The sequence below is a fragment of the Fictibacillus sp. NPDC058756 genome (assembly GCF_042746035.1).
Lineage (GTDB): Bacteria > Bacillota > Bacilli > Bacillales > Fictibacillaceae > Fictibacillus.
This window is the reverse complement of sequence record NZ_JBHYPU010000001.1, coordinates 173,015-288,357: the sequence shown is the minus strand read 5'-3', so window position 1 is coordinate 288,357 and position 115,343 is coordinate 173,015. Positions and strand designations below refer to the sequence as shown.

The following is a 115,343-nucleotide window of genomic DNA, read 5'->3' as shown; positions in this document are numbered from 1 at the left end:
GGTCATCTCCGTTGAAATGTTCACGTTGGAAGATTCCAATACGCCCTGCTGAACAAAGTTGCCTGTTCCAGCTTCTATTTCCTCAATAACTTGATTTAACGGAATGCCTTGTGGCGCTTGGAAATTATGTCCGACTGCAAGCATCAGCTGCGGCCGAATAATTTTCGCAAGTGCTAGCTGTCCTGATTCAACAACCGCTCCATTATTTAACGTTACCGAAACTTGGCCGTTTTGTCCAATGATAATTTTCTTATGGTCACTAGGAATAGTGATCGGGCCGTTCACACCCATCACACGATTCCCTTCTGACGTAACGAGTTCCATCTCATCAGGGTTTCCTGCAGACGGCGATAAATAAAACGCACCGTCACGAGTATATTGAACAACTTCTCCACCATTGTTATCCGTCGTTTGAATCTGAAAAAACAACCCTGGCTGCGTAAGTGCCACATCCAGCAAGCGGCCAGTTTGCTGCAATGTTCCTGATTCTAAACTAACCGCTGTCGAAGAAATACGCGCGCCGCTGCCGAGCCGGATACCGTTCGGAGTCAATCGCCCATCTTCTGTAGGGTTTAGAGCCTTACTCTCCATCTGCTGAAAAAGCAGATCAGAAAATTGTGCTTCCCGGCGTTTGTAGCCGTTCGTCGTGCTGTTCGCCATGTTATTTGAAATGGTATCCAGCTTGTGCTGAAGCTGTCCCATTGTCACTGCTGCTGAAATCATAGACTGGTTCATGCGTGATCCCCCTAGCCGATTCGGCCAATTTCATTTGCGGCTTTTTCCATCGTACGGTCATAGGCTTGAAGTACTTTTTGGTTCGCTTCAAACGCACGGTATGCCGTCAGCATCTCCGTCATCGTCTGTTCAGTGTTCACGTTAGACCGTTCAACAAAACCTTGCTGCAGGTTATACGTGATTGCCGGATTGCCTATTGCGCTAGCCGCTTCTCCATCTAGTCTGAAAAGTCCCGTACCCTCTTTTACCAGATTATTAGGATTCGCCACATACGCAACATCAATCTGTCCTGCGACCGCACCATTATCGATCACCTGGCCGTCTTTGTTCACCGTAAAATTGTCGCTAGCTACCGTGATTCGTTCTCCATCCGTTCCAAGAATATAATGTCCTTCAGGCGTGACTAAACTGCCATCTGCATCCACTGAGAAATGACCGTTTCGTGTAAAACGCTCCTGACCATTTACGTTCAACCGGAAAAAGAGTCCTCCTGGCAGCCCTGTTTCAGGGTCAGCTGGTACTTGTCCTTGTAAAAGAGCAACATCTGTTTTGATTCCTGTCTCGCGAAGATCTCCTTGCATGAAGTTCGGAGTCGTCTCCTGAACATAAACTCCCGTTGAAAGTATTCCTACCGGGTGGTTGTTCGGAATTTTATTACCGTTGATTTCGGTTTGTCCCATATGCTGAAGAAGCATCGTCGGGAACGTGCGCAGACTCGCGTTGTCCGCTTTATATCCAGGTGTATTGGCATTGGCCATATTGTTCGTTAAAATTTCTTGTTTGCGCTGCTGTGCCAGCATTCCGGCTGCAGCATTATAAAAGCCTCTTAACACGGAGTATTCCTCCTGTAATTGTAATCTGGACACAAAATGTCTCATCGATCATATCGACAGATTTTTACATTTCTTAATAAGATTCTGCGAAAATTGACAGATTCCTTTTTAAAATGAGGAATTTGTACCAGAAGATTCATAGCGGCCGTTTTGTCGAAAAGCCTATTAATGGATTTGAAGGATCATAAAATTTTTTAAAGCTCATTAATCTATTTGGAGGACCATAAATAATTTTAAAGGCTCATAAATTCGGCTGAAGGATTATAACTCTTCAGATATTAAAATAAATAAGGTTGCTTGGCCCCTCGCCAAGCTTCACTAACATAAAAAAAATGCCACCAACACAGGCGGCATTTTCTTTTATTAAAACACTTTTCTTTTCGCAATTTTATCCAAATGTTCAAGCATTAAGCCTGTTCCGTTCGCTACGGCTTTCATTGGCTCTTCAGCAACCAGTACTGGAACCTTCAATTCTTCTGCAAACAGCTGGTCGATTCCGTGTAGAAGCGCTCCTCCGCCTGTCAGCATGATGCCGCGGTCGATGATGTCAGCAGATAATTCTGGCGGCGTCTTCTCAAGTACGCTTTTCGCAGCTTGAACGATTACCATCACAGGTTCCATCAGCGCTTTTTGGATCTCTTTTGAGTGAACCGTAATGGTACGCGGCAAGCCGGATACCATGTCACGGCCGCGGATCTCAAGCTCTTCGTCACGCGCGCCAGGGTAAACTGTCGCTACGTTCAGCTTGATGTTTTCCGCTGTGCGCTCACCGATCAACAGCTTGTACTCTTTCTTTATGTACTGAAGGATCTCAGTATCGAACTTGTCCCCAGCCATTTTAATAGAAGAGGAGGTGACAATATCGCCCATGCTCAAGACCGCAACGTCAGTTGTGCCACCACCGATGTCAACAACCATGTTACCGCTTGGCTGGAAGATATCCATCCCCGCCCCAATTGCAGCCACTTTCGGCTCTTCTTCAAGAAAAATATGCTTAGCGCCGCATTTTTGTGCAGCTTCTCTAATGGCTTTTTGCTCTACGGACGTAATGTTCGTTGGCGTACAGATCAAGATTCTTGGCTTTGCAAACACGCCCTTCACTTTGATTTTATTAATAAAGTGTTTCAGCATTTGCTCAGTTACTTCAAAGTCAGCAATTACGCCGTCTTTCAGCGGACGAATTGCTACGATGTTGCCTGGTGTTCGGCCTACCATGCGGCGGGCTTCTTCTCCAACAGCGAGTGCTTTTCCGGTATTCGTGTCGATCGCAACGACGGATGGTTCGTCAAGCACAATCCCTTTTCCTTTTACATAGATCAATACATTAGCGGTACCAAGGTCAATTCCAACGTCCCTTGAAAACATGTTATATCCTCCCTGTTAAACATCCATACAATATAATGACATTTTTAGTAAAAAATCGTAGTTCTATCCAATTTATCATTATATCACAAGTTTGTCGAACAAGGTGAAATATTGTCTAAAATTAATTATTGGACTTCGGACCTATAGGCACATAATGATTTTGGTGTCATGTTGCATCCCTATCATTCGTAGACTTATTGAACAACTTCCTCTGTGCCTTTTTTGTATTTCACGCGCGTCGCTTCCCCACCCCGCAAGTGGCGGATGGACTTGTGGTATTCGAGGATTTCTTTTACGTTATTTGCAAGATCCGGATTAATTTCAGGCAGTCGCTCGGTAAGGTCTTTATGCACCGTGCTTTTGGAAACCCCGAATTCTTTTGCGATCATGCGGACTGTTTTTCTTGTCTCCACGATATACCGTCCTATCTTGATGGTTCGCTCTTTGATGTAATCGTGCACACCACTCGCCTCCCTAAAATGGATGTGAGAGATGCGATAGAGACTTCTATGAACAAGCTACGTGACAAGTTTCGTTGTCATCTTCGGCTTATAAGTATAGCTTCCCTTCCCCTTTTTCCACCGCAGCCATAGTACGATTTCTCACCGCTCACCCTCAATTTGAATTATTGTAGGTTTTGTAACATCTTATTAACCAAGTTTTCGTTATATGCCTAAATCTCAACTGGGACAAGGGGAAATGTCCATTTTTGTGAAAAAACCTCTATAAACAGTTGAAAAATCAATCGGTGAAAGAAGTCTGGCTGAGAAGATTGCTGGAGATTATGTGGTTTACGGTACGTGTTCTTTTTTCTCTTACACGTTCGCTCCAAATAAGGTGCGTTTCACGCAGAGAAGCTTAACTTTCCCGCAGAAAGATGCCCGCTCCACGCAAAACTTTGTTCGTTTCACGCAGGAACTAAATTTGATGCGATTTTTTTAGATAAAAATCATCCTTATATGTCTTTGCCGTTTATAATTGTTGCAATAAAAAGAAAAGCTGCCCCGATATCCTCGAGACAGCTTCCATTTTTAAAATTATTCGTTTGCACCTGAATCATCTGCTGATGTTTCATCTGATTCTGCTGGAGCATCAGTGTCTTCTGCAGATTGAGATGATGATTCTTGTTCACGGTTAGCATCTTTGCCGTCTTTACCGTCGTCTTTCGTGCCTTTTGTGTCTTTGCCGCCTTTATCATCGGCTTTTGGTGCAGCTGGCTTCTTTTCTTCAGCAGGCTTTTGCTCTTCAGCTTTTTTCTGCTCTTCCGCCGCTTTTTGCTCTTCTGCTTTCTTCATCTCTTTACGAGAATCTTCAACAGCTGAAGCAAGCTGTGCTACGGATTGATCCCAAGCCATTACTGGGTCCACTGCTTCTCCATCTTTGCGGACTTCGAAGTGTGCGTGAACTTTCGCATCCTTATCATAAGCATTTTCGCCAGCTTGTCCAAGAACTGCTCCTTGTTTCACTTGGTCGCCTTGCTTAACAGATACAGAAGCTAATGATGAATAGTGTGTGACAACACCTTTGTCATGCTCAACTTCTACAACAAAGCCTAGTGCAGGGTCTTTTGCAACTTTTACAACATTACCACTTAGTGCAGCGGTTACGTCGAACGATTTACCATCTTCTGTTGCTAGATCGATACCGCGGTTTTGGTAGTAGATATTGTTATAGAATACTAGTGCCGCTTCTTGCTCTTGGGCTGTAGCGTCTGAACTAAAGAAATCCTTCACTACTTCAATGGCTTCAGGGTCAGCGACTGGCATTTGGAATACTTCTTTTGTAAGTGAAACTGGTACTGCTGTTCCATCGTCTTCTAATGCGCTTTCTGGAGTATTATTATTCTCCGTATTTTTCGCATCGTTTTGATACCATAGAACAGATGTTAAAATGACTGCTGCAAAACTAAGATACACTGCAGGATAAACCCAACGTTTTTTCATAGCATTCTTACCTTTCATCGGTACTGTTTTTTTGTTTTGTTTTTCTTCTTCTTTCATTTTTCATCACCTCAGCAACAAGTTTGAACAGAATTCTGAAAATATATACTTTAGTGCGAAAATTTTTTGAAAGTTTCTTTCGACATAGGAAAAAACCGCACCATGCCTTATGACACAATACGGTTCTCTATAAAGAAGGGGTCTGTCCCGGGGACAGACCCGGGACAGACCCCTTTCAATTCTCACACAATTCACTTCAGAGCCAATCCCTTGTCTGCGATCGGCTTGTAATCTGTTATTTCAATCCCCTTATAATAATAGTTTACAATCTCCTTATACGACTTGCCTTCCTCCGCCATCCCGTTCGCTCCGTACTGGCTCAAACCAACTCCATGTCCATAGCCTTTTGTAGTGACAGTAATCTCTTTCCCCTTTTTCTCCATTTGAAAATCCGTTGAACGGAGACCCAGCTTCTCTCTTATTTCTTTTCCGGTGAACTCTTTTTTCCCGATCGTGAACTTGCCGATTCGTTTTCCGCTCGTTGTCGCGACAACCTTGCCTACATTTCCGTCCTTTTTGATCGAAACACCCAGCTTCTCCTCAACGGTTCTAACTTGCAGCTGAACTGTCTGCACGTACTTCGGAGACTTCTTATCCCATGGGCTTTCCACACTTCTTAAGTAGGGGTATTTATTTTTCCAATAATCTTCTGAATTAACGGTGAAACCATTGCTTGTGGAGAAGAAGCTTGCCTGGATCGGCTCTCCTTCATACGTTAAGATCTGCCCTTTTGTCTCTGTGACCGCTTCTACAATCTTTGCGAGCTTCTTGTTAAAATCGTCTCCCCAAAGCGCCTCAAGTTCATCGTTTCCTTTGTACACCTGGTGCATGATCGTGTCGGTTACGACCGCTTCCTCTGGTAAACTATCATCTTTCCCGGGGTTTAGCATTGCTTTTACAATAAACGTTCTAGCGGTTAATGCTTGTGCTTTCAGCGCCTCGAGCTCAAACTCCGCCGGCATTTCAGAGGCTACCACTCCTGCCACATACTCTTCTAACGGGATGTTCTCAACTGTATCCTTTTCTGTACGAAATACAGGAACGACGATGTCCGAGTGCGGAATTTCCAAAGCTAGCATTCTCTCAGACGGCCTTGCCTGATTCTTTTCTTTCCATTCAGGGGGCGCCGACGAAAATGGTAGCACGAGTATGGCAGGAAGCAAGACGATTACGGCAACAAAAATTGCTAGAATCCAGATCAGTGGCTTAATTTTTACATTCACGTTCCAATGCCCTCCTATTTGTTTTCTACCATACAACTTATACAAAAGGTTGAACCTTTAGAACATGAAAACTAGTATTTTTACAATTGAAATGTGCTTGCTACGACCGGTTTACAAGTTTTGTTTTCAAGCCTTCTGTTACAAGCTGCCCGCCGCATAAATTATAAGGAGACCCAACGAAAGGGTGAGCAGTATGGACAACTTTCAGCCTCCTGTTCTTGTCAGGACGCTTACGTATTCCCCTGGCCAGATGAGGATTTACTATCCGCAAATAGAAGGCAGAATCAATCCTCGCATTCAGCAGCATGTAAATAAGCAGATCATTCAGATCAACCAAGAGCTCCAGCAGTTGCAAAACCCAGAAGCCCGGCCTACTATGTACGGAGAGTTCGCTGTAAAAACAAACGAAAAGAATATTCTAAGCATCGGATTTTTGAATTACGGCTACACTCCAATGGCGGCACACGGAATGACATATATCAAATCGCAAACATGGGACCTGACAACAGGACGGACATATCAGCTAAAAGATCTCTTCAAACCTGGCAGCAACTACGTGCAGGTTTTGAACCGGATAATAAAAGAGCAAATTAAACAGCAGCAGATTGTTACGCTTGAACCATTCAAAACCATCAGCCCGAACCAAGATTACTATATTGCCGATAAAGCGCTCGTCATCTATTTTCAGCTGTATGACCTTACTGCTTACGCTTACGGATTTCCGATGTTTGTTATTTCGGTGTTCGATCTCCAGAATATTATTGATGAGAACGGACCGCTTGGGAAGATGGCGGTGAATAGTTTATGACGATAAAAAACCCTGATCCTCACGTGGAAGATCAGGGTTTTGCGGTTATTTAGTTTACACCGACTGCGTCATATGATTTTTTAACAGCTCCCACTTCAGCTGATGTTGCACCGTAAAGGTCAGCTGCCGCTTGAACTAGAGCCGCTCTCGCTTGGCTGAAGTTAGAAGAAGCCGTTAAGTAAACTGTGTTTGCTCTGTAGTAGATCGCTCCCACTTTATCGTTTCCGATCGCAGGAACCGTCACACCATAATGCGTTCCGCCAACTGCCAGCAAGTATGCTGCTTTGTTGATGATTCCGCTGTTGATGTGCACGCCGCCGTTATCTCCTGTTCCTGTGTAGCGAACAGAATAGTGGTCTGGATCATTGTATTTTGTTGGATCACTCATGGAACGGAGCGCGTCACCATTCGTGCCTGGCGTGTAGATGTCTTCACCGATCTCGTAATCCGGGTTGTTGTTTTCGTGATGCTCAACAAGCGTTCCAAAAATATCAGACATCGCTTCGTTAAGTGCACCTGACTCATTTTGATAGATCAGATCAGATGAGAAGTCTGTAACAGCATGTGTCAATTCATGCGCTACAACATCCAGTCCGCCTGAAAGTGAAACGAATGTTGTTCCATCACCATCTCCATATACCATCTGCTGACCGTTCCAGAATGCATTGTTGTAGTTGCGGCCGTAATGGACAGATGATTTAAGCGCTGCCCCATTATTGTCATACGAATTGCGGTTAAATACTTCTTTATAATAATCGTACGTTGCGCCTGCATAAACGTGTGCATCTACAGCTGCTCGATCATAGGAAGCATTGAATTGATTATCTGCATCTGCCCAAAGGCTGCCCGGAAGCTGCTGGCGATTCTTTGCATCGTATGTGAATACGCCGCCTCCTCTTGTGTTATCTTGCAGGTAGTACGTTCCGTTTGATAATAAAGTATTCAGCGACTTCGTGTCACCAAGGACACCCGTTCCAGAACCTACAGCATTTGTTCCAACTAATGTGCCTCCACCGCCTCCAGGAGGTGCTTTGTGATCGCCGTTCGCTTCATCTAGATCGTTGTAAGAGTTAAGAATCTTTCCTGTTTTGGCATCTACAAAGTAATTGTAGTTCCCTGGTTCAGGAGATAAGAAGTTCAGGTTTACAAGATAAGCGTAAGCTGCTTCGTCTCCTTGTGTGTAAACCACCAAATTTGAAGTTGGATCTGCTTCATATTCAGGTGTAAAACCTAAATCTGCAACAGCTGCTTCAACTGCTTTGGAAGCAGTAATCTTTTTCCCAAACCCTAGTCCAGGCTTGTCCTGCAGATTCGGAACCACTGTGCCAGAGAATACAAGAAGTTCTCCTTGATCGTTTACATGTGCCACTTGTGTAGAGCCCCAAACCGGTACTCCTTTATATATTTGCTGAAGGCGGACCATTTGGCGCCCTAGCTCATCTTTCGTTACTGATTTTACCGAGAAAGCTTCATCAGCTTTTTGGCTTCCAAGTTTGAAAGTCTGGGATTCTTTTTGAATATATGAAAGAACGACATCTTTCGCAGATTTGCTTGAAGCCTCAGACAATTTACCTGATACGAATGATGGCGTACCCGTTAAACTGTTAAATTGCTTTGTCGATAAAACGTTAACCGGTGAATCTGCTGATGCTTGTCCTACTGCTAGCGGACTCACTGCCAACCCCAGTGCTAAACCCCATGCTGCAAATTTCTTTGTATTCATCCCTGTTCAATCCCCTTTGCCTTATGTATATTTTTTGAAGCCAGTGGATTTATATTACCATTATTTATTATATTTTCAAACTATTTAAAAAATTTTGATTATAATGTACCAACTGAAAGCTTATTTTCAAAAAAATAGGAGAATAGAACTACCAAACGCATAAAAAAAGAAGCGTTTTATGACTAAAACGCTCCAAGCAAACACTCATTTAAGGTGATTTTGAAATATTACAGGGTAATGATGAACTTTTACAGGGTAATCCAAAATTATTCCACGGTAATCTCCAATAATTCCACATATACGGATATTTATCGAATTTTCGACAAACACTCAATCAGACAACAAAAAAGCCAGCCACACCGGCCGGCTTTTCATGATAAACAGCTATTTCATTTTTCTGCCTTTAAAGAAGTTCAATAGGAACACGATCACAGCGATGACGAGTAGAATATGAATGATTCCGCCTGCGACGTCGAAAAGAAAACCTAGCAGCCATAATACTAATAAAATTGCGGCTATTGTCCAAAGCATGAGTTCGACATCCTTTCAAAATGTATTCTTGCAACTAGTTATAGATTTCCCGAACCATCGTTGTTATAAACGCTTTTATCGTAAAAACGAAAGGATGCTTTCTAAAAGATTGTTGCTTTAGAAGCATTTTGTCCAATTCTCTTCTTTACCAAGTTGATTGGAGCGCAAGGTGCGAGATCCTCGAAAATGAAAAAACCACATTTTCTTCGTGCGATGTCACGCTGTCGAAGCCTTCCTTGTCCTACGGGACGAGCGGTCAGGTGGAGACTCCTAATGGCGCAAAGCGGCAGGAGGCTCACCGCACGCCCCGTGGAAAGCGAGCATCCTAGAGCGGAAATCAACCACTTTCAAGAGCAATAAAATAGCCAAATGAAAAAGAACCCTCTCATCGAGGGTTCTTGGATTAAAAATATTATGCTAAATTACTTTTTAATGATTGCTCTTTCGCTGGTGTTGTTTCCACACCTTCGTTTACACGCTCGATGTCAGCACCTAATGCAGCCAGTTTTCCAGTAAAATCAACGTATCCACGGTCAATGTGCTTCAATTCAGTTACGCGAGTGTAACCTTCTGCAACAAGCCCAGCAAGTACTAAAGCAGCACCTGCGCGAAGATCAGTTGAAGCAACCTCAGCACCTTGAAGATTTACAGGTCCGTTGATTACAGAAGAACGGCCTTCAATTTTAATGTCACCATTCATGCGGCGGAATTCTTCCACGTGCATGAAGCGGTTTTCAAACACAGTTTCCGTAATAACACTCGTTCCGTTTGCACGAAGCAATAGAGCCATCATTTGCGACTGAAGATCAGTCGGGAATCCCGGGTGAGGCATTGTCTTAATATCAACAGGCTTTAATTCACGAGGTCCGCGAACACGAAGTCCCTGACCTTCTTCATGAATCTGAACACCCATCTCTTCCATTTTTGCGATCAAAGGACGTAAGTGTTCTGCGATAGCATTTTCAATTAACACGTCACCTTGTGTAATTGCTGCAGCTACCATATAAGTACCTGCTTCGATACGGTCTGGTACAACAGTATGCTCAGCACCAGCTAGCTCTTCTGCTCCTACGATGCGGATTGTGCCTGTACCTGCACCGATTACAGTAGCACCCATCGCATTTAGGTAGTTTGCTAAACAAACGATTTCTGGTTCTTTTGCTGCATTTTCAATAACGGTTGTTCCTTCAGCAAGTGTTGCTGCCATCATGATGTTCTCAGTAGCACCTACACTTGGGAAGTCTAAATAAATTTTAGCGCCTTGCAAGCGGCCGTCGATTTTTGCTTCGATAAAGCCGTTGCCGATCTTAACTTTAGCACCCATTGCTTCGAAACCTTTAAGATGCTGATCGATCGGACGTGATCCGATTGCGCATCCTCCAGGAAGTGCAATACGAGATAGTCCTACACGAGCAAGCAAAGGTCCCATAACTAGGAATGATGCTCTCATTTTACGGACATACTCAAATGGTGCTTCTGTCTTTAGTTCACTTGTAGCGTCTACATGGATCTGCCCATTTTCGAATGCTACATCAATATTTAAATAGCGTAATACTTCATTAATCGTAAAAACATCAGCAAGAGTGGGCACTTCTTTTATAGTACTCGTGCCTCTACTGGCTAAAATGGATGCTGCGATGACAGGAAGTACGGCATTCTTAGCTCCTTCAACTCGTACAGAGCCCTCTAACCGCCTACCACCACGGACAATGATTTTTTCCAACGATATTCCCCTCCGCGTCCAATTTGTATATTAATATTCAGACGTAATTATTGGTGTGCCAATTGTGACAGTAGTTTTACTGCCCAATCCTTCAGATCTTAACGCCACCTGAAGATTCATTTTATTTTGATGACCGGTATAAATCGCTTGTTCCCACTGTTCAGTATATGCAGATAGTGACACAAACGTCTCTTCCTTTAATTCCTCAACAGAAACTCCAGAAAAAGCTTGTACCAATTCATTTGCTTGCGAATACAAATCAACCACCATTTTATCACCGTATGTACCGGTAACACAAGAGAAAATTTTGGGATTTCCTCCAACAGAATCTTCAATACGGTTATTCAACAATCGTCGAATTTCTTTCCAATTCTGATTTGTATTTACAAGTCCTTCAACCGCATAAATAAAATACGATGCAGTTTGTTCTTTTTGGGGGTATGTGATGATGGTCACCTTCTCAGTTAGACCAAGTTCATCATGCTGAAACTTCCCGGTCAATTTGTAATGTCCGGCCTCATCTTCACTTGCCGCCCAGCTAAATTCAGGATAATTACGCTTTAGCTCTTCTGCTTGTTTTAAATACCCTAGTCCTTTAGATGTAAAACCTAATTCTCCATTAAAATACATGGTCCATTTGTCAGGTTCTGCACCTTTTTCTTTTAAAACGTCTATTATATGTGCTACTTCATTTGTTTGATCGTCTTTTGCGTATCCAGATGAAACCATAATAATAAGCAAAATTGCTGTAATCGTCATTGTCCATTTTTTCATTCCCCAGCACATCCTCTCTATTTCTCATTGTTGCCAAAGAGAGAAAGGATATCCGTGGAACTTGTAGTCATATTCCGACAATTCCGTTAATTGAATTGTGTCACGGAATCAGCCAAATAATTGACTCAAATTGGTGGAATACTGTAGATACTTTAAAAAGAAATCACTGGCTAGACTTGCGAGGCTGATGACCATTAAAATGTAGAGCACTCTCGCCTGCATAACCTTGCCTTTTTTGATCCATTTATCAAAGTGAACCGCCTGCATTGCCCACCAAGCAATGACAAGAAATAATAAATGTACGATTATATGTAATAAAGCCTGTTGTCCTACTGGAATCATAAATCAACTTACCCCCTATTACATATTTCGACAACTTTAAGCATAATTCTTTCTTCTTATTAAAAAAAGATACTTTGTCCCTACTTTTTCCTATGAAAGCCCTTACTTTTCAAACGTTCAAAAAGTTGTAACGATTATTTATTTGTAAATTTTACTTTCTCTAATTTAGTCGTATCAAAATGGTACAGGTTACGGTAGTTTTGACTCATTTTTGAATCATTTTCATATAAGATCAGAACTGTTCCTTTTGAGGGAAACATCGGTCAGAAAGTTCGTACCGGGTGCACAGATTAATAGCTTTGAATACTGCTCCACTCAGAATTACTGGCTTAATTCAATAAATCCCACGTTAAATAGAATATAACCGGGAATCGACAAACTATGGTTTAAACGCCGCCTAACATCAATCCACCGCTAACATAAAAAAAGCCCGCTAAGGTCAACAAGCAACCTTAACGAGCTAATGGTTAATGATCATGCGTATGAGTATCAACCGCTTCGATATTCATGAAAAACTCATTAATATCAAAATTTCCGTAAAAGAAATCCAGTGCAAGATCTGGCATTACACCAAGGATTATCGTTGAGACTGCGCAAAATGCGAGTACCGCTGCCAGGCCTGATGGCACTGAAACCTTCGCCCCTTCACCATCCCGGAAAAACATAACCGCGATGACATTAAAGTAGTACACATATGAGACAAGCGTGGTTGCCATCATTACAGCAGCTAACCAATAATGAGCCGGCTCCAGACCAAGCGCTCCCATAAAGATTCCGAACTTCCCGACGAATCCAGCGGTGATTGGGATCCCTGCCAGTGATAAAAGGAAGAACGTCATCGGTACAGCGAGCCACGGTGATCGTTTAAACAATCCGCGGAAAATACTAATGTCGTTTGATTTTTCCTGAGTGCTTAACACCTGAATAATTGTAAAAGCACCGATATTCATAAACAAGTAAGCTAAAAGATAGAACCAGATCAGTTCAAATAAAAGCGATGAATTTGATACAAAAGGAACGAGGATGTAACCAGCTTGCGCGATGGACGAGTAGGCGAACATCCGCTTAATGTTTCTCTGTCTGAGTGCCGTTACGTTCCCGATGGTCATTGTCGCCGCTGCCAGAATCATTACATAAGGCTGAACTTCCAGCAGCAATGATTCACTGTCGATTCCAGGAGCTGCAATAAACGTGATGATGATAAAACGCAGCAGAATCACAAAGCCCGCTGTTTTTGAAACGACGCTTAAAAATGCTGTGACCGGAACCGGTGCTCCTTCATACACATCTGGTGCCCACATGTGAAGAGGTGCTGCTGCAATTTTAAACGTCAGTCCGGCAAACGTGATAAGGAATGCAAACATCAATAGAAATCCGTGCTTCAGTAATTCTGGGTCCTGCATATTTTGAGCGATCATGAACAGATTTGTTTCACCTGTCAGTCCGAAAACATAACTCATTCCGAACAAAGTGATCGCCGTTGCAATTCCGCCAGAAACCACGTATTTAAACGCTGATTCGTTGCTTCGCTTATTCCGTCTTTCAAGTCCTGCCATGATATAAGAAGAAAGAGAGAGAAGTTCAAGACCGACGAACAAGGTGATTAAGTCCGCACTTGAAGCCATCATCATTGCTCCTAATAGAGCAGACAGCAGCAAGTAGTAAAATTCTCCGCGATTCTCTTCAATGTCTTCCTTCTTGTAGCTTGCTGCTAAAACCAAAACCAGAAGTGTTCCAAGCAAAAGCAAAATCTTAAATGCTTTTGAAAAGGAATCGAGTCTGTACGTATCATAGAGAATGGACGTTACTTCTGTATCCAGCTGCATAAAGATTGCGGCAAGTGCACCAAGCACTCCCGCTCCGGCAAGCCAGGCTAAAGGTTTGCGGCTGGATTCTTTTTTCATAAAAAGGTCGATCACAGAAAGCAGCGTCGCAACACCAAGTATGATAAATTCAGGAGCCATGACGCTCCATTTAAAGGATAATAAAGTATCTAGATCCATCGATTAGCCCCCTAACCCTAGCAGAATGGCATCTAACGTTGGACGGAGCATATCACTTAACCACGCTGGATAGATTCCGATAAAAAGAATCGCTGCGAGCAGCACGAACGCCGGAATTCGCTCTGACGAAGAAAGATCGTCCGCTTTATGAAGTTCTTTTTCAGCTCCAAACGTGATCGCCAGCACGGCTCTCAATACATAAACAGCTGTTAAAATAAGGCCAATGGTTCCCACTGCAGCTAACACTGGCATTTTTTCAAATAATCCTAAAAACGCCATGAACTCGCTGATGAAGCCGGACATTCCCGGCAGACCAAGTGATGCGAGACCGCCGGCTAGGAATACACCAGCCAGGATCGGCATCCTTTTCGCCACGCCGCCAAATGCGCTTAACTCAGAACTGCCGGACCGTTCATATAAAGCACCGACTAAGAAAAACAGAAGTGCTGAGATCAAACCGTGAGAGACCACTTGGAAAACGGCTCCCGTCATGCCAGATTCATTGCCGGCAGCAAGACCGATCAGCACGATTCCCATATGCGAAACGGATGAATAAGCGAGTACGCGTTTTACATCGGTTTGGGTTAAAGCTAAAAACGCTCCGTAAAGCAGGTTAATCACACCAAAAAGTCCAATAACAAAGGCGAGTGACTTGAACTGATCAGGAAACATGCCTGCTCCAAACACGATGACTCCGTAAGCACCAATTTTCAACAGGATCCCTGAGTGAATCATGACAATCGCTGGCGGTGCCTGAACGTGCACACGGACCATCCATGAATGCAAAGGGAAAACCGGCAGCTTTACGGCAAACGCGACCAGCAGCGCAATCAGCATCCCCATTTTAAAACCCTTTGTAATAAACAGCTGGTTCAACTCAGCTTGCGGCAGTGAAAACGTGTAAGCAAGCTGTTCGAAGTTCATCGTGCCCGTTTTCATGAAAAGCGCAACGAATACGATAAGCAAAATGGCAGAACCAACACCGTTATAGATTAAAAAGCTGTAAGCCGCTTTTTCTTTTTCTAAGTAACCCCACCGACCGATTAAGAAAAACATCGGGATGAGTGTGACTTCAAAGAAAATAAAGAATAAAAACAGATTTTGAGCTGCAAACACGCCGAGCATTCCCATCTCCAAAAGGAAAAACAAAATAAAGTAGCTTTTCCAGTTTTGTTTGATGGAGAAAGAAGCGATTGCTGCCAGCACGGAAACGACAGCGGTCAAGAGGATCAGCACCATCGAAAGTCCGTTAACTCCTACTTCATAAAAGATCGGATAGCTTACCTGACCTTTCGACTGAAAAACTTCATACGAGATCCAGCTGAATTTTTCCGCCAGCTGCAGCCCTTCTCCTCCCATTTTAAAAGCTGAGAGGACGACAAGTGCGATGCCCAATGGGAAAAGTGTTCCTAAAACACCAAGCCATTTAATCGATTTTTCGTCGTGAGAAGGTACAAACATGAGTACCAGCACTCCTAACAAAGGGGAAAAGATCAAGATGGAAAGAAGCCAAGCGTTCATGAGAAATACCCCCCTGTCAATGCCACGATAAGCAATAAGATGACGAGTCCAAAGATAGCCGCTGTTCCGTAGGACTGCACTTGCCCGTTCTGCAGACGCGATCCGATCTTGCTAAGCCCTTGAACACCGTTTGTTACAGCTGTTACGAGTCCATCCACAACATAGCGGTCAAAGAGAACACCAAGCTTGCTCAATCCTCTTGTTCCTTTTACAACGGTTTGATCATAGCCTTCATCGATATACCACTTGTTGTAGATGACATCAGCGAGACTAGGGAACGACCTGGTAATCCAGTCTCTTGAAAGTGTTCCTTTTTGATAGATCAAATAAGCAAGACCGATTCCTAATACGGCAGCAGCTGTAGCCACAAGCGGGATCCACGCAGGTCCATGGTGATCGCCGTGCGGCAGTTCAACCGGTCCATGAGCCAGGTAATCGGATAAAAATGTTCCAAACCAAGTTGTGTTCAAGTAACCCGCAACGACCGCTAACACGCCAAGAACGATCATCGGGAATGTCATCACGCCTGGTGATTCATGAACCCCTTTTTCGTCACCGCGCGCTTCCCCTGTAAACACAAGGAAAAATAAACGGAACATATAGAACGCAGTCATGAAGGCAGCGATGACAGCGAGCCAGAACAGTCCGTACTTGCCGTCTGCATATGTGCTTGCCAAAATTTCATCTTTTGAGAAAAATCCTGATAAAAGCGGAACGCCTGAGATCGCGAGTGCTCCGATCAAGAAGAGCGGCCCCGTGATCCGAAGCTTTTTCCAAAGTCCGCCCATTTCTTCGATGTTTTGTGTATGTACAGCATGAATGACACTTCCGGCAGCTAAGAACAACAACGCTTTAAAAAAGGCGTGTGTCGTTAGGTGAAAAATTCCTGCCACATAGCCTGATGCACCAAGCGCGAGCATCATGTATCCTAACTGGCTGACAGTAGAGTACGCTAAAACGCGTTTAATATCTTTTTGCATGAGGCCGATCGATGCTGCGAATATCGCAGTCAATCCCCCGACAACTGCAACAACCGTCAATGCTGCTTCTGATGCTTGAAAGAGCGGATACATCGCCGCTACTAAGTACACTCCTGCTGCTACCATCGTTGCAGCGTGGATGAGTGCCGATACAGGTGTCGGACCTTCCATCGCATCCGGAAGCCATGTGTGAAGCGGCAGCTGGCCTGATTTTCCGACCGCCCCTACAAAAATACAAAGCGCCGTGAGTGTCAGCATCCCATCAGAGATATCGCCATTTTTTACAGAAGCAAAAATCTCGTCATATTCGAAACTGCCAACCTGCCAAAATAGCAAAACCATCCCGATAAACAGACCAACGTCCCCAATACGGGTCATGACGAAGGCTTTTTTCGCAGCGGCTTTTGCTTCCGGCTTAAAATAATAGAATCCGATCAATAGAAAAGAACCAAGTCCTACAAGCTCCCAAAACATATACAGCTGTAATAGATTAGGAGAAAGAACCAGTCCAAGCATCGCGAATGAAAACAATCCTAAATAGGCGAAGAATACCGGGAATCGTTCGTCACCGTGCATGTACCCTTTTGAATAAAGGTGTACTAAAAAACTTACAAGTGAAACGATTACGAGCATGAGCGCATTAAGAGGATTCACCTCAAAGCCCATCGTGATCGCCCGTTCTCCGATCTGAAACCACGTTCCCTCTGTCTTTATCCCCTCACCCTGCCAGACGGCGAAAAATACGCCAACAGACATGACGAGCGAAACTCCTGTTAAAAGCACTCCAATCCAAGCGGTGCTTTCACTTTTGGATTTCCTGAACAGCAGCAAAAGAATGAAGGATAAAAGCGGGAACAACGGTATAAGCCAACTCATCTGCAACATCATATTGTCCATCTCCTCTCTTATCGCTTCATCGTATCCATTTCATCCACATTTACCGTTTGACGGTTGCGATACAACGCGATAAGAATCGCGAGTCCTACTGCTGCTTCTGCAGCCGCTACCGTAATGGTGAACAAGGAGAAAATCTGTCCGGTGAGTCCCGGATTAATTGAGTATTTCGCAAAAGCTACTAAATTAATATTTACGGCATTCAGCATCAATTCTATTGAAATCAGCACAATGACCGCATTTCGCTTTGTAAGTGCACCGAACAAACCGATGCAGAACAGGATCAAGGCAAGCATCAAGTAAGCCGTTAAAGGTACAGAGCTCATTTTTTTGCCTCCTTCTCATCATCGTCGCGTTTTGCCAGGATGATGGAGCCGATCAGTGCTACCAAGAGCAGTACTGATGTTAATTCAAACGGGATGACGTAATGGGAATACAGCTCGATCCCGATTTTTTTCGTGTTATCAACGTGCAGTTCCACGTCCTGCTGGCCGAAGTTTAAGTCTTTGATCTTCCCGTACATGATCAGAAAGAAAAGACCGATCGCAAGGCCTGTCAGTATAATTTTTAGCCGCGGTGCACGCTTCTCTTTTTCCTGATGCCTTGTCAGCATGATTCCGAACAGCATGATAATTGTAATCGCACCTGAATAGATGAGTACTTGAACAACCGCTACGAATTCAGCAGACAACGTAATGTAAATACCTGCAATCGCAATAAATGTAAAAATAAGAGCGACAACCATGTGTACGACATTTGTCAGGTTGATCAGAAGAACACCGCCGGTAATCGCTGTCAGCGCTAGCAGGAAAAAAGCTATCATTTCACCGGTCATGCTTTGTTCTCCTTTCTGACGTTCTCATCGTTTTCATCCAGCCATTCGAGATTTTTAAACAGATCGTCCCGGCTGTATTCGGCGAGTTCAAACTGGTTTGTCATGACGATTGCTTCTGTCGGACACACTTCCGTACAAAGGTCGCACAAAATACATATTTCAAAGTTGATATCATACGTATCAATGATTTTTCCTTTTTTCGCTGGATCCGGATGCGGCTTACCCGTTAACTGGATGCAGTCTGTCGGGCAAATCTGCGCGCACTGGTTGCACACGATGCATTTTTCCGGATAAAACTTTTGGATACCGCGGAACCGGTCGGGCATTTGGATCGGCACGTCCGGATAACTTGTCGTCACGTTTTGCTTCGTCAAGTTCTTAACGGTGTAGCCTAAACCTTTCACAAGACCTTTCATCCTGAGATCACGCTCCTTATGCTTTGGTCTATCTATCGAGTGGGCGATTGCTTTGTTGGAAATCTATTAGTTTAGAAGATGCTTCGCTGCTTTTGAAAGTGTTGACCTCCGCTCCAGGATGCTCGCTTTCCGCGGGGCGTGCGGTGAGCCCACTCGTCGCTTTGCGACATTGAATGGTCTCACCTGTCCCGCTGATCCCGCAGGAGTCTCGCACCTTGCGCTCCAATCAACTGTTCAATGAAGTTGTTACAACAAACTAAATTGAAAGTAAATTTGCTAGCTTCACCCAAACAACGAAGCAATTCCGAGTCATTTTATAAGGCTCTATTCTAAAAGATTGTTGCTACAGAGTTCTTCATCGAAAAGGTTGATTGCAGTGGAAGTTGCGAGACTCCTCGAAAATTAAACTTCAAATTTTCTTCGTGCGATGTGTCGCTGCCGTAGCCTTCCTTGTCCTGCGGGACTGGCGGTCTGGTGAGACACTTAAAAGTGAAACGTACGAATGTGGCTCACCGCCTGCACCGCGGAAAGCGAGCAATTGGAACGGAAATCAACATCTTCCAAAAACAACAAAGTTTACGAAAACAGCCTTTTATAAAAATAGTTCTTTTACCGCCGCACTTACAAAGATATTGAGCAGTGCGAGCGGTAGAAGGACTTTCCATGCAAAGCCCATCAGCTGATCAGCACGGAGACGTGGAAGTGTTCCGCGAATCCAGATCATGAAAAATACAACAAGGCTGAATTTTATGCCAAACCACAGCATGCCTGGGATGAAAACCAGGAACGGAAGCGGCATCCATCCGCCTAGGAACAAGACCGTTGTGAGCGACGCCATGGCGAACAGGTACACGTACTCTGTCAGCATGAAGAATGCCCAGCGGAAACCTGAGTATTCCACGTGATAACCGGCAACAAGCTCTGATTCTGCTTCTGGCAAGTCGAACGGTGTACGGTTCAGCTCCGCGATCGAGGAGATCAAAAAGACAAAAAACCCGATCGGTGTTAAAAAGATGTACGCAATATTTTCCTGTCCTCTTACAATGTCGTTCAAGTTCAGGCTTCCTGCAAAAAGGATAACGCCGATCACCGAGATGACGAGCGGAATCTCATACGAAATCATCTGTGCCGCAGCACGCATTCCGCCTAAAAGCGAGTATTTATTGTTTGAAGCCCAGCCGCCCATCAGGATGCCAATCGTCGAAATTCCTGAGATGGCCACATAATAGAGCAAACCGACACCAAGGTCTGCGAACTGCATGTTTTCCGAGAACGGAATCGTTGCAAGCACCATGAATGCCGGAGCAAACGCGATAACAGGAGCCAGAATGAATAGCGGACGGTCAGCAAGCTTTGGAATGGTATCTTCTTTTATTAAAAGTTTAAAAACGTCAGCGACGGTTTGCAGGAGACCGAATCTTCCCCCAACGCGGTTCGGTCCTGTCCGCATCTGCATGAATCCGAGCACTTTACGCTCGGCTAGAATCGCGTAAGTTACAAATCCCAGCACGGTCATAAGCAAGGCTGCCCCGAGTGCGAAGAAGATGGCCACATGCATCCAGCCAGGCTGTGCGTATAAAAGATCCTCCATCATCAGCCATCAACCTCCCCGAGCACAATGTCGATTCCGCCTAAAATCGTAATCAAGTTGGAAATGTTTTCTCCGACTAAAAGCTTTGGCAAGATCTGCAGATTGTAGAAAGATGGTCTGCGGAACTTCAAGCGGTAAGGCTCTTTTTTGCCCTCGGACGCAATATAGCAGCCGATCTCTCCACGCGGCGATTCGATTCGGACGAACGCTTCCCCTTTTGGCGGCTTGATGATTCTTGGCACTTTTGCCATTACCGGACCCTCTTCAGGGAATTGTTCAACAGCTTGTTCTAAAATCTTTAATGATTCTTCGATTTCCTGCATGCGGCACTGATAACGCGCCCATGCATCGCCTGTATGAAACACCGGGACATCAAAATCAAATCGGTCATAGATCGAATACGGTTCATCTTTTCTAAGATCCCAGCTCGTGCCGGTACATCTTAGATTCGCACCGCTCAATGAGTAATTGAGTGCTTCTTCCTTCGAGTAATAACCGATTCCTTTTACACGGTTCAAGAAAATTTCGTTTCCTGTCACAAGATCGTGATACCCCGCAAGCTCTTCTCTCATATATGGAACAAAATCGCGAACCTTCTCGATCCATCCATCTGGCGCATCCCACTTCACTCCGCCGACACGCATGTAGTTAAACGTAAGGCGCGCACCGCAAATCTCGTTCAGCATGTTGATGATCGCTTCTCTTTCACGGAAAGCGTATAGAAACGGGCTCATCGCACCAATATCAAGTAAATATGTACCGAACCAAACGAGGTGACTCGCGATTCGTCCAAGCTCCATCACAATCACGCGCAAGTAATCCGCACGTTCCGGAATCTCGAGACTCATCATCGTTTCAACGGCATGGCAGATCACGTAGTTGTTCGTCATCGCCGCCAGATAATCCATGCGGTCTGTGTACGGGATAATCTGCGTATATTGCAAGTTTTCAGCAAGCTTTTCAGTCCCGCGGTGGAGATAGCCGATTACAGGTGTTGCTTCAATAATCGTTTCACCGTCGATCTTTAGTACGATCCGGAAAACGCCGTGTGTACTCGGATGCTGTGGTCCAACGTTGAGGAGCATCTCTTCTGTTCTGATCATTCTCTACACCTCCACGTCATGCGGTTCGTAATCTTTTCTTAGCGGATGACCAATCCAGTCATCTGGAAGCATGATGCGTGTTAAGTTTGGATGACCTTCGAATTGGATCCCTAAAAGATCATACGTTTCACGCTCAGGCCAGTTTGCGCCTGCCCATAACGGGGTAATAGAGTGGGTAATGGCACTATTTCTGTCTATTTTTACTTTTAATGCAACTGATTGGCGATTCACATACGAATATAGATGGTTATAAACTTCAAAATGTGTTTCAAAATCTGTCCCATGCATTTCAGACAGATAATCAAAACGAAGCTGATCGTTGTGTTTTAAAAACTCAGCGACTTTATAATAAGTATCGGATTTCGCGACTAATGTCGGCACGTCTTTTGAGAGTCTGTTGATATAAGCATCTTCTAAAACATCTTCTCCTAAGTGCTCTTTGATGACTTTTATGTAGGTATCGAGGATCGGCTGGTTTGGAGATGGTTTTTCTTCTTCTGCTGGTTCTGCTGCAGCACCTTTTGCGTTTGCTGCGGCACGCGCTTTTGCAGCGGCTGCAGCCTTTGCTTTTGCGGCTGCGACGGCTTTTGCTTTTTCGTCGTCACCTGCTGGAGCTTCTCCCCCAGCTTCTCTTGCTGCTTTTGCTTTCGCGGCAGCGGCTGCTTTCGCTTTTGCGGCTGCTGCGGCCTTTGCTTTTGCTGCAGCTTTCGCCTTCTCATCGTCGGATGCTGGTTCTGATGCTGTGTCTCCGCCTGCTTCTCTTGCTAATTTTGCTTTTGCGGCAGCGGCTGCCTTCGCTTTTGCGGCTGCTGCGGCCTTTGCCTTTGCTGCAGCTAATGTTTTTTCTTTTGCAAGATCATCTGCAGGCTCTGATGTTTCAGCGGCTTTCGCCTTTTCAGCCTGGCGCTGCTTCGCGAGTTCAAGCGCTTTCGCCTTTGCTTCAGCAGCAGCCTTCTTTTTCAGCTCTTCTTTTGTTAATTCTGGTTCTGCAGCTGGTTCTGATGCTTCCGCCGCTTTCGCCTTTTCAGCCTGGCGCTGTTTCGCGAGTTCAAGCGCCTTTGCCTTTGCTTCTGCGGCTGCTTTCTTCTTCTGTTCTTCTATGGATAAACCTTCATTGGATTCATCATGTTCTTTTGTCATTCGCTCATCACCTTCTTGCCGGTCTTCGCTTCATAACGGATTTTTTCCTGAAGCTTGTTGATGCCGTAAATAAGCGCTGCTGGGTTCGGTGGGCAGCCTGGTATGTACACGTCTACAGGGACGATCTGATCGACCCCTTTTACAACTGCATATGATTTAATGTATGGACCCCCTGCTGTTGCACATGATCCCATCGCGATAACCCATTTCGGCTCAGGCATCTGCTCATAAAGTCTTTTTAACACGGGTGCCATTTTTTTCGTAACTGTTCCTGAAACGATCATTACATCCGACTGCCGCGGTGATGTCCGAAAAATGCTCCCAAAACGATCTAAGTCGTAATGCGAAGAACCCGTTCCCATCATCTCGATCGCACAGCATGCGAGTCCAAATGTCAGAGGCCAAAGCGAGTTGCTTCGTGCCCAAGCTTTTACTTGTTCCAGTGTTACCATAAAGACGTTGCGTTCTAATTCTGAACGTTCTTCAGCCGTAAGCTCCCATTTTATGTCCATTTAAGCACCTTCTTTTTCCAAGCGTATACGAGACCTAACGTTAAAAGAACAACGAAAATTCCCATTTCAATCAGGGCAAAAACACCTAACTCTTCATAAGCTACTGCCCATGGATATAAAAAGACCGTTTCAACATCAAAAATAACGAACATTAGCGCAAATAGATAATAGCGGACATTATATTGAACCCAGCTTTGGTGAAAAGGTTCGATTCCGCTTTCGTACGTGGTGTACTTTTCTGCCGATGGTTTATAAGGTCGCAGCAAACGACCCGCTGTCAAAGCGACAACCGGCAACAAAATCCCTAAAAAGAGAAATACAGCCACAATGAGGTAATTGTTCTGATATAAATTGTAAAAATCCATTCTGACTACCCCCATAAAAACTCAGAATTTTTCAAATTATGTAACCGCTTCAATTATAACAAATTCCATTTTTTGTGTCGACGATGCCTTTTTCTCTTACCTACCTGTACTAAATAAATGTTCTATCCTTATTTTTCTATAGAAAAGTTCATAATCCTGTAAATTTTTTGATGTGAATCATAGAAAGATAGCAGTATGATAGAAGTGTAAAGAGGAGGTAGATAGATTATGGATTTTTGGTGGATTGCTTATTTTTTAATTGTTGTCATTTCAATCGCTGGGTTAGTAGGAACGATTTTGATCTCCAGGACTCAGGATGAAAAATACGGAAGTTCAACAAAACAAAATCTCTTTCGTTTAACTGCGATTTACGCTGTGCTGATTCTTGTCTCATTAATAGCACTCGCGCTTTACGTTTTCATTTAATAAAATGCCTAAAAAGAGGATGTGATCTCTACTTGAAAAAAGAGACCGAACTGCTTTGGGCTAGTGAAAAGTATTCTGTGATGGCAAAGGGGTATAACTTCTATAAAGATATTCAGGGTAAAATGAGAGAAGCACAATTGGTAGAAGATTATTATGAGATTCAACGTTTAATCGCCGATTATAAACAAAAACCTTACGATAAAAAAGCTCTCATAAATACGTTGGAACATGTCTGGGGTTATTTTAAAAAAGAGGCTGAAGAAGACGATAAAAAGCACTTTTTTTCACTGCTGGATGAGTTGAAGCGAGTTGAGGATGAACATTTTGATGAGATTCCTTATGAATTTCAGCTGTACTTGTATTATCTGCTGGAAAAATACCCGTCTGACTACTTAAATCAATCTACTTTTATAAAAAAGTGAGGATGCTGCCCGACGTTATCGGCTGCATCCTTTCAATTTTGCTTAAAAATGGGGAAGTTTCGGTGGCCGAAACTCTTTCAGATCTATACCTTAGGAGGTATTTGGACAAGTTACCTCGCGTTAAATCGGATAATCCCACATTAAAATTGATTTTTTCTCACGTTAATTGAAATAATCCCACGTTATTTTGAAAATAACCACGAGTCGATACGCCGCGAGAAATTTCGCAAACTGCATACCCTACTACCTAAACGCCCTACAAACAAAAAAGCTACCCCGCACCAAAAGAGGGCACTGTAAAACCGGTTGAACAGAAAAAAGAATCAAACCACCTGATAAGAGCTGGTTTGATCCTTTTTTTGTATACAAACATGTAAGGATTGTAGCGGAAGGGTACTGACTCCTCGAAAATGAAATTCACATTTTCTTCGTGCGAGGCAATGCTGCCGAAGCCTTCCTTGTCCTGCGGGACGAGTGGGACAGGTGGGACCCCTAAAGGCGCGTAGCGGCAGGGGGCTCACCGCCCGCCCCGCGGAAAGCATGTACCCTGGAGCAGAGATCCCCGCATTCAACATTTTATTAAGAGACTTTTTCAGTGCCTTCCACCTAAACGGGATAGCTCTCATTTTATTCATTAACCGGTTCAACCGACAATCTCAGCTGCTCTTCAAATTCTGCTGCATAGTCACGCTTTTGTTCTTCATCCCAGCCCAGTTTATCCGCCATGCAGCTGATGACGTTTTCCTTCCATTTGTACACCGTATCGATGTCAAAGTATAGAGCGGAAATTCTGCGGATCAAGAAGTCAGATGGAGTCGAAGCCATCTCGTATTCCAGCGCATAGAGAAGGGACGCGTAAAGGCTCTTCGGCAAGTTGCAGCTCTTCTCTTCTTCACCGAGCTCTTTCATAATTCCATAAACTACATCAATATTAGTTCCGTAACGCTGAACAAGCTCTCTTGCTTTGGCATCATCCAGTCCTAACGCTAAGCCTTCTTGCACTTTCGTACGTAAAAAGTCTCCAAAGTTTTCGCTTCCGCCCATTTTACCGCCTGACAGTTCCAGGTGTTGCGTTCTGCAGTCTGGGAACTTCGCATCCTCTTCGTTTGCCAGCTGGTCGCGAACGATATCTACTACTTTTTCCGCCATTTTGCGGTAGCCGGTAAGCTTTCCGCCTGCAATCGTCAATAGACCGGACGGTGAGTGGAAGACTTCATCTTTTCTCGAAATTTCAGATGGACCTTTTTTCGGCTCATGAATCAACGGACGCAGTCCTGACCATGAAGACTCAACATCATCACGGGTGATCTTCACTTCTGGGAACATAAAGGAAATCGTGTTCAGGACATAATTCAGATCTTCCTCAGTCATGCCAGGGTTTGCGAGGTCTCCTTTATAATCCGTATCTGTCGTTCCCACATACGTTTTGCCAGCTCTCGGGATCGCGAACACCATTCGACCGTCTTCTGTGTCGTAATAAACAGCCTGTTTGAGCGGGAACTTCGACTGGTCGATTACGAGGTGGATTCCTTTTGTATGGTGAATCTCTTTACCTGTTTTCGAGCGGTCTTCTTCACGGAGCTCATCTACCCAAGGACCAGTTGCGTTCACGATTTTCTTCGCATAAATCTCATGAACTTCGCCAGTCAGCTGATCTTCTACTTTTACGCCGACTGCTTTTTTTCCGTTATAGATAAAACTTGTTACTTTCGAATAGTTAACAGCAGATGCACCACGGGCAACGGCTTCCTTCATGATTTCAAGAGTCAGACGGGCATCATCTGTTTTGTACTCCACATAGTACCCGCCGCCTTGAAGTCCGCTCTTTTTCAAAAGTGGTTCGTGTTTTAATGTGTCTGAAGCTGAGAGCATTTTTCTGCGTTCTTGTTTCTTTACGCCTGCTAAAAAGTCATACACTTTTAAACCGATCGATGTGGAAAATTTACCGAACGTTCCATTTTTATAGATCGGGAGAAGCATCCATTCAGGTGTTGTTACATGCGGTGCGTTCTCGTAAACGATGGCGCGCTCTTTACCAACCTCCGCAACTAGCTTTACTTCGAACTGCTTTAAATAGCGCAATCCACCGTGAACGAGTTTCGTTGAACGGCTGGACGTTCCCGCTGCAAAGTCCTGCATCTCGACGAGCCCGACTTTCATTCCGCGCGTCTGGGCATCAAGCAGAATACCTGCTCCTGTAACACCGCCGCCGATTACGAGCAGGTCGAGCTTTTGTTTTTTCATATTTTCGATGATTGTATCTCTATTATAGGTTGAAAATGCTGCTGTCATTTTCCTCTCACTCCTTCTGTTAGAACCGCCGGACACGTAATGCTATGGATAGTTTTCCCGTAAATTTGCGCTGCAACACGCCAATTTTACGTTTGGTGCGTTTTCATTACGCAAAAAAAGACCACAAGAACCCCGCAACTGTTTACGAGGTTTTGTGGTCTCTCCTGATCTCCAACCGGTTCAATATCAACTTGTTTTTAGTATAGCTTAAGTTTTAACTTTTTTAAAGGGTTATGCTTTCGGTTTATAAGCAATCGTTGCTTCAACAGCTTTTTTCCAGCCGCCATAAAGTTCGTTGCGTTCTTCTTCTTTCATGTTTACGTCGAAATCTTTGTCCACTTTCCACTTTTCTGCGATTTCTTGGCGGTCACTCCAGAAACCTACTGCAAGTCCTGCCAGGTACGCCGCTCCAAGTGCCGTCGTCTCATTAATCTTTGGACGTTCAACAGGAACATTTAGAATATCACTTTGGAACTGCATCAAGAAATTATTCTTAACCGCTCCGCCATCAACACGCAGCTTTTTCAGCTCGATCCCAGAGTCTGCTTCCATCGCAGTGAGTACGTCTCTTGTCTGATAGGCGAGTGATTCAAGCGTTGCACGAATAAAGTGCTCTTTCTCTGTACCGCGCGTCAAGCCGAAGATCGCCCCTCGCGCTTCAGAATCCCAGTAAGGTGTGCCAAGACCCACGAAAGCTGGCACCACATACACACCGTCTGTTGAGGAGATACGATCAGCATATTTTTCACTGTCTGCTGCATCTTTCAGCATGCGCAATCCATCACGAAGCCATTGAATTGCAGAACCTGCCACAAAAATACTTCCTTCTAAGGCGTATTCTACTTTTCCGTCTATGCCCCAAGCGATTGTTGTAAGAAGTCCATGTTCTGACGGAACTGCTTTTTCGCCCGTGTTCATGAGCATGAAGCAGCCTGTACCGTACGTGTTTTTCGCCATTCCTTTTTCATAGCAAGCTTGTCCGAAAAGAGCAGCCTGCTGGTCACCGGCGATTCCTGCAATCGGAATGTTTTGACCGAAGAAATGATAATCAATCGTTTCTCCATATACTTCCGAAGAAGATTTTACTTCTGGCAGCATTGATTTTGGAACACCTAAAATGTCGAGCAATTCGTCGTCCCATTTTAAATCATAAATGTTATACATCAGCGTTCGTGATGCATTTGAGTAATCGGTTACGTGAGATTTACCGCCAGTCAGCTTCCATACTAGCCATGTATCGATCGTTCCGAAAAGGAGATCACCGTTTTCCGCTTTTTCTCTAGCTCCGTCAACGTTATCAAGTATCCACTTTACTTTTGTTCCGGAAAAATAAGCGTCGATCAAAAGTCCAGTTTTGTCGCGGAACTTGTCATTAAGTCCCTGTTTCTTCAGTTCATCACAAATTTCAGCCGTCTGGCGTGATTGCCAAACAATCGCATTGTGAACTGGCTTACCTGTGTTCTTGTCCCACACAACAGTCGTTTCACGCTGATTCGTGATTCCGATCGCCGCAATCTCAGCAGGATTGGTATCTGTTTTATGAAGGACTTCTGCAACAACTGCTAAAATCGTTCCCCAGATCTCCTGTGCATCATGTTCCACCCAGCCCGGCTTAGGAAAATGCTGTTTGAATTCCTTTTGTGAGATTTCAACTATTTCCCCAGCTTGATCGAAAAGAATAGCTCTTGAACTTGTTGTTCCTTGGTCGAGTGCGATAATATATTTTTTTGCCATTTCAAAAACCCTCCCGAGTATCTTATTTGTATTTTAGTTTTCAATTTTATTTCCGTGCGGTATCGCGTGTGAGCCTTTTTTCCCTAACATGAACGTTATTGCCAAAACTCCTGCACATACAGCTGTCCATATCCAAAATAGCGATGTTACTTTACCAGTGAAAACAGCTTGATAAAACAATGCTCCGAATATTCCTCCAAGTACTGGCCCTACAACCGGAATCCATGAATACGTCCAGTTTGACCCGCCTTTTCCTGGAATCGGCAAGATCGCATGTGCAATTCTTGGTCCTAAGTCACGGGCTGGGTTGATCGCGTAACCAGTAGTACCACCAAGTGATAAACCGATTGCTACGATTAGGAATCCGACGATCAGCGGATTTAGTCCTTCTGAAAATTTATTCGCTCCGATCGATAATAATCCTACCAGCAAAACAGCCGTTCCAATAAATTCTGAGAGCAAGTTCGAAAATGTGTGCGGGATCGCCGGGTCTGTTGAGAATACTCCGAGCTTTACCGCTTTATCATCAGTTGCTTTCCAATGCGGCAGGAAGTGGAGGTATACAACAATTCCACCAAGCATTCCTCCGATTACCTGAGCGACAATGTACATCGGCACATCGCTCCACGCAAATTCTCCGATTGCAGCAAGTCCAAGCGTAACAGCCGGATTAATGTGTGCACCACTGAAACCTCCGACGGCGTAAACCGCTACTGATACTGCAAGCCCCCAGGCTAATGCAACGACAATCCAACCACCGCCTTGCGCCTTGGATTTATTCAAGGAAACGTTTGCAACAACGCCCCCTCCAAAAATAATGAGGATCATAGTACCGATTAATTCTCCCATAAATGTAGACATCATTTTTTCCTCCTTTAGCTGACAAGATGATTTTGTATAATAGCTTTTTGTACCGTGAAGGAAGCATACAAAAAGAGACCCAGCAAAAGATACCTATAGTTTTGCTATAAGTTACCCTTTGTGGATCTCCATGTTCTCCGTCACGTTTATGAACTTGTCTCTATTATAGCAAGGATGTAAACGTTGTCAAACGTTATTCAGGAAAAATATTAGATCCACAATTCTGGATTAGAGGTCGTTACTGCTTCCGCACCTGCCTCAATGGCCTGCATAACATTTTCTTTTGTACGAATAAGTCCGCCAGCAATTATTGGTATTTGCGCTTGCTGTCTCACTTCTTTAATTATTTCCGGCATGATGCCCGGCAAAACCTCTAAATAGTCTGGCTGAGCACGTTCGATTACTTTATAACTTGTTTCTAGCGCAAGTGAATCTAATAAAAATAAGCGCTGTACAGCGATCATGTTCTTCTTTTTTGCCCGGATGATGCAGTTTGAGCGTGTCGATATAATCCCAGCCGGCTTCATTTCCTGAGCTAGAAAATCCACGGCGTATTCGTTTGCTTTCAGGCCATTGATCAGATCGAGATGAATAAGAACTTTTTTATTTCGCTCGTTTGCCATGGAAATCATAAATTTCAGCTGGCTGATATGCGTATCTAAACAAACGATGTATGTATATTTGCTTTTAAGCAGCTTCTCAAAATCTTTCATTTTTCTGGCAGCGGGTAAAACCTTTTGACCGTGAAAGCTCATCGTCCACACTCCTCTTAACTTTTATCATTTTCAAAAAGCAGCAAATTTATTGGGATGCTGAGCCCTTTTTTATATTCTGTGATAATAACACATACCAACTGCCGTGGACGAGCATTTAATGTGGTATAGCTTTTCTTCATTCAGCTACTATTACACTGCTTCATTTTTTAGAGGAGATGATTATGATGATCAATAAAAAAATAAGACGGCAATTCGTCCCTTATACGAAGTTCCCAAACCACTTTGGAGACGAAGCAGCTGAAATAGCTGAATTAGAAGAAAACGATATGATTTACGATGAAAACGGCGAAAAAATCTGGCTCAGTAAGATAAATGCTGTTCCGCCGGTTTTAGGAAAATCGTAATTTCATTCTCCTCTCAATAAAATAATTCTTCATTTCAACCTCTCTCAATGAAGAAATGCACGTGATGTTATCCCTTCTGAACCATTTTTAGGAGGGATTTTTCATTTCAGGCTGATTTTCGGTACAGAGATTGGATATGAATCTGTTGAAAGTGTATACGGCAAGGGGTATAAGGAGGCATAATTCCGGAAATTTTGCTGTTAATTCCGCGAGATTTTACGATATTCCCGCGAGAAATTACCATAATCCCGCAATTTTCACCCTATATCCGCGAGTCGACAAAACACGACAAACTCAAGCCTAACAGATACCCCCTCCCTACTTAATGGAACAACAAAAAAAAGCCCTCCAGCTCCATTAAGAGCTGAAAGGCTTTGAAAAATTAACGCTTTGCTGCTACGTCGATACGGTTGATCGCACGTTTAAGTGCATATTCCGCACGGATAGAGTCTACGTTATCTTGCTTGTTGTCTGCAAGACGCTTCTCGGCACGTTCTTTTGCTGCACGTGCGCGATCCACTTCGATGTCGCCAGCAACTTCAGCAGCTTCTGCTAAAATGGTGACTTTTTCAGGTCGCACTTCAATAAATCCACCGCTAACGGCCACGTATTGTGTTTTCCCATCAACGTCGTGAACACGCACGGCGCTGATCGTTAAAGGAGCTACAAGAGGGATATGGCCTGGAAGAACTCCAAGCTCCCCGCTTTTTGCTTTCGCGCTGACCATTTTCGCATTTCCTTCAAACACAGGACCATCAGGGGTTACTACGCTGACTTGAATGGTTTTCATCCAATCTTACCCCTTTCAGGCATTAGGCCAAAGTTTTTGCTTTTTCAATAGCATCCTCAATAGAGCCTACGAGATGGAACGCTGATTCCGGAAGATCATCGTATTTTCCTTCAAGGATTTCTTTGAATCCACGAACTGTTTCTTTAACAGGAACGTATGAACCTTTTTGTCCTGTAAATTGTTCTGCAACGTGGAAGTTTTGAGATAAGAAGAACTGGATACGGCGCGCACGGTGTACAACTAGCTTGTCATCTTCTGAAAGCTCGTCCATACCAAGGATCGCGATGATATCTTGAAGTTCTTTGTAACGCTGTAAAGTCGCCTGTACTTTACGTGCTACTTCATAGTGCTCTTCTCCAACGATCTCAGGAGAAAGTGCACGAGAAGTTGATGCCAAAGGATCTACCGCTGGATAGATACCCATAGCTGTAAGTTTACGCTCAAGGTTTGTTGTTGCATCTAAGTGAGCAAACGCTGTAGCTGGAGCCGGATCCGTATAGTCATCGGCAGGTACATAGATCGCTTGGATAGATGTTACAGAACCTTTTTTCGTAGATGTGATACGCTCTTGCAGCTGACCCATTTCAGTTGCAAGAGTTGGCTGGTAACCTACCGCTGATGGCATACGGCCAAGAAGGGCAGATACTTCAGAACCTGCTTGCGTGAAACGGAAGATGTTATCTACGAAGAAAAGAACGTCTTGTCCTTGCTCATCACGGAAGAATTCAGCCATTGTCAAACCAGAAAGAGCGATACGTGCACGTGCTCCAGGCGGCTCGTTCATTTGTCCGAATACCATTGCCGTTTTCTTGATAACACCAGAATCGCTCATCTCGTGGTAAAGGTCATTACCTTCACGAGTACGCTCACCAACACCTGCGAATACGGAGATACCACCGTGCTCTTGTGCGATGTTATTGATTAGCTCCTGGATAAGAACTGTTTTACCTACACCCGCACCACCGAAAAGACCGATTTTTCCACCTTTTACGTATGGAGCGATAAGGTCAACTACCTTGATTCCTGTCTCAAGAATCTCAGTTTTTGTTGTTAATTCTTCAAAAGAAGGTGCTGAACGGTGAATTGGGTCACGGCGAACATCTGCCGGTACTGCCTCACCAAGGTCAATGTGATCACCTGTTACGTTAAATACGCGACCAAGAGTTGCTTCACCTACTGGTACAGAAATCGGTTTTCCGCTATCCGCGATCTCCATTCCACGAACAAGACCATCCGTTGAATCCATTGCGATTGTACGAACCATGTTATCACCAAGGTGAAGTGCTACTTCTAGTGTTAAATCAACACCCTCAGTGCTAACAGTTAAAGCGTTAAGCAATTCTGGAAGCTGGCCTTCAAACTTTACGTCAACGACCGGTCCTAGAATTTGAGTAATATAGCCTTTATTCATCGGTTTCCCTCCTATCTTACTTTGCACATGATGCATTTGAATCACTTTTTAAAAAAGTCTATTCAAGTGCTGCTACACCGCCGACGATTTCCGTAATTTCCTGAGTGATAGCTGCTTGACGCTCACGGTTATAAGAAAGTGTCAATTGGCCGATCAGTTCATTAGCGTTATCGGTTGCATTTCTCATCGCAGTCATACGAGAAGCATGCTCGGCTGCTTTCGCATCAAGTAAAGCACCATAAATCAAGCTCTCTGCATATTGAGGCAGAAGCACTTCAAGGATCTCATCCTCTGAAGGTTCGTACTCATAAGAAGATTTTGATTTAGTTTCAGCGATATCAGTTAACGGAAGAAGCTTCTTCTCCGTAAGATCGTTCTGAATGGCACTTACAAAATGGTTGTAATACATGTAAAGCTCATCAAACGTACCGTCCGCATAAAGGCTGACTGCCTTCGATGCGATCGCCTTAATTTCAGCAAAGGAAGGCTGGTCTGCCACACCTGTGATGCTGTCCAATATAGACATCTTACGGCTTTTGAAAAAGTTTACACCGACTTTACCGATGACGATCAATGCGTACTCATCAGGTGACTTGTGACGCTGTTGAATCGTGCGGTAAACGTGACGCAAAATATTTGAGTTATAAGCTCCTGCCAATCCACGGTCAGCTGTAACGACGAAGTAACCTGTCTTCTTCACTGGACGTGTTAAAAGCATGGAATGTTTCGCGTTGCTTCCAGATGCAATGCTTCCAACCACTTCTTGGATTTTATCCACGTAAGGGCCGAAAGATTTTGCATTTTGCTCAGCACGGTTTAGCTTTGCAGCTGAAACCATTTCCATCGCTTTCGTGATCTGCATCGTCTTTTTAGTAGAATCAATACGTGCTTTGATATCTCTTAATGCCATTCATTTTCACCACCTTTATTGGTAGTTTAAAAATCGGTAATCCTCATTTTAAACATAGTAAGCTGGTTGCACGGTTCTAAGCTTTTTACTGTCTTAGAACCGTACTTAATTTTATCTATAAAAATTTACGCGAAAGTCTTCTTGAATGCTTTGATCGCTTCGTCTAGGCTGTCGTCGCCAGGAAGTTTTCCAGATGTCTTGATTGCATCAAGAACGTCTTTAGAGTTAGCTTCCATGTGTGCGTAAAGCGCTTCTTCAAAGCGGCTTACATCTTCAACAGCTACATCATCAATGTATCCGCGAGTCAATGCATATAGGATCGAAACTTGGTGCTCAACTTTTAGCGGCTTGTGAAGTCCTTGCTTAAGTACTTCTACAGTACGTGCACCACGGTTAAGTTTTGCTTGAGTTGCTTTATCAAGGTCAGAACCGAACTGAGCAAATGCTTCAAGCTCACGGTATGAAGCAAGATCCAGACGAAGGGTACCGGATACTTTACTCATCGCTTTAATCTGTGCTGCTCCCCCTACACGAGATACGGAGATACCTGCGTTGATCGCCGGACGAACACCGGAGAAGAACAAGTCAGATTGTAAGAAAATCTGTCCGTCTGTGATAGAGATAACGTTTGTCGGGATGTATGCAGATACATCAGATGCTTGCGTTTCGATGAACGGAAGCGCTGTGATTGAACCGCCACCCAACTCGTCGTTCAACTTCGCTGCACGCTCTAATAGGCGTGAGTGAAGGTAGAAAACGTCCCCTGGATAAGCTTCACGGCCTGGAGGACGGCGAAGCAGCAAGGAAAGTTCACGGTATGCAGCAGCTTGCTTAGAAAGATCATCATAGATGATCAATACGTGCTTGCCAGCCCACATGAACTCTTCAGCCATAGATACTCCAGAGTAAGGAGCTAGGAACAACATTGGTGCAGGTTGAGAAGCAGATGCTGATACAACGATTGTGTAATCAAGCGCTCCGTGTGAACGAAGTGTTTCTACAACGCCCGCAACTGTTGATTCTTTTTGTCCGATCGCTACATAGATACAGATCATATCTTGATCTTTTTGGTTAAGGATCGTATCGATCGCTACAGCTGTTTTACCTGTTTGACGGTCACCGATGATAAGCTCACGCTGTCCGCGTCCGATTGGCACAAGTGCGTCAATCGCTTTAATACCAGTTTGAAGCGGCTCATGTACTGATTTACGAGCCATTACACCTGGTGCTTTTTGCTCGATTGGGCGAGTCTTTGTAGTAGCAACTGGACCTTTGCCGTCGATAGGCTGTCCAAGAGGGTTAACTACACGGCCAAGAAGCTCTTCACCTACAGGAACTTCCATGATGCGTCCTGTACGTTTTACTTCGTCACCTTCACGAATTTCTTGGTAAGGCCCAAGAATGATGATACCTACGTTGTTTTCTTCAAGGTTTTGGGCCATACCCATTACACCGTTAGAAAATTCAACTAGCTCACCAGCCATTACGTTATCTAATCCATGGGCACGGGCAATACCGTCACCGACCTGGATAACTGTACCCACATCATTTACTTCTATCTCAGATTGATAGTTTTCAATCTGCTTTTTTATTAAAGCACTGATTTCTTCAGCTTTAATGCTCATGAATTTCACCCCTATCCTCTCAGCTTCCGTTAGAAGCTAATTGACGTTCCATTCGATTCAACTTTCCGCTGATGCTCCCGTCAAAAATACGGTTGCCAATGCGGATCTTAATTCCCCCAACAAGTGAAGGATCTACAATATTATTAATTCGCAACGCTTTTTTGCCGACTCGGGCAGCAAACGTCTGCTCCAGCTTCTGTATTTCTGCGTCTGATAAAGGACGAACAGAAAATACATTTGCATCAGCAATGCCTTGTGCCTCATTTGCTAATTCAATGAATTGCGCAGCCATTTCTGTGATATACGTGTAACGATTGCGGTCTACCATTAAGTAAACTGTGTTCATTACAGATGGAGAAAGGTCAGCTCCAACACTCTCTTTGATCAATTCTTTCTTCTGACCTTTAGATACTTTTGGATGCGCTAAAACTTTTTGAAGATCTTTGTTGATCTCCAGAACGTTTTTTACAAGACGCAATTCTGAAACTGTTTCTTCAAGTTTCGTAACACCAACTACTTCAAATAGTGCCAATGCATAACGTTTTGCTACGATTGCTTGATCTTTGCTCATCGAGACTCGCCTACCTCTTGAAGGTATTCGTTAATGAGCTTCTCCTGAGAGCTTTCGTCAAGTTCTTTTGCAATAACTTTAGAAGCGATCTTAACGGATAGAGCAGCAACTTCTTGGCGAAGTGTAGCAACTGCTTTTTCTTTTTCAGAAGCGATCTCAGCCAATGCAGCTTCTTTCACGCGCTCAGCTTCGTCACGGGATGCTTTAATAATCGCTTCACCTTGAGCTTCGCCTTGCTTTTTCGCATTGTCGATAATAGCTTTTGCTTCTTCGCGCGCTTTCTTTAACTCTTCAACTTGAGTTTCAAGATAAGTCTTAGCTTCTTGACGGGATTGTTCAGCCGCATCAATTTCGCTGTTGATATGTGATTGGCGCTCTTTCATGATTCCCATTAATGGGCCCCATGCGTATTTGCGCAGCAATACTAATAGGATGATAAATGATACTAACTGGAAAAAGATATCTCCAGTGTTAATTCCACCTGTAGCAGCACCTAGAATTAAGGATTGCACAGCATTTCCTCCCTTCAATCGATCATACATAAGGAATGGCGAAGGGTAGTCCCTATTCGGAAACTTGCTTCGCCATTATAAAAATCGTAATAAACAATGCTTGTTATGATTACTCAGCGCCAAGAGCGATGAACGCGATAACTACACCGATGATTGGAAGTGCTTCAACTAACGCTACCCCGATGAACATTGTTGTTTGAAGAGTACCACGTAGTTCTGGTTGACGAGCAACTCCCTCAACTGTACGACCTACGATTAAACCGTTACCAATACCAGCACCAAGTGCCGCTAGACCTACCGCGATTGCAGCTGCAATAAGATTCATAATAAAAATTCTCCCTTCTAAATTCCCTTAAAATTTTTATGAAAATTGGCTCCTATGTTAGAAGCTTGATTTTTCCCGATAATTAGTGATCGTGGCTTACTTTATGTGCTAAGTAAACCATTGTCAGCATTGTGAAGATAAACGCCTGGATCGCACCGACAAAGATCGAGAACCCTTGCCATACCATCATCGGCAGCAATGCAAATACTCCTTGGAAAATACCGCTTGTACCAAGTCCTGCTAATAATGCTAAGAGCATCTCACCAGCGAAAATATTTCCGTAAAGACGAAGACCAAGAGTTAGAGTGTTTGCAAACTCCTCAATAATCTTCAACGGGAACAAGAACTTCATTGGCTTGAAGAATTCAGCTCCATATTCTTTGAATCCCTTCATTCTCACACCGTAATAGTGTGATAGCACCACTACCATAACCGCTAGTGTCAATGTAATGGTCGGGTCTGCAGTAGGTGACTTCCACCATAGATTATGGTCGACTACTACTGCAAAAGGTAATCCCAGCATGTTGGCCACGAAAATATACATGATAAGCGTAAGTCCTAAAGCAAGAAAACGTCCGCCAGTATGCCAGTCCATTGTGCTGCCTATGATTCCTTTTACGAAATCGACTACCCATTCAAGGAAGTTTTGCATTCCTCCTGGTCGCATTGACATGGATCGAGTAGCGAGTACCGCAATAAGGAAAACAATAACGGATGAAACTGTGATCATCAGTACGTTCGACATATTAAAAGTCAAACCGAGAAAATCTTTTGTAACTGCACCATGTTCCACCTATGTTCACCTCTTTTCCTTTGGAGTACGTATAGCTTGAGTTAGTGAATCTATTAACATGATAATGTAGACCGACATCAATCCCACTACCACACTTAATAAATGAAAATGTTCCGGGTATTTCATTGCGATGAGCACCGCTAACCCTGCTAATAGGAGTCTTGAAAGTGAACCGAGTGACCTCACTTTTCGTTGCTGGATGACTGCTTGTCCCATCCGCTCAATCTTTGAGTACATGCTCCAAAGATTGTAGAGACCGAAAACAGTTCCTAAAGCGAGTCCTAAAAAGATCGTTTTGTAGGGAGTGAAGGCATATCCGATAAATAGAATCGAGAGGAGATATAATGTGTACTTTATGTATTTAAAAAACACCGATCGGTACTCATCCATCATTGCCCATCCCCTGAAAACTTCGATATTAAGCGGATCATCCCATAAACACCAGCGCCAAGACCAAGAAACAACCCGATGATAAGGAAGATTGGAAATTCATTGCCGAAATATTCATCCAGCCATTTCCCTCCAAAAAGTCCAATCAAAATACAGCCAACAAGCTGTGAGAGAATGCCAGACATTAAAGCCATCGCTTTATAAGGGCGTTTCCCATTGCTCATAGAGGTGGACTCCTTCCTTAATGGAAATTGGTAATATTTATCTTGAAAAACCCTTGAAATAACAAAGATGTAAACCTTACCATATTCCCTTTGTAAGAATACAATAGTGACATTTCTATGTCAACGACTTCGGGGGCGGTTTATTAAATAAATTGTGGAAATTTTGTGGCTTGTTTCAAAGGTTTATAGTTAACATTGTGTACTATCTTTTCCTTCATATTCCAAGAATCCGAATAATTCCACCCATTTGATAAATACTTACATTAAATATATGGAAGGAGCTTGGTCAAAATGAAACAAAAAGTCTTAATTTTAATAGCCATTATTGGTGTTCTTGCAGCAGGTTGCATGAACAACGACAAAAAACCGGTAAAAGAGTCCCGCGATATGAGAAATAACGTCGAGCAGGATCGAGACAAACCATTGAATGTTCAGTATAACGATCAGACGCCAATGAACATGACCCAAGTTGATTATGCAAAATGGGGTAAAATGGCCTTGGAAGAAACAAAAAAGAAGTATCCGAACAGCCGTGTCAGCGATTATCAATATGACACGCGCAGAGTTGCCCCGGATGGGACGATCACCGATTACTTTGACTTTACGGTTTATCAAGATAATACAAAGCGCTTGGTAAAAGTCGGCGTGATGCATGATGACAACAAACTGATCGATATGAAGTTTGAGGAATTGAGTTAAATACTAAGGGAGGGCTGACGTCTGTCAGCCTTCTTTTTTGGATTTTACGATTTTACGGTACGTGTTCTTTTATTTATTACACGTTCGCTCAATAATACCTCATTTCCACGCAAACATTACTTTGTTTCACGCAGAAACTTATAACTTCCACGCAGAATACCTTTCAGTTCACGCAGGATCGTGCTAATTTCACGCACAGAACCTATTTTCCATAAAAAAACTGACCCAACAGAGGTGTTTTCACCCTCAATCGAGTCAATTTCATCATTTTTCCGTCTTATTTTGTTCCGAACAGACGGTCACCAGCGTCACCAAGACCTGGAACGATGTATCCGTGGTCGTTTAACTTCTCGTCTAATGCAGCCAAGAAGATATCAACGTCAGGGTGCTCGTCCTGAATCACTTTTACACCTTCTGGAGCAGCAACTAAGCACATAAGCTTAATGTTTTTCGCACCGCGGTTTTTAATAGAAGTGATTGCTGCAGAAGCAGATCCGCCTGTTGCAAGCATTGGATCGATCACGATAAAGTCGCGTTCTTCTACATCAGAAGGAAGCTTCACGTAATATTCAATCGGTGTCAGCGTTTCAGGATCGCGGTAAAGACCAACATGTCCTACCTTTGCCGCTGGAATAAGTTTAAGGATGCCGTCTACCATACCAAGACCGGCACGAAGGATAGGTACTAGCCCTAATTTTTTTCCGGCGATTGTTTTCATTGTCGCTTCAGCAACTGGGGTTTTTACCGTTACTTCCTGCAATGGAAGGTCACGCGTGATTTCAAAAGCCATCAGCCCTGCCACTTCATCTACAAGCTCGCGAAATTCTTTTGTACCCGTTCTTTCATCTCGAATGTATGTCAATTTATGCTGAATTAACGGATGATCAAGGACATATACATTGCTCATGTTTAAAGCACCTCTCCTTTATGTAACTTTTATTGGCGTTTCTAAAAAAGCATCTCTAGCATTGTACAGAAAAACATGGTGTACTTCAAGGAAAATCAGCGGTAATATTACCGCAATATGGACTCCAAATATTTCTTGTTCAGCTCACTTGTTACTATTCCCCTTTTTGTGGGATGAAACCATGAAAAAGAAGAATCTTATTCAACATAAAATAACAGATCATGTCCGCTTCAGCAGGACACCCTCTCCTATTTATTTAGATATAAAGAAGAGACCGCAGCATCGCGATCTCTTCTTTCATCTTAATTTAATTTCTTCTTATCTTTACTGCGGATTGTGATTGTATAAGAATCGCCTTTTACCTTTTCTTTCATTTCGTCTGTTTTCAGATAGTCTTCAATCACTTTCTCAAGCTGTTCCGCATGCTCTTTTGAATCAGGATCTGTGCTTTTTAAAGAAGTTTTAAAAATGATCTCAGGGGATGGGTAGACAGAGTATGCCAGACCGGTTACCTTATACACTTTCTTGCCCATTAAATCCTCGCCAACGATTGTAAGGATCTGTCCCCATCTCCAATCCTGATCTCTTTTCTTCATATTTATTTTCTTAATCTTAATCGTGTAAGACTCATTCGTATGAGCGCTAATAATCTGCTGAACTTGTTGTTTCATTTCATCTGTTCTTTCAACCGTATCTGGAACTTCCATCTCGATTATTTTTTTATTGGAGTCGATCCCTAAACCTTCTAATTGATACTCTTCACGCTTCTCATTGATAGCCGTTAATATTTTCTCATCTTGTTCTGCTTGTTTTTCCTGCTCTTGCATAAACTTTTTGTCTTCTTCACTTAAGATACGTTCCTGATATTTACCTACCTTAACGGAATATGCATCATAGCCTCGGGATTTCAAAATCTCTTCAGCCACCGTTTCGACTTCGTTTTTCACTTTTTCGAAATATAGATCATCGCCTTGTATATTAATAAATATTTCTTTTTTCCCTTGATAAGAGGCACCTACTCCGCTTATTTGATATCCTTCTTCCTTCAGTTTTTCATGGATGACATAACCGATATTTTCTGATTCAAAGTACTGTCCTAAGTACGGAATCTTTGCGGCCATTTTTGCCATTGCGGGAGAAACGAATGCTGAGCCGATAAATAATGCAAAAAGAAGTACAGCAGCAGCAGTAAGGTACATGAGTCTCTTCCCCAAATGGTTCTTCTTGCTGGTAAAGCTTCGTTTTTCAATCCGGTCATGTATTTTCCGTTCCAGGTTTTGATCGAATGTAATATCCGATAAGACCGTACTCGTCATGCATTCTCTTAATTTTTTCAGCTTATCTTCCATGACTCCCACCTCTTTCATACATTTTCTTTAAAAGTTCTCTGCCTCTGTGCAGCCTCGTTTTTACTGTGTTTGTTTTTATTGATAGAAGGATGCTGATCTCATCCAGTTTTAAGTTTTCAAAATAATAAAGGTATATCACTTCTCTGTATTTAAGAGGCAAAGCCAGGACCTTTAGTGAAAGCTCATTTTCGTCTGATTTCTTAATAAAGGAATCTTCTGGTGTCTGCTCAGTAGAAAAATAGTGATCAAATAAAGATTGTGTGAGTTTCTTATACTTGTATGCTCGTGATTTCATAACATCTTTACATCGGTTGCTCGCAATTCGGTATACCCATGTTTTTATTGAAGATTCTTCACGAAAAGTATCCATCTTTTCGTAACAGCTGATAAATACATCCTGTGTAATCTCCTCTGCTAGGCTTTTATCTTTTACATAAGAATAAGCTAACCACAAAACACTTTGTCCGTACTCTTTCATAAGACTGTCAAGGTCGCATTCTTTTCTTTGTATGAGATCATAGCCGGTATGCTGACCAGCTTCAGACTTTATGTGATTGATCAAAGTCGTACCTCCTTTTCTACAGATACAGACGACATTTTTTAAAGACGGTTCCGTAAAATATAAATTTTTTTATAAAAAAAGAAGTGTCGAAAAAAAACCGACACTCCTAACATACACTTTTTTACAGCAAGGTGTAATGAGCATTATTCTACCTTTCCGCTCCACCTGAAAAATTTACTCAACTACACGACCGAAACGACGGAAATACCCAACAATACATACACCGGCGTCATCATTCACCTAACATGTGTATTCAAAATTTCCCCATTATATGAGTTTCATTATAAAAGCAAAAAACCCTTCCGCCATTTGGCAAAAGGGTTCATATCAAATCTGTTTTTTATTCGTAAAGCTTATATTTACCTGCCAGCTTCTCAACGCGTGCTTCTGCATCTTTCAATACGGCTGCATCCTCAATGTTCTTTAGAACTGATGCCATGATCGATGCGATTTCATCCATATCTTCTTCAACAAAACCGCGGGAAGTAACGGCTGCTGTTCCGATTCGGATTCCGCTCGTTACAAACGGGCTTTCTTGATCAAATGGAATCGTGTTTTTATTCACTGTAATTCCGATATCATCAAGCGCTTTTTCAGCAACTTTTCCTGTTAACGCAAGCTCGCTTACGTTGATCAGGATTAAGTGATTGTCTGTACCATCTGAAACAAGTGTAAGTCCTTCTTTTTTAAGAGATTCAGCAAGGCGCTTCGCGTTTTTCACGATCTGCTCAGCATACACCTTGAAATCATCCGTTAAAACTTCTCCGAACGATACCGCTTTTGCAGCGATCACGTGCATTAAAGGACCACCCTGGATGCCCGGGAAGATGGATTTATCAATTTTTTTCGCGAATTCTTCTTTACATAAAATCATTCCGCCGCGCGGTCCGCGAAGCGTTTTGTGTGTTGTCGTCGTTACAAAGTCAGCATAAGGAACTGGATTCTGGTGAAGGCCAGCTGCTACAAGACCAGCGATGTGGGCCATGTCCACCATAAGGTAAGCTTCCACTTCATCCGCGATTTCACGGAACTTCGCGAAATCGATCGCACGTGGATACGCGCTCGCTCCAGCTACGATCAGCTTCGGACGGTGTTCAAGCGCTTTTTGACGAACATCTTCATAATCGATGACATTCTTCTCTTTATCAACTCCGTACTCGACAAAGTTGTATTGAATTCCGGAAAAGTTAACAGCACTTCCGTGAGTTAAGTGACCACCATGAGAAAGGTTCATACCAAGAACTGTGTCACCTTGCTCTAAGATCGTGAAGTAAACCGCCATGTTTGCTTGTGCACCAGAATGCGGCTGAACGTTGGCATGTTCTGCACCGAAGATTTTCTTCGCGCGGTCTCTTGCCAGGTTCTCAACAACATCCACATGCTCACATCCGCCATAATAGCGTCTTGACGGGTAACCTTCTGCGTATTTATTCGTTAAAACGGAGCCTTGAGCTTCCATTACGGCTTGGCTAACAAAGTTTTCAGAAGCAATCAATTCTATTTTTGTACGCTGGCGGTGCAATTCATCCATGATGGATTGGTAGACTTCTTGATCAGCTGTTTTCAAATGGTTCATTTTCGCTTCCCCCTTACCTTATGTGAAAAATTTTTATGATTGTAACATACCCTTCTATCTTACACATTTATGTCTTCAGTTGTAAGAGGAAATGCACAATCTTTCACAAAGGCGTGAAAATTCATTTTATTTGATAGGGATGAACATGGTATGATGATACATAATAGAGAGAGAAACAGTAGATTTAAAAGGGGTGTCATACATCATGAAGAAAAAGTGGTTTGGAGCAAGTCTTCTAGTCCTTATGCTTGCACTTGCTGGCTGCAGCGAGGAAAAAGCAAAACCAGAGGAAAAGCCGAAGAAGGAACAAACGGAAGAAAAAACAGCTTCTGATGAAACAGCCAATCAGGCTAAAATTATTAAAAACATGCAAGAAAATGCAGTTGAATTAGATCCAAAAGCATTAGAAGCAGATCCAAAAGCTTACGAGGAAAAAATCATTAAAGCGGTTGGAACCGTTAATTCCGAGACTCCAGTTTCAACAGGCGGAAGCTTCGAGCTTAAAGTGGGAGAAACTGACTTTAAGGTTATGAACTTTACGATGAGTAAAGTTGCACCTGGTTCTGACATCATCGTCTACGGAAACGTGAAGACTGGAAAAGATGCAAAATCAGGTCTTTCGTTGATCAACGCTACTTATATTGAATAGAGAAAGGGGCTGTCCCAAAAGTAAGGTAAACTCACTTTTGGCAGCCCTGTTTTTTTACTCTTCATTGACAAGTTGATAGGAGTGTAGGATGCGAGACTCCTACGGGATCAGCGTGCCAGCTACCTGAGTATTCTTCTCGCAAGGCATGCGACGAGGGAGCTAGCTCCGGCAGGATATTCTTGTAGACGCAGGAGCAGCACTTCATAGATCTTTCATTCACCAGGGCTCACCGCACGCCCCGTGGAAAGCGAGTATCTGAAACGGAAATCAACCACTTCCAAGTACTACATTGATTGCGAAAACAGCTCCTTGTGAGTGATCCCCTATTATTTACGTCTATTTTGAAACTCATGAATCGCCTTATATTGAGATTCCATCGCTTTGGATAAACTTTGATAGATTTCAAACAACTCTTCATATAACACTTTATGTTCTGCGTTCGGCATTACTGTTCCATATTGCTTCGTTTCCTCAGACACTTCCTGTAAAACTTCTGTTTCACCGATTGCAAATCTTCCAAGCTGTACCGCTCCAAGACAAGAACTTTCTGTGTGCTCAGGAATGCTGACTTCTTTCTGAAACACGTCTGCTAAAATATGTTTCCACGCCGGTGAGTTCGTAAACCCGCCAGTCGCAAAGATCTTAACGTCTGCTTTTTCCTGCGCTTGAGTTTTAACGAGGCTATAAACCTGATACAGATTGAAGATTGTGCCTTCTAATACCGCACGAACCATGTGATCTTTTTTATGGCGAAGCGTCAAGCCGATAAAAGAACCCTTCGCCTGCGCATCCCATAATGGTGCTCGTTCACCCGTTAAATGAGGCAAAAAAATCAACCCATCACTGCCTGGGGGTGCCGCCTCAGCCAGTCGGGAAAGCTCTTCGTACGACCCTTCTGTTTCATCTTCTGTAAAAAGGTCGTGAACCCATTGAAAAGCAATTCCTCCGTTATTTACTGGACCGCCTGATACCCAATGCTTTTCGGTCAGCGGATAGCAAAACGTTCTTCCCTCTGCATCTAAAATTGGAGTCTTTGAAATCGTCCTGATCGCTCCGCTTGTACCAATCGTTACGGCAACATCACCAGGTGAAATCGCACCCACTCCAAGATTAGATAAAGGACCGTCAGTCGCACCAATCACAACTTTTACGGAAGAATCGAGTCCGCTGATTTTTGCCAATGTTTCAGAAAGGCTGTCCCAATAAAATGTTGTAGGCTGGATCGCGGGCAGCTGTTCAGGAGTAACATCCGCCATATGTAAAGCCTCTTCATCCCACTCGAGTGTGTTCATGTTCCAAAGTCCCATTGCTGCAGCCGACGCATAATCGGTTGCCCATTCACCAAACCAGCGGTACAGTATGTAATCTTTTATTCCAACGAACTTTGATGCTTTTTGAAAAATCTCCGGATGTTCATTCTTTAGCCACTGCAATTTAAACAGAGGTGTCATCGGATGCAGCGGCACGCCTGTTCTTTTATAGAGGTCTAATCCGTTTGGACTTGATTTCACCGCAAAAGCATATGACTCACTGCGCGTGTCTGCCCATGTGATGCTGTTCGTCAGCGGTTTCCCATCCGAATCCACCGCAATGAGAGAATGCATCGCTGTACTTAATGAGATAAAGCCAATTCTTTCTGCGAGATCCCCGCTCTTCCTCACCGTTTCTCCTAGTGAATAGACGACTGCTTCATAAATCTCATCAGGATTTTGTTCCGCAGCCCCGGGAACCTCTGCAAGCAAAGGATAACTTTTTGCATGATGAGCAACTGCCGCTCCTTTTTCATCAAAAAGGACGACCTTCGTGCTCGTCGTTCCTATATCAATGCCGATTGCATAACTTTTCAAAATATATTCTCCTTTCAAACCGTTCACCAAAGGGAGCAGCATTAGTATGCCCTCCCTCATCAAACCACTATCTATAGTATAAAGAATCCTAATACAAATACGACCGTAAATCCAGTTAATGCAATAATAGTCTCCATTATTGTCCAAGAACGAAGCGTATACTTTGTCAACCAGGATCGCACAGCATACGAATGTTGATCTGTTATTTATAAACTTTATGATAAAAAATAAAGACAGAGTGCAGGATTCTATTCAAAGAATGCGAAATGCTATCTCTATAAAAAAATGTAAAAAGGGGAAATAAAAGATGGCCGCTTTTCAAATACGACCTGTCGTAAAAGAAGATATCGAGCAGCTGAAAAATTTGATGCTCGCTTATATTGTTGATTTTTATAAGGGTAAAAAGCCTGAGGATACTCAATTGGAGAATCATATTTTGCACTTGCTGAACTCTGAGGAAGCAGGAACACAGTTTGTGGCGGTTGCCGATGACGGGGAGCTTGCCGGTTTCGCTACACTCTATTTCTCGTTCAGCACCACTCGTGTGCAGAAAATCGCCATTTTGAACGACCTTTTTGTAGATTCAGAGTTTCGCGGATCGGGACTAGGCGAAAAATTGTTTCAGCATATCCTGGAATATACGAAAAATGAAGGCTATGCGTACATGACTTGGCAAACAGCAGTCGATAATACTTCTGCACAAGCACTTTACAAGAAAATGGGTGGAAAAAACATCAATTCTGAGTGGATTCATTACGAGATTGAACATAATTAGGATGCTTGACCGGCGCCAAGCTTCTTTTTTGGAATTCAAAAACCTTAATCTTGGAATATTCCCGCGAGTTTTGCGGTTATTCCCGCGAGTTTAACAGATAATCCCGCGAGATTTACCGTTATTCCCGCGAGTTTTTGCTATATATCCGCGAGTCTACTATTTTTAGACCTATTTTCGCTACACCCGACCACAATCATCCTCTCAAAACAAAAAAAGCCCTCACCAAGAGGGCTTTTCCTACTTAAAAACACCGTATGTCTTCTTTGCTCGGATAGACTGCGCGTTCGCCGCCGATCAGCTTCGGGCGCGTCTTCGCCAGCGTTATATGCGCTGCGCCGACCTTCTTCACTTCGCTTCGGACCGGCACTGCGACATGCTTCAGGTGCATACCGATAAAGGTGTCACCGATGTCAATGCCTGCGTCAGCTTTTATATATTCAACGATCACGGGTTCGTTCATATGGTGAAAGGCATGTGTCGCCAATGCACCGCCGGCCGATCGAGCCGGAACAACCCGAACTTCTTCATAGCCTCTTTTTTCTGCTTCTTCCCGCTCCATGACGAGGGCGCGATTCAAGTGTTCACAGCACTGGACTGCAAGTGCAACTCCTGTTTCCTCTTGAAACGTTATGATACCGCGGTATAGTGCACCCGCTGTATCCATCGTGCCTGATGTGCCAATTCGTTCACCAATTACTTCGCTCGTACTTGCGCCTACTACTAATAATTGAGAAGATTTTAATTGTGCATGCTTTTGCAGATCTTGCAAAACATTCAGGACTTGGTCTTCGATTTGTTGGAGCTCGTCGCTCATTTGATGGTCTTCCCTTCATATTATGGGTTTATTGCTATTGGCTTTCGTATTGAGAGATTTTACCCACACGGCGTCCGTGGCGTCCGCCTTCATATTCTGTCGTCAGCCATACTTTTGCAATTTCCAAAGCGACACCTGGACCGATTACACGTTCACCCATGGCAAGTACATTGCTGTCATTATGCTGTCTCGTTGCCTTTGCACTGAACAGATCATGAACAAGTGCGCAGCGGATTCCTTTAACCTTGTTTGCTGCGATACTCATACCGATTCCCGTTCCGCAAATTAAGATTCCTCGATCTGCTTCGCCGTTTGCTACTTTTTCTGCTACAGGAATAGCATAGTCCGGGTAATCTACAGATGTCGTGCATTCACAGCCAACATCTTCTACTTCCATTCCCAGCTCTTCTATCATGGCTATAATTTCTTTACGTAATTCAACTCCGGCGTGATCTGAACCGATTGCTACTTTCATGTTGCCTGCACCTGCTCTCTCATACTTTTTTCCATTATATTCTTAACTAGTTTCCTATTCAATGCCGCTTCACGCCTATTTAGGACAGCCTCATTCGAATATGATTCACTCTTTAGTCTTATCGTCTTTTTTCACTAATTTTTCAATAAGCGCTTCAATTTCGTCCCTTGTTTCCTGATAAAGATGCAAAGGACCGCCGAACGGGTCTGAAATATCGAGAGATGGAACCTCGCTTTCAAGCTTCATCCGCTTTTCAACGAGCGGCCTCACTTCTTTTTCAAACTCTTTTTTCACATCTTCACTATTATGATCTTTGGACATATATTGCAGCTTTAACATTTCAATTTCTGTATACAACTCGTAAATCTCTTCAATTTTCTTCAGATCTTCGTCGTCCATCACGTATTCTTTTAATGTATATGTTTTGTTGACAGCATCCGGCCATCTTCCAACGAGGGCATGCTTATGATTTTCAGTCATCGTTAAAATGAGATCTGCCCACTCGATCAAGTAATCGGAAACACCCTGTGACTGATGATTCTCTTTGATCTTCCTTTCAGAAAGAGCCTGTGTTGCATTCGAACTCATAACGGCGCCGTTTCCAGCAAAAACTCCTGCAGACTTTACGTGAAATCTTCCCTTTCCTTTTTCCCGTAAAATCGCTTCAGCCATCGGACTTCGGCAAGTGTTTCCTGTACAAATAAATAACACGTTCATGGAGTGTTCACCTCATATTCTAGCTTTCCCCATTTTTATAGAGAGTAACATTTTTTATTAGTATATCACCGGTTTCAAGTGGAAATAAATCCTCTCGTTCTGCGATTTAAAAAGGTAAAAGAATCTTGACGCCAAACGCGAGCAGGATGCAGCCGCCTAAAGCCTCGCTATAGGAACCGAGCCATTTCTGCACTTTCTTCCCCATCATCAGCCCGCACCATGTAAGAAGCATGCTCATCATCCCGAACATAAAAATAGTCAGCCACGTTTTAGCGCCGTAGATTCCTAAACTAAGACCAACAGAAAAACTGTCGAGAGAAGCGCTCAATGCAAAAACGAGCAGACCGAAGCCAACTGGCCGAACAAACGGCTCATCGTCTTTTGAAAACGAAGAGCGAATCATCGTCACACCCAGTATAACGAGAAGGATCCCTCCTACCACGCCCGCGATACCGCCAAAATGAACAGATATCTCTTTGCCGATCGTCATCCCCCCAAGCGGCATCAGCATGTGGAAAAGACCGATCGTAATTCCTATTTTCATAATTTGCTTTATTCGAAGTGAAAGCATTCCCATCCCCAGCCCGATCGAAAAGGCGTCCATACCGAGTGCGATGGACATAAACCATAGTGTCATCCATTCCCCCATCGTTGCCAAATAGTTCCCACTCCTTTATCCATCATACTTTCAGCCTATGCATGTCTACTTTTAAAAAGACTAAAAAATAAACAAGCTGTTTAAACGTTTAAAAATTGCACACTTTACAGCGGTGTAGGAAGGGAAAACGCAGGGGAGTAGCGTATATAAAAGAGATATAAACCTGTTCGAAAAAAGGGAGGAACAAGCATGGTCCATAACGCACAGGCCATTCCGGCAGCAGGAGAAAACATCTGGCGGTTTTCTCCGTTCAAAACCGGTATTTCCCGCCAAAAAAGCATGACCTTTCGATTTATAAAGCAGGATGATGAGATCATCATGACAGAGAGCCAGGGTGAGCTTTTTGACATGTTCGGTCTCAAACAGGAAAACGTTCTGCAAAAAAGAATAGAAGATATCTTTCCGCCAGAGATGACCGTTTTTAAGAGAGAAGTTTACGAGAGAGCGTTAAACGGAGAAAGTCTGACGTACGAATCAAAGCTGAACGGCATTCCGTTTCTAGCAGCGATCGGTCCGATTTATAAAGATGGAGCTGTTTCTGAGGTTTACGGGTTCTGCGTTGATCTGAGCGAAAGGGTCCAGGTAGAGACACAGCTTGCAGAAAGTGAACAGCGATTCAGATCATTGATGGACCATAACATCGATGCCTTATTCTCTCTGGATTTGGACGGTAAATTCACTACCGTCAATAAAGCTTGTACGGATTTGACGGGCTACAGTGAAACAGAGCTTCTCAACATGACGTTCGATCCTCTTATGATGCCGGAACGAAAATCGATTGCGATCGATCAGTTTAATGACGCTCTAAAAGGCAAATCTAAAATGCATGAAACACGCATCCGGCAAAAAAACGGAGATGTACGGCAGATCACATTCACTCTTACTCCTATCATCGTGCTGAACAAAATACATGGTGTATTTGGAATTGCGAAGGATGTTACAGCTAAAAGAGAAGCGGAAAAAGAGCTGAGAGAAACAAAAGACCTGCTCGAGTCTGTTATCTATCATTCAAGTGATGCCATTTCCGTTGTGCATTTAACGAATTATTCCGTAAAAGTAAATCCAGCTTTCGAGCTGATCTACGGATGGTCGCAGCAAGAGCTCAACAGCGGTCTCTCATCCCATATACTGCCGGTCGTTCCAAAAGACAAAGCGGCAGAATCTGAAAGACTGATGACGATCGTGAAACATGGCGGATACGTGAAAGGCGTCGAAACGATCAGACTGACGAAGTCCGGAAAACGCATCAATGTGAGTCTTTCTCTGAGCCCTATTTACGGAGAAAATGGTGATGTTGTTGCCATATCCGCTATTTCAAGAGATATTACAGATAAAAAACTAAAAGAAAAAGCATTAAAAGAAAGCGAAGAAAAGTACCGGATTATCGCTGAGAATACGACGGATTTAATAGGAGTTGTAGACCTTGAAGGGAACGTAAAATACTTCTCGCCTTCTAACAGGCTGCTGCTCGGGTTCGATCCGTCCATTTATGATGGAAAAAAGATTCAAGGATTCTTTCATACAGATGACAGACCTAAAGTGAAATTCGCGATCAACGAGATGGTGCAGACGCTAAAGCCTGTAAAATTCGAGGTGAGATGCAAGCATGCACACGGCCACTGGGTAACACTTGAAGCGAACGCAACACCAATCATCAATGATTTTGGACAGCCTGAATCTTGCGTTGTTGTAGCACGTGACCTTACTGAACGGAAGCAAACCGAAGAAATGCTCAGAAAATCAGACAAGCTCTCCGTACTCGGGCAGCTTGCAGCCGGTGTGGCACATGAGATTCGCAACCCGCTAACTTCGATTCGAGGATTTTTACAGCTTCTGCAGTCAAAAGCATCAGAAGACAAAGATTACTACGAGATCATGCTTTCGGAAATCGACCGAATCAACAGCATCGTGGGAGAGTTCATGCTGCTCGCCAAGCCGCAAGCCATGAATTTTACGAAAACAGACTTACGAGATCTGCTTAGGCATGTCATTTCGATTCTTGATACCCAAGCCATACTAACAAATGTTCAAATCTACTTTGAAAGTGCACCTGATCTTCCTGAAATCTGGTGTGTGGATAATCAGATCAAGCAAGTGTTTGTGAACATGCTTAAAAACGCTATAGAAGCGATGCCGACAGGCGGCTCTGTACATATTCACCTGCAAAAGCAAGAAAATTACGTAATCGCGTCCTTTATCGATCATGGCTGCGGAATTCCTGAAGAGCGTTTAGCGACACTTGGTGAACCCTTCTATACGACAAAGGAAAAAGGAACAGGTCTCGGCCTTATGATCTGTTATAAAATTGTGGAAAACCACCACGGAAAAATTTTAATCGATAGCAAAATTGATGAAGGAACAACTTTCTCGATCATGCTGCCGATTCATAAAAACAAGCCTGTGTCGCAATAGACACAGGCTTTTCTTTATGGATGTTTTAGCAAAAATTATTGCTAATAGATGCTGTTGATTTCCGCTCCAGGATGCTCGCTTTCCACGGGGTGTGCGGTGAGCCCCCTCGGTGCTTTTTGCACCATGAGTGGTCTCACCTGTCACACTGATCCCGCTGGAGTCTCGCATCTTCCGCTCCAATCAACTTAGCAATGAAGTTTATTAACAAAAACAATTCAAAAACAAAAGAACCATCTTTGTTATTCTTTTATGATGTTGCCGCCAGCTGATTTTTCAAGCCGGTTCATAATGGCCACTCCCACTCCTGTTTTCGGGAAAACTTCCCCAAAAATCTGATCGACACCCGCTTCATTAAAGGAGCGGAGTGCCTCATATAAATGCTGAGCAACCGTTTCGGGATTTTCTCTTCTCCCGGCAGGGATCACGCAATCTGCTCTATAAAGATCCACTCTTTCATCTGTAGTCAGGATTCCGATTTTCTTTCCGGCAGCTCTTTCTTTATCCACAAGCTGCTGTAAAAATTCAGGATTCCCATCCACAAGAACAAACGGAGCATCCGGTGCATAGTGTGTATATTTCATGCCAGGTGACCGTGGAGCCATTTTTTCGTTCTGAATGCCTGGGTCTATTATGACATTCCCTGCTCCAACAACATGTTCCAGATCCTCAAATGTTACTCCGCCTGGTCGTAAAATTGTCACTTTCTCATCAATACACTCAACTACAGTCGATTCTACACCTACTCCTGTAGAGCCTCCGTCCACAATTCCAGGAATTTTTCCTTTTAGATCCTCGTATACATGGTTCGCTGTTGTCGGACTTGGTTTGCCTGACAAGTTGGCACTAGGCGCAGCAAGCGGTACACCTGAAGCTTCAATAACAGCAAGAGCTATCGCGTGGTTTGGCATTCTTATCGCAACTGTGGATAAACCTGCCGTTACTTTTTCGCTTACATTATTCCCCTTCGGCATTACGATCGTAAGCGGACCTGGCCAGAAGGCGTTCATCAGCTTTTCCGTATTTGCTGGAATGGAAGAAACAAGACCTTTAAGCTGCTTTCGGTCTGATATGTGTACAATAAGCGGATTGTCACTCGGTCTGCCTTTTGCTTCAAAAATTCTTGCTATCGCATGGTCGCTTTGAGCGTTTCCTGCCAGTCCATAAACCGTTTCAGTCGGCAAAGCAACCACTTCATTTTGTTTTATCCACAAGGAGGCCTGAATAACATGTGGATGTTTTATTAAATTCTCGTCAAAGTTATCCACAGCCCAGCGTTCCGTTTGGAATGATTTCATGGTTTAAATCCCTTTCTACTACTCAGGTAATTCACCTTTTATAAGGTCGATCCACAAAACTTTTATATCCACAGAGTTATGCACAATTTGTCGCGAATTGTGGACAAGTTGTTGACAACTACTTAAGAAATTAACGCATATGCTAAAAGTTCTGCTCCTGATGCTGCATTATTTTTAACATGATCGGCATTTTCAATATGAGGAGGCACTTTATCTTTTGGAATGACTTTAAAAGACAGCGCTTCAAACATATGCACAGCCTTTGTGAGTAAATAAAGTGTTTCGACTCCCTTATCTTTTGAGTATACCAAAATTTTATCGATGAGTTTAAGGAGAAGCGATTCTGAAGAATATTTCTGCTTCAGTACGAAAGAACGCAGCAACCCATCGTTACCGATCCGTTCAAGCCCTACTGTTCCGATCGTCTCCCCTTCATCATTCACCACGACAAGATAGTTTTCAATACTGTCTTTGATTCCTTCTGACTGAAGTCCAGCTTTTCCAACAAGCTGCAATAAATCCTTTGCCTCATGCTGCATAGCCTGCCTTAAAATAATCGTCATCTTCAACTCTCCCCTGTTTTATATTAGATTTTTTTCAAAGGTTTTTAAAATTTTATTGTTTAAATGCTCATCTAAAAGTTGTTGCTATATTTTTTTATTTCCTTCAATGACAGTTGATTGTAGCGGAAGGGTGCGAGACTCCTGCGGGATCAGTGGACAGGTGAGACCCCGCCAGCGCAAAGCGCTAGGGAGGCTCACCGCCCGCCCCGCGGAAAGCGAGCACCCTGCAGCGGAAATCAACCACTTCCAAAAGCAACAGACTGCTATTACCGATAGTAAAAAAAGAAGGCACACCTTTGAGTGATACCTTCTTCATTTTCTATAATCTATGAAAATAGGGAGGAACTTATGCACAATTTAAGAGAATAACGACCCTACTGCACTTACGAGGCTATCAAATAACTCTACGACAAAGAATTTCGTCTGGATTTCTTCTGTTTCATCCGCTTCTTCAGAAGAAACTGTTTCGGCTTTGTCACTCTTGCCTTCTTTGTTTTCTTTTACAGCATCTCCGTTTTCAAAGTCGAGAAAGCATAATGGCGGGAAAAGTACACACCACCAGTTCTTCCCTTCTCCTTCTCCAAGCGTAATTAGCACTGCTTCATATTGACCTGCCGGATAAATATAGTCGCCATACATTTTAGTAGGAAACGCCACTTTGTTCAGCTCTACTGAAAATGTCTTTTCGATGCCCGCTTCGTTCAGTTTGTTCTGAACGATCTTTTCGATCGCTGGAAGCTGCTTACGGATGATTTCGCGTGCTTCGCTTAATGTTGATAATTCATCTACCCACGTTGTGATCTGTGCGTTCACTTCATCACGGATATCACGCTTCAGCTTTTGATCGGCAGCCGTGTTGCTGTTTGCTAAGATGCGAAGTCTGATTGATTCTTCCGGTATCTTAACAGAGGCATTCATCGTCGCGTTTGCCACTTTTGTTTGTGTTTCAAAGAATAAGAACATCACCGCTAAAGATATAAGAATAAGAATAAAGAAATGATTGCGTTTTTTCATCGTTTTTTCCTCCCCTTCGTCTCTAACCACAGTTTGGTCAGCGTGAGAAAAAAACATACTAGCAAACTACTAAAATCTTTTCTGTCTGTTTCGACAAATAAGGGAAGAAAAACATGGCTGCTAAACAAACCGCTAACTTAGACCGCACAAAAGGCTTAAACGTCGGAGAATTGGCTGTGGAGCATCATCTGACGTATTTGAGCCTTTAAAATTTTTTATGGTCCTTCGAAATTTTCTATGAGCTTTCAAAAAAATTTTTGAGCCTACACACTAAAACGAAAAGGGGACAGACCCGGGTCTGTCCCCTTTTCCCAAATTATTTCCCAATCAAAGCAAACACCATGCGGTCTTTCCCGTTAATGTCATACTTCACGTACACTTGCGCATCTCTAAAGGTATCTTTCAGCATGCTGGCTACCGCTGCACCTTGACCTGCTCCCACTTCAAAGCCAACCAACGCTCTTTCCTTCAAAACAAGCGGCAGCTCTTCCATGAACCTTCTGTAAAAGTCATAGCCATCTTCCCCGCCGCTTAGCGCGCGCATCGGTTCTCTATCTTTTACGATTGCATCGAGAACCGCAATCTCATGATCAGGGATATATGGCGGATTCGATACCACCACATCCAGCTTGATGCCCTTTTCTATAAAAGGCTTCAGCAAATCTCCATGAAGAAATTCAACTTCCGCCCCAAGCTTTCTCGCATTTCCACGTGCTACTTCAATCGATTCTTTCGCAATGTCCACTGTGCATACTTTCAAATCCTTATTCTCAAGCGCCATCGTTACGGAAATTGCACCACTCCCTGTCCCGATATCTGCAACAGCGACTTTCTCTTCACCAGGAAAATGCTCAGAAATCAGTGTCAGCATATGCTCCACTAATTCTTCTGTTTCAGGACGCGGTATCAGAACTTCTTCATTCACAGAAAACGTGCGGCCGTAAAAATCTTCCCTGCCGGTAATGTATTGAACCGGCTCACCTTCAACATGACGTTCCACTGCTGCTTTTAGCTCTTCATACTTCTCTTCGCTTATCGGATCGTGAAGACGCATCAGCATATCCGTACGGCTCACATCCCCCAAGACATGTCTCATCAGAATCTCTGCGGCAAAGGCTTCCCGATTATGGTCTGCTAAAAAAGAAGAAGCCCAGGCGAGGGCTTCATGAACTTTGGTACTCATTTTACGCGTCCGCCTGTGCTTTCATCTTGCTTGTTTGATCTTCTGTGATGAGCGCTTCTACAAACTCATCCATTTTACCAAGAAGGATCTGGTCAAGCTTTTGAATCGTCAGGCCGATACGGTGATCGGTAACACGGTTTTGCGGGAAGTTGTACGTACGGATACGTTCAGAACGGTCACCTGATCCAACCGCACTCTTACGTGTCTCATCATACTCTTTTTGTATTTCTCGCTGAATCTTATCATAAACACGCGCACGAAGAACCTTCATCGCTTTTTCTTTGTTCTTGATCTGTGATTTTTCATCCTGACACGATACAACTGTGCCTGTAGGAATATGTGTTAAACGAACCGCTGATTGTGTCGTGTTTACAGACTGACCTCCAGGACCAGATGATGTAAACGTATCTACACGAACGTCTTTTTCATGAATATCCACTTCTACTTCTTCTGCTTCAGGAAGAACCGCTACTGTAGCTGTGGATGTATGGATACGTCCGCCAGATTCAGTTGCTGGTACACGTTGAACACGGTGTGCCCCGTTCTCATACTTAAGCTTCGAATAAGCACCAGCACCGTTGATCATAAAGATAATTTCCTTATAACCACCAAGTTCTGTGTAAGAAGCTTCGATTACTTCAGACTTCCATCCTTGCATTTCCGCATAACGGCTGTACATGCGGTAAAGATCGCCAGCAAACAATGCTGCCTCGTCTCCGCCGGCAGCACCGCGGACTTCGACGATAACGTTCTTGTCGTCGTTCGGGTCTTTCGGAAGTAATAAAATCTTCAGCTTGGCTATGAACTCCTCAATCTGACCAGAAAGACCAGAGATTTCTTCTTTTACCATTGCTGACATTTCGGCATCAAGCTTTTCCTCAAGCATCATCTTTGCTTCGTCCAGCTGTTCTTTTGCCTCTTTATATTCACGGTAAACCGCTACAGTTTCCTGAAGAGAAGATTGCTCTTTTGAATACTCGCGCAGTTTGTTCGTATCATTAATAACTTCCGGATCACTTAAATATTCATTCAATTTATCGTATCGCTGTTCGATCGTTTCTAAACGTTCTAACATGGTTTTTCACCTCTGCTTTGTATGCATAACATTATAATTATAGTCGTTATCAGCTAAACTCTCAATCTTTTTCAGGTAATAACTCTCGCCATAATCATTGTAACTATTTTCTACCCGTTTAATTCCACTTTTTCAACATGGCTTTTTCCCCATTCACTCATATGGTTCAATGTGGCTTCTAAATCTTTTCCGTATTCCGTTAAAGAATACTCTACTTTTGGAGGTACTTGCGGGTATACTTGACGATTGATCAAGCCATCAGCTTCTAATTCTCTTAGTTGAAGAGTCAGTGTTTTTTGTGACACTTTAGGAAGCAATTTTTTGATCTCACCAAATCTTAAAACGTCGTTCTGCTGCAAATGGCATAGAATGACACCTTTCCATTTTCCGCATACCACATCCATCGTCACTTCAATTGGATGAGAATATTCTTTCAAGCGAAAACACCCCTTACTTTCATTTCGTTCCCTTAGTTACAAAAATGTACCTTCTTGTGTATGGATACTAACTCTCATTATAATAACTACGATAAGAAAAGACTATAAAAAATATTGGGGACCTGCCGATGTCTAAAACGATTCGAATCGTAAAGAACGGAGAAAAAAGGAAAGTGCATCCAGAGGACTTACCTTGGGTCATCCTTCAGCTTGAAAAAGGTATGGAAAAAGGATTGATTGAAACTATTCAGCATACCCCTGCCATACGGGCTTTCAGAAAAAAAGATTATGTATTTGGATCAACCATCTTTAGCTGGAATCATAAAGAGGAAGACCAGCTTTATTTTGATTACTATCAATTTAAAGTATTTTGTGATGACTTGGACGTGAATGTTAGATACTCAGAAGTAAGATAGAAGAATTACCAGCAAAAAAAGGAAGATGGATTTTTAAACCATCTTCCTCATTTTTTTATCTCATAATTCTGGAAAGGTTTAGCTATTTTACGGTACGTGTTCTTTTATTCATTACACGTTCACGCAAAAATAGGATATTTCCACGCACTAATCAAAGAGTTTCACGCGTTTAACCTTCTGTTTCACGCAAAATCTTTCTCGTTTCACGCATAAGGTCATCTGTTTCACGCCATTTATCTGCTTCACATGAAAAATGGCTTTATAAATTCCCACTTCAGAAATCGAACAGCGTGTAATTTACTTCATTAAACTATTCTGATATGAATTCCCGCAATAAAGGTTAAAGAAAAAAGGAATTTTAGACAGCTTTTATTCCTTTTTTTGTTTTTAAATTTTCAATAATAAAAATCACGGTACTCCTGTTCTTTAATTTCTCATCTCAGAAAAAAGAGGCTCCCGGAAAGGAACCTCTTTTTTGCATTTTTTAAAATTATCTTGTCGCTGCGTAAACATCAATTACGCCTTTACCGTAATAGAATGAGTCGCCAAGCGGTTTCGCCGTATTCACTAGCTTTTGACGAACTTGCACGTTTGAAAGTCCTGGGTTTCCAGCCATAATAAGCGCTGCTGCTCCTGCTACGTGCGGAGAAGCCATTGACGTTCCGTTGTAGCTGTCATAGCCGTTTCCTGGAACGCTGCTTAAAATGTTTACACCTGGTGCCATTACTTCAAGCTCAGAACCAACACTTGAGAATGATGCACGGTTGTTGCTAGAATCAACTGCTCCAACTGCCATAACAGAAGCATATTTTGCCGGATAGCCGATTGTATTCTGCTTTCCTCTTGTTCCTGAGTTCCCTGCAGCCGCTACTACAAGAACACCAGAGTTATATGCATTATCACAAGCTTGCTGAAGCGCTGTTGAACCAGAGCTTCCACCTAAGCTCATGTTGATGACATCCATATTGTTTGAAACAGCCCACTCAATACCTTGTATGATGCCGCTGTATGTTCCGCTTCCAGAACTGTCTAGCACTTTTACCGCATAAAGGTCAGCTGAATAAGCTACACCAAGAACACCTGTTGTATTATTAAGAGCCGCAACTGTACCTGCAACATGTGTACCATGGCTGTTGCCGTCTGTCAGTGCATTTGGCTCACCTGCCACGAAGCTCGCACCTCCGCGAACGTTTAGATCTGCGTGACTAGCATCGATTCCCGTATCTAAGATTGCAACTTTTACACCTGAACCTGTGTTTCCAGTCGCATGGACTTGATTTGCTTTAATATGTGTAATGCCCCATGGCGTTGTTTGAGCTGTTGCATATGCCATGTGGTCTTCTTCAACATAAGACACATTCGGGTTTTTCTTAAGTGCTTCTGCTGCCGCTTCAGGCATAGAAACAAGCATCGTATCCATAAATTTGAACTGATACTTAACCTGTCCACCCATTTTTTTAACATCATTTACTTGAGCCGTTTGAATATCTGATTTAAAACCAACGAGGAAGTTTTTCGGTCCTTTATCAACCGTTGCAGCGGATGCAGAGAAATGCAGGTTTCCTACCAATAGGGATAGGACAAACAACAAACTGAGCATAGCACTAAACGTGCGCAATACAGTTTTTTTCATTTCTTTTCCCCCAATCATGATTTTATAACAATCAAACCATGTGCTCTTGGTGGTCAGGTCCCGGGCCCGTTATGTATATTTCTGAATTGTTTGACTATTACTGGATAATTGTAACACGATTGGGGATTTCAAATATTGGGAAAAAAGTGTTCATTTATATGAAATGAACGACCTTAATAAAGAACAGTTTTCCCAAGTCCAAACCTCAGGGAAAACCGTTATAATAAAAGTTTTAAGTTTTCTTTAATAAAGACTGCCTCATATTATCAGCTAGCTCTTTCACTTCGATCAGCCGCTGGATTTTTGCAGGATCTTTTTCAAAACCATACTTAATCTGGTTGGCTTCGGTTACCGTAATTTCAGAAGGGTGTTTTTCAATTCGAACCATCTCATCGCCAGCTGTGACAAACCCTTCTTTTAATACACGGAGGTAGTATCCAGTACGGCCTGTATCAACAATCCTTTTTATCATATCAGGACGACAAAGTATTGATGCCAAAGTGTTGCACGGCTGCCTCGGCTGGGTAATCTGCACAACCGCTTCCCCCATCTGAATAACATCTCCAATACACACATCGTCTTCTAAAAATCCGAGTGGAGTAATATTTTCGCCGAATGAAGGAATCACTAGAGGTTTATCAAGCTGCAATTCAGTATTCCATTTTTCATAGTACTCATAAGGGTAAACGCACACAGCTTGGTCGAATCCGCCGTGATGAACGGTATCTCCTACCCCGTCGCCCTCAAAATGAGTTTTACGTAGGAAAACGGGATCCTTTTGGGGAACTTTATAGTATCCAGTAAAAAAGGATCTGCCTGATGCAATGACTTGTTCAGGAAGCTTGATATTTAAAGAAACGATTTTTCCGTTCATCACCCTCACCTCAGAAAAAGCATAGCATAGGACAAAAGGAAATTAATAGGAAAATATATTTTTGCGCAGCTGCTCGTAATCTAAGCGCTCCTGATTTATTCGAATCGCTTTTGTAAGTTCTTCAATAATCACTCGTTCATCTGTAACCACGTTGAACACGTACGGAATCGTCGCAAAATGCCCTAAGAAATGCGTACAGCCCACATAACGAGGGTTATCTGTATGTTTTTCCGTTTTATATTTTATAATAAAATTCCCCATCCCTTCATATACAGGGTCTAAAGGTTTCTGATCCAATTTTTTCAGCAATGTATGTATCGGCTGAACAGGAGCATTCCAGTCCGTTCCGTTCGATTTAATCTCTAGCACACAACCACCTCTTTCTACTATAGAATTCGTTTTTGGAACCGGCTTCTTGTTGGTCAGTTACTATATTGGCAAGGCTTTTGGATACTTTACGTTACTTTTTTAAAGCCGATGGGAATAATATAATGTTAGATACATGGAAAGGAGCTGATCAAATGAAATATTGCATAATTGGAGGAGACGCAGCCGGGATGAGTGCCGCGATGCAAATCGTACGAAACACGGAAAAGGCCGACATTACCGTTCTGGAAAAAGGCGGGATCTATTCTTACGGACAGTGCGGTCTCCCTTATGTCGTCGGCGGGCTGATCCCTTCAACTGAAAAATTAATCGCAAGAAGCATCGATACGTTCCGTGAAAAGTATGGAATGGATGCGCGTACTTTTCATGAAGTTAATGCAGTAGATACAGCTTCTAAAACTGTTTCCGGTGTCCATACGAAGAGTGGTGAACCTTTTGAGGTAACCTATGACAAACTTCTGATTGCGACAGGCGTGAGACCCATCATGCCTAAAGAATGGACAGGTGTTCATTTAAAGGGAATCTATCCGTTAAAAACAATTCCTGATGCAGAAGAACTGATGGATGGTCTTAACAAAGTTCAGCATGTAACGATCATTGGCGGCGGATACATAGGCCTGGAGATGGCTGAAAACGTGGTAAGACTCGGAAAAAAAGTGCGCATCATCCAGCGCAGTAACCAGCTCGGCAGCATCTTTGATGAAGATCTTGCCCCGCTTATTCATGAAGAAGCTGAGAAACATAGAATTGAACTTTGCCTGGAAGAGGATGTAATCGGTTTTAAAGGTGATGATCATGTTCAATTTGTAAAAACAGCGAAAAAAGATTATCCGACTGATCTCGTCATCGCTGCTGTCGGAGTTAAGCCAAATACGGATTTTCTAAAAGATACAGGGATATCTCTGAATAAGCAGGGCGTTATTGTCGTCAATGAGCGGATGGAAACAAATGTGAAAGGCGTATATGCTGCAGGGGATTGCGCTACCCATTATCACCGGGTAAAAAAGCTGGATGACCATATTCCATTAGGAACTACCGCAAACAAGCAAGGCAGAATCGCTGGTCTGAATATGGCAGGCGTTGATAAGACGTTTAAAGGAATCGTCGGGTCTTCTATTATTCAATTTATGGATCTGACTTTAGGAAAAACAGGACTTTCGAATAAAGAAGCTGAAAAACTGGGGATTCCTTATGACGAAATTCGAATCACATCAAAAAGCCATGCTGGCTATTATCCGAATGCTAAAAAACTTGAATTAAAAATAACCTATCATAAAGAGTCAAAAAAACTGCTAGGCGGGCAGATCATAGGTGCTGAAGGCGTTGATAAACGAATCGACGTTCTTGCGACAGCACTTTATCACGAGATGGACGTTGAAGAGCTGACAGATTTGGACTTGTCTTATGCTCCACCATACAATGGTTCGTGGGATCCGGTTCAGCAAGCAGCGAGAAGACTTGGGAAATAAATTGGGAAATGGGGTCTGACCCCATTTCCCGTTTTATTTCCCGCTAATGATCCATTTTAAGAGAATAGTTATACCGAGGAACAGCACGTTCAACTGCATTCGTTATTTTTCGATACAAAGCAGAGCGTTCGCTTTTTGACATATCGTCCGGTACGTTCACATGAATATGCGCGTAATTCCCGTTGATTGTCACCATTTGCGGGTTGATTCCCGAAACATCTTTTACTGTTTGACGAATCAAATCCTGATCATCAGATAAATCAAAACGCGATTGATTCATGCTTCTGTAATCACTTGGATTCATGTTCGTATCATAACTGTAATTGATGCGGGGTTCGTTTTTGGTAAGGTGGTAATTTATAATTCCGTGTCCAAACATGTTGTCACGGATTTCCCCATTTTCATCATGAGCTGCCGGCTCCGTTTTGGCACCCTCCTCCTTATACGACTGCATAGGAGAACAAGCCGTAACGAGCAGCACCAAAAATGGCATAAGAATAGCCTTTTTCACTACAAACACCTCCCATATCATTAGGATTTCCTGACCGGGAATTGTTTATGAACAAATAAATGCAGTTTTGCCTGGCAAAACGGATACAAGAGCAGCCTGGCGGTTAGTGAGGGGAATTCAAAAGTTTGAAACATGTTAGCTATAATTTGAAACTTTTTAGCATTAATTTGAAAATAATTCAGGATATATTAACGAATAGACATTCAACAACATATTTCGACGCGAATTTTTTAGAAATAGCCTGCAATCATTCCACATAAGCTCACATTACTCTACAATCAAACAAAAAAAGCCCAGGAACAAACTACTCCCGGACTGCATAAAATCATCTATTTAGTTAGAACGCCCTTCCAAGCCCTCTACGCCTGAAAGGAGGTTTCTCTTTTTCCCTGGTACTTCATGACAATGACGGCAGCGGGGCTCGTACGATTCAGATGCTCCCACTAAAATAACCGGATCGTCATAAGAAGCTGGTTTGCCATTGATCAAACGCTGTGTACGGCTTGCAGGAGAACCGCAAGACATGCAGATCGCCTGAAGCTTTGTCACGTGCTCAGCAAGTGCCATCATTCTTGGAACAGGTCCGAACGGCTCGCCTTTAAAGTCTTGGTCAAGACCAGCAACAATAACGCGAAGTCCTTGGTCAGCAAGCTCTTGGGCCACTGGAATGATATCTTCATCAAAGAACTGTACTTCATCGATCGCAACCACTTCTGTTTCAGGTGATACATTTTTCAAAATTTCAACAGATCGTCCTACAGGCTCAGCCAAAACTGCCGTTCCGTTATGAGAAACAACCGATTCCTCGCTGTAGCGGTTATCAATAAGCGGCTTGAACACCTGTACTTTTTGCTTAGCATACGTTGCTCTTCTTACACGACGAATCAATTCTTCTGATTTACCAGAGAACATGCTTCCGCAAATTAATTCGATCCAGCCATTTTGTTTCATAACATACATGGCTTGCTCCCCCTTTCGCAACAATCTTTCCCTTAGTATGTACGTATTTCATTCTTACAAATAAAACGTTCTTTTCAGGAGCAGCTAACTCCTTTTAAAGCCAAAAATAAAGTTTTCAAAGCGTATAAAAAACCCGGCCCATCAACGGACAGTTACCGAGTTTCAAATCATTTCTCTATAAAGAAAAAAAGGGCAAGAAAGACTCCTGCCCTTTTACTTGCAACAAATTACTTAAGGTTGTATTTCTTCTTAAAGCGGTCAACACGTCCACCAACATCAGAGAACTTCTGACGTCCAGTGTAGAACGGGTGAGTGTCAGAACTTACATCCACTTTAATTACTGGATATTCGTTACCGTCTTCCCATTTCATAGTCTCGTTTGAATGCAACGTAGAACCAGAAAGGAAGCTAAATCCACTTTGAGCGTCAACAAAGATAACCTTCTTATAATTCGGATGAATTCCTTGTTTCATGTCAATTTCACTCCTTCTGCCCTGATTCCTATGCGGAAGCAGAGTTAAATAAACACATAAAAACAGTATAACAGGGACAAAACCCATTTGCAACCATACTTTTTCGTTAGTTTGTTACGGTTTTAACGCGCTTTGGTGCGCCTTTTTTTTCCGACTCAAAAAGCTCAAAAAATTCTTCGTTGTTTTCTGTTTTGCGCATTCGTTTCATAAATTTATCTACGAAATCGAACGAGTCATCCATCGTCTTACGGATCGACCATAATGCTTCAAGATGATCTTTTGCGATAAGCATCTCTTCTTTTCTCGTACCGGAACGGCGAATGTCGATCGCAGGGAAAATACGGCGCTCAGCCAGCTTGCGGTCTAAGTGAAGCTCCATGTTTCCTGTTCCTTTGAATTCCTCGTAAATAACGTCATCCATACGTGAACCTGTATCAACAAGTGCCGTTGCTAAAATCGTTAAGCTGCCGCCTTCTTCGATGTTACGGGCCGCACCGAAGAATCTCTTCGGACGATGGAACGCAGCAGGATCGATACCACCAGATAGTGTACGTCCGCTCGGCGGAATAACCAAGTTGTACGCACGAGCCAATCGTGTAATGCTATCAAGCAGAATAACAACGTCTTTTTTGTGCTCAACCAGTCTCATTGCACGTTCCAAAACAAGCTCTGCCACTTTAATGTGGTTTTCAGGCACTTCGTCAAACGTTGAACTTACAACGTCGCCTTTAACAGAACGCTCGATATCAGTTACTTCCTCTGGTCGCTCATCAATAAGCAAAACAATAAGTTCCACTTGCGGGTTGTTTGTTGTCACGCTGTGTGCGATCTCTTTCAGCAAGCTTGTCTTACCCGCTTTAGGAGGAGCGACAATCAATCCACGCTGACCGAAACCAACAGGCGCCATCATATCGATGATACGTGTTGAGATATTGTTGCCCGTCGTCTCCATAACCATTTTCTTTTCCGGATAGAGGGCTGTTAATGCAGGGAAATGCACTCTTTCCTTAGCCGTTTCAGGGTCTTCTCCGTTAACTGCGTTAACTTGCAAAAGTCCGTAATAACGCTCGTTTTCTTTTGGAGGACGAACTTTCCCTGATACTTTATCTCCATTTCTTAAATCAAATCTGCGGATCTGTGACGCAGATATGTAGATATCCTGTGAGCTCGGAGAATAGTTGATCGGACGCAAGAAACCGAATCCTTCATTTGGAATGATCTCCAAAACACCTTCCATGAATGAATAACCATCAAGTTCCGCTTGTGCTTTTAAAATAGAAAACATCAATTCCCGCTTCGTCAGTTTTCCGTAATATTGAATATTAAATTGTTTGGCAAGCTCATAAAGCTCTCTTAATTTTTTTGTTTCTAATGTAGCTAAATCAATCCCCATAGTGACACCACGCTTTTCTTATTTACTATTTGCTTTTGTTCTAAAATTTTGGGATTTATATATGTTGGTTTGGTTTTGGTTATTGGAAGGAGATCCTTGAAAGTTAAGGGTTTAGTGGGTTGAAGAAATTTTTATTCAAAATTAATCATACCTCTTATTTTAACCACAAAAATGCTCTTTAATCAAGTCAGGACAACTTGCCGGCCACTGCCATAACGTGAATTTACAATACATTTTAGCATTTTGCAACTTTGCTTTAGGCGTAACCTTTGGATGTGGTTAATTTCCGTTCCAGATGCTCGCTTTCCGAGGGGCGTGCGGTGAGCCCCCTGCCACATGTGCCTTAGGGGTCTCACCTGTCCCGCTCGACCCTCAGGACAAGGAAGGCTCCGGCAGCGATATATCGCACGAAGAAAATGTGATTTTCATTTTCGAGGAGTCTCGCATCTTGCACTCCAATTAACTTGCTAAGAAGACTATAAAACCATCTAAAAAGCAAAAATCTTTTAAGATAAACCTAACAATGTTTTATTTTTTATTTTGTAAAAATAAAAAATTAGGGCTGCCAAAAGTAAGTTTACCTTACTTTTGGGACAGCCCTCTTTACCCCATTATGGTTTGATTACAAGGTCTGGCTTTTTCTTCAGGCTGTGTCTGCCGTCGATGAAACGCACTGTACCTGATTTTGCGCGCATAACGACAGATTGAGTCGTTCCCGTTGATCCATCAAAACGAACTCCCTTTAACAGCTCACCGTCCGTTACACCTGTAGCTGCAAAGATCGCATCGTCCCCTTTTACGAGGTCGTCCATGTACAATACGCGGTTCACGTCTTCGATCCCCATGCGTTTGCAGCGTTCTAATTCCTCGTCGTTTTGAGGAAGAAGCTTTCCTTGAAGCTCTCCGCCAAGACACTTTAAGGCAACAGCTGCGATTACGCCTTCAGGTGCCCCACCTGACCCGAATAATATATCTACACCTGTATCATCGAATGCTGTATTGATCGCAGCGGCAACATCACCGTCAGAGATCAGCTTAATTCTTGCACCCGCTTCACGGATATCCTGGATGATCTGCTGATGGCGAGGACGGTCTAAAATAACCGCTACTAAGTCTTCAATATTTTTATTTTTCGCTTCTGCTACTGCTTTTAAGTTATCAATAACAGGTGCATTGATGTCGATTTTCCCAACGCTCTCACGTCCAACTGCAATCTTGTCCATATACATGTCAGGTGCGTGAAGCAGGTTTCCGTGGTCTGCGATCGCCAGAACAGCAAGGGCGTTCCACGTTCCGGATGCCACGATATTTGTCCCCTCAAGCGGGTCTACCGCAACATCTACGCGAGGACCATAGCCCGTCCCAAGCTTTTCACCGATATAAAGCATAGGAGCTTCGTCCATTTCTCCTTCACCGATTACAACAGTCCCTTTCATAGGAACCGTGTCAAAAACGTTTCGCATGGCAGTTGTTGCTGCTTCATCTGCCTCGTCTTTCTTGCCTCGTCCCATCCAGCGTGCTGATGCAAGAGCTGCCGCTTCTGTCACACGAACAAGCTCCATTGATAAACTTCTCTCCATAATGTGGTTCCCTCCCCATACTTAAAAACGCTTACATATTTATCCTTAAGAAAAATCACCGGTTGGGGTGATTTCTCTTTTTACACTTATGAGTTCTTCATTTCTTCCATTTCTTCAACGTCCATATTTTCACGCCACACTTTAGCACCAAGTCCTTTTAACTTTTCAACTAAAGATTCATAGCCGCGGTCAATATGCTCAAGACCTGAAATTTCAGTTACACCTTCAGCCATAAGACCCGCTACAACGAGCGCTGCTCCCGCACGAAGGTCAGAAGCTTTCACTTTTGCCCCTTCAAGCTTTGCTGGCCCATTTATTATAGCAGAACGGCCTTCAACTTTCACATTCGCTCCCATGCGGCGAAGTTCGTCTATATGTTTAAAACGCGCACTGTAGATCGTGTCCGTTACAATGCTCGTTCCTTCTGAGCTTGTTAAAAGCGATGTGAAGGGCTGCTGAAGATCTGTCGGGAACCCTGGATAAACGAGCGTTTTTATATCGACACTCTTTAATGGGTCTTTCCCGCGATAAACGAGAACCTGATCGTCTTTTGTTTCGATGAAAACGCCCATCTCTCTTAGCTTGGCAATCAATGATTCTAAATGCAGAGGAATGACATTATCCAATAAAACCTGCTGACCCATCGATGCCGCTAAAATCATATACGTTCCAGCTTCGATACGGTCAGGAATGATAGAATGACGGCACCCATGCATTTTTTCGACACCATCGATACGAATTACGTCCGTACCAGCCCCTTTAATCCTTGCACCCATGCTCGTTAAGAGTGTAGCTACATCGATAATTTCAGGCTCTTTTGCCGCATTTTCAATAATCGTCTGTCCTTTTGCTCTTACTGCTGCAAGCATGATATTGATCGTTGCTCCTACACTTACAACATCCAGGTAAATACGTGCACCAACAAGCTCGTCTGCGCGAAGGTAAATCGCACCTTGCTCGTTCGTCACTTTTGCACCTAGCGCTTCAAATCCTTTTATGTGCTGGTCGATCGGACGCGGCCCAAGGTTGCATCCCCCTGGCAAGCCGATTACAGCTTTTTTAAAACGCCCAAGCATTGCACCCATCAAGTAGTAAGAAGCACGAAGCTTTTTCACCTTTCCGCTCGGAAGAGGCATCGCAATCATGTTTTCTGGGTTAACCGTAAGCGACTGATTTTCATCCAGGTAAGCTTCTCCCCCGATTTCCTCTAACAGATCACGCAGAATACGGACATCTGATATGTTAGGTAAACCTTCAATGGTAACGGTTGATTCTGCTAGTATCGTAGCGGGGATTAATGCCACCGCACTATTTTTCGCTCCGCTTATTTGGACCGTTCCTTCTAGAGGATAGCCCCCTTCAATCATCAGTTTTTCCATGGTAAACTCCTTTCAGTAAGAGTCACAAAGACAGTCGTAATTGTGAGTATATTACCAGTTTCGTTAATTTTATTATTTACCAAAATTTTCTTTTAATGTATTCTTCTGTCCATTTTCCTCAAACCTTTGTTGCTCTTGAAAGTGGTTGATTTCCGTTACAGGTGCTCGCTTTCCGCGGGGCGGGCGGTGAGCCTCCTTCACCCTTTGGGTAATTAGGAGTCTCACCTGTCCCACTCGTCCCGCAGGAGTCTCGCACCTTTCACTCCAATCAACTTTACGAGGAAGAATAAGTTAAAGAACAACAATCATAAAAAGTAACCATTATTTTTTGTTAGCTGCATCCCAATCAGCTAGGAATTTTTCGATCCCTTGATCTGTTAATGGGTGCTTTACAAGGCCTTTAATAACGTTTGGCGGAATAGTTGCAATATGAGCTCCGCGTAATGCTGCTTCTGTTACGTGAACAGGATGGCGAATCGATGCTGCTATGATCTCAGTCGGAATCTCATGAATCGCAAAAATTTGCGCTACTTGTGAGATAAGCTCCAATCCATCTTGACCAATATCATCTAAACGGCCTAAGAATGGCGATACATATGTTGCTCCAGCACGTGCAGCTAACAAGGCTTGGTTCGCATTAAAAATAAGTGTTACGTTCGTTTTAATATTTTCATCAGAAAAAGTCTTAACGGCTTTAAGTCCATCAAGTGTCATCGGCACTTTCACCGTAATATTCGGCGCAATCTTAGCTAATTCACGGCCTTCTTCAACCATTTCTTCATAAGAAGTTCCGATCACCTCAGCACTAACAGAACCCGGTACAAGACTTGTAATTTCCTTCAAACGCTCATGGAAATCGACGCCTTTTTCTTTTGCTACTAGAGACGGGTTTGTTGTTACTCCAGATAAAATGCCCAGGTCATAGGCTTCCTTAATATCATCAAGGTTTGCTGTATCAATAAAGAATTTCAAAACAATCACTCCTGTTTTTTAGGTTTCTCGTTCATTTATATTCTTTTATAACACACACTTCTTCATACACGTTAGTAGTGCGCTTACATTTTTCTTTTTATATAAGTACACTTTATTGACGGATTTACCGTGTCCCACGTTACACACTATTATAGTGTAAATGAAACCGCCTATGATGTATAGGCGGTTTCAAAGAAAGGTTCATATTAGTATATTTTGACCAGAAATTTACGCTTTGTTGGAAGATCCGAACTCGCGCATTTTTCCTGCTACTGTTGATTGAATCGCATCGCGAGCTGCAGTCAAGTATTTACGTGGATCGTACTTGTCCGGGTTAGCTCCGATATATTCTTTAACAGCTTTATGTGAAGCAATTTGATTTTCAGTGTTAACGTTGATTTTAGCAGTTCCTAAAGAGATCGCTTTTTGGATATCTTTTGTCGGAATACCAGTACCACCGTGAAGAACTAGAGGTACACCCGTTAGTTCCATAACTTCTTTCATGCGGTCGAATCCAAGGTTTGGCTCACCTTTGTAAGGTCCGTGAACAGAACCAAGTGCAGGTGCGAAACAGTCAACTCCTGTTTCACGAACAAGCTGATCACATTCAGATGGAACAGCGTATGCAGCTTCAGCATCGTCAACGATTAGATCATCTTCTTGTCCACCGATACGGCCAAGTTCTGCCTCAACAGAAACACCGTGGATGTGAGCAAGCTCAACCACTTTTTTTGTTAACGCAATGTTTTCTTCTAAAGGATGATGAGAACCATCGATCATGACAGATGTGAAACCTGCATGAATTGCTTCTGCACACTTCTCAAAGCTTGAACCATGGTCTAAGTGAATCGCTACAGGAACAGTTACTTTGTACTCTTCCATAAGTGCTTTTACCATAGCAACAGTAAGCTTAAATCCACCCATATAACGAGCAGCACCTTCAGATACACCAAGAATTACTGGAGAATTCTCTTCTTGTGCAGCTTTAAGTATAGCTTGAGTGAACTCAAGGTTGTTCAAGTTGAATTGACCAACTGCATAATTTTCCGCTTTTGCTTTTTCAAGCATTTCCTTCATTGAAACTAAAGGCATGTTACATGTCCTCCTTTGGATATTGGCACGAGCAGACCAACTACGTTTTGTATTGTATATTTCTGAAATGTCCAAACAGCAAAAAGAAGCCATTATAGTTTACCTTTCATGGCGTCTTGCTAAACATTTCATAATGCTCATTTCCATTCTAGTATAGCATACCAATATCGTCCGAAAACCGCAACACATCAACGTTTTCGAGGTGTAAACGCTACCATTGCCGACCTGCCAGGCTTTTAACGTTTTTTCTTATGAAGGAGTATTCAATGGAAGTTCTTTCCTGACCGCAGCGCGAATCTCATCAATGTCGAACGGTTTTGCAAAATGAGTGATTGCTCCCAGTTTCATGGCTTCATGAATCATGTCCAGTTCACCGTAAGCAGTCATGATAATAACTTGGATCGTTTCGTCATGCTTCTTCACACGGCGAAGAATCTCCAGGCCATCCATTCCTGGAATTTTCATATCTAAAATAACAAGATCAGGGCGGTCCTTCTCCACAATAGATAGAGCTTGTACACCATTAGCAGCCTGATACGTCTTGTAACCTTCTTTTTGAAAAATTTCATTTAAAAGAATTCGAATGCCATATTGATCGTCTACAATTAAAATTTTTCCGCTCATTATTGCCCACCTCATCTGAGTTCATTTGCAAATCAACTTATCAGTATCTATTTCTATATATCCAAACAATTTCCTGCTGTCCATCCATGAAATGTCATGTTAAATTCAGTATACTAAACGAAAGAACTATTTTGCGATAAATTGATATTCGTGCAAAAGGAGTACATTTGATGCTTAAAATATTTTCAACTCAAGTTTCTGGATTATTAAAAGCGATTTCTGATAAAGAAGAACAATCGATCGAGGAGAGTTCCCGCCTGCTGGCACACACGATTTTGTCTGAAGGAACTGTTTATTTTAAGGGATTTGGCGAAATGGAAGCTGTTGTGAACGAGGCATTGCTTGGTGAGAATCAATTTCGGCAGTCTGTAGAGTTTTCGGATGCAAGCTGGGAAGAACTATTACCGGTTGATAGTATTGTTGTGGCCAGCCGGTTTACTGATGATCATGAGGCATTGACTTTTTGTAAAACAGTAAAAGACCATGCAGATTGCCATGTTATTTTGATGGGCGGACGCAGAAAAGAAGCAGATTTGGAGACGACAGCAGATATCGTGATTGATACAAAAGCAGTTCGCGGTTTAGTGCCGCTCGACGATGGCTCCCGTATAGGTTTTCCGTCCGGATTAACGGCTTTATTCGCTTATTATTCACTCTTTTTAACAACCGAAGAAATTTTAGAAGAATATGATGAGGAATAAGGTTAAGCCTGGCTTTGTGCCAGGCTTTTTCATGTGAAAAAAGTAGCTTTGGTGAGTAATTCTAGTGGTCCAAAAAACACGATCACATAAAAAATAGTGATAATCACATAAAAAGTGATGCCATCATATAAAAATGGACCTCATCACATAAAGATAAACGATGATCACATACTTTTCCTTTTTATTCCATTATATATCCACATGACATGGACACCGCCGCCACAAAAAACCGGCAGCCCCCTCAACGAAAAGGAAACTGCCGGTATATCATACATCTATTTAGTTCTTCAACTGTGTTACCGCACCAATAAAGTCACGGAAAAGTGCTTGTGGTCTTGTTGGTCTTGATGTGAATTCCGGGTGGAACTGGGACGCAACAAACCATGGGTGATCTTCTAGCTCGATGATCTCAACAAGTCTTCCGTCAGGAGATGTTCCTGAGAAAATGAATCCAGCCTTCTCCATCTGCTCACGGTATTCATTATTGAACTCGTAGCGGTGACGGTGTCTTTCGTATACTACTTCGTCATTATAAGCAGCGAACGCTTTTGTATCCTCTTTTATTTTACAAGGATACAGTCCAAGACGAAGTGTTCCGCCTAGATCTTCGATGTCCTTTTGCTCAGGAAGCAAATCAATTACCGGGAACGGTGTTTCAGGCATAAGTTCTGCAGAATGAGCTCCTTGAAGTCCAAGAACATTGCGGGCAAATTCAACAGACGCAAGCTGCATGCCTAAGCAGATTCCTAAGAACGGAACTTTGTTTTCACGAGCAAATTGAGTAGCTAAGATCTTCCCTTCTACCCCTCTGTCGCCGAATCCGCCAGGTACTAAAATACCGTCAGCGTCCTTTAAAAGGTCGTTTACATTTTCAGGTGTAACCATCTCAGAGTTGATCCAGTCGATGTCAATATCCGTATCGAATTGGTAACCTGCGTGACGCATCGCTTCAACAACAGAAATATACGCATCTTGAAGTGCTACATATTTTCCGACTAATGCAATCTTTACTTTTCCTTTAAGGTTCGTTACTCGGTTAATCAGCTCTTTCCACTCCGCCATATCCGGCTCATGCGTTTCAAGCTTAAGATGCTTGCAAACAAGCTCGTCCATCTTTTGTTCTTGAAGATCGATCGGCACCTGGTATAAGGTATCAGCGTCTCTTGCTTCGATTACCGCTTTAGGGTCGATGTCACAGAACAATCCGATCTTCTCTTTCATCTCTTGAGGAACCGGCATTTCCGTACGAACAACAATAATGTTTGGCTGGATACCAAGACTGCGAAGCTCTTTTACACTGTGCTGTGTCGGCTTTGTTTTCAGCTCGCCCGCTGCACGAATATAAGGAATGAGCGTACAGTGGATGTACATGACGTTTTCAGAACCGACATCGCTTTTAATCTGGCGAATCGCTTCAAGGAACGGCAAGCTCTCGATGTCCCCAACTGTTCCGCCGATTTCTGTAATAACTACATCTGCGTTTGTTTCACGGCCAGCACGAAAAACACGTTCTTTGATCTCATTTGTGATATGCGGGATAACCTGAACCGTTCCGCCAAGATACTCGCCGCGGCGCTCTTTGCGAAGAACAGTAGAGTAGATTTTCCCTGTCGTAACAGAGCTGTATTTATTTAAGTTAATATCGATGAAACGCTCATAGTGCCCTAAGTCCAAATCCGTTTCAGCGCCATCATCTGTTACAAAAACTTCACCATGCTGATAAGGACTCATCGTTCCAGGGTCCACGTTAATGTACGGATCGAATTTTTGAGTCGTAACTTTCACTCCGCGATTTTTTAATAATCGGCCCAATGAAGCAGCCGTAATCCCTTTTCCTAATGAAGAAACAACCCCGCCTGTAACAAAAATATATTTTGCCATGATTCAATCCCCCTAAATTTTCTAAATTAAGTATGTGCTTTAAACCATTTTTCTACTATCGGGAGTGGCTTGTATTTTTGTACAAGCACCGTCAATCCGTGTAAAAAATAAAAAGCAAAAGACACTTCCCCTATGGTTAGGGGGCACTTTTGCTTTGTAATCGTATATTATTAAGTCTTTTATAAAAAAAGATACAGGAATAGCCCAAAAAGAATATTACCCGACTCCACAGCTCGTGTCAAGATGCTAAGAAGGAATCATTTTTTAAGAAAAAATGAATTTAAATACTGCACAAGACTCCGTCAATCCATAAATTCAGCCTAGGTATCCGCGAATTTTGGTGGTGAATCCAAAAGTTTCAGCTGTGAATACAAAAGTTTTGGCCTTTAATCCACGAGTTTTGCTCCTCAATCCACATTTAGTCACATATATATGACGGACCCCAACTGCCCCTTTGCTAAAAAAGAAAAAAACCAGCGCCCTCAGGCACTGGTTCTCAAGAATTAAAGATTTTCCTCTTCCTCATCAGCGAGGTCTTCGTCTTCTTCGTTTTCATCTTCGAAGTCTTCATCATCTTCGTCGAATTCTAATTCTTCGTCTTCATCATCGTCGTCATCGTCATCATCTGCAAGATCGTCGTCTTCTTCAACGAACTCATCTTCTACTTCTAACTCATCGAAATCTTCATCATCGAAGTCCTCTTCAAAGTCATAGTCATCCTCAGATGCTTTTTTACGTTTTGTAGGTTTGTTGGTAGCACCTAGTTCTTCCTCAGAGCTCTCAACTGGGTACCACGTTTTTAATCCCCATTTATTATCGCCCAATGAAACGAAGCGTCCATCAATATTCATATCCGTGTAAAAATACGCAATTCGGTTTTCAACTGCAGTTTTAGACAAACCTTTAATTTCAGCGATCTGCTTAACTAAATCGTAGAATTGAATAGGCTGCTTTTCATTCTGCAAAATTTCAAATGCGATTTCGACCATAGACATTTCAACGACTTGCTCTTTCGTATACGTGTTCAACATAGCCACATCGGCACTTCCTTTCCTTCTCCACACTCATTTATATCAACACATTTTGCTCATTCTCTAGAAGAATCATACTCTTCATTATAAACAAATCCTATAAGGTTATGCCAGTAGTAATCTCGCTTTTTTCAAATTTATCCTCTTTTAACAGTATCCAATATGAATAGGAGATGACTATTATCTCATTTTATCAATAGGAACTTCAAAGAATATCATTAAAAATAGAACAACGAACATTGAGATACCCCAGGCAAGCAACGGCTTCTTGAAATGAATCCTTAATAAGGTGAACATTCCCACATTAAATAAAGCGGACCACCAAATACTCCATCCATTGTGATAAGAGAATAAATTAAATTTTGCCATCAGCCACTCTACAGAAACAAAAATAATCACCCAGCGTAGAACGTATCCTATTTTTTGAGGTACATTCTTTTCCGGAAAGCGCGGAAGAAAGATTAAAACGACCACAGGGAAAACAACAAAAGAGTGTACTATCTCAATTAATGTGTGATTTGGAAGCAAATGTTCTTTATAAAGCCACATAGGATAGTTGTATGTAAGAATATTATATAGAAAATTACCTACAATCATAAACAAGATTGTGGGGTAATACTTCTCCCAATTTCTCCAGTCCCCCCACTTCCATCCTAAGATTAACGCAATTCCTCCAATGATTACATTCATATGTTGTTTTCACCTCACTTTCTTTCTGCGTTACACAACTGTTCTTTACTATTTTCACCATTCTTACTGATCCTAATAGCAACCTTCTGATGAATGGCTAATTTATGATTTCATGTTTTTTATCTTTCTAAAATTACGGTCCGCTTGAAATCAAGAATCAGATGAATAAAGACCCTGCTTCTCATTACGGCAGGATCCTGGCCTTTGTCCTTATCAACTAAGCCCGTCCACAACACCGATCTCCCAAATCATCACATCTACTTTTACATTCACTTTCATATTTTTGTATTGCTGCTCCCATTTCTTTTCATCCCAGTGTCTTGTCCTGCTTCTTACTTGGTCGCCAATTGACACCGGATCAATATTGGATCTTTGAAAATCTTTAATCATGGATACAGCTTCTTTGTGTACTTTATCTTTCATAAGTTTTTCGGCTTTATCTGCCGTTTTCGCTGTTACTTTTTCTCCTGTATATTCCCTGATATAGCCTTTAATTTTTAAGTGAAGCGTAATTTCGGGAGTGGTGTGTATGTTCTTAACATGAAACTTCTTTTTTGTTTGAAGGCCCTGGATTGAAATATATTCCGTCTTCCCTTTCTCCTTTGTTCTTAATTTATATCCTGCATTTTTTATATTTTCATATAGTGCTTTAAAAACAAACATATATCGATAAGGCAGCGAATCAACCATCTGAGTTCCCTTAAATAATGCAAGTCCTTTAACATTGATCTTTTTATCTTTAAGCTCAATTATGGGTAACACCGGATCCATTCCTCTTGTGTAATAAGAAGATAAAAACAAATGAAAATTTGTTGTAGGGATTAATCCATTCTTTATGTTATTGTTTATTTGTCTTTGAATATATGTTCCTGTGTCGTATTCCTTAAAAGATTCTCCTAGCATCTTTTTTACATTCCCGTCCACAACTGCTAAAAGTAGCCGTGTACCGATACTAGGATCCCGGTGAATATAATCTATATAATCCTGTAAACCCACCTCGGCAAGCTTTTTACTATAGAGAGCCACTTCTATCTTTCCGTTCACAACGGGCTTCGGCGATTTTCGGTTAAGATTAACTAAGGATTCCTTGCTTAAATTATCTATGGACGATAAAGTCTTGTTCGATATAGATTTATCAGGATTGATAATAGGCAAGACTGCAGTAGTTTCGATTTTGTTCTTGCCTTTATAGTCAAACCCAACTGCAGTAGCAATGTCCAATTCATCCAGAATCTCTTTATCAACCCTTCCGGAATATCCTACGATGGCCATGACAATGACTGCTATAATAATCTTTTTCATACTTTTTTCCTCACTTTACTCATGAGGTAATGAAGGAAGAACAACAATGGTATATATCCATAGATAAAATAAAGACCAACCTGGGAGACAATACTGTTTAATAGGTCGATTTCAGTACGCTCTTTAAACAATGGATTTACGATTAGCGTAATCACTAATACCAAGAAGAGCGCCTTCTTTTGTGTAACGTTAAACAAACGCTTTGCCATCCGGCTTGCAGCCCAAAAGGCCAAACAAACATTAGGAAGTATAACAACGGCCCAGGAGGCGATACCGATATATTCAAACCGTTCAACAAAAGGGAATCTTATGATTTTCCACATTGCTAATGTTGCCCATATCGTTCGTTTCAAATGATCGGGAGTATAGTAAACAAGTGTGATCAACATCAGATATAAATATAAAAAGACAGTAAAAAGATTTCCGTAATGAAACCATTTTTGCGAGGTTTCAGGCTTTTTAAAAAAAGGATAATACACAAGAAGAAGTTCAAATCCTAAATAACTTAAAGTCATCGTTTTAAAGGATAAGGCGATCTCTTTTATGGAATGATCAAAAACAGGCAGTAAATTACGTAAGTTCGCAAATTCCAGTGGTGCTATAAATGTAAATATCAGATAGAAGGGTACGACCACACCTAAAAAACAAACACCAACTACAGAGCGGAATCCTCCTGCGATGATATAATAGACGGCGATTAAATAAACGAGGGTGAACGTCCATGTTTTCATCAACGGGAACATCCAGACTTGGAGCACTTCTATAAAAGTCCGAAGTACGGTTATGCCCATTGCCATTAAATAAATCATGAAAAAGAAGGTGAAAATCCCGCCGATCCATTTTCCAAATGTAGTCTCATGGATAGAGAGGATGTCTCCTTGCTCTTTATTCAGCATCTTATACATCATCCAAATAACAAGATGAACCGCAGCTCCTCCTACCAATACCGTGATCCATGAATCCTGCTCCGTATAGATGGCTACATATCGCTGGAAACCCAACACGCCGACACCAATCTGCATACTGTGCACAACGAAAAAAGCCAGATAAGGGGATATAAGGAATTGTTCTTTAACCGATACTTTCATAAAATAACATCTCCATCAGAAATTTATTCATCAATATCCTTTTTCTGTTTCGCTGCTTTTCCTGAAAACTTGATCGTGTCCGGTGATTGAAGTTCAATCGGTCTTTTAGGCTGCATTTTAAAAGGAAGGCGAAGAAATGCATCTTTTAAATCTTCAAAACGCGGAGGGTAAATGGGCTCTAAATAAGGCCTGCCAAAAGATGTAAGACGAAGCAGGTGTCCCATTAAAAAGGAAAAAGCAATCGCTATGCCGACCAATCCCCATAATTCAGCGAAGATAAGAAATGGAAAACGAATAAGTCGAATGGCGTTACTCATCTTGTATACAGGCGTAGTAAACGAGGCCAGTGCCGCTAATGCTACAATGATCAGCAGTATGTTACTTGTTAATCCCGCTTCAACAGAGGCTGTTCCAATAACAATCCCGCCTACGATACCGATTGTTTGTCCTACTTTTGTCGGAAGCCTTGCTCCTGCTTCTCTTAAAAGTTCAATCGCCAGTTCCAAAACGAGTGCCTCTAAAAAAGGAGGCAAGGGGATTAAACTTCTGGAAGATACGAGAGTAGCCATCAACTCTCTTGGTATCAATTCATAGTGATAATTAAGTACGGCGACATATACAGGTGAAACTAAAATAGAAAACGATACGGCAAATAAACGGATAATCCTTAATACGGATGCTAACTGCCAATTAAGAAAATAATCTTCCAAGGCGGAAAAGAATTTCACAAGGGTAGTAGGACCAATTAGCGCGTGCGGCGAGCCATCTACTAATATGATGATACTTCCTTCTGCTAGAACACCGACTGCACGATCTGGCCGTTCTGTGTCGATCAGCTGAGGAAACGGAGAATTGTCATTGTCGGATATCATTTGAGCAATATAAGAACTGTCCAAGATCTGATGGAACTGTATATCCCCCACTCTCTGCAGAGCGGTGTTGATGTTTTCCTCATTGGCTATTCCGGCTATATATATGACAGCCACTCTCGTCTGCGAAAGTGTTCCTATCACAAATTCTCTAATCTCTAATTGTGGTATAGGGAGCCGTTTTCTGACCAAATTTAAATTCGTTGTCAAAGATTCTACAAAGGATTCCTTTGGACCCACAACACTGAATTCTTCTTCCGGAATGGTCACTTCACGTGCTTTATTCATCTCTGCTTTAACGAGTACTCCATGACTGTCCTTCTCTTTGAATCGGATCAGCAGAGAACCCGTCAACATCATTTTTTGAATAACCTCCAGATCGCTCGTAACCGTTACATTTTCAATAGGTAAAGCAGCCTTAAGCTCATCCAGTTTTTTTATGGACGATTTATTTAAGAATGGCAGAATATCCCGATGTAAAATCTCTGCATCGATAAGTGAACCAAAGTAAGAAATCCAATAGGGTACTGGAGATTGGGGATTATGAAAATCAATAAAATCACCAGACTTCTTGAAATGCTGAATGACTTTCAAAAGTGAATGATTTTCTTTTTTGGATTCTTTCTTAAACCAATTCATGATTCCTCCCCTTTCCTTTGTTTTTTACAAGCAGCTTCTTCTAAACGTTCCTGATAGATATCAGTTTTATCTTTTACTAAAAATCAAGCTATTATTTAATGAAACATAAAAAAGGCTGAGATACATAGGATCTCAAGCCTGATAAAGCAACCTTATTCAACTTATTCCTCCAGCATTTGTTCTGAAATAGTTCTTCTAGCTTTTTTTATCCAATAGAATGCACAAGCATTCACACAATAGATCAAAAAATAAGCAATAAAGGAATGGTAGTATGTCCACTCATTATGTTCATAAACATTAAACTGGTTGGCCAGCCATTCAAGCCCGGTTGTCATGAACGATGAAAAGAACACATAAAAAATAACCGGAAATCCTTTCAGCTTCCATAAATCCAACAAATATAATAATAAATAACCTGAGAAAGGATATATAAACAAATAAATAATAAGATCAAACACTTCAAACTCTGGAACATCCATAATATCGTAAAAATCATGTGGCGGACCTGCCAAAATATAATCTAGACTCGCACCTAAAAAGAAATTCAGCGTAAATATAACCGTAATCTGAGAATAATACATTCTTCGCTTTAAAACAGCAGTCAATACGATTAAAAAAAGGCAAATGACTAGGATAAACCATTCATTGCTGTCGAAATGCTCAGGAAGCCTCACTTAAAAGACCTCCTCTTTTTTCAAAAGTAATCGGAAGGACCCCCAAACCCCAACCGTTAACAGCCAAAAAGAAAACCACTCCAAAAACGAAAAGTAAACATTCCATTGTTTAAATTGAATAAGACCCAAAAATTCATGGAAGAACTGTATTTCTATCAAAACCAAAAACCAAAGAATCGTGCACATTTGTTTATAGATTGGCCTGATTGTTTTTGAAGAATAAACAAATAAGAGCCATAAAGTTAATCCTGGAATAATAAATAACCGATAAAATGTTAAAGACCAAAAGACAGTTTTAGCATTTTCGACTTCGATCCATTTTTGATTTAGTTCTATAATATTAGACCATATGAATAACAAAGCGGAAGAAAAGAGCCAGTTGGTCATCATTTCGAATGGATGCATATGCCTGCGGGTGTATTGAGAAGCGACTAATATGATGAGACTCAGGATGCTGGATATCAGTAAGTACTTCAACAAATATACCTCCACTCTTTTAGATAATTTAATAACACAGTTAGTATAAGTTTGCTTTTTTAATTTATTCCAAATGAAGGCATGCAACAAAAAACATGGTACCCTTATCCAAGGGACACCATGTTTATTTGTTTTACATATTCCTTCTATACTTTCCGCCTACTTCGTAAAGCGCGCTCGTAATCTGCCCCAGACTCGCAAACTTCACGGTATTCATCAGCTCTTCAAAGATATTTCCGCCGTTAAGCGCAACCGTCTTCAAGCGGGCTAATGCTTCAGCATGATCCTTGCTTGCCTCTTGGAAAGCGGCTAGATTTGCAATCTGCTGTTCTTTTTCATCCTTAGTCGCACGTGCCAGCAGCATGTTGAACTCTTCTTCAGATGGCGGATTCGGATTTAAGTACGTGTTAACTCCGATAATAGGAAGGGATCCGTCATGCTTCTTCATCTCATAATACATAGACTCTTCCTGAATCTTTCCGCGCTGATACTGCGTTTCCATCGCACCAAGTACGCCGCCTCTCGTATTCATACGCTCAAACTCTTGAAGAACCATCTCTTCTACTAAATCCGTTAATTCTTCAATAATGAACGAACCTTGAAGCGAGTTCTCATTGCGCGCAAGACCAAGTTCTTTCGTAATGATCATCTGGATCGCCATCGCACGGCGAACAGATTCTTCTGTCGGTGTTGTGATCGCTTCATCATAAGAATTCGTATGCAATGAATTACAATTATCATACAGCGCCATCAACGCCTGAAGTGTTGTACGGATATCGTTAAAATCGATTTCCTGTGCGTGAAGTGAACGTCCAGAAGTTTGGATATGATACTTCAGTTTTTGGCTGCGTTCGTTCGCTTTATATTTATCACGCATTACGGTAGCCCAAATTCTTCTCGCCACACGGCCGATTACGCTGTATTCCGGATCAAGTCCGTTTGAGAAGAAGAACGATAGATTCGGTGCGAATGCGTTTATATCCATACCGCGGCTCAAATAGTATTCTACATACGTAAAGCCGTTAGCAAGGGTGAACGCAAGCTGTGTGATCGGGTTCGCACCAGCTTCAGCAATATGGTAGCCGGAAATCGAAACCGAATAATAGTTGCGCACTTGATGATCGATAAAGTACTGCTGAATGTCTCCCATCATGCGAAGAGCAAATTCAGTAGAGAAGATACATGTGTTTTGTCCTTGATCTTCTTTTAAAATATCTGCTTGAACTGTTCCGCGAACAGAAGCAAGAGTTTTCGCTTTAATTTCTGCGAATTCCGCTTCATTCGGCTGACGGCCATTCTCATCTGCAAAAACTTTTACTTGCTGTGCAATCGCTGTGTTCATAAACATCGCAAGGATGATCGGTGCTGGACCGTTGATCGTCATGGATACAGATGTAGAAGGTGCGATCAAATCAAAACCGTCATACAGCTTTTTCATATCATCGAGTGTACAGATGCTCACTCCGCTCTCTCCGACTTTTCCGTAGATGTCCGGACGATAATCTGGATCTTCACCATATAAAGTTACAGAGTCGAACGCCGTACTTAAGCGCTTCGCATCATCGTCTTTAGACAAGTAGTGAAAACGGCGGTTCGTTCTTTCTGGTGTTCCTTCTCCAGCGAACTGGCGTTTCGGATCTTCTCCTTTTCGTTTAAAAGGAAAAACTCCTGCTGTATACGGGAAAGAACCAGGAACGTTCTCTTTCATGATCCACTTTACGATATCTCCCCAGTCTTCAAACTTCGGAAGAGCGACTTTCGGAATATCAAGACCTGAAAGACTTTTCGTTGTCAGTTCTGTCACGATCTCTTTGTCGCGAATCTTCGTTACAAACTCTTTCTTGCTGTACATTTCTTTAAGCTCTGGCCATTCTTTCAGCATTTTTGAAGTTGCCGGCAAAATCTGTTCTTCCACTTTTTCTAACGCTTTATTTAACCCTGTTTCAACTTCAGCGCCCGCTGCGTTATACTCTTTTACCGTTTCAAGTGTTCCTTTGATCTGAAAAGATTTACGCGCAAGCTTTGCCTGTTCGTTCACCGTTTCATGGTATTTACGGACAGTCTGTGCGATCTCGTTTAAATATTGAGCGCGCTCACCTGGAATGATCACGTTCTTCTTTGCTGTCATCGCTTCAGCTGCCGGCTGAATGCCAAAATCCACACCAGACTTCTCTTCGATCACCTTCATCAAGTGATAAAACAATACGTTCGTGCCAGCGTCATTAAACTGACTCGCGATTGTACCGTAAACAGGCATCTCATCTAGATCTTTATCAAACCAGTTGCGAGAACGCTGATATTGTTTCTTCACATCGCGCAATGCATCCTCTGAGCCTTTACGCTCAAATTTATTGATCGCGATGATGTCTGCGTAATCAATCATATCGATTTTTTCAAGCTGCGATGGCGCGCCGAATTCGCTTGTCATCACATATAAAGATGCGTCCGAAATCTCAGAAATTCCTGCATCACCTTGCCCGATACCGCTCGTTTCAACAACGATCAGATCATAGCCCGCTGCTTTTGTTACCGCGATAGCATCCTTAATCGCATCGGAAAGCTCTGAGCGAGACCCGCGTGTTGCGAGTGATCTCATATAAACGCGAGGATGGTAGATCGCGTTCATACGGATTCTGTCACCTAAAAGTGCTCCGCCCGTCTTTTGTTTCGTCGGGTCGATCGAGATAATAGCGATCGTTTTATCTTCACACTCGTTTAAGAAACGGCGTACAAGTTCATCGGTAAGCGAGCTTTTCCCCGCTCCCCCTGTACCCGTGATTCCTAAAACAGGTACTTGCTTCTGCAATCCTTTTAAAGCTGAAAGAGTTTGTTCGGCTGTTGCCGCAATCTCTTCAGGTGCTTGCTTCGCGTTCTCAGCAAGTGTGATCAGACGAGATACAGAACGAACGTCTTTTTCTTTTACTTTTTCGATTTCATCCGTTAACGAAGTAACTGTTGGAAAGTCACATTCTTCTACCATAAAATTGATCATGCCCTGCAACCCTAGCAATCTTCCGTCTTCTGGTGAGAAGATGCGAGTTACGCCATAAGCATGAAGCTCCTTAATCTCAGGCGGGATAATAACGCCTCCGCCTCCGCCAAAAACTTTAATGTGGTCTGCTCCGCGCTCTTTCAGCAAATCGATCATGTATTTGAAATATTCCACGTGTCCGCCTTGATAAGAAGAGATCGCGATTCCTTGAACGTCCTCCTGTATTGCGGCACTTACGACTTCATCTACGGAACGGTTATGTCCAAGATGGATCACTTCACATCCGTTTGACTGGATGATTCTTCTCATGATGTTGATTGAAGCATCATGTCCGTCAAAAAGGCTGGAAGCGGTTACAAATCGAACCGGATTTTTAGGCCGGTAAATATCAGTTTGAGCCATCATTTTCATCCTTTCTTACGCTCCTTTAATGCCATGAAGCAGTTGCTGGAGCTGTAATTTTGTATATTCTTCAAGGGTATACATCTTTTGAAGTGCCCAGCGTCTGAACGTCCACATCTGCCCGATGATCAAAATGTTATGTGCAGCAGCCTGGATCTCTTTTTCGTTTAGAGCAAGTTCGCCCTGCCGTACTGACTGCGATAAAAGTGTTTCAAAGATCGCCGTCATCTCAAGCTCCTTTTTCAAAACATAGGGCAATGCTTCATCAGATAATGACTTGGCTTCTTGATACATAACAAGCACTTCATCCTGCATATCGTCCATCACTTTAAAATAAGCCGTGATCGCTTTCTCGACACCTTTTATTCCGCTGTCTGCCGAGTCAATATCCTGCTGCAGCCTTAACTTAACGCCATCATAGATGCTGTCGCAGACAAGGTACAAAATATCTTCTTTAGACCGGATATATTCGTAAAGTGTGCCGATGCTGAAACCTGAAGCTTTTGCGATCTCACGGGTCGTGGTGCGGTGAAAACCATTTTTCTTGAATAAAGACACCGCAGCTTTTACCATCTCTTCGCGTCGCTTTTGAATGAGTTTTTCATCTTTTACGAGCGACGGCACTTCTTTCTTACCCAAATGGCCTCCCTCATTTCCCACTCATTTTCTCCTATTTGTCTGCCGGCTGAATTCGTTGCAGCAAGATTTGCTCTGCGGCTGTATAAGGGTCTGTAGTGCCTTGTTCTAAGTCGGCAAGCCAGGAGAATCCATTTTCTTTTTCATCTGTCCATACTTGCTGAAAAATCTCGTGCTGAACAACTTCCATCACTTCACGTTTCAGGTTGGAAAGCTTGCGAATGCTACCTTCTCCGCTCTCTATCAAATATTCCTTGTGAGCAAGAAGTGCTTCCCACAACTCTTGCAAACCTTTATTTTCAGTAGAAATCGTCTGAACAACAGGCGGACGGTATGGGCTGTCGTGTTTTACAAGATCGAGCATCGCTTCAATCTCTGCTAAAAGCTTTGGAACGCCTGGCATATCCGCTTTATTTACGACAAACAGATCGGCGATTTCCATGATTCCCGCCTTAAATACCTGCACGACGTCCCCGCTGCCCGGATTCAGAACAACTGCGACAGAGTCTGCAAGTTTCATAATATCGAGTTCAGACTGTCCGACTCCTACCGTTTCTATTAGAATCACATCAAAACCATAAGCATCCATAAGCCGTACCGTTTCCTTGGTAGAACGGGACAGTCCGCCTAAGCTTCCCCGGGTTCCCATGCTTCGGATGAACACACCCGGATCGGTAAAATGGTCGGCCATCCGTACACGGTCTCCGAGTATGGACCCACCGCTAAAAGGACTTGTCGGATCCACTGCAACAACCGCTACCGTCAGACCTTTATTTCGCAGAAAGGAAATGAGGCGGTTGACGAGCGAGCTTTTACCGGCACCGGGTGAACCGGTGATGCCGATCCAGTGCGCGCCTTTTTGCATCGGATATATGCTTTTTAGAAGCTCTAGTTTATCGGCTCCGTTGTTCTCGGCAAGTGTGATCGCCTTTGCAAGTGCCCGTTCCTCTTTTTGCTGGATGCGCTTGGCTAATGGATGCATGGTTTCCTCCTAAAGTGATTTAAAAATCTGTCTCATGATAAAATGAAAGTGGTTGATTTCCGATCCAGGTGCTCCCTTTCCGCGGGGCGTGCGGTGAGCCCACTCGTCGCCTTGCGACATTGAATGGTCTCACCTGTCCCGCTGATCCCGCAGGACAAGGAAGGCTTCGACAGCGTTACATCGCACGAAGAAAATGTGATTTTCATTTTCGAGGAGTCTCGCACCTTCCTCTCCAATCAACTGCAAGGGTGTTTTTAAAACCTATTTGTAAGCAACACTCTGTTTATAAACATCTTTGTTAAAAAGCAACTCAGATGAACTGCCAAGAGACTCCTCGATCGCAGGTCAAGCTTAGAAGCTCAGGTTCTAGCCAAAGTGTCGCAAATTTCCTAACTCTTAATCTTTTAAAAGCATTTTAGAAATAACGAGACGCTGAATTTCCTGTGTGCCTTCGTAAATTTGCGTGATTTTCGCGTCTCTCATATAGCGTTCGACTGGATATTCTTTCGTGTACCCGTATCCGCCGAATACTTGAACAGCGTCTGTTGTTACTTCCATGGCAATGTCTCCAGCGAAAAGCTTAGACATTGCTGATTCTTTTCCGTATGGAAGCCCTTCAGACTCTCTCCATGCTGCCTGATAGGTTAATAGTCTGGCCGCTTCTACTTTTGTTGCCATGTCAGCTAGTTTAAAACCGATACCTTGGTTTACACCGATCGGTTTACCAAACTGCTTGCGTTCTTTTGCATAGTTTACAGATGCATCAAGTGCACCTTGCGCGATTCCTACTGCTTGCGCAGCGATACCGTTGCGTCCGCCATCAAGCGTCATCATTGCGATCTTAAAGCCTTCGTCCTCTTTGCCAAGAAGGTTTTCAGCTGGCACACGGCAATCTTCGAAAATGATCTCTAATGTTGGAGAAGAACGAATCCCGAGTTTCTTTTCTTTTTTCCCAAAAGAAAATCCTGGTGTCCCTTTTTCTACGATAAATGCAGAAACTCCTCTCGTTCCTGCTTCAATATCCGTTCGGGCAAACACGACATAAATTTCTGCGTCTCCAGCGTTCGTGATAAAGATTTTAGAGCCGTTGATGATGTAGTGGTCGCCGTCTTTTTTCGCTGTTGTTTTCATGTTTCCTGCATCAGATCCAGAACCTGGCTCAGTTAAGCCGTAAGCACCCATCTTCTTTCCTTCTGCCATCGGACGAAGGAATTTTTGCTTTTGCTCTTCATTACCGAACTTGAAGATCGGCCATCCTGCAAGTGATGTATGTGCAGAAAGGGTAACCCCAACTGACGCACACACGCGGGAAAGCTCTTCAACTGCGATAACGTATCCAAGGTAATCTCCACCGATTCCGCCGTACTCTTCAGGCCAAGGAATACCGCATAGTCCCAGCTCTCCCATTTGATCAAAAATCGCACGGTCAAAGCGTTCTTCTTCATCACGCTCAGCCGCTGTCGGTTCAACTTCATTTCTTGCAAAATCTCGCACCATCTTACGGATCATTTCATGTTCTTCAGATAATAAAAATTGCATCTTTATTCTCTCCCTCTTACCCTAGTAGGTGTTTGCTGAGTACCATACGCTGAATTTCACTTGTTCCTTCGTAGATCTGACACACTTTCGCATCACGGAACAGTCTTTCAACTGGATATTCCTTCGTGTAGCCGTATCCGCCGTATACTTGCACAGCTTCGATCGCTGATTTCATCGCTGTTTCTGAAGCGAATAGTTTTGCCATAGACGCTTCTTTTCCGCATGGCATGTTATTTGTCTTTAAGTCTGCCGCGCGATATGTTAACAGTTTTGCAGCTTCCACTTCTGTTGCCATGTCCGCCAGCTTAAACCCAAGACCTTGATTCGCCCCGATTGGCTTCCCGAATTGTTTTCTCTCTTTTGCATAATTCGTTGCAAATTCCAAGGCAGCTTCTGCGATACCCAAGGATTGTGCAGCTATACCGATCCTGCCCACATCGAGGTTGCTCATCGCGATCTTAAAGCCTTCACCTTCATTGCCTAGTAGATTTTCAGCAGGAACACGCGCATCCTCAAAAACGATCTCGCACGTGTTTGATCCGTTTAACCCCATTTTTTTCTCTTTCTTTCCTACTGAAAAGCCTGGTGTATCTTTATCTACGATGAAGGCTGAGATTCCGTAGCTTCCTTTGTCTGGTTCAGTTGAAGCAAAGACGATATACACATCCGCTTCGCCTGCATTTGTAATAAAAATCTTCGAGCCGTTCAAAACATAATGATCGCCTTGTTTAACAGCTCTTGTTTTCAAGCTTGCTGCATCAGAACCTGAACTTGGCTCTGTTAGTCCGAACGCACCAAGGTACTCTCCACTCGCTAACTTAGGAATGTATTTTTTCTTTTGTTCTTCATTCCCGAAATAAAGGATCGGATTCGTTCCGACACTCGTATGGACTGATAAAATTACACCGATCGTCGCGCTCACTTTTGATAATTCGTTGATCGCGATGATGTACGATGTAAAATCCATCCCTGCTCCTCCGTACTCTTCAGGTATTGGAATACCCATCAGCCCAAGCTCCGCCATCTTCTTTATAAGATGACGCGGAAACTCTTCCGTTTCTTCCATATGTTCAATGGCCGGTGCTATCTCTTTTTGCGCAAAATCCCGTACCATCTTTTGCATCATCTTTTGTTCTTCCGTAAACACGAGGTTCATGGTCTCTCCCCATTTCCTTTATGAAAATCTATCTTAAAACAGATGCAGCAAGCATTTATGCCGATCTGTCTTTCTCACAAAGACAAAACCGCATTTTGTCTTTGTTTGGGGTCAGACCCCTTATGCGTAGGTGTAGAAGCCTTTGCCTGTCTTCTTGCCTAACCATCCAGCTTTTACGTATTTTCTTAAGAGAGGACATGGACGGTACTTATCGTCGCCGAAGCCTTCTTGCAGCGTTTCCATGATGTACAGGCATGTATCGAGTCCGATAAAGTCTGCTAGCGTTAACGGCCCCATCGGGTGGTTCATTCCGAGTTTCATAATCTCATCAACTGCTTCCGGTGTAGCAACTCCTTCGTAGACTGCGAAGATCGCTTCGTTGATCATAGGCATTAAAATACGGTTTGAGATGAATCCTGGGAAGTCATTTACTTCTACTGGTACTTTTGAAAGTTTCTTAGATACCGCTTCGATTGTTTCGTATACATCATCAGACGTTTGCAGCCCGCGGATGATCTCTACTAGTTTCATAACCGGCACCGGGTTCATGAAATGCATACCGATCACTTTTTCAGGACGTTCTGTCGCTGCAGCAATTTCTGTAATCGGAAGAGAAGATGTGTTTGATGCTAAGATCGCGTGGTCTGGTGCATACTGGTCCAGCATCTTGAACAGCTGTGTTTTCACGTCCATGTTCTCAACAACCGCCTCGATTACGAGGTCTGCTTTTGAAGCATTTACTAAAGATACTGATGAAGTTAGACGGGAAAGAATCGTTTCTTTTTCACTTTCTTCCATGCGTCCTTTTTCAACTTGGCGATTTAAGTTTTTCTGAATATTTCCTAATCCCTTTTCTACAAATTCATCCTTAATATCATGTAAAATCACATCGTAGCCTGCCATGGCACACACTTGTGCGATTCCAGATCCCATCTGTCCTGCGCCAATCACCATAATTTGATTTATGCTCACTTACTCTTCCTCCTTTTATGCTTTTACTTCTACTAAAATCGCGTCACCTTGACCGCCGCCAGAACAGATCGAAGCGATTCCAAGCCCTCCGCCGCGTCGTTTTAATTCATGAATCAATGTAAGAACGATGCGCGTGCCGCTTGCTCCAATCGGATGGCCAAGTGCTACTGCACCGCCGTTCACGTTTACTTTTTCAAGATCTAATCCAGCAAGCTCTGCACTTGTTAAAGCGACAGCAGCGAATGCTTCATTAATTTCAAAAAGGTCTATTTCCTCTAAAGATTTTCCTGTTTTCTTTAAAAGCTCTGTAATGACAAGACCTGGCGTTTTAGGGAAATCCTTCGCTTCTACTGCGATCGCTGTGTGCCCTAAGATCGTCGCCATCACTTCCTTGCCTTCCTTTGCAGCGCGTTCTTCACTCATCACAACGACTGCAGCCGCACCGTCATTTACTCCTGGCGCATTTCCTGCTGTAATCGTTCCATCTTGTGAAAAAACTGGCCTTAATTTTGCGAGAGACTCAACAGAAGTATCCTTTCGCGGCGATTCATCTACTGAAACAACGATTGGATCACCTTTTCGCTGAGGAACTTCAACAGGGACGATCTCTTCAGCAAACACATTGTTATCTGCCGCTTTAACTGCAAGGCTGTGACTTCTGTATGCCCACTCGTCTTGGCGCTCACGCGAGATCTCCATCTCGTTTGCCACATCGTTTCCATAGATGCCCATATGAACCCCAGTGAACGTACACGTCAAACCGTCATGCACCATAAGATCTTTAACGGAGCTATCACCCATACGAAGACCCCAGCGAGCTTTCGGCAAGATATATGGAGCGTTGCTCATCGATTCCATTCCGCCTGCTACGATTACTTCTTCATCACCGGCACGGATGATCTGATCTGCCATCGTAATCGAACGAAGACCTGAAGCACATACTTTGTTGATGGTTTCGGTCTTTGTTTCCCAAGGCAGTCCTGCTTTTTGTGCAGCCTGACGAGAAGGGATCTGACCTTGCCCGCCTTGAAGAACACATCCTAAAATCACTTCATCAACTGATTCAGGAGAAACACCTCCGCGCTGAAGCGCTTCTTTAATTGCGATTCCGCCTAAGTCTGAAGCAGTTAAAGAGCTTAACCCGCCGCCGAATTTTCCTACTGGAGTACGTACCCCGCTGACGATTACTGATCTAGTCATACAAAAACCTCCCGTATTTATTGAATTCTTTTAGTAAACGCTTTCAAAAGAATCTTTTAAAGACCCTGGACTTGCCGAGCGAACGCTCAGTCACCTAAAAATCAAGCATGAAGCTGCCGGCACTAAACCAGGCAGCTCATACATATAAAATTCAATTACTGAAGAACTTCTTGTTTTTGCGAACCAAACATGGATTTCTCCAGGATCTCAACAACATCTAACGTTTGAACTTGATCTTCAACTTCTTTCGCCTTAGTCCCGTCACTCAGCATCGTTAGGCAGTATGGACATCCGCTTCCGATCATGGTTGGATTAACGGCTAGAGCCTGCTCTGTACGAGCAACGTTCACACGAGAGCCTGCTTTTTCTTCCATCCACATCATTCCTCCGCCAGCTCCGCAGCACATTCCGTTTTGACGGTTTCGGTCCATCTCAACGACCTTAACGCCCGGAATAGCTTTTAAAATATCGCGTGGCGGTTCGTATACTTCGTTATAGCGGCCAAGGTAGCATGAATCATGGTACGTGATCGTTTCATTCACTTCATACTTTGGCTTAATTCTTCCTTCTTTGATCCATTCAGCCAGAAGCTCCGTATGGTGATAAACTTCTGCTTTCAGACCAAACTCAGGATACTCATTTTTAAAGGTGTTATAAGCATGAGGATCGATCGTAATGATCTTCTTCACATCGTGCTTTTCAAACAATTCGATGTTGGCGTTCGCCATCTCCTGGAACATGAATTCATTGCCAAGACGGCGTGCAGTATCACCAGAGTTTTTCTCTTTGTTTCCTAAAATCGCATAGGTGATGCCCGCTTCGTTCATGATCTTCGCAAGTGAAAGAGCAATCTTCTGTGAACGGTTATCATAAGCACCCATCGAGCTTACCCAGAACAGGTACTCGAACTCTTCCCCTGCTTTTTCTTTCTCTTTTACCGTTGGAACGGCGATATCTTCTTTCAATTCACGCCAGTTCTCACGCTCTTTTTTCGAGATCCCCCAAGGGTTTCCTTGCTTTTCAATATTCTTGATCGCACGCTGCGCCTCAGGATCCATCTTTCCTTCCGTCAATACAAGGTAACGGCGCATATCGATGATCTTATCTACGTGCTCATTCATAACCGGACATTGATCTTCACAGTTTCGGCAAGTCGTACATGCCCAGATTTCTTCTTCTGTCATCACTTCGCCGATCATCTCAACGTCATAAGAAAGAGCAGATGAACCGTCAGTTGCTGCAGCAGTTTCCTGTGCACCCTGACCTCTCGCTTCAAATGCGATCTGGTTGCCTTTTGTGTTCGAGAACGCAAAGGCCGGCATCCAAGGTGTGCGGGAAGTAACGGCTGCTCCCTTTTCTGTTAAGTGATCACGCAATTTCACGATCATATCCATCGGTGACAGCATCTTCCCTGTGCCTGTTGCCGGACAAACATTCGTACATCGTCCGCACTCTACGCAGGCATAAAGGTCAACGAGCTGTTTCTGGTTGAAGTCTTCAATCTTGTTAACACCGAAAACTTCCTGTGTTTCGTCTTCAAAATTGATAGAAGATAACTTCCCTATCTTGTCTTTACGGCCAAGCCACACGTTAAGCGGCCCAGCGATCAAATGTGCGTGCTTTGACTGTGGTACATATACTAAGAATGTTAATAAGAACAGCAAATGGATCCACCAGGAGATGAAGAATACAACAGCAGCTCCGGTTTTTCCTAAAAAGCCAAGACCCATCGCAAGTCCTGATGCAATCGGAGCCGTCCATTCGTATGGGAGGTCGTGCCAAATAATCTCAGCTGCATTCCCTAACAAAACAGAAAGCATCAAGCCGCCGATGAACAATAGAACGAGACCTGATTTGAAACCACGCTTTAGGCGGACAAGCTTTTCAACATATCTTCTGTAGAAAGCCCAAACGACCGCAACTAAAATCATTGTTGTAACGATTTCCTGGAAGAACGTAAACCCAGGATAAAGCGGACCTAAAGGCAGATGGGAGCCAGGTGCAAGCCCTTTCCAAATAAAATCAATCGCTCCAAACTGGACCAAGATAAATCCGTAAAAGAACATAACGTGAATAATTCCGCTTTTTTTATCTTTTAAAAGCTTCTTTTGTCCGAAGACATTGACTAGTACTGCTTTAATTCTTTCTTGTACGGTATGATCAAATTCTACTTTTTTACCAAGCTTTATAAATTCATACCTTGTTTTAACCACATAGGCGAATAAAAATAGTGCGTAAGCGGTTACAAAAAGAAACGCAATCCAGTTTGCTATCATTAAGCCGTCCATCACTTTCTCTCCCTTCCAATGCTGCTATACCCTATTTCTTTCTCTTTCAACTATTCTAATAAAAAATAATTTTCTGACATCATTATATCATAAAAAATAAATGAATGAGCATTCAGTCGGATTTAATTGTAAAATTTTTTAGTGCTTTTATTTATGCAGGGTATACTAATACGAAAGTTTGCAGAAGGAGGAAATATTTCAGATGTGGATCGTTCTTTTACTAGCAATCCTATGCATCTTAGCATGGATTGATTTTTATTTTGGCCATAAAAAACAAGTCAGTCTGGAATTGCCTCCATCGACGGCAAAAGGAGAAATGCAATTTTTATCAACTGGCTATCATTTTTTTGATGCACTTTTTGAAGATATAAAGAATGCAGCTGAATATATTCACATTCAATTCTATATTTTGCGTGATGATGAACTTGGACAAGAGCTTTGTTCTCTTTTAATCCAAAAAGCACAGAAAGGCGTTGAAGTCAGGCTGCTGCTGGATCTTCTCGGCAGTCATGGCGTTAAAAAGGAAACCATCCAAACATTAAAAAATGCTGACGTTCATTTTCAGTACAGCAACAAGCCTGGATTTCCTTATTTTCTGTATCGGGTTAACCACCGAAACCACCGAAAAGTAGCTATTATTGATGGAAAGATTGGATATGCTGGCGGTTATAATGTCGGGAACGAGTATATCGGAAAAGATACCAAACTCGGGGATTGGCGTGATTACCACATGCGCTTAAAAGGGTCTGTCGTTGGAGCCCTTCAGCAATCGTTTAATAACGATTGGAATGTGGCGTCTGGCGAGGATTTAAAAGTATTCACTGCAACGGATCTGGCCGATTCCTCCCAAAAAGATTTTATGCTCGTTCATTCTAATGGAAATGCTGTGTACCGGTTCTTTTACGAAAAGATTCAACGTTCAAAAAAAAGCATCTTAATTGGTTCACCTTACTTCATTCCGGGTAAAAAGATGAACAGGGCACTTCTCAGAGCTTTAAAAAGAGGTGTCAAACTCACATTGATCGTTCCGATGAATCCCGATCATGCTCTTGTTCAAGAAGCATCTTATATCTACTTAAAACCGCTCTTACAAGCCGGCGCAGAAATCTATCAATTTCACGAAGGGTTCTATCATTCAAAAGTACTGATGTTTGATGAACAGATCTGTGATATCGGAACGGCGAACTTTGATTTCCGCAGTTTCTTTTTTAACGATGAAATCAACTGTATTTTTACCGATAAGCACTATATTCAAGAAGTAAAAAAGGTGATCGAGTCGGATCTGGCACGCTCTGAAAAACTGACACTTACACGTCTTAAAAAGTTCCGAACCCTTAAAGTTCGCCTAAAGGAAGCAGCCGGGTTTATTATTTCGCCGTTTTTGTAAAAGCTGTTTTTCAAACGGAGTTGATTTTGAGAGTGGTTGATTTCCGCGGGGCGGGCGGTGAGCCTCCTGCCGCTTCGCGCCTTTAGGCGTCTCACCTGTCCCACTCGTCCCCCAGGAGTCTCCCACCTTGCGCTCCAATCAACTTGCACTGAAGTATTCAAAACCATCTTAAACCAAAATTTTTTAAGTAAGAGTTAAACAACTTAAGGGGGCCAAAAATGCTTACATCCTTTGGTTTTGTTTCGACGGCTCTCAACTTATATGAAGCCTCGCCAGCAAAAACGATGACATTCGCTACATACCAAAAAAGAGACAAAAAGGAACGGGAAGCCCAGCTCCTCGCCATTACTAAAAACAATTTGGAGCGCACATTGCGTGTTCTCCATTATTGCATCGCGCACGAACTGCCGCTTTACCGCATGTCCTCGTCTATCGTCCCACTGGCAACACATCCGGAAGCAGCGTGGGATTATTTGAAGAAGACGAAACAGGAATGCAAAGAGATCGAGAAACTCGTGAAGAAATATAACCTTAGAACGAGCATGCATCCCAATCAATACACGCTTTTTACAAGTCCTCGTCCTGAAGTCACCGTAAATGCCGTGAAGGATATGCAATATCACTACGATCTTTTAAAAGGAATGGGTATAGAGGACCGAAGCTACATCAATATTCATGTCGGAGGCGCTTATGGAGATAAGGAGACGGCTTTAGAAAGATTTTATGAAAATATTAAAATGCTTCCATCAAACGTGAAAAGCCGTATGACACTTGAGAACGATGATAAGACGTTCACGACTGAAGAAACATTGGAAGTGTGTGAAAAAGAAGGGGTTCCGCTCATGTTTGATTACCATCATTACAAAGCGAATCCTGGCGATACGCCTTTAGAAGAGCTGCTTCCCCGTTTTGTTCAGACTTGGAAAAATACAGGACGGCCGCCGAAAGTGCACCTTTCTTCGCCGAAAGACGAGAAAGCATATAGGAGCCACCACGACTTTGTCAGTCTGGATTATGTGCTGCCCTTTTTTAAGATGGTGTCAGCGTTCACCGATGAGCTCGACGTCATGATTGAGGCCAAACAAAAAGACCGCGCTGCCCTTCAGCTGATAAATGAGCTTGAAAAGGTGCGCGGTTTTAAACGGATGAACGGCGGAACGATTCTTATGTGAGGCTGGATACAAAGCGTCTGATCTCTGCATTAAAGCTTTCAAAATGTTTAATCGGAAGCTGATGCAGAGCTTTTGCCAGCATAACGAACTGGGCACGCTGATGAACGTTTCTCTGGAACAGATTTCTGTAATAGTGCATATATTCCGCTTGGTCTCCATATAGAAAAAGAAGCGGAAACTGCCATTCCTTTACTTTTTCTGTACAGTTAAACGACATGCTCTCCTTATAATAGCGTACCCACGTTGGGCGATCAGTCTGTTTATGATAAAAGAACATCTCTTTCTTTTCATGTTCGGTATTGGAATGTGTATTTACAAGAATCTGATTTAAAAGGGCTGGTGTACTTTTTGCCAGCCTTATTCCTGTTTGAAACTGCTTTTTCAGCGTAAACGTGGAAACTTCCGAAAATCCTCCGCTTAAAATAAGTCCTTTTGTTCGTTCAGGGTATTTGATTGCAAAGGCTTGAGCAATCGATCCTCCAGAAGAGTAACCGCAAATAACGGCTTGATCGATCAGCAGATGATCGAGAAGATCTGCTACGTCCTCAGCGAGATCATAAATCGTAAAAGTCTCTGGGTCTTTAGCAGTCGACCTGCCATGACCCCTAATGTCTGGAAAAATGGTTTGGCAGACTAAGGAAAGACTTTTTTGATAGGCGAACACGAGATGACTCATGCCAGGGGGATGCAAAAAAACGACAGGTGTTCCCTCTCCCAGCTTTTCATAATAGATTTGAAACTCTGATGTTAGTCCTGCTAAAGCCATAATATCCTCACTTTAAAAAAGTCGCAGCTACCCATCCGTATAGCTGAAACCCTAAATAGATGCCGACAATCCCCATTATTCCCGGAAGAGCAGGAGGCGCAGGGATCGGCAATTTAAACATCGCAAACACAAATCCTACAACGGCACCCGTAATGATCGATAAAAGAATTAATTTCATCTATATGTACCCCCTAGTCAAATCGAGTTTACCAAATCTATCTCTTAATAATATGGCTCGATGTGCAAACAATATCCCTTATTCATCGTGCTATTATTTTTTTGACAGTTCATAATGTTTTTTGATGATTCGTATTTGGCCGCGGTGACTTAGTTCGTCTTCAAAAACATGGAACCATTTGAAGTAATTGTTTGAAATTTCATCCTCCCACCAAGGAGTGGTTTCATAAAGCCATGAATCTGGAAGCTGTCTAAAAAGCTCCAGCGTTTTTTCACGCGTTTTAGCCATGTCTTCTAAATAGAATTCGGCTGAATTTCCTGAAATGATTATAGCCGCCTCGCCCAGATCCAACGCAGGCTGAAGCGTATCTGCATATCGGTCAATTTCTTCATCCGGCAAGTCTTTCCCATCAGTCGTTAAATACTGATAAATCTTCTCCACTGCCACTAAGTGAGCGAGAAGCATTCCGATCGAGTTCCCTGTTCCGTTGATTCTGTAATCGAGCGCTTCGACAGATAGTTCCTGAACGGCTCTTATCGTTGTATCTCGTGTGTAATCCATCATACTGATCAATGTCGAAAAATCTTTCGAATACCCTTCAATCTCCCCGATCACAAACGGGCTTTTGCTTGATGTTGTCATATTATTTCCCCCTCGTTTGAAAACTGCTCTAATAGAATTCAAGAAAAGAAGAACATTTCCTTTTTACGGACTAAAGAGGGCAATGAACTCTCAGAGGCGAGCATAAATCTCCCAGGGCGAGCATAAATCCCTCAGGGCGAGCATAAATCCCTCAGGGCGAGCATAAATTCCCCAGGGCGAGCATAAATTCCCCAGGGCGAGCATAAATTCCCCAGGGCGAGCATAAGTACCCCAGGGCGAGCATAAATTCCCCAGGGCGAGCATAAGTACCAACGAGCGCGTAAAAAAAAAAAACCTGCCAGCAGACAGGTTTTTTGATCGTATTACATACGCTCTGGAGCTTCTACTCCGATGATGTTCAATGCATTTTCGATTGTTACTTGTGTAGCTTTCATTAAAGCAAAACGTGCTTCTGATTTTGCTTTATTTTCTGCATCAAGTACACGCTCTGCGTTATAAAAGCTATGAAGAGCAGAAGCCAGCTCGAATACATAGTTCGTCACGCGGTGAGTTAGAAGTTTTTCAGACGCTTCATTAATAACCGCAGGGAATTCTCCGATTTTCTTCAAAAGCTCAAACTCTTTTTCGGAATCGATCTGTGACAGGTCTACATTTCCATCATAAGAAAGACCCATTTCTTCCCCTTGGCGAAGCATGCTGCAAACGCGGGCATGTGCGTATTGCACGTAGAACACTGGGTTCTCGTTTGATTTTGAGACCGCTAAGTCCATATCAAAATCAAGATGAGTATCGTTTGAACGCATCGCGAAGAAATAACGAGTTGCGTCGATGCCCACTTCTTCCATCAATTCACGAAGTGTAACTGCTTTTCCTGTACGCTTACTCATACGAACTTTTTCTCCATTTTGGAAAAGAGAAACAAGCTGGATGATCATCACGTCAAGCTGTTCTTTTTCATAGCCTAAAGCTTGGATCGCCGCTTTCATACGAGGAATATAACCATGGTGGTCAGCTCCCCAGATGTTGATCAGCTTTTCAAATCCGCGCTCAAATTTATCATTATGATAAGCGATATCTGGTGTTAAATATGTGTAAGATCCGTCATTCTTGATCAGTACACGGTTTTTGTCATCACCGTAATCTGTTGTACGGAACCAAGTTGCTCCTTCTTCCTCATAAACAACATCTTTTGCTTTTAACTTCTCAAGCGCAGCATCGATTTTTCCGTTTTTGTAAAGAGACGTTTCTGAGAACCAAACATCAAAGTCCACGCGGAATTCAGCCAAGTCTTCTTTCAATTTTTCTAATTCACGCTTCAGACCATATTCGCGGAAAAAGCTTACACGTTCAGTTTCATCTTTTTCAAGCCAAGAATCACCGTATTCTGCAGCAAGATCTTTTCCGAACTCAATAATATCCGCACCGTGATAGCCATCTTCAGGCATTTCTTTATCCTTGCCAAGCGCCTGGAAGTAACGAGCTTCGATGGAAGTTGCAAGGTTGTTGATCTGGTTTCCTGCATCATTAATATAAAATTCGCGGGAAACATCATAGCCAGCATAATCAAGGATATTGCAGATCGTGTCACCAACTGCAGCTCCACGCGCATGACCTAGGTGAAGTGTTCCTGTCGGGTTCGCGGAAACGAACTCAACCTGAACCTTTTTGCCTCCGCCAATTTCAGTGCGTCCATAATCCTTGCCTGCTTTTAAAACAGTCGGCACAAGCTCAGTTAAATAAGAATTGTCCATATAAAAGTTAATGAATCCAGGACCGGCGATCTCTACTTTCGAGATCGAAGCTTTATTTTTATCAAAATTGGCAACAAGCTCGTCCGCAATCATGCGCGGCGCTTTTTTCGCAATACGTGCAAGCTGCATCGCCATGTTCGTCGCGAAATCTCCGTGGGCTTTATCTTTCGGTACTTCAAGAACCACTTCCGGCAGCTCTTCTTTTTTAGCGAGTCCAGCTTTAACTGCTGCTTCTTCAATCTCTTCTTTTAACAGGTGCTTGACCTGGTCAAGGATATTCATGCTTTTGCCTCCTGAAAATTAATCTTGATCCGATGTGTTCCTGTATGTTCACCCTGCAGAACCAGTTCGTACGCGAGTTTGAGATCCCCTGTTTGATTTTGCTGATTCCACCGGAAATTCATTTCGTGTGTGGTGGTTTCCATCCAAAGCTGGCCATAAGGGCTGTCGTACATCCCTTTAGTTGTCTGGCCGATTAAATATTTCTGTTTCATAGATACACTGCCTGAGCGAATGATCAGAATTCCAGCGTGTGTGATTTTAATAACATTATTGACAGAACCCGCACCTTCTATCTCTTCCTTATATTGAAGATAAGTCACGTCGCCTCTTTTATAGAGCTTTCCGTCTGTCTCGGTGTAATGCTTTTCTTTTTCACCGCTAAAATGGACTTCTGAACTTATTGCAAGCGCAACAGACAATTCCGTATCTTGATCCATGCGAACAACACTTCCTTTTTTGGTGTAACCTTGCCTTTAACTTACCTATTATAAAAGATTTCACTGCTCCCATTCAACCTTATGAGTGTACTTTAAGAAAATCATTTCATTTTAGATGTGAATTTATCCAAAAAAAAAAACGAAAATGAGCGTTTGTTTTGGATTGAGATTTGTTTGAAGGTATGATGGCAACGAGAAGATAAATGATTATCTGAGGAGGATGATGATGAAAAACGAAAGAATTTTACTAGTAAACCGTCCAAAGGGAACTGCAGAAAAAAGTGACTTCCGCTTTGAAGAAACTGCAGTTCCAGAGCTTGAAAATGATCAAGTATTAGTGAAAACAATCTATCTTTCTGTAGATCCATATATGAGAGGACGCATGAATGATACAAAATCTTATGTGCCTCCTTTTGAATTAAACGAAGTTATCTCAGGCGGTGTAGTTGGACAGGTGATTCAATCTCGATCAGCTAAGTTGGCTGAGGGTGATTTTGTAATCGGCAACCTCGGCTGGCAAAAATACAATGCCGTAAGTGATGCTTCAGTAAGAAAGCTTGACCCTTCTATTGCACCGCTTACCGCAAACCTTGGTGTGCTTGGAATGACAGGCTTAACTGCTTATTTTGGCTTGCTTGATATCGGCAACCCGCAAGAAGGTGAAACCGTTGTTGTCAGCGGTGCAGCTGGAGCAGTCGGAACAATCGTCGGACAGATCGCTAAAATCAAGGGTGCGCGAGTTGTCGGGATCGCCGGGTCTGATGAGAAAGTTAGTTATTTAAAAGATGAGCTTGGTTTTGATGAGGCGATCAATTATAAAACAGATGATGTTTATAAAGCGCTGAAGATTGCATGTCCAGATGGTGTGGATGTGTATTTTGATAACGTTGGCGGCGAGATCTCTGATCATGTTCTTCGCCAGATCAATAAAGGTGCGCGTATTGCGATCTGTGGTCAGATCGCTCTTTATAATTTAGAAAAAATGGACGTAGGTCCACGCATTCAGAGTCAGCTTCTAATTAACAGCGCTCTTATGAAAGGATTCATCGTGAGCGATTATGCTGCTCATTTTGAAGAAGGGGCCATTCAGCTCGCAAAATGGTTAAAAGAAGGCAAACTTTTATACAGTGAGAACATTGTTGAAGGCTTCGAGAACACGATAGATGCATTTTTAGGATTGTTTTCTGGGGAAAACACAGGAAAACAGCTTGTAAAAGTAGCTGAGTCGGAAAATCTATAATAAATCGTTATGAAGAAGGCTGTTTTTCAACCTGAAAGAAGGTTGGAAACAGCCTTTTCGTTTATAATTCCTAAAATATTAACAATATTTCCGCGAGTTTAATCTATAATTCCGCGAAAAACTTAATTAATCCCGCGAGTTTTTGTTAAATTCCTGCGAGTAGATAAATACACCTCGATTTCTAAAAGACCGCACTCCAAAAAGTGCAGTCCACCTTATTTAAGCAGGCAATATCATACTAACCGTCGTTCCTTTGCCTTCCTCACTATGAAACTTAAGTTCGCCTTTATGCTCTTTCATAATCTTTGAACTTACCATCAAGCCGAGGCCGGTTCCTTTTTCTTTTGTTGTGTAAAAAGGTTCCCCGAGTCTTGCCAAGCGGTCTGCCGGGATTCCGCACCCTTGATCTTTTACGGTCAAATGAATACAATCATCTATCAATTTCCCTTCAATGGAGATGATTCCACCCTTTGCCATAGAGTCCATTGCATTTTTAACCACATTGATTAACACTTGTTTTAGTTCATTTTCCTCAGCCGTAATAAGCGGCAATTTTTCACATAAGTCACTTTGAATCTCTACATTTTGTACAAGTGCCTCTGGCTGGAGTAAAGTCTCTACAAACTCAACGAGCTCCCGAAGCGATGTTTTTTTGTAAGACTTCGCTTGAGGTTTCGCGAGCAGTAACAGCTGCCCCATGATTTGATCGATGCGGTTTAGTTCTTTATGCATGATATTGTAGTAGTTCGCAGCGTCTAGTTGTTCGCACTCCTGAAAAAGCTGAATGAAACCTTTTAAAGAGGTTAGAGGGTTTCTGATCTCATGTGCTACTGATGCAGCAAGCTGACCGACGATCGAAAGTTTATCGGATTGGCGGAGCATATCTTCAGACTTTTTACGTTCCGATATATCACGAGTAACCCCAATGATCTCAACCACTTTCCCCGTATCATCCGTGATGCTTTTACAAGAAGTCTCGAGCCAAACGAAATGTCCTTCCTTATGCTGCAGCCTGAATTGAACAGTAGCCGTGCATGGTCCTTCCATCAATTGCTCATGGCCTTTCCGTGCCGCTTCTTCATCATCGTGGTGGATAATCCAATAGCCAGTCTTCCCGATCAGCTCTTCTGCCTTTCTTCCAAGAAGCATCTCACAAGCAGGAGATACATACGTATATGTGCCGTCCATCGTATGTGTTGTGATCATATCCATAGCATTTTCAGCAAGCAGCCTGTATCTCGCTTCACTCTCTTCAAGCAGCACACGTGATTCGATCTTTTCCGTTACCTCCCTGCCAAAAACGAGCAGGTTTTTTCGCGAGCCATCCGGATTAAACACAGGAATTTTATATACATCAAAAAAGCGCGTGCTTCCGTCTCTTGCTGGCACAAATTCTTCACAGCGTACAATTTCCTCTGCCTGCCAGACTTGTTCATCCGTTTCAATACAATATTGAAAGACATCTCGAAAAAAAGGCTTAATCTCTGCAAGATCAGCATCGGTTTTTCCTGTAAAATCAAATCCTGGCAGTTCAAAAAGCATGCCAACAAATTCGTTCGCAAACAAGAAGCGTCCGTTTCCATCTTTTATCCCAATGAAATCCGGAACAATGTTCATCAGCGTTTTTAATAATGGCTCTTGGCAGGAGTGAACGATCGCAGGCTGCTCTTTCAATATAAAATACCGATAGAAATCTTCCTTAACAGGCAGCAACCCTTCACTGATCTTCACGCTTATAAAGCCTTTTGCTGTTAAAAGGGTTCCATCTTCTCCATCTTTGTGACGCAAAACGATTTCATCAATAGACTTTCCTTTTAAAAAAGCTGCGTCTCCTGTCAATTCTAGAAAATGCTGATTCACTGCAGCAATATTCATGCTAGGTGCAACAAGCACAACTGCTTCTGAAAGCTGGTCAATAAAACCCAGTATATATTTCATATCTCTTGTAATCGCTTCCATTATCGATCATTCCCTCCTTTTCGTCGTCATTTATCTTATTTTAACTATAGCAAAAAAGACTAAAATGCATAACAAATTTCGACATTTTCCGATATTTTCATAAGAAAAGTCATACAAAACACTTATATTTCTTTAAGTTCCCATTGATTTACTTTTATTCTTTCTATATATTTATTCAATGTAGGAGGTCAGACCTCTTATAGTCTATAATTTAAAAGATTGTTGCTTATAAAGCGATTTATTCTGAGAACCTTTGTTTGCAAGTTGATTAGAGGTGCGAGACTCCTCGAAAATGAAAACTCACATTTTCATATTGCGATGTATCGCTGTCGAAGCCTTCCTTGTCCTGCGGGATTAGCGGGACAGGTGAGACCCCACAGGCATACAAAGCCGAGGATGCTCACCGCCCGCCCCGCGGAAAGCGAGCATCCTAGAGCGGAAATCAACCACTTCTATAGCAATAATATTACGGAAAGAAACAAATTTAAAAAGTAATGAGGGAATTTTATGGGTGCTATCGGATTATTATTTTCTGGTGCGGCATTGTTTTTGAACAGTTTAATGCTGCTCGGTAAAGCAGAAGAAAAAAGTGTAGCGTTTTTTAATATATTAGTTGGAGCTTTGCAGGTCATTACGCCGATCTATTTAATCATTACATCTGACCAATCGAACTGGTCAATGTTCAACAATGGGGCTGTTTTTTTATTTGGATTCACCTATCTCTATTTAGGGGCAACGATTTTGAAAGGGTACGATTCCAGCGGTCTCGGCTGGTACTCTCTATGGGTTGCCATGATGGCGCTCGTTTATGCAGTAGTTTTCTACATTCAAGAAAACGACGTACTTAACGCTTTTATTTGGGTTATGTGGGCCTTTTTATGGTTTTTGTTCTACCTTTCATCTGCTCTCAAAAAGCCTTATGAAGCTTACATTGGAAGAGTCGCTTTTGTTCAGTCATGGGTAACATTGACGCTTCCATCACTATTCATGCTGCTCGATATGTGGCAAGTTGCAAAGCTGCAGCAAATTTGGATCTATGTTTGTTTAGCATCATCCGTATATTTTGCAGTGGAAGCTATTCTGTTCTTTAAAGGAAGAAAGCAAGAACAGCTGCAGGAACTAGCACAATTAAAGCGTTAAAAGTTATCCCATTTTGCAATAAGTAGTTCCGTTTGAGTGGAGAAACATACGAAATAGCATACTAATTTGTAGACCAAATCGCATATGATTTGGTCTCTTCTTTTCCCCTTATATATAAACAATTATCGGATATTTTCATTTGAAATAGCATACAAAATCGCAACTCAAATAACATAATGAAAACAGCTATTGTCAATGTGCTAATGATTATGTTAATTTGGATGCTATTTGCTATGTTGATTATCATAAAACAAGTAGGTAATTGTAATTTTATGTTAAAATAATAGAGATTGTGAAATAGTTTTCATAAACTGCCCTCTAGTTTACTAAGGGACTAGAGTTAAATATACTTTTTTCGTGATTAGCTAAAATAACGGATTATAGAACAAAATTTATCTAGTAGTTTGTTAGTGATGAAGGGAAGAAAAAAGAATGACTCTCTTAATAATGGCAATTAGATTTGTTTGTGAAATACTAGCTCTCATCATATTTGGCTTCTGGGGTTTCCGTTATGGCAACATTATTGGAGCTATTGGAGTTCCCGTAGTGGTGGCGGTTATTTGGGCACTATGGGGTTCGCCAGCAGCACCTTACCAACTTGAAGGATTTTATAAGCTATTCTTGGAGTTAGTTATATTTTCGCTAGCGGGCTATGTACTGTTTAGTTTGGGACATAACTACTTAGCATTAGTGTTTTGCATTGTAGCTCTAGGAACATCTGCAATTATTCGTTATATGAATATATAGTGTTTGCGTGTTGGGATTTTTACTTTAAGAGGAATTGACTTAATTAACAAACGGGGCTTTAGTTGAACAAGACAATATGAAAACATAACGCTTGGATATTAAAATCCAAGCGTTATTGTTTGCTATTTGAACTGTTACTTATGGTGCTAAATATACTGTGTTTTAGTATGTTATTTCACCTGTTTTTTTACATTTTCTCCACGGTATCGGAACTACTTAGTTTTGCAAGGGTAGCTTTTTTTGTTTGAGTAGAGATGAAACTGTACCTATTTTATTAAAAACCAAAGGATGCAGCCCCCAAAACGGAAGTGCATCCTTTTTTTCTAGAAAATAGTTATTATTTCACCCAGCCAAGCAAGATTTCCCGAAGAAATTTGCTTGCTGCGATTGGTGTTTGTTCTGATGGGTCATAAATGGGAGCTACTTCTACTAAATCTGCTCCGATAATGTTGATGTCTGCTTTTGCGATAAGGTGAATCGCTTCAAGAAGCTCTTTAGATGTGATTCCGCCCGCTTCTGCAGTTCCTGTTCCAGGTGCTGCAGACGGGTCAAGCACATCGATGTCGATCGTCACATAGACGTTGCGTCCTTTTAATGTCGGAAGCACTTCTTTTAAAGGATCAGCAACATCAAACTTGTACATATGCATGCCGCTTGTTTTAGCGAATTCGAACTCTTCACGCATGCCTGAACGGATTCCAAAAGAATACACGTTTTCTGCTCCGATTAGATCACAAACTTTGCGAATCGGCGTTGAGTGAGATAATACTTCCCCTTCATACTGCTCGCGAAGATCAGCATGTGCATCAATATGGATTACTACATAGTCTTCATATTTTTGCTTTAGTGCTTTAAAAACAGGCCATGTTACAAGGTGTTCTCCACCCATGCCAAGCGGAAACTTATTGTCGGCTAATAGTGTAGAAACGTACTCTTCAATCATATCGAGTGAACGCTGAGGATTTCCGAACGGCAATGGAATATCTCCTGCATCAAAATAGTTCACTTCTTCAAGATGCTTGTCCATGTACGGGCTGTATTCTTCCAATCCTAGTGACGCCTCGCGGATTCTAGCGGGACCAAAACGGCTGCCAGGGCGGAACGAAACAGTCCAGTCCATTGGCATCCCGTAAAGTACTGCATCTGCAGTTTTATAATCAGGCTTGCTTAAAATAAATACATTTCCAGAATAAGCTTCATCAAAACGCATAAGTTTTGCACTCCTTATATGTAAAATACGGGGAGCTCTTATAAAAGCTCCCCTCACTTTTTATTTCAAAAGGTCACTTACGAACTTCGGCAATGCAAATGCAGCATTGTGAAGCTGTGGTGTCCAATATTTAGTTTCGATATCGTGGAAACGCTCAGCTGGTACTTCTAATGGATCGTGTTTCTTTGAACCGATCGTGAATGTCCAAAGTCCGCTTGGGTAAGTCGGGATGTTTGCTGTGTAAAGACGAGTGATCGGGAAGATCTCGCTAACGTCATTGAAAACTTGAGAGATCAACTCAGGTGTGAACCAAGGGTTGTCTGTTTGAGCAACGAAAATTCCGTCTTCTTTAAGTGCTTTAGAGATCCCTTCATAGAAACCTTTTTCAAAAAGCTTAGCTGCAGGTCCAACAGGCTCAGTTGAGTCTACCATGATAACATCATACTCGTTCTCGCTTGTTGCGATGTGCATGAAGCCGTCGTCCACTTTTACTTCAACACGCGGGTTCTCCAAGTCACCAGCGATTTCAGGCAAGTACTTTTTAGAGTACTCGATTACTTTTCCATCGATCTCAACAAGCACTGCTTTTTCAACAGATGGGTGCTTAAGAACTTCACGGATTACTCCGCCGTCTCCTCCGCCAACTACTAAAACGTGCTTAGGATTTGGATGTGTGAAAAGAGGTATGTGTGCCACCATCTCGTGGTAAACGAACTCGTCTTTTTGTGTTGTCATTACCATGCCATCAAGGATCAGCATGTTTCCGAATTCTTCTGTTTCAACCATATCAAGCTTTTGAAATTCTGTTTGCTCAGATACGTATGTTTTGTTAATCTTCATCGTAATTCCGAAGTTTTCTGTTTGTTTTTCAGTAAACCAAATACTCATGTTGGTCTCACTCCTAATATATATTTGAAATGCCAGGCATCGTTGTTTCGTTCTTTTACAAACAAAATGATTATAGCATTCCAGACCCTAAGATTCCAAATCATTTTTTAGAGAAATGGACACCGAGAGAACATGACATTTAATAACACGCCCACACTCAATGATTCCCTATTCTGCTTATTCTAAAAATAGTACATTCACCCTGTTTCTTTTGGCTGACTTTTAACCTGCCATTAAATGTTATAATGAAAACAGCGTTCAGAAGGACAGACGGCCGGCGCATTCCCTTTTTTTAAACTGAAGCTGGACATCTCGCTGTATTTGCAGCTTACAGTTAAGGGGGGTGATGCCTCTGACGATTTTTGAGGCGTTGATGTTTGCGGTCGCTTTTAGCTCGCTTATCGTTACTGTCCTTACGTCTAAAAATAAATAGGCCTCTGTCACACGTGTAAAGGCACCCGGGTTTCCCTTTAGATGACCCGGCCTCGCTTTTCCGGCTCGTGTGTCCCTTCTGGCGCACCATTCGTCCGTGTATTTTGCACGGACGTTTTTTGTTTTAAAGCTTTTTTCGCAAACTTTGTTTATGAAAGGATTTTTATACTTATCATTTTAAAAAAGGACCTCTTTTGAGATCCTTTTTTTGTTCATTAAAACCGCCCCAACAGTTGTTTTGTCCGCTCTTTCGCGTTTGCCATCACTTTTTCTTCGTCTATCGTTTTAAGCTCTCGGCCCCGCATCACGATTTCTCCATTGATGATCACTGTATCAACATCTTGTCCAGTCGCTGCATACACGAGCAGATTTGCCGTTTCATGACTAGGCGTAAGATGTAGTTTGTTCATGTCCATCAAAATCAGGTCTGCTTTTTTCCCCGCAGTTAATGATCCTGTTTCCTCTCCTATCCCTAAAATATCTGCTCCGTTTTGTGTCGCCATCGTTAGCACATCATGGGCGCTCAATACTGCAGCGTCTTCATATTTCAGCTTTTGGAACCAGCTTGCTGCTTTCATTTCAAAAAACAGATCAAGCGAACTTGCGCTAGCCGGCCCATCTGTTCCAAGCCCCACTTTGATCCCTGATTCAAGCAGTCTCTTAACATCACTTATGCCGCATCCCAGTTTGGCATTGCTGACCGGATTGTGAATAATTCCTCCCTGTACAGACTCCAGAATTTGATAATCATCATCATTAAAATGAACACCGTGCGCCAGCAGAACTGGTCGCTGGAAAACACCTGCCTGCTGCAAATATTGAACTGGTCTCATTTGGTATTTTTCTAAAATCATACGCTCTTCATCTTTCGTCTCTGCAAGATGAATATGCAGAGGTACGTCTTTCTCTTTAGAAAGACCAACTGCCGCTTTCAAAAAGTCTGGCGGACACATATACGGAGAATGCGGAGCGATCATCGTTGTCACTCTGCCATTGCCTTTCCCGTGCCATCGATTAACGACGTCAGATGCTTCCAGCAAACGCCCTTCATAATTATCATCCATCGCGATAAGCCCGCGTGCAATGACTGCCCGGATTCCAGATTCCACAGCCGCTTCTGCTACATGATCCATTCCGATATACATGTCTGCATATGCCGTCGTTCCGCCCTTGATCATCTCTGCCATTGATAAAAGAGCTCCCCAGTAACGATCTTCGTCGTTCATTTTCATTTCAAGAGGAAGCATCTTTTCGTTCAGCCATGTCATAAGCGGTACATCATCACTATAGCAGCGCAATAATGACATAGGCGTATGCTGATGACCATTCACTAGACCGGGCAAGGCGAGCATGCCTTTTCCGTCCACTTTTTCGATAGATTCTTCATATGTAAAGTTTCCTATGTTTTCAATCTTGTTGTCATTAATAAGGATATCCCCAGAATTAACGGTCCATTTGCCATCTTCAGCCACCGTCATATAACGAATGTTTTGTATCAGCATTTCCCGTACCTCCTTCATCTTCTGCCATTATAGCATTTATGAGGAGATGATTTCCGTTCCAGGATGCTCGCTTCCCGCGGGGCGTGCGGTGAGCCCCCTAGGCTAATCAAGCCTGCCGTGGTCTCACCTGTCCCGCTGCTCCCGCAGGACAAGGAAGGCTTCGACAGCGTTACATCGCACGAAGAAAATGTGATTTTTCATTTTCGAGGAGTCTCGCACCTTCCACTCCAATCATTTTTTCCACAGGAAGCTATCTAGAAAAGAACACGTTTAGGAGAAGCCTTTTTTCACCATACTAGATAAGAAAAATGGATTTCAAGGAGGGCGGATTATGAAGTTTTGGCAGATTTATAAAGAAGCTACGAAACAGCAAAAAATACGCTGGATCAAAAAATGGGGACTTATTGCCTCAGGAAGTCTTGTTCTATCATTTATCGGACTTCTGCTGCTTGCCAAACTTATGGGTCCGCCTGCCCTTTTAGTGCCGCAAACAACGATCATGTACGCAGCCGACGGCTCTAAGATGGGTGAAATCAACAACGGAGGACAGAACCGGTACTGGATGCCTCTCAGAAAAATTGATAAAGATGTGATAAAGGCAACGATTTCAATTGAAGATAAAAGTTTCTATAAACATAATGGTTTTGATTTTAAGAGAATCGCCGGTGCGCTATTAGCTGATATTAAAGCCGGCTCTAAAGTACAAGGAGCAAGCACGATTACACAGCAATATGCCCGCAACCTCTTTTTAACGCATGACAAAACATGGCGCAGAAAATTTCAGGAAGCTTTTTATACACTTCGTCTCGAAATGAGTTATTCAAAGGATGAGATTTTAGAAGGTTATTTAAATACGATCTACTACGGGCACGGCTCATACGGAATCTCGTCCGCTTCCCGGTATTATTTCGGAAAAAATGCTGAGGATCTAACACTTGCTGAATCAAGCATGCTCGCAGGAATTCCGAAAGGACCGAGCTACTACTCCCCGATCCTTCATGAGGAAAACGCAAAAAAGAGACAGGAAATTATCCTTACGAGCATGGCTGAAGACGGTTCTATCAAAAAAGGAAAGATTAAGAATGCTGTGTCTGAAAAATTAACCTATGTTCAGGAAGAAGACGAAGAAATCGCAGCAGTTGCACCATATTTTCAGGACGCTGTCATGCGAACTCTGAAAAAGGAACTCAACATCAATACAAATTCGATTCAGTTCGGCGGCCTGCGCATTTATACAACACTCGATCCTCATATGCAGGAGGTCGCAGAGCACACGATTGAAAACCGAATTATCGATAACAGCAATATACAGACTGCCCTTGTGGCGATGGATCCGCGGAGCGGTGATGTGAAAGCCTTAGTTGGCGGGCGGGATTTTGAAGAAAGTTCGTTCAACCGCGTTCTTCAGGCTAGAAGAGCTCCAGGTTCAACATTTAAGCCGTTCCTTTATTACACAGCGCTGGAACATGGGTATACAGCCTCAACTCCTATCAAGTCTGAACCAACAACGTTTGCTATGGCAGACGGAGTTACGAATTACAAGCCTAAGAATTTTAAGAATCGCTACGCAAACGACTTTATAACGATGGCACAAGCACTCGCTCTTTCCGACAACATCTATGCGGTAAAAACAAACCTTTATTTAGGACCGGATAAGCTTGTAAAAACTGCAAAGAAATTCGGCATTAAAAGCGAGCTTGCAGGGATCCCTTCCCTGGCCCTTGGCTCAAAAGCGGTCGGCGTTTTAGAACTTACAAATGCATACGGAGTCTTTGCAAACGGCGGAAAGAAAGCGGACCCTGTTTTCATTACGAAGATTACCGATTCAAAAGGTGAAGTGCTCTATCAGCATGAATATGAGAGTGAACAAGTAATTGATGAAAACAAAGCATTTGTCATGACGGACCTTTTAGCTGGGACGTTTGATGAAAAACTGAATGATTATACGAGTGTAACAGGGTCAAGCATCAATCATTATTTGACTCGGCCAATGGCTGGAAAGTCTGGCTCCACACCAAACGACAGCTGGATGGTCGGGTATGCCCCGCAGCTCGTAACAGGAGTTTGGGTCGGGTACGATAATAACGAAGAGCTTCATGATGTGAATGATACAGGATATTCAAAGCGGATCTGGGCGTATTTTATGGAAGGTGCATTGAAAAACAAACAGATTTTATCCTTTGAGCAGCCAGAGGGTGTAACCGCGGTAACGATCAACCCGCAAAATGGAAAGCTCGCAACGGAAAGCTGCCCGGTAAAACGCATCTCTTATTATGAAAAAGGAACAGAGCCCGTAGAATTTTGTGATGAACACGGCGTTTCTAAAGAAATAAAACAAAAACTGGAGAAAAAAGAAGAGAAAAAAGGATTTTTTAAGCGTATTTTTTCTTGGTGAGTCGCTTGACCCCTGTCAGCTTGGTAGCTGCCAGGGATTTTTGTAAGCGTAATCCGATAATCTCGGAAGTTTCTATGATAATTCCGCAAGTTTTGCTGTTAATCCCGCGAGTTTCGGCTATAATCCCGCGAAAAAACGCTTTAATCCCGCGAGTTTTCATTATTAAGCCGCGAGTGACAACGTTCGACTCGTTCAAACCATCACCAAATCCAGAACAAAATAAAATGCCCGAGACCTATACGAGGGTCCCGGGCACTTTATTGTCCTAGAAACATTGTGTGTACAATGCTACCTATTAGTTTAATGGAAGTGCTTTCTTGTCACAAGTTTTTTAAAAAATGTTCAAAAAAGGTTCATAACTTTGCCATTTTTATTCCACTAAAGACTTGATTTCATCTCCAGAACGTTTGAACATCTCTTCATCATGCTCTTTTAAGAAATTTCCGAGTACTCGGCGGGCATTCACATCCATATCCTCGACGATGACTTTACCCTTCATGGATTTATCCATACGGTTCACGTGCTCAGGTAAACTCTTATATCCTCTTCGTGCTTCAACATCTACTTGCATCTCACAAGCTGTTAAGCCGAAATAATAAGGACCCTCTGGACCGCGGTTGATTGTCACCCAAACAAGCCAATACAATCTTGGGTTTGGCGTATCTTCGCGATTCGGAGTGAACTTAATGCGTTTTTCAACATCGCTTCGAGCGTGCATAGCGCCCATATCGATATACGCTACAGCGTCTTCCACATCTACGATTACAGGTGTAACGTGATCTAGCGTTAAGCTTCCAACGCCGTATCCACCATGACCGTCAGTCGAGTCACCCGAAATAATGGTGAACCCCATACCTTTTTTCTTTTTATCGCCGTCTTTGGCGTTATTGGAATTGAAAAAATCTTTCATGCTTCCAGCTCCTCTAAACATTCATTATTACCACGTATTGTATCACAAAAAAGAGCAAAAACTCTCAGAAAGAAACTTCTCATAAATAGGTTGAATAATTACCTAAAAACGAATATTATATATCATGTACTTATAAATCGTTCGTATTTTGGAGGTCCAAACATATGCTTTCATCCTTTTTTAAGCTAAAAGAACTTGGTACAACAGTAAAAACTGAAATTATGGCGGGTATTACAACCTTTTTAACAATGGTTTATATCGTTATTGTTAACCCGATCATCCTGCATTCAGCTGGCGTTCCTTTCGATACAGTCTTTATTGCAACGATCATTGCTACCGTTGTCGGAACATTATGGATGGCATTACTCGCTAACTATCCAATCGCCATTGCTCCAGGGATGGGCTTAAACGCGTATTTTGCATTCTCAGTAGTAGGAAACAATACAAATATTGATTACCGTATCGCATTCGGTGCTGTTTTTGTAGCGGGTATCCTATTTATTATTTTATCGCTAACACCGTTTCGTGAAAAATTAATCGAGTCGATTCCAGCAAACTTAAAGCACGGGATTACAGCTGGTATCGGACTTTTCATCGCTTTTATCGGTATGCGCTTAACAGGAATTATCGTTGCACATCCTGAAAATTTAGTTGGGCTAGGCAACCTGCATTCGCCTACAGTATTGCTCGCACTCGGCGGACTTGCGATTACACTCATTTTAATGGCTCTTAACGTTAACGGTGCATTGTTCTTCGGAATGATCATCACTGGTGCTATTGCTTATTTTACAAAACAGCTAAAGTTTGATGGCTTTGTAGCAGCACCAAACTTACCAAAGGAATTATTCATTTTCGGCGATCCGATCACAGCATTCGGAGATGTGTTCCAATACGGATTGTATGCTGTCGTATTTTCTTTCTTGCTTGTAACGATCTTTGATACAACGGGAACAATGGTTGGTGTTGCTGAGCAAGCTGGTCTAATGAAAGGCAACAAAATGCCTCGTGCACGCCAAGCGCTTCTAGCAGATTCAGTAGCAACAACTGTCGGTGCAGCTTTCGGAACAAGTCCGACAAGTGCTTATATCGAGTCTTCATCAGGTGTAGCTGCAGGCGGACGATCAGGTTTAACATCTGTAGTCGTTGCCATACTGTTTATCGCAGCTGCATTCTTCGCACCGCTCGTAAGTGCGATTTCAGGTCTTGCTGCAATTACAGCACCAACATTGATTATCGTTGGAAGCTTGATGCTCGGTTCACTTAGCAAGATCAACTGGAACGAGCTTGACGAAGCATTCCCGGCATTCTTAATTATCTTAACGATGCCGCTAACTTCAAGTATCGCGACAGGAATCGCACTTGGATTTATTTCTTACCCAATATTAAAAATCGTTAAAGGCAAATATAAGGAAGTTCCATTCTTAGTTTATTTGTTTGCTGTATTATTTTTCTATCAGCTTGCCTTTTTACCTCACTAAACAAAAAGACCGGCCAGCTCTTATCTGCTAGAGCTGACACCGGTCTTTTTTTATTTCTTTTCAAACACAACTGCTACCTCATGTTTCTCTTCTTCTTCAAAAAAGGTTTTCGCCACTCGGTAGGTTCCTGCTTCATGATCCTTTAGATCAATCGGCTGCTCATAGTTTTCTCCTGCTTTCACCATGATCATCTTCTCGGTGAACACTTGATCCCGATTGACCATGTTCCATTTTCCGTCATCCCACTTCTCAAGAGTAAAAGCTACTCCTGTTCCGACTTCTTTATCCGAACTGTTTTTCAGCGTTAATTTTGCTTCTTCACTGCCATCTTCAAGCTTCACTTCTGCCTTCACACCTGAAGCTTCTGCCGGCATATCATTTTCTACTTTAGGTGCTCCGCTCTTTTTGTCCTCTTCAGGCGTTGGCTTACTGCCGCAAGCGGCAAGGAGAACGAGCAGGCATGCCATAAAAATAAGCTTCATGTTTTTCATCACTAAGCCCTCCTTTTTCCTATTAGTCGCAATCAGCATTAAAAAGTTTCATATAAACTGTCGTTTACAGTCATAAAGAGGTGGATATGCTGTTAACAAAGGGGTGCTAGCATGAATATGTTGCTTGTTTCAACTATTTTATTTTTGATGTCCTTAGCCCTTGGAATCGGATATTACGGCACTCGTTTATACGAAAAAAGTATTTTCTTAGGTTTTGTAACTACTCTCCTTGGGTTAATCATTCCTTTCTCTCTATTTATCGGTTTTATCTATTTCTATGGGTTGTATCATCACGGTCACCCTCTTCAGTTTAAATGGTAAATAAAAAACCTGTTCTCAGGCGAAAAACAGCCCTTAAACAGGTTTATTTCTATTGCACTCGATTTTTTAAATTTGAAATATAAGCAAAAGCTTCATCCATTTCTTCTTCCGTATACTTCTGCTTCGCTTTAACCGTTTGAACCTTCTCCTTGATCTCATCTGCATCAAACTTATCAAAATACATGATCGTTGATACGAGCTCCAAGAAACGGGACGATTGTTCATTCATAGATCGAACGCAATCACCAAGCAACTCGATCTCAGCTCCATAGGTAGATAGAAGCTTCTGTCCTTCTTCGTTCACAGCATATCGGTATTGAGAGTAGCCGCTTACCTTTTCCTTCACCTCATGAATGTATCCCATGTTGCAAAGCTCTTCAATCTTCAGTGTCAGTTCTTCAGAATACGGTCCGTAAAAATGAAACTGATATTTTTCTTGAAAAGGAAAGTTCAACTTTTTCGCAATATACACCATTTTTTGAAGCTTCTTTCGGCCAATCACTTCACCGGCTTCCTGAATCAGAGTGACAACCTTTAAATGATCCTCAAACACAGCACGTTCCCCCTAACATCCTTTTTCGTTCTATTTATGTAAAATCTCTTTTATCTTCGTTTTCAGTGACTCATCCTTAATGCCCTCGATCAGATCAATCGGAAAATAAAGCTTATGATCGGTGCGGCGCTTTCCTGATATCGCTTCAACCACATCTGATTCCCTTGAAAGCTCCCGGATTTCTCCGTTTGGTTTCAGCAGATTAATCGGCAGCCGCTCTTCTTTTTCACCAGGACGGTAAAAATCGTACGGAAGATCAGAAGATGAATCGACGACAAGATAATATTTCGGATTGATACCCGCTTCCTGAAAATAGGCAGACAATAAATGACCGTCTGTAAATGAAACCATTTCAGTATACTTAAATAATTTCCTGTCGATAAAACGGATGCAAAGATCACTTAAAATCGGATCCTCTTCATCCATCCAGCCTTGAAAATAATAATGGATGACGCCCTCGTCGAGTGATATATAATCCTCTAAAGATACGCCGCCTTCAAAAAGTGTCTTAAAATGAGAAAGCTCTCTTTTAAATGTATACCCTGTCTCGTAAAGTTCCTTCGCCCGATGAAGAATTTTACTTAAAATCACTTCTGCACTGCGTGTAACGGGATGAAAATAAACCTGCCAGTACATCTGATAACGGCTCATGATATAGTCCTCTACCGCATGCATGCCGCTGGATTTAATGACAACGCCATCCTCAGTAGGCCGCATCACGCGCAGAATTCGTTCGATATCGAAATTTCCGTAGCTGACCCCAGTAAAATACGCATCACGCAGCAAATAATCCATTCTGTCAGCATCAATCTGACTGGAGATCAGACTGACGATCAGCTTGTCAGGATGTGTTTTCGCGATCACTTCTGCAACCTGCTTCGGGAAATCTTCTCCCATTTGCAAAAGGACGCTATTCACTTCTGTATCACCTAAAATGATGTCACGGCTGAACTCCTCATGATCCACCCCGAACACTTTTTCAAAGGAGTGAGAGAACGGACCATGTCCCACATCATGTAAAAGCGCTGCGGAAAGAACAAGAAGACGCTGCTCTGGATCCCACGTTTGTTTTTCCTGAAATATATCAATGATTCGCCTTGTAATCTCGTAAACACCGAGAGAATGACTAAAACGGCTATGTTCTGCTCCATGAAACGTTAAATATGTCGTACCCAGCTGCCTGATTCTTCGCAGTCTTTGAAACTCGCGAGTGCCGATCAGCCGCCAGATCAGTTCATCGCGAACGTGAATATAGCGGTGTACCGGGTCTTTAAACACTTTTTCTTCGTGCAGCTTTCCTAATGGTTTCGCCATTGAATTTTTTCCTGCTCCTTCTGCCAGCATTTATAGGTAAGAGTTCTCTTAAAAAAGAAAAATCCCTTCCTCAAT

General features: G+C 42.6%; 110 protein-coding genes (1 of these 110 cut by a window edge). 19 read left to right on the top strand and 91 right to left on the bottom strand.

The annotated features are described in order from the left end of the window. From ACFW35_RS01435 to spoIID, 6 genes are all read right to left on the bottom strand, one after another. A protein-coding gene (locus ACFW35_RS01435) for a flagellar hook-basal body protein (protein ID WP_379843233.1) crosses the window boundary here: on the bottom strand, nucleotides 1-735 show its 5' portion. 93 nt of this gene lie to the left of the window's left edge; only the first 735 of its 828 coding nucleotides appear in the window; it begins with the start codon at nucleotides 733-735; the stop codon falls past the left edge of the window. An 11-nt stretch (nucleotides 736-746) separates the two neighbouring features. After that, nucleotides 747-1,568 (bottom strand): flagellar hook-basal body protein, encoded by an 822-nt coding sequence (locus tag ACFW35_RS01430; RefSeq protein ID WP_379843232.1) that lies wholly within the window; start codon nucleotides 1,566-1,568, stop codon nucleotides 747-749. Nucleotides 1,569-1,931: 363 nt separating this feature from the next. Next, entirely contained in the window at nucleotides 1,932-2,933 is a 1,002-nt protein-coding gene (locus ACFW35_RS01425) for a rod shape-determining protein (protein WP_379843230.1), read from the bottom strand. A 194-nt stretch (nucleotides 2,934-3,127) separates the two neighbouring features. Beyond that, complete coding sequence (gene spoIIID / locus ACFW35_RS01420) at nucleotides 3,128-3,394, bottom strand: sporulation transcriptional regulator SpoIIID (protein ID WP_007203593.1); 267 nt, start codon at nucleotides 3,392-3,394, stop codon at nucleotides 3,128-3,130. Nucleotides 3,395-3,970: 576 nt separating this feature from the next. Next, nucleotides 3,971-4,933, bottom strand: coding sequence for a peptidoglycan DD-metalloendopeptidase family protein (locus tag ACFW35_RS01415; protein ID WP_379843228.1), 963 nt, complete (start codon nucleotides 4,931-4,933; stop codon nucleotides 3,971-3,973). A gap of 191 nt (nucleotides 4,934-5,124) precedes the next feature. Beyond that, the gene (gene spoIID / locus ACFW35_RS01410; protein WP_379843227.1) at nucleotides 5,125-6,156 is read right to left on the bottom strand and encodes a stage II sporulation protein D; all 1,032 of its coding nucleotides are present in this window, start codon (nucleotides 6,154-6,156) and stop codon (nucleotides 5,125-5,127) included. Nucleotides 6,157-6,349: 193 nt separating this feature from the next. On the opposite strand from spoIID, the gene ACFW35_RS01405 reads away from it, so the two are divergent. Next, nucleotides 6,350-6,964: a DUF3298 and DUF4163 domain-containing protein gene (locus tag ACFW35_RS01405; RefSeq protein ID WP_379843225.1), complete on the top strand. Its 615-nt coding sequence runs from the start codon at nucleotides 6,350-6,352 to the stop codon at nucleotides 6,962-6,964. Between the two features lie 49 nt (nucleotides 6,965-7,013). On the opposite strand, the gene ACFW35_RS01400 is transcribed toward ACFW35_RS01405, so the two are convergent. The 16 genes from ACFW35_RS01400 to ACFW35_RS01325 form a co-directional block, all read right to left on the bottom strand. Beyond that, nucleotides 7,014-8,687, bottom strand: coding sequence for a M4 family metallopeptidase (locus ACFW35_RS01400; protein WP_379843224.1), 1,674 nt, complete (start codon nucleotides 8,685-8,687; stop codon nucleotides 7,014-7,016). Nucleotides 8,688-9,071: 384 nt separating this feature from the next. Beyond that, nucleotides 9,072-9,218 carry a lmo0937 family membrane protein gene (locus tag ACFW35_RS01395; protein WP_139343027.1) on the bottom strand — a complete coding sequence of 49 codons (147 nt, stop codon included), beginning with the start codon at nucleotides 9,216-9,218 and terminating at the stop codon, nucleotides 9,072-9,074. A 412-nt stretch (nucleotides 9,219-9,630) separates the two neighbouring features. Beyond that, the gene (murA, locus tag ACFW35_RS01390; protein ID WP_379843222.1) at nucleotides 9,631-10,941 is read right to left on the bottom strand and encodes a UDP-N-acetylglucosamine 1-carboxyvinyltransferase; all 1,311 of its coding nucleotides are present in this window, start codon (nucleotides 10,939-10,941) and stop codon (nucleotides 9,631-9,633) included. A gap of 30 nt (nucleotides 10,942-10,971) precedes the next feature. Next, nucleotides 10,972-11,715 carry a YwmB family TATA-box binding protein gene (locus ACFW35_RS01385; protein WP_379843220.1) on the bottom strand — a complete coding sequence of 248 codons (744 nt, stop codon included), beginning with the start codon at nucleotides 11,713-11,715 and terminating at the stop codon, nucleotides 10,972-10,974. A gap of 108 nt (nucleotides 11,716-11,823) precedes the next feature. Next, entirely contained in the window at nucleotides 11,824-12,057 is a 234-nt protein-coding gene (locus ACFW35_RS01380; protein WP_379843218.1) for a DUF1146 family protein, read from the bottom strand. Between the two features lie 467 nt (nucleotides 12,058-12,524). Continuing rightward, entirely contained in the window at nucleotides 12,525-14,060 is a 1,536-nt protein-coding gene (gene nuoN / locus ACFW35_RS01375; protein ID WP_379843216.1) for an NADH-quinone oxidoreductase subunit NuoN, read from the bottom strand. A gap of 3 nt (nucleotides 14,061-14,063) precedes the next feature. Continuing rightward, complete coding sequence (locus ACFW35_RS01370) at nucleotides 14,064-15,581, bottom strand: complex I subunit 4 family protein (protein ID WP_379843215.1); 1,518 nt, start codon at nucleotides 15,579-15,581, stop codon at nucleotides 14,064-14,066. Then, entirely contained in the window at nucleotides 15,578-17,446 is a 1,869-nt protein-coding gene (gene nuoL / locus ACFW35_RS01365; protein WP_379847347.1) for an NADH-quinone oxidoreductase subunit L, read from the bottom strand. The genes ACFW35_RS01370 and nuoL overlap by 4 nt, the downstream gene beginning before the upstream one ends. A 20-nt stretch (nucleotides 17,447-17,466) precedes the next feature. Beyond that, nucleotides 17,467-17,781, bottom strand: a complete 315-nt coding sequence (gene nuoK / locus ACFW35_RS01360) for an NADH-quinone oxidoreductase subunit NuoK (protein ID WP_066293845.1) — start codon at nucleotides 17,779-17,781, stop codon at nucleotides 17,467-17,469. Next, complete coding sequence (locus ACFW35_RS01355) at nucleotides 17,778-18,290, bottom strand: NADH-quinone oxidoreductase subunit J (RefSeq protein WP_066293848.1); 513 nt, start codon at nucleotides 18,288-18,290, stop codon at nucleotides 17,778-17,780. Before ACFW35_RS01355 ends, nuoK begins: the two co-directional genes overlap by 4 nt. Further along, a complete protein-coding gene (nuoI, locus tag ACFW35_RS01350; RefSeq protein WP_066293850.1) occupies nucleotides 18,287-18,706 on the bottom strand; it encodes an NADH-quinone oxidoreductase subunit NuoI in 420 nt (139 codons plus the stop codon). Before nuoI ends, ACFW35_RS01355 begins: the two co-directional genes overlap by 4 nt. Before the next feature lie 592 nt (nucleotides 18,707-19,298). Further along, the gene (gene nuoH / locus ACFW35_RS01345) at nucleotides 19,299-20,300 is read right to left on the bottom strand and encodes an NADH-quinone oxidoreductase subunit NuoH (protein ID WP_379843213.1); all 1,002 of its coding nucleotides are present in this window, start codon (nucleotides 20,298-20,300) and stop codon (nucleotides 19,299-19,301) included. Beyond that, the gene (locus tag ACFW35_RS01340; RefSeq protein WP_379843212.1) at nucleotides 20,300-21,400 is read right to left on the bottom strand and encodes an NADH-quinone oxidoreductase subunit D; all 1,101 of its coding nucleotides are present in this window, start codon (nucleotides 21,398-21,400) and stop codon (nucleotides 20,300-20,302) included. Before ACFW35_RS01340 ends, nuoH begins: the two co-directional genes overlap by 1 nt. Before the next feature lie 3 nt (nucleotides 21,401-21,403). Further along, nucleotides 21,404-22,540, bottom strand: coding sequence for an NADH-quinone oxidoreductase subunit C (locus ACFW35_RS01335; protein ID WP_379843210.1), 1,137 nt, complete (start codon nucleotides 22,538-22,540; stop codon nucleotides 21,404-21,406). Continuing rightward, nucleotides 22,537-23,052 (bottom strand): NuoB/complex I 20 kDa subunit family protein, encoded by a 516-nt coding sequence (locus ACFW35_RS01330; protein ID WP_066293864.1) that lies wholly within the window; start codon nucleotides 23,050-23,052, stop codon nucleotides 22,537-22,539. The genes ACFW35_RS01335 and ACFW35_RS01330 overlap by 4 nt, the downstream gene beginning before the upstream one ends. Continuing rightward, a complete protein-coding gene (locus tag ACFW35_RS01325; protein ID WP_066293866.1) occupies nucleotides 23,043-23,417 on the bottom strand; it encodes an NADH-quinone oxidoreductase subunit A in 375 nt (124 codons plus the stop codon). Before ACFW35_RS01325 ends, ACFW35_RS01330 begins: the two co-directional genes overlap by 10 nt. Nucleotides 23,418-23,645: 228 nt before the next feature. Here ACFW35_RS01325 and ACFW35_RS01320 point away from each other — a divergent pair, with 228 nt between their 5' ends. Both ACFW35_RS01320 and ACFW35_RS01315 read left to right on the top strand, forming a co-directional pair. Then, complete coding sequence (locus ACFW35_RS01320) at nucleotides 23,646-23,843, top strand: hypothetical protein (RefSeq protein WP_066293868.1); 198 nt, start codon at nucleotides 23,646-23,648, stop codon at nucleotides 23,841-23,843. A 32-nt stretch (nucleotides 23,844-23,875) separates the two neighbouring features. Next, on the top strand, nucleotides 23,876-24,265 hold the full coding sequence (locus tag ACFW35_RS01315; protein WP_379843208.1) for a DUF1722 domain-containing protein: 390 nt from the start codon (nucleotides 23,876-23,878) through the stop codon (nucleotides 24,263-24,265). 627 nt (nucleotides 24,266-24,892) lie between these two features. Here ACFW35_RS01315 and ACFW35_RS01310 read toward each other — a convergent pair. The 4 genes from ACFW35_RS01310 to ACFW35_RS01295 all read right to left on the bottom strand — a co-directional run bounded on the left by ACFW35_RS01310 (nucleotide 24,893) and on the right by ACFW35_RS01295 (nucleotide 29,907). Then, complete coding sequence (locus ACFW35_RS01310) at nucleotides 24,893-26,557, bottom strand: glycerol-3-phosphate dehydrogenase/oxidase (protein WP_379843207.1); 1,665 nt, start codon at nucleotides 26,555-26,557, stop codon at nucleotides 24,893-24,895. A 231-nt stretch (nucleotides 26,558-26,788) separates the two neighbouring features. Continuing rightward, nucleotides 26,789-28,291, bottom strand: coding sequence for a glycerol kinase GlpK (gene glpK, locus ACFW35_RS01305; RefSeq protein WP_379843205.1), 1,503 nt, complete (start codon nucleotides 28,289-28,291; stop codon nucleotides 26,789-26,791). Between the two features lie 33 nt (nucleotides 28,292-28,324). Next, nucleotides 28,325-29,152: an MIP/aquaporin family protein gene (locus ACFW35_RS01300; protein ID WP_379843204.1), complete on the bottom strand. Its 828-nt coding sequence runs from the start codon at nucleotides 29,150-29,152 to the stop codon at nucleotides 28,325-28,327. A 209-nt stretch (nucleotides 29,153-29,361) separates the two neighbouring features. Further along, nucleotides 29,362-29,907, bottom strand: a complete 546-nt coding sequence (locus ACFW35_RS01295) for a glycerol-3-phosphate responsive antiterminator (protein ID WP_379843202.1) — start codon at nucleotides 29,905-29,907, stop codon at nucleotides 29,362-29,364. Nucleotides 29,908-30,089: 182 nt separating this feature from the next. Between ACFW35_RS01295 and ACFW35_RS01290 the strand changes: the two genes are divergently transcribed. Then, nucleotides 30,090-30,272: a hypothetical protein gene (locus ACFW35_RS01290; RefSeq protein WP_379843200.1), complete on the top strand. Its 183-nt coding sequence runs from the start codon at nucleotides 30,090-30,092 to the stop codon at nucleotides 30,270-30,272. Nucleotides 30,273-30,654: 382 nt separating this feature from the next. On the opposite strand, the gene ACFW35_RS01285 is transcribed toward ACFW35_RS01290, so the two are convergent. The 10 genes from ACFW35_RS01285 to ACFW35_RS01240 all read right to left on the bottom strand — a co-directional run bounded on the left by ACFW35_RS01285 (nucleotide 30,655) and on the right by ACFW35_RS01240 (nucleotide 37,823). Continuing rightward, a complete protein-coding gene (locus tag ACFW35_RS01285) occupies nucleotides 30,655-31,062 on the bottom strand; it encodes a F0F1 ATP synthase subunit epsilon (protein ID WP_379843199.1) in 408 nt (135 codons plus the stop codon). Nucleotides 31,063-31,084: 22 nt separating this feature from the next. Beyond that, entirely contained in the window at nucleotides 31,085-32,473 is a 1,389-nt protein-coding gene (gene atpD / locus ACFW35_RS01280) for a F0F1 ATP synthase subunit beta (RefSeq protein ID WP_379836520.1), read from the bottom strand. 58 nt (nucleotides 32,474-32,531) lie between these two features. Beyond that, complete coding sequence (gene atpG / locus ACFW35_RS01275; protein ID WP_379843197.1) at nucleotides 32,532-33,383, bottom strand: ATP synthase F1 subunit gamma; 852 nt, start codon at nucleotides 33,381-33,383, stop codon at nucleotides 32,532-32,534. A gap of 125 nt (nucleotides 33,384-33,508) precedes the next feature. Beyond that, nucleotides 33,509-35,008 (bottom strand): F0F1 ATP synthase subunit alpha, encoded by a 1,500-nt coding sequence (gene atpA, locus ACFW35_RS01270; protein WP_379843196.1) that lies wholly within the window; start codon nucleotides 35,006-35,008, stop codon nucleotides 33,509-33,511. Between the two features lie 19 nt (nucleotides 35,009-35,027). Beyond that, nucleotides 35,028-35,579, bottom strand: a complete 552-nt coding sequence (locus ACFW35_RS01265) for a F0F1 ATP synthase subunit delta (RefSeq protein WP_379843194.1) — start codon at nucleotides 35,577-35,579, stop codon at nucleotides 35,028-35,030. Continuing rightward, nucleotides 35,576-36,121: a F0F1 ATP synthase subunit B gene (atpF, locus tag ACFW35_RS01260; RefSeq protein WP_379843192.1), complete on the bottom strand. Its 546-nt coding sequence runs from the start codon at nucleotides 36,119-36,121 to the stop codon at nucleotides 35,576-35,578. Before atpF ends, ACFW35_RS01265 begins: the two co-directional genes overlap by 4 nt. Nucleotides 36,122-36,200: 79 nt before the next feature. After that, entirely contained in the window at nucleotides 36,201-36,416 is a 216-nt protein-coding gene (gene atpE / locus ACFW35_RS01255; RefSeq protein WP_066293895.1) for a F0F1 ATP synthase subunit C, read from the bottom strand. Between the two features lie 82 nt (nucleotides 36,417-36,498). Then, entirely contained in the window at nucleotides 36,499-37,209 is a 711-nt protein-coding gene (gene atpB, locus ACFW35_RS01250; RefSeq protein WP_083207890.1) for a F0F1 ATP synthase subunit A, read from the bottom strand. 6 nt (nucleotides 37,210-37,215) lie between these two features. Continuing rightward, entirely contained in the window at nucleotides 37,216-37,599 is a 384-nt protein-coding gene (locus ACFW35_RS01245) for an ATP synthase subunit I (protein ID WP_379843190.1), read from the bottom strand. Next, complete coding sequence (locus ACFW35_RS01240; RefSeq protein ID WP_379843189.1) at nucleotides 37,599-37,823, bottom strand: AtpZ/AtpI family protein; 225 nt, start codon at nucleotides 37,821-37,823, stop codon at nucleotides 37,599-37,601. The genes ACFW35_RS01245 and ACFW35_RS01240 overlap by 1 nt, the downstream gene beginning before the upstream one ends. Before the next feature lie 291 nt (nucleotides 37,824-38,114). On the opposite strand from ACFW35_RS01240, the gene ACFW35_RS01235 reads away from it, so the two are divergent. After that, a complete protein-coding gene (locus ACFW35_RS01235; RefSeq protein WP_379843187.1) occupies nucleotides 38,115-38,522 on the top strand; it encodes a DUF3889 domain-containing protein in 408 nt (135 codons plus the stop codon). Nucleotides 38,523-38,799: 277 nt separating this feature from the next. Here ACFW35_RS01235 and upp read toward each other — a convergent pair whose 3' ends face one another. From upp to glyA, 4 genes are all read right to left on the bottom strand, one after another. Further along, a complete protein-coding gene (gene upp, locus ACFW35_RS01230; protein WP_066293906.1) occupies nucleotides 38,800-39,429 on the bottom strand; it encodes a uracil phosphoribosyltransferase in 630 nt (209 codons plus the stop codon). Nucleotides 39,430-39,731: 302 nt separating this feature from the next. Further along, entirely contained in the window at nucleotides 39,732-40,778 is a 1,047-nt protein-coding gene (locus ACFW35_RS01225; protein WP_379843186.1) for a DUF4030 domain-containing protein, read from the bottom strand. Next, entirely contained in the window at nucleotides 40,768-41,340 is a 573-nt protein-coding gene (locus ACFW35_RS01220; protein WP_379843184.1) for a sigma-70 family RNA polymerase sigma factor, read from the bottom strand. The genes ACFW35_RS01225 and ACFW35_RS01220 overlap by 11 nt, the downstream gene beginning before the upstream one ends. Nucleotides 41,341-41,680: 340 nt before the next feature. Continuing rightward, nucleotides 41,681-42,916: a serine hydroxymethyltransferase gene (gene glyA, locus ACFW35_RS01215; protein ID WP_379843183.1), complete on the bottom strand. Its 1,236-nt coding sequence runs from the start codon at nucleotides 42,914-42,916 to the stop codon at nucleotides 41,681-41,683. A gap of 205 nt (nucleotides 42,917-43,121) precedes the next feature. Here glyA and ACFW35_RS01210 point away from each other — a divergent pair, with 205 nt between their 5' ends. Then, entirely contained in the window at nucleotides 43,122-43,565 is a 444-nt protein-coding gene (locus tag ACFW35_RS01210) for a hypothetical protein (RefSeq protein WP_379843181.1), read from the top strand. 326 nt (nucleotides 43,566-43,891) lie between these two features. On the opposite strand, the gene ACFW35_RS01205 is transcribed toward ACFW35_RS01210, so the two are convergent. Further along, nucleotides 43,892-45,412, bottom strand: coding sequence for a gluconokinase (locus ACFW35_RS01205; RefSeq protein ID WP_379843179.1), 1,521 nt, complete (start codon nucleotides 45,410-45,412; stop codon nucleotides 43,892-43,894). A 307-nt stretch (nucleotides 45,413-45,719) separates the two neighbouring features. Between ACFW35_RS01205 and ACFW35_RS01200 the strand changes: the two genes are divergently transcribed. Beyond that, nucleotides 45,720-46,187, top strand: a complete 468-nt coding sequence (locus tag ACFW35_RS01200) for a GNAT family N-acetyltransferase (protein ID WP_379843177.1) — start codon at nucleotides 45,720-45,722, stop codon at nucleotides 46,185-46,187. Nucleotides 46,188-46,428: 241 nt separating this feature from the next. Here ACFW35_RS01200 and ACFW35_RS01195 read toward each other — a convergent pair whose 3' ends face one another. The 4 genes from ACFW35_RS01195 to ACFW35_RS01180 form a co-directional block, all read right to left on the bottom strand. Continuing rightward, on the bottom strand, nucleotides 46,429-47,001 hold the full coding sequence (locus ACFW35_RS01195) for a TIGR01440 family protein (RefSeq protein ID WP_379843176.1): 573 nt from the start codon (nucleotides 46,999-47,001) through the stop codon (nucleotides 46,429-46,431). 34 nt (nucleotides 47,002-47,035) lie between these two features. Then, nucleotides 47,036-47,476, bottom strand: coding sequence for a ribose 5-phosphate isomerase B (rpiB, locus tag ACFW35_RS01190; RefSeq protein ID WP_379843174.1), 441 nt, complete (start codon nucleotides 47,474-47,476; stop codon nucleotides 47,036-47,038). Nucleotides 47,477-47,581: 105 nt separating this feature from the next. Continuing rightward, nucleotides 47,582-48,193, bottom strand: a complete 612-nt coding sequence (locus tag ACFW35_RS01185) for a low molecular weight protein arginine phosphatase (protein WP_379843173.1) — start codon at nucleotides 48,191-48,193, stop codon at nucleotides 47,582-47,584. A gap of 106 nt (nucleotides 48,194-48,299) precedes the next feature. Next, a complete protein-coding gene (locus tag ACFW35_RS01180) occupies nucleotides 48,300-48,842 on the bottom strand; it encodes a manganese efflux pump MntP family protein (protein WP_379847345.1) in 543 nt (180 codons plus the stop codon). A gap of 198 nt (nucleotides 48,843-49,040) precedes the next feature. Here ACFW35_RS01180 and ACFW35_RS01175 point away from each other — a divergent pair, with 198 nt between their 5' ends. Continuing rightward, nucleotides 49,041-51,263, top strand: a complete 2,223-nt coding sequence (locus ACFW35_RS01175) for a PAS domain S-box protein (protein ID WP_379843171.1) — start codon at nucleotides 49,041-49,043, stop codon at nucleotides 51,261-51,263. Nucleotides 51,264-51,502: 239 nt separating this feature from the next. On the opposite strand, the gene ACFW35_RS01170 is transcribed toward ACFW35_RS01175, so the two are convergent. The 6 genes from ACFW35_RS01170 to ACFW35_RS01145 all read right to left on the bottom strand — a co-directional run bounded on the left by ACFW35_RS01170 (nucleotide 51,503) and on the right by ACFW35_RS01145 (nucleotide 56,830). Then, entirely contained in the window at nucleotides 51,503-52,558 is a 1,056-nt protein-coding gene (locus ACFW35_RS01170; protein ID WP_379843169.1) for an L-threonylcarbamoyladenylate synthase, read from the bottom strand. A 122-nt stretch (nucleotides 52,559-52,680) separates the two neighbouring features. Beyond that, nucleotides 52,681-53,121, bottom strand: coding sequence for a GNAT family N-acetyltransferase (locus ACFW35_RS01165; RefSeq protein ID WP_379843168.1), 441 nt, complete (start codon nucleotides 53,119-53,121; stop codon nucleotides 52,681-52,683). Nucleotides 53,122-53,478: 357 nt separating this feature from the next. Then, a complete protein-coding gene (gene spoIIR, locus ACFW35_RS01160) occupies nucleotides 53,479-54,135 on the bottom strand; it encodes a stage II sporulation protein R (protein WP_379843166.1) in 657 nt (218 codons plus the stop codon). A gap of 316 nt (nucleotides 54,136-54,451) precedes the next feature. Further along, entirely contained in the window at nucleotides 54,452-55,318 is an 867-nt protein-coding gene (gene prmC / locus ACFW35_RS01155; protein WP_379843164.1) for a peptide chain release factor N(5)-glutamine methyltransferase, read from the bottom strand. A gap of 1 nt (nucleotide 55,319) precedes the next feature. Beyond that, nucleotides 55,320-56,393: a peptide chain release factor 1 gene (prfA, locus tag ACFW35_RS01150; RefSeq protein ID WP_379843163.1), complete on the bottom strand. Its 1,074-nt coding sequence runs from the start codon at nucleotides 56,391-56,393 to the stop codon at nucleotides 55,320-55,322. A gap of 110 nt (nucleotides 56,394-56,503) precedes the next feature. Next, the gene (locus tag ACFW35_RS01145; RefSeq protein ID WP_379843161.1) at nucleotides 56,504-56,830 is read right to left on the bottom strand and encodes a winged helix-turn-helix transcriptional regulator; all 327 of its coding nucleotides are present in this window, start codon (nucleotides 56,828-56,830) and stop codon (nucleotides 56,504-56,506) included. Between the two features lie 128 nt (nucleotides 56,831-56,958). On the opposite strand from ACFW35_RS01145, the gene ACFW35_RS01140 reads away from it, so the two are divergent. Next, entirely contained in the window at nucleotides 56,959-57,246 is a 288-nt protein-coding gene (locus ACFW35_RS01140; RefSeq protein WP_379843160.1) for a hypothetical protein, read from the top strand. 490 nt (nucleotides 57,247-57,736) lie between these two features. On the opposite strand, the gene ACFW35_RS01135 is transcribed toward ACFW35_RS01140, so the two are convergent. The 3 genes from ACFW35_RS01135 to ACFW35_RS01125 form a co-directional block, all read right to left on the bottom strand. Beyond that, nucleotides 57,737-58,864 (bottom strand): S8 family peptidase, encoded by a 1,128-nt coding sequence (locus tag ACFW35_RS01135; RefSeq protein WP_379847344.1) that lies wholly within the window; start codon nucleotides 58,862-58,864, stop codon nucleotides 57,737-57,739. Nucleotides 58,865-59,111: 247 nt separating this feature from the next. Continuing rightward, nucleotides 59,112-59,753, bottom strand: coding sequence for an MOSC domain-containing protein (locus ACFW35_RS01130; RefSeq protein WP_379843158.1), 642 nt, complete (start codon nucleotides 59,751-59,753; stop codon nucleotides 59,112-59,114). A 42-nt stretch (nucleotides 59,754-59,795) separates the two neighbouring features. Then, on the bottom strand, nucleotides 59,796-60,122 hold the full coding sequence (locus ACFW35_RS01125; protein WP_379843156.1) for a hypothetical protein: 327 nt from the start codon (nucleotides 60,120-60,122) through the stop codon (nucleotides 59,796-59,798). A 152-nt stretch (nucleotides 60,123-60,274) separates the two neighbouring features. Between ACFW35_RS01125 and ACFW35_RS01120 the strand changes: the two genes are divergently transcribed. Then, nucleotides 60,275-61,609, top strand: a complete 1,335-nt coding sequence (locus ACFW35_RS01120) for an FAD-dependent oxidoreductase (RefSeq protein WP_379843155.1) — start codon at nucleotides 60,275-60,277, stop codon at nucleotides 61,607-61,609. Nucleotides 61,610-61,652: 43 nt separating this feature from the next. On the opposite strand, the gene ACFW35_RS01115 is transcribed toward ACFW35_RS01120, so the two are convergent. The 9 genes from ACFW35_RS01115 to ACFW35_RS01075 form a co-directional block, all read right to left on the bottom strand. Continuing rightward, entirely contained in the window at nucleotides 61,653-62,120 is a 468-nt protein-coding gene (locus tag ACFW35_RS01115) for a hypothetical protein (protein WP_379843153.1), read from the bottom strand. Between the two features lie 333 nt (nucleotides 62,121-62,453). Further along, complete coding sequence (locus tag ACFW35_RS01110) at nucleotides 62,454-63,080, bottom strand: thymidine kinase (protein ID WP_066293973.1); 627 nt, start codon at nucleotides 63,078-63,080, stop codon at nucleotides 62,454-62,456. 227 nt (nucleotides 63,081-63,307) lie between these two features. Continuing rightward, nucleotides 63,308-63,553, bottom strand: coding sequence for a type B 50S ribosomal protein L31 (locus ACFW35_RS01105; protein WP_066293975.1), 246 nt, complete (start codon nucleotides 63,551-63,553; stop codon nucleotides 63,308-63,310). Between the two features lie 106 nt (nucleotides 63,554-63,659). Then, nucleotides 63,660-64,946 (bottom strand): transcription termination factor Rho, encoded by a 1,287-nt coding sequence (rho, locus tag ACFW35_RS01100; protein ID WP_379836578.1) that lies wholly within the window; start codon nucleotides 64,944-64,946, stop codon nucleotides 63,660-63,662. Between the two features lie 611 nt (nucleotides 64,947-65,557). Further along, nucleotides 65,558-66,526 (bottom strand): class II fructose-bisphosphatase, encoded by a 969-nt coding sequence (gene glpX / locus ACFW35_RS01095; protein WP_379836580.1) that lies wholly within the window; start codon nucleotides 66,524-66,526, stop codon nucleotides 65,558-65,560. An 86-nt stretch (nucleotides 66,527-66,612) separates the two neighbouring features. After that, the gene (locus ACFW35_RS01090) at nucleotides 66,613-67,905 is read right to left on the bottom strand and encodes a UDP-N-acetylglucosamine 1-carboxyvinyltransferase (RefSeq protein ID WP_379843152.1); all 1,293 of its coding nucleotides are present in this window, start codon (nucleotides 67,903-67,905) and stop codon (nucleotides 66,613-66,615) included. Nucleotides 67,906-68,226: 321 nt separating this feature from the next. After that, complete coding sequence (gene fsa / locus ACFW35_RS01085) at nucleotides 68,227-68,877, bottom strand: fructose-6-phosphate aldolase (protein ID WP_379843150.1); 651 nt, start codon at nucleotides 68,875-68,877, stop codon at nucleotides 68,227-68,229. Nucleotides 68,878-69,105: 228 nt separating this feature from the next. Next, complete coding sequence (gene fba / locus ACFW35_RS01080; RefSeq protein ID WP_379843148.1) at nucleotides 69,106-69,969, bottom strand: class II fructose-1,6-bisphosphate aldolase; 864 nt, start codon at nucleotides 69,967-69,969, stop codon at nucleotides 69,106-69,108. Between the two features lie 249 nt (nucleotides 69,970-70,218). Continuing rightward, nucleotides 70,219-70,596 (bottom strand): response regulator, encoded by a 378-nt coding sequence (locus ACFW35_RS01075; RefSeq protein WP_171978822.1) that lies wholly within the window; start codon nucleotides 70,594-70,596, stop codon nucleotides 70,219-70,221. A 167-nt stretch (nucleotides 70,597-70,763) separates the two neighbouring features. On the opposite strand from ACFW35_RS01075, the gene ACFW35_RS01070 reads away from it, so the two are divergent. After that, nucleotides 70,764-71,294: a DUF2529 family protein gene (locus tag ACFW35_RS01070; protein WP_379843146.1), complete on the top strand. Its 531-nt coding sequence runs from the start codon at nucleotides 70,764-70,766 to the stop codon at nucleotides 71,292-71,294. Nucleotides 71,295-71,573: 279 nt separating this feature from the next. On the opposite strand, the gene ACFW35_RS01065 is transcribed toward ACFW35_RS01070, so the two are convergent. The 15 genes from ACFW35_RS01065 to ACFW35_RS00995 all read right to left on the bottom strand — a co-directional run bounded on the left by ACFW35_RS01065 (nucleotide 71,574) and on the right by ACFW35_RS00995 (nucleotide 92,112). After that, nucleotides 71,574-73,175: a CTP synthase gene (locus ACFW35_RS01065; protein ID WP_379843145.1), complete on the bottom strand. Its 1,602-nt coding sequence runs from the start codon at nucleotides 73,173-73,175 to the stop codon at nucleotides 71,574-71,576. A gap of 503 nt (nucleotides 73,176-73,678) precedes the next feature. Continuing rightward, nucleotides 73,679-74,206: a DNA-directed RNA polymerase subunit delta gene (gene rpoE / locus ACFW35_RS01060; RefSeq protein WP_379847342.1), complete on the bottom strand. Its 528-nt coding sequence runs from the start codon at nucleotides 74,204-74,206 to the stop codon at nucleotides 73,679-73,681. 180 nt (nucleotides 74,207-74,386) lie between these two features. Then, nucleotides 74,387-74,896, bottom strand: a complete 510-nt coding sequence (locus tag ACFW35_RS01055; protein WP_379843143.1) for a CBO0543 family protein — start codon at nucleotides 74,894-74,896, stop codon at nucleotides 74,387-74,389. A 213-nt stretch (nucleotides 74,897-75,109) separates the two neighbouring features. Beyond that, a complete protein-coding gene (locus tag ACFW35_RS01050) occupies nucleotides 75,110-76,198 on the bottom strand; it encodes a Ger(x)C family spore germination protein (RefSeq protein ID WP_379843142.1) in 1,089 nt (362 codons plus the stop codon). After that, nucleotides 76,195-77,286: a GerAB/ArcD/ProY family transporter gene (locus tag ACFW35_RS01045; RefSeq protein ID WP_379843140.1), complete on the bottom strand. Its 1,092-nt coding sequence runs from the start codon at nucleotides 77,284-77,286 to the stop codon at nucleotides 76,195-76,197. The genes ACFW35_RS01050 and ACFW35_RS01045 overlap by 4 nt, the downstream gene beginning before the upstream one ends. Nucleotides 77,287-77,309: 23 nt before the next feature. Further along, complete coding sequence (locus ACFW35_RS01040; RefSeq protein WP_379843138.1) at nucleotides 77,310-78,794, bottom strand: spore germination protein; 1,485 nt, start codon at nucleotides 78,792-78,794, stop codon at nucleotides 77,310-77,312. Between the two features lie 161 nt (nucleotides 78,795-78,955). Continuing rightward, the gene (locus tag ACFW35_RS01035; protein WP_379843136.1) at nucleotides 78,956-79,468 is read right to left on the bottom strand and encodes a hypothetical protein; all 513 of its coding nucleotides are present in this window, start codon (nucleotides 79,466-79,468) and stop codon (nucleotides 78,956-78,958) included. Between the two features lie 610 nt (nucleotides 79,469-80,078). Further along, complete coding sequence (gene icmF, locus ACFW35_RS01030; RefSeq protein ID WP_379847340.1) at nucleotides 80,079-83,339, bottom strand: fused isobutyryl-CoA mutase/GTPase IcmF; 3,261 nt, start codon at nucleotides 83,337-83,339, stop codon at nucleotides 80,079-80,081. 15 nt (nucleotides 83,340-83,354) lie between these two features. Continuing rightward, on the bottom strand, nucleotides 83,355-83,978 hold the full coding sequence (locus tag ACFW35_RS01025; protein WP_379843135.1) for a TetR/AcrR family transcriptional regulator: 624 nt from the start codon (nucleotides 83,976-83,978) through the stop codon (nucleotides 83,355-83,357). Nucleotides 83,979-84,009: 31 nt separating this feature from the next. Continuing rightward, nucleotides 84,010-84,957, bottom strand: a complete 948-nt coding sequence (gene meaB, locus ACFW35_RS01020; RefSeq protein ID WP_379843133.1) for a methylmalonyl Co-A mutase-associated GTPase MeaB — start codon at nucleotides 84,955-84,957, stop codon at nucleotides 84,010-84,012. Between the two features lie 396 nt (nucleotides 84,958-85,353). Beyond that, the gene (locus ACFW35_RS01015; RefSeq protein ID WP_379843131.1) at nucleotides 85,354-86,496 is read right to left on the bottom strand and encodes an acyl-CoA dehydrogenase; all 1,143 of its coding nucleotides are present in this window, start codon (nucleotides 86,494-86,496) and stop codon (nucleotides 85,354-85,356) included. Nucleotides 86,497-86,512: 16 nt separating this feature from the next. After that, nucleotides 86,513-87,652: an acyl-CoA dehydrogenase gene (locus ACFW35_RS01010; protein ID WP_379843130.1), complete on the bottom strand. Its 1,140-nt coding sequence runs from the start codon at nucleotides 87,650-87,652 to the stop codon at nucleotides 86,513-86,515. A 120-nt stretch (nucleotides 87,653-87,772) separates the two neighbouring features. Next, on the bottom strand, nucleotides 87,773-88,606 hold the full coding sequence (locus ACFW35_RS01005) for a 3-hydroxybutyryl-CoA dehydrogenase (protein WP_379847339.1): 834 nt from the start codon (nucleotides 88,604-88,606) through the stop codon (nucleotides 87,773-87,775). Between the two features lie 33 nt (nucleotides 88,607-88,639). Further along, the gene (locus ACFW35_RS01000) at nucleotides 88,640-89,824 is read right to left on the bottom strand and encodes an acetyl-CoA C-acetyltransferase (protein ID WP_379843128.1); all 1,185 of its coding nucleotides are present in this window, start codon (nucleotides 89,822-89,824) and stop codon (nucleotides 88,640-88,642) included. A 155-nt stretch (nucleotides 89,825-89,979) separates the two neighbouring features. Continuing rightward, the gene (locus ACFW35_RS00995; protein WP_379843126.1) at nucleotides 89,980-92,112 is read right to left on the bottom strand and encodes a heterodisulfide reductase-related iron-sulfur binding cluster; all 2,133 of its coding nucleotides are present in this window, start codon (nucleotides 92,110-92,112) and stop codon (nucleotides 89,980-89,982) included. Between the two features lie 202 nt (nucleotides 92,113-92,314). Here ACFW35_RS00995 and cls point away from each other — a divergent pair, with 202 nt between their 5' ends. Together cls and uvsE are read left to right on the top strand one after the other, a co-directional pair. Next, a complete protein-coding gene (gene cls, locus ACFW35_RS00990) occupies nucleotides 92,315-93,499 on the top strand; it encodes a cardiolipin synthase (protein WP_379843125.1) in 1,185 nt (394 codons plus the stop codon). A gap of 218 nt (nucleotides 93,500-93,717) precedes the next feature. Continuing rightward, the gene (gene uvsE / locus ACFW35_RS00985; RefSeq protein ID WP_379843123.1) at nucleotides 93,718-94,671 is read left to right on the top strand and encodes a UV DNA damage repair endonuclease UvsE; all 954 of its coding nucleotides are present in this window, start codon (nucleotides 93,718-93,720) and stop codon (nucleotides 94,669-94,671) included. Here the strand turns inward: uvsE and ACFW35_RS00980 are convergent. The 5 genes from ACFW35_RS00980 to ACFW35_RS00960 form a co-directional block, all read right to left on the bottom strand. Beyond that, nucleotides 94,664-95,437: an alpha/beta fold hydrolase gene (locus ACFW35_RS00980; RefSeq protein ID WP_379843121.1), complete on the bottom strand. Its 774-nt coding sequence runs from the start codon at nucleotides 95,435-95,437 to the stop codon at nucleotides 94,664-94,666. The two genes, uvsE and ACFW35_RS00980, sit on opposite strands and share 8 nt — an antisense overlap. Nucleotides 95,438-95,444: 7 nt before the next feature. Continuing rightward, complete coding sequence (locus ACFW35_RS00975; RefSeq protein ID WP_066294023.1) at nucleotides 95,445-95,615, bottom strand: XapX domain-containing protein; 171 nt, start codon at nucleotides 95,613-95,615, stop codon at nucleotides 95,445-95,447. Nucleotides 95,616-95,708: 93 nt separating this feature from the next. After that, the gene (locus tag ACFW35_RS00970) at nucleotides 95,709-96,257 is read right to left on the bottom strand and encodes a DinB family protein (protein WP_379843120.1); all 549 of its coding nucleotides are present in this window, start codon (nucleotides 96,255-96,257) and stop codon (nucleotides 95,709-95,711) included. 323 nt (nucleotides 96,258-96,580) lie between these two features. After that, on the bottom strand, nucleotides 96,581-98,251 hold the full coding sequence (gene argS, locus ACFW35_RS00965) for an arginine--tRNA ligase (RefSeq protein ID WP_379843118.1): 1,671 nt from the start codon (nucleotides 98,249-98,251) through the stop codon (nucleotides 96,581-96,583). After that, a complete protein-coding gene (locus ACFW35_RS00960) occupies nucleotides 98,248-98,688 on the bottom strand; it encodes a DUF1934 domain-containing protein (RefSeq protein ID WP_066294028.1) in 441 nt (146 codons plus the stop codon). The genes argS and ACFW35_RS00960 overlap by 4 nt, the downstream gene beginning before the upstream one ends. A gap of 226 nt (nucleotides 98,689-98,914) precedes the next feature. Between ACFW35_RS00960 and ACFW35_RS00955 the strand changes: the two genes are divergently transcribed. Next, on the top strand, nucleotides 98,915-99,928 hold the full coding sequence (locus ACFW35_RS00955) for an NADP-dependent oxidoreductase (RefSeq protein WP_379843117.1): 1,014 nt from the start codon (nucleotides 98,915-98,917) through the stop codon (nucleotides 99,926-99,928). A 219-nt stretch (nucleotides 99,929-100,147) separates the two neighbouring features. On the opposite strand, the gene ACFW35_RS00950 is transcribed toward ACFW35_RS00955, so the two are convergent. Beyond that, on the bottom strand, nucleotides 100,148-101,887 hold the full coding sequence (locus tag ACFW35_RS00950; protein ID WP_379843115.1) for a PAS domain-containing sensor histidine kinase: 1,740 nt from the start codon (nucleotides 101,885-101,887) through the stop codon (nucleotides 100,148-100,150). 507 nt (nucleotides 101,888-102,394) lie between these two features. On the opposite strand from ACFW35_RS00950, the gene ACFW35_RS00945 reads away from it, so the two are divergent. Then, the gene (locus tag ACFW35_RS00945; protein ID WP_379843113.1) at nucleotides 102,395-103,027 is read left to right on the top strand and encodes an AmiS/UreI family transporter; all 633 of its coding nucleotides are present in this window, start codon (nucleotides 102,395-102,397) and stop codon (nucleotides 103,025-103,027) included. Between the two features lie 432 nt (nucleotides 103,028-103,459). Beyond that, nucleotides 103,460-103,774: a YrdB family protein gene (locus ACFW35_RS00940; protein ID WP_379843112.1), complete on the top strand. Its 315-nt coding sequence runs from the start codon at nucleotides 103,460-103,462 to the stop codon at nucleotides 103,772-103,774. A gap of 337 nt (nucleotides 103,775-104,111) precedes the next feature. Here the strand turns inward: ACFW35_RS00940 and speB are convergent, their stop codons facing one another. The 3 genes from speB to ACFW35_RS00925 form a co-directional block, all read right to left on the bottom strand. Beyond that, nucleotides 104,112-104,984: an agmatinase gene (gene speB / locus ACFW35_RS00935; protein WP_379843110.1), complete on the bottom strand. Its 873-nt coding sequence runs from the start codon at nucleotides 104,982-104,984 to the stop codon at nucleotides 104,112-104,114. A 60-nt stretch (nucleotides 104,985-105,044) separates the two neighbouring features. Next, a complete protein-coding gene (speE, locus tag ACFW35_RS00930; RefSeq protein ID WP_379843108.1) occupies nucleotides 105,045-105,872 on the bottom strand; it encodes a polyamine aminopropyltransferase in 828 nt (275 codons plus the stop codon). Nucleotides 105,873-106,519: 647 nt separating this feature from the next. Further along, entirely contained in the window at nucleotides 106,520-107,806 is a 1,287-nt protein-coding gene (locus tag ACFW35_RS00925) for an amidohydrolase (RefSeq protein WP_379843107.1), read from the bottom strand. A 331-nt stretch (nucleotides 107,807-108,137) separates the two neighbouring features. Here ACFW35_RS00925 and ACFW35_RS00920 point away from each other — a divergent pair, with 331 nt between their 5' ends. Further along, nucleotides 108,138-110,201, top strand: a complete 2,064-nt coding sequence (locus ACFW35_RS00920) for a transglycosylase domain-containing protein (RefSeq protein WP_379843105.1) — start codon at nucleotides 108,138-108,140, stop codon at nucleotides 110,199-110,201. Between the two features lie 370 nt (nucleotides 110,202-110,571). On the opposite strand, the gene ACFW35_RS00915 is transcribed toward ACFW35_RS00920, so the two are convergent. Further along, a complete protein-coding gene (locus ACFW35_RS00915) occupies nucleotides 110,572-111,111 on the bottom strand; it encodes a YwhD family protein (protein ID WP_379843103.1) in 540 nt (179 codons plus the stop codon). A gap of 164 nt (nucleotides 111,112-111,275) precedes the next feature. On the opposite strand from ACFW35_RS00915, the gene ACFW35_RS00910 reads away from it, so the two are divergent. Further along, on the top strand, nucleotides 111,276-112,589 hold the full coding sequence (locus tag ACFW35_RS00910) for an NCS2 family permease (protein WP_379843102.1): 1,314 nt from the start codon (nucleotides 111,276-111,278) through the stop codon (nucleotides 112,587-112,589). 50 nt (nucleotides 112,590-112,639) lie between these two features. Here ACFW35_RS00910 and ACFW35_RS00905 read toward each other — a convergent pair whose 3' ends face one another. Next, nucleotides 112,640-113,080 (bottom strand): immunoglobulin-like domain-containing protein, encoded by a 441-nt coding sequence (locus ACFW35_RS00905; RefSeq protein ID WP_379843100.1) that lies wholly within the window; start codon nucleotides 113,078-113,080, stop codon nucleotides 112,640-112,642. 111 nt (nucleotides 113,081-113,191) lie between these two features. Here ACFW35_RS00905 and ACFW35_RS00900 point away from each other — a divergent pair, with 111 nt between their 5' ends. Then, complete coding sequence (locus tag ACFW35_RS00900) at nucleotides 113,192-113,401, top strand: hypothetical protein (protein WP_379843099.1); 210 nt, start codon at nucleotides 113,192-113,194, stop codon at nucleotides 113,399-113,401. A 49-nt stretch (nucleotides 113,402-113,450) separates the two neighbouring features. On the opposite strand, the gene ACFW35_RS00895 is transcribed toward ACFW35_RS00900, so the two are convergent. Both ACFW35_RS00895 and ACFW35_RS00890 read right to left on the bottom strand, forming a co-directional pair. Continuing rightward, nucleotides 113,451-113,954 (bottom strand): YwgA family protein, encoded by a 504-nt coding sequence (locus ACFW35_RS00895; RefSeq protein ID WP_077360734.1) that lies wholly within the window; start codon nucleotides 113,952-113,954, stop codon nucleotides 113,451-113,453. Nucleotides 113,955-113,984: 30 nt separating this feature from the next. Next, entirely contained in the window at nucleotides 113,985-115,268 is a 1,284-nt protein-coding gene (locus ACFW35_RS00890; protein WP_379843097.1) for an HD domain-containing protein, read from the bottom strand. Nucleotides 115,269-115,343 lie beyond the last annotated feature (75 nt).

Bases quoted from the DNA above. Each gene is read 5' to 3' on its own strand.
- ACFW35_RS01225 (WP_379843186.1), bottom strand. From the start codon at position 40,778: ATGGAAGATAAGCTGAAAAAATTAAGAGAATGCATGACGAGTACGGTC.
- ACFW35_RS01040 (WP_379843138.1), bottom strand. From the start codon at position 78,794: ATGAATTGGTTTAAGAAAGAATCCAAAAAAGAAAATCATTCACTTTTG.
- ACFW35_RS01405 (WP_379843225.1), top strand. From the start codon at position 6,350: ATGGACAACTTTCAGCCTCCTGTTCTTGTCAGGACGCTTACGTATTCC.
- ACFW35_RS01070 (WP_379843146.1), top strand. From the start codon at position 70,764: ATGCTTAAAATATTTTCAACTCAAGTTTCTGGATTATTAAAAGCGATT.
- fba (WP_379843148.1), bottom strand. From the start codon at position 69,969: ATGCCTTTAGTTTCAATGAAGGAAATGCTTGAAAAAGCAAAAGCGGAA.
- ACFW35_RS01295 (WP_379843202.1), bottom strand. From the start codon at position 29,907: ATGAGCTTTCACGGTCAAAAGGTTTTACCCGCTGCCAGAAAAATGAAA.
- ACFW35_RS01175 (WP_379843171.1), top strand. From the start codon at position 49,041: ATGGTCCATAACGCACAGGCCATTCCGGCAGCAGGAGAAAACATCTGG.
- ACFW35_RS01200 (WP_379843177.1), top strand. From the start codon at position 45,720: ATGGCCGCTTTTCAAATACGACCTGTCGTAAAAGAAGATATCGAGCAG.
- icmF (WP_379847340.1), bottom strand. From the start codon at position 83,339: ATGGCTCAAACTGATATTTACCGGCCTAAAAATCCGGTTCGATTTGTA.
- ACFW35_RS01380 (WP_379843218.1), bottom strand. From the start codon at position 12,057: ATGATTCCAGTAGGACAACAGGCTTTATTACATATAATCGTACATTTA.
- ACFW35_RS01010 (WP_379843130.1), bottom strand. From the start codon at position 87,652: ATGAACCTCGTGTTTACGGAAGAACAAAAGATGATGCAAAAGATGGTA.
- ACFW35_RS01245 (WP_379843190.1), bottom strand. From the start codon at position 37,599: ATGGATGAGTACCGATCGGTGTTTTTTAAATACATAAAGTACACATTA.
- ACFW35_RS00900 (WP_379843099.1), top strand. From the start codon at position 113,192: ATGAATATGTTGCTTGTTTCAACTATTTTATTTTTGATGTCCTTAGCC.
- ACFW35_RS00915 (WP_379843103.1), bottom strand. From the start codon at position 111,111: ATGAAAGATTTTTTCAATTCCAATAACGCCAAAGACGGCGATAAAAAG.
- atpE (WP_066293895.1), bottom strand. From the start codon at position 36,416: ATGAATCTTATTGCAGCTGCAATCGCGGTAGGTCTAGCGGCACTTGGT.
- atpF (WP_379843192.1), bottom strand. From the start codon at position 36,121: ATGTATGATCGATTGAAGGGAGGAAATGCTGTGCAATCCTTAATTCTA.
- ACFW35_RS01285 (WP_379843199.1), bottom strand. From the start codon at position 31,062: ATGAAAACCATTCAAGTCAGCGTAGTAACCCCTGATGGTCCTGTGTTT.
- ACFW35_RS01105 (WP_066293975.1), bottom strand. From the start codon at position 63,553: ATGAAACAAGGAATTCATCCGAATTATAAGAAGGTTATCTTTGTTGAC.
- ACFW35_RS01300 (WP_379843204.1), bottom strand. From the start codon at position 29,152: ATGTCTACATTTATGGGAGAATTAATCGGTACTATGATCCTCATTATT.
- ACFW35_RS01050 (WP_379843142.1), bottom strand. From the start codon at position 76,198: ATGAAAAAGATTATTATAGCAGTCATTGTCATGGCCATCGTAGGATAT.
- ACFW35_RS00950 (WP_379843115.1), bottom strand. From the start codon at position 101,887: ATGGAAGCGATTACAAGAGATATGAAATATATACTGGGTTTTATTGAC.
- ACFW35_RS01355 (WP_066293848.1), bottom strand. From the start codon at position 18,290: ATGACCGGTGAAATGATAGCTTTTTTCCTGCTAGCGCTGACAGCGATT.
- ACFW35_RS01130 (WP_379843158.1), bottom strand. From the start codon at position 59,753: ATGAACGGAAAAATCGTTTCTTTAAATATCAAGCTTCCTGAACAAGTC.
- ACFW35_RS00910 (WP_379843102.1), top strand. From the start codon at position 111,276: ATGCTTTCATCCTTTTTTAAGCTAAAAGAACTTGGTACAACAGTAAAA.
- ACFW35_RS01015 (WP_379843131.1), bottom strand. From the start codon at position 86,496: ATGCAATTTTTATTATCTGAAGAACATGAAATGATCCGTAAGATGGTG.
- ACFW35_RS01120 (WP_379843155.1), top strand. From the start codon at position 60,275: ATGAAATATTGCATAATTGGAGGAGACGCAGCCGGGATGAGTGCCGCG.
- atpD (WP_379836520.1), bottom strand. From the start codon at position 32,473: ATGAATAAAGGCTATATTACTCAAATTCTAGGACCGGTCGTTGACGTA.
- ACFW35_RS00980 (WP_379843121.1), bottom strand. From the start codon at position 95,437: ATGGCTTTAGCAGGACTAACATCAGAGTTTCAAATCTATTATGAAAAG.
- ACFW35_RS00920 (WP_379843105.1), top strand. From the start codon at position 108,138: ATGAAGTTTTGGCAGATTTATAAAGAAGCTACGAAACAGCAAAAAATA.
- ACFW35_RS01110 (WP_066293973.1), bottom strand. From the start codon at position 63,080: ATGTATGTTATGAAACAAAATGGCTGGATCGAATTAATTTGCGGAAGC.
- rpiB (WP_379843174.1), bottom strand. From the start codon at position 47,476: ATGAAAGTAGCAATCGGTTCAGATCACGCCGGAGTTGAATTACGTAAA.
- glpK (WP_379843205.1), bottom strand. From the start codon at position 28,291: ATGGCAAAAAAATATATTATCGCACTCGACCAAGGAACAACAAGTTCA.
- ACFW35_RS00975 (WP_066294023.1), bottom strand. From the start codon at position 95,615: ATGAAATTAATTCTTTTATCGATCATTACGGGTGCCGTTGTAGGATTT.
- uvsE (WP_379843123.1), top strand. From the start codon at position 93,718: ATGCTTACATCCTTTGGTTTTGTTTCGACGGCTCTCAACTTATATGAA.
- ACFW35_RS01170 (WP_379843169.1), bottom strand. From the start codon at position 52,558: ATGAAATCATTCCAAACGGAACGCTGGGCTGTGGATAACTTTGACGAG.
- ACFW35_RS01195 (WP_379843176.1), bottom strand. From the start codon at position 47,001: ATGAGCGACGAGCTCCAACAAATCGAAGACCAAGTCCTGAATGTTTTG.
- nuoK (WP_066293845.1), bottom strand. From the start codon at position 17,781: ATGAGCTCTGTACCTTTAACGGCTTACTTGATGCTTGCCTTGATCCTG.
- ACFW35_RS00970 (WP_379843120.1), bottom strand. From the start codon at position 96,257: ATGACAACATCAAGCAAAAGCCCGTTTGTGATCGGGGAGATTGAAGGG.
- speE (WP_379843108.1), bottom strand. From the start codon at position 105,872: ATGAGTATTTGGTTTACTGAAAAACAAACAGAAAACTTCGGAATTACG.
- rpoE (WP_379847342.1), bottom strand. From the start codon at position 74,206: ATGTTGAACACGTATACGAAAGAGCAAGTCGTTGAAATGTCTATGGTC.
- ACFW35_RS01140 (WP_379843160.1), top strand. From the start codon at position 56,959: ATGTCTAAAACGATTCGAATCGTAAAGAACGGAGAAAAAAGGAAAGTG.
- atpA (WP_379843196.1), bottom strand. From the start codon at position 35,008: ATGAGCATTAAAGCTGAAGAAATCAGTGCTTTAATAAAAAAGCAGATT.
- ACFW35_RS01165 (WP_379843168.1), bottom strand. From the start codon at position 53,121: ATGACGATTATTTTAAGGCAGGCTATGCAGCATGAGGCAAAGGATTTA.
- ACFW35_RS01395 (WP_139343027.1), bottom strand. From the start codon at position 9,218: ATGCTTTGGACAATAGCCGCAATTTTATTAGTATTATGGCTGCTAGGT.
- ACFW35_RS01370 (WP_379843215.1), bottom strand. From the start codon at position 15,581: ATGAACGCTTGGCTTCTTTCCATCTTGATCTTTTCCCCTTTGTTAGGA.
- ACFW35_RS00960 (WP_066294028.1), bottom strand. From the start codon at position 98,688: ATGGATCAAGATACGGAATTGTCTGTTGCGCTTGCAATAAGTTCAGAA.
- ACFW35_RS01090 (WP_379843152.1), bottom strand. From the start codon at position 67,905: ATGGAAAAACTGATGATTGAAGGGGGCTATCCTCTAGAAGGAACGGTC.
- ACFW35_RS01425 (WP_379843230.1), bottom strand. From the start codon at position 2,933: ATGTTTTCAAGGGACGTTGGAATTGACCTTGGTACCGCTAATGTATTG.
- ACFW35_RS01180 (WP_379847345.1), bottom strand. From the start codon at position 48,842: ATGGGGGAATGGATGACACTATGGTTTATGTCCATCGCACTCGGTATG.
- prmC (WP_379843164.1), bottom strand. From the start codon at position 55,318: ATGAGTACCAAAGTTCATGAAGCCCTCGCCTGGGCTTCTTCTTTTTTA.
- glyA (WP_379843183.1), bottom strand. From the start codon at position 42,916: ATGAACCATTTGAAAACAGCTGATCAAGAAGTCTACCAATCCATCATG.
- ACFW35_RS00995 (WP_379843126.1), bottom strand. From the start codon at position 92,112: ATGGACGGCTTAATGATAGCAAACTGGATTGCGTTTCTTTTTGTAACC.
- ACFW35_RS01235 (WP_379843187.1), top strand. From the start codon at position 38,115: ATGAAACAAAAAGTCTTAATTTTAATAGCCATTATTGGTGTTCTTGCA.
- nuoI (WP_066293850.1), bottom strand. From the start codon at position 18,706: ATGAAAGGTCTTGTGAAAGGTTTAGGCTACACCGTTAAGAACTTGACG.
- ACFW35_RS01340 (WP_379843212.1), bottom strand. From the start codon at position 21,400: ATGATCAGAACAGAAGAGATGCTCCTCAACGTTGGACCACAGCATCCG.
- ACFW35_RS01415 (WP_379843228.1), bottom strand. From the start codon at position 4,933: ATGAAAGAAGAAGAAAAACAAAACAAAAAAACAGTACCGATGAAAGGT.
- ACFW35_RS00890 (WP_379843097.1), bottom strand. From the start codon at position 115,268: ATGGCGAAACCATTAGGAAAGCTGCACGAAGAAAAAGTGTTTAAAGAC.
- ACFW35_RS01325 (WP_066293866.1), bottom strand. From the start codon at position 23,417: ATGGATTTTTACAATTTATATCAGAACAATTACCTCATTGTGGCTGTA.
- ACFW35_RS00940 (WP_379843112.1), top strand. From the start codon at position 103,460: ATGACTCTCTTAATAATGGCAATTAGATTTGTTTGTGAAATACTAGCT.
- meaB (WP_379843133.1), bottom strand. From the start codon at position 84,957: ATGCATCCATTAGCCAAGCGCATCCAGCAAAAAGAGGAACGGGCACTT.
- ACFW35_RS01065 (WP_379843145.1), bottom strand. From the start codon at position 73,175: ATGGCAAAATATATTTTTGTTACAGGCGGGGTTGTTTCTTCATTAGGA.
- ACFW35_RS00955 (WP_379843117.1), top strand. From the start codon at position 98,915: ATGAAAAACGAAAGAATTTTACTAGTAAACCGTCCAAAGGGAACTGCA.
- nuoN (WP_379843216.1), bottom strand. From the start codon at position 14,060: ATGGATCTAGATACTTTATTATCCTTTAAATGGAGCGTCATGGCTCCT.
- ACFW35_RS00905 (WP_379843100.1), bottom strand. From the start codon at position 113,080: ATGAAAAACATGAAGCTTATTTTTATGGCATGCCTGCTCGTTCTCCTT.
- ACFW35_RS00945 (WP_379843113.1), top strand. From the start codon at position 102,395: ATGGGTGCTATCGGATTATTATTTTCTGGTGCGGCATTGTTTTTGAAC.
- ACFW35_RS01330 (WP_066293864.1), bottom strand. From the start codon at position 23,052: ATGGACATAAAATGGGAGCTTACGGCTGAAGAACGTTCAGAATTAGAA.
- ACFW35_RS01210 (WP_379843181.1), top strand. From the start codon at position 43,122: ATGAAGAAAAAGTGGTTTGGAGCAAGTCTTCTAGTCCTTATGCTTGCA.
- prfA (WP_379843163.1), bottom strand. From the start codon at position 56,393: ATGTTAGAACGTTTAGAAACGATCGAACAGCGATACGATAAATTGAAT.
- ACFW35_RS01185 (WP_379843173.1), bottom strand. From the start codon at position 48,193: ATGAACGTGTTATTTATTTGTACAGGAAACACTTGCCGAAGTCCGATG.
- spoIIR (WP_379843166.1), bottom strand. From the start codon at position 54,135: ATGAAAAAACGCAATCATTTCTTTATTCTTATTCTTATATCTTTAGCG.
- ACFW35_RS00925 (WP_379843107.1), bottom strand. From the start codon at position 107,806: ATGCTGATACAAAACATTCGTTATATGACGGTGGCTGAAGATGGCAAA.
- nuoL (WP_379847347.1), bottom strand. From the start codon at position 17,446: ATGTTGCAGATGAGTTGGCTTATACCGTTGTTCCCGCTTTTATCCTTC.
- ACFW35_RS01400 (WP_379843224.1), bottom strand. From the start codon at position 8,687: ATGAATACAAAGAAATTTGCAGCATGGGGTTTAGCACTGGGGTTGGCA.
- ACFW35_RS01000 (WP_379843128.1), bottom strand. From the start codon at position 89,824: ATGACTAGATCAGTAATCGTCAGCGGGGTACGTACTCCAGTAGGAAAA.
- ACFW35_RS01310 (WP_379843207.1), bottom strand. From the start codon at position 26,557: ATGACAGCAGCATTTTCAACCTATAATAGAGATACAATCATCGAAAAT.
- ACFW35_RS01045 (WP_379843140.1), bottom strand. From the start codon at position 77,286: ATGAAAGTATCGGTTAAAGAACAATTCCTTATATCCCCTTATCTGGCT.
- ACFW35_RS01055 (WP_379843143.1), bottom strand. From the start codon at position 74,896: ATGAATGTAATCATTGGAGGAATTGCGTTAATCTTAGGATGGAAGTGG.
- ACFW35_RS01265 (WP_379843194.1), bottom strand. From the start codon at position 35,579: ATGAGCAAAGATCAAGCAATCGTAGCAAAACGTTATGCATTGGCACTA.
- ACFW35_RS01290 (WP_379843200.1), top strand. From the start codon at position 30,090: ATGATGATCAATAAAAAAATAAGACGGCAATTCGTCCCTTATACGAAG.
- nuoH (WP_379843213.1), bottom strand. From the start codon at position 20,300: ATGATGGAGGATCTTTTATACGCACAGCCTGGCTGGATGCATGTGGCC.
- cls (WP_379843125.1), top strand. From the start codon at position 92,315: ATGTGGATCGTTCTTTTACTAGCAATCCTATGCATCTTAGCATGGATT.
- ACFW35_RS01320 (WP_066293868.1), top strand. From the start codon at position 23,646: ATGGATTTTTGGTGGATTGCTTATTTTTTAATTGTTGTCATTTCAATC.
- ACFW35_RS01240 (WP_379843189.1), bottom strand. From the start codon at position 37,823: ATGAGCAATGGGAAACGCCCTTATAAAGCGATGGCTTTAATGTCTGGC.
- atpG (WP_379843197.1), bottom strand. From the start codon at position 33,383: ATGGCATTAAGAGATATCAAAGCACGTATTGATTCTACTAAAAAGACG.
- speB (WP_379843110.1), bottom strand. From the start codon at position 104,984: ATGCGTTTTGATGAAGCTTATTCTGGAAATGTATTTATTTTAAGCAAG.
- upp (WP_066293906.1), bottom strand. From the start codon at position 39,429: ATGAGCAATGTATATGTCCTTGATCATCCGTTAATTCAGCATAAATTG.
- rho (WP_379836578.1), bottom strand. From the start codon at position 64,946: ATGGGGATTGATTTAGCTACATTAGAAACAAAAAAATTAAGAGAGCTT.
- argS (WP_379843118.1), bottom strand. From the start codon at position 98,251: ATGAATATCCTTGACCAGGTCAAGCACCTGTTAAAAGAAGAGATTGAA.
- ACFW35_RS01385 (WP_379843220.1), bottom strand. From the start codon at position 11,715: ATGAAAAAATGGACAATGACGATTACAGCAATTTTGCTTATTATTATG.
- ACFW35_RS01005 (WP_379847339.1), bottom strand. From the start codon at position 88,606: ATGGTGATTGGCGCAGGACAGATGGGATCTGGAATCGCACAAGTGTGT.
- glpX (WP_379836580.1), bottom strand. From the start codon at position 66,526: ATGGAGAGAAGTTTATCAATGGAGCTTGTTCGTGTGACAGAAGCGGCA.
- ACFW35_RS01335 (WP_379843210.1), bottom strand. From the start codon at position 22,540: ATGACAAAAGAACATGATGAATCCAATGAAGGTTTATCCATAGAAGAA.